Consider the following 110,842-nt stretch of genomic DNA (forward strand, 5'->3'; position numbering starts at 1 on the left):
GCGCAGCCGACACGCGCAGCCCGAACGCGCTGTCCGCCGCGTCGCCTGCCGCGGTGCTCGCGCAGCATCGGTCAGCCCGACCCCGGTACCCGTACACGCGCCCTTTGCTCTGCTTCAACCCACGCAACGGCGGACGTCCGATTATCGGACACTCGCTGTTGCGTGGAGTGAAGCAGAGCAAAGGCGGTGAACCAGGGATGGGCTATCGGCCGCGCGAGCGTCGGCGGACGCCGGAGGGCACGACGCCGGGCACGACGCCGAGCGGCCACGGTGCCGGGCGGACCCCCGACGTCAGCCGCGCAGGAAGCGCAGGGCGTTGGCGGACAGGAGCTTGTCGCGTTGGTCGTCGGTGAGGAAGTCGGCCGCGTGGACCACCGCGCCGGCCGGCCGTTCGCCCAGCGGGTACGGGTAGTCGCTGCCGACCAGCACCCGGTCCTCCCCCAGCGTGTCGACAAGCAGCCGCAGGGCGGGTGGCGCGAAGACCACCGAGTCGACGCTGAACCGGTCGAGGTAGCTGCTGGGCGGGCCGGCGGACGCCCCCCGGACCAGGTCGCCCCGGCGGTGCCAGGCGTTGTCGGCGCGGCCGAGCCAGAACGGGAAACTGCCGCCGCCGTGCGCGAAGCAGATCCGCAGCGTGTCGGGCACCCGGTCGAAGACCCCGCCGAGGATCATCGCCAACACCGACAGGTGTGTCTCGGCGGGCATCCCGGTGAGCCAGCGGGCCATCCAGCGGTCCAGACGCGGCCCGCCGGGCATGTCCCAGGGGTGGACGAAGACGGGTGCGCCCACCTCGGCGCAGTGCTGCAGGAAGGTGACCACGCCGGCGTCGTCCAGGTCCCGGTCGCCGACGTGGTTGCCGATCTCCACGCCCACGTGCCCGGCGGCGAGGCTGCGGTCCAGCTCGGCACAGGCGGCGTCCGGGTCCTGGAGCGGCACCTGACAGAACGGCACCAGTCGGTCACCTCCGGCCGCGGTGACCTCCAGGGTCAGGTCGTTGAAGATCCGGGCGACCTTCACCGCCTGGTCGGCCGGGCGGTCGTAGCTGAAGAAGACCGGGGTGGGCGAGACCACCTGCACGGCCACGCCGTCGGCGTCCATGTCGGCCAGTCGGCGCGACGCGTCCCAGCACTCGGCGCCGACCGGGCGGAACTCCGTCTCCCCCACCATGATCATGGCGGCGCGCTCGGAGTCGACCCGCAACCAGGGCCAGTCGGACCCGCCGCACGCCGCGCCGAGGTCCGGCCAACCCTTCGGTACGACGTGCGTGTGCACGTCGACCACGCCTGCGGGCATCAGCCCTTGCCCGGGTGCAGGGTGCCGCAGTTGGCGCAGGTGCGCGCCTGCTCGTCGGCGTAGAACGCCTGGAACACCGGGGGCAGATCGGCGGCGATGTCGCGGACCTGCAACTCGACCTCGTGCACCTTGCTGCCGCACTCCGGGCAGTACCACTGGAACGTCTCCAGCGTGCCCTCCTCGCGGACCCGCTCGACGACCATGCCGATCGAGCCGGCCTCCGGCCGCTGCGGCGAGTGCGGGGTGTTACGCGGCAGCATCCACATCTGACCCTCGCGCACGTGCACAGTACGCGGCCCCTCCGGGGTGACCAGGTTGATGTGCATGTTGCCCTTGACCTGGTAGAAGAACTCCTCGTACGGGTCCACGTGGAAGTCGGTGCGCTGGTTGGGCCCGCCCACCACCATCACGATGAAGTCGTCCCCGCCGGGGAACATCTCCTTGTTGCCCACCGGGGGCTTCAACAGGTGCTGGTTGTCGGCGATCCAGCCCGGAAAGCTGAACGGCTCGGCGATCTCACTCACGACTGACCTCCCGAGGGAAGAAGGGCCACGGCCTGGATTTCGATCAGCAGGTGCGGGTGCGGCAACTGGTGCACCGCCACCGTCGTACGGGTCGGTCCGGAGGCGTCGAAGAACTCGGCCCACACCTCGTTGTAACCACCGAAGTCGTTCATGTTGACCAGGTACGTCGTCACCTGGACCAGGTCGGTGAGGTCCGCGCCGACCGAACGCAGCAGGTCCCGCACGTTCTCGATGACGGCCCGCGTCTGCACCCGGACGTCGAGCTTCGTGGTGCCGAACCCGTCCACCTCGACGCCGGCGAACGTGTTGTCCGCGCGCCGCGACGACGTACCGGAGACGAAGACGAACCCACCGGCGACCTTGACGTGCGGAAAGGCCCCCCGCGGGACGGCCTTCCCGGCGACCACCCGGGCGGTCACGACGACGCCCGCAGCGAGGCCGTGCCGAGCTTCTCGACGACGGCACGGACGTGGGCGCCGGGGCGCAGCGGCACAGCGGCGGTGGCGGCGCCGGCCAGGAAGACCCAGCCGGACTCCAGCCGCACCCCGTGCCGGCCCGCCAGCCGGATGCCCTCGTCGAGCGCCCGCCGCGGATCACCGAGGATCGCCGCCGTCGAGCCGACCTGCGCCACCCGCCCGTCGACCTCCAGCAGCACACCCAGGTTGTCCAGCCCCGCCGGCACCGGCGACCACGGCCCGATCACGAAGGCGGCGGCCGAGGTGTTGTCAGCGATCACGTCCGGCAGCGAGAAACGGAAGTCCGCGTACCGGGAGTCGATCAACTCGATGGCCGGGGCGACAGCGCGGACCGCCGTGGCGAAGTCGCCGACCGGCTCGCCCGGCTCGGGCAGCCGGTCCAGCAGGAACGCCACCTCCGGCTCGACCCGGGGATGGATGTACGCGGCCGGGTCCACGGCACCGCCGTCGGGCACCCGCATCGCGTTGGTGAGCCGCCCCCAGATCACCTCGTCCACGCCGACCTGGGCCATCTTCGCCCTGCTGGTCAGCCCCATCTTCAACCCGACCAGCCGCTCACCGGCGTTCAGCCGGCGTTGCAGCAGCGCGGCCTGCACGGCGTACGCGGTGTCCACGTCGAGGCCGGTCTCGGCGGCGAGCTGCGGGATCGCTGTGGCGGTGTCGGCCGCCGCGCCCAGCTTGTCGGCGATCCCGACAATGTCTACGCCGATCATGAGTGCTGCTCCTTCTCTGCCAGGTCGAGTGCCACGTCCACGATCATGTCCTCCTGGCCGCCCACCATCCGGCGGCGGCCCAACTCGACCAGGATCGACCGGACGTCCACGCCGTACTTCGTGGAGGCCCGCTCGGCGTGCCGCAGGAAGCTGGAGTAGACCCCGGCGTACCCCAGGGACAGCGTCTCCCGGTCCACCTGGACCGGCCGGTCCTGGAGCGGGCGGACGATGTCGTCGGCGGCGTCCATCAGCGCGAACACGTCGCAGCCGTGCTTCCAGCCGTGCAGCTCGGCGACCGCGACGAAGACCTCCAGCGGGGCGTTTCCGGCGCCCGCGCCCATGCCCGCCAGGGAGGCGTCGACGCGGACGGTCCGGCCGTGCACCGCGTCGGGGCCGACCGGCGCGGACCCGGTGACCCGCCCGTGCTCGACGGCGAGCACGCTGTTGGCCACCCCGAGCGACAGGTTGTGGTGGGCGTGGATGCCGATCTGCGTCTCCGGGGCGAGGACCTGCCGGTACGCGTCGACCCGCTGCGCCACGTCGGACATCAGCAGCCGGCCGCCGGAGTCGGTGACGTAGACGCAGTGCGCCCCGTAAGACTCCATGAGCTTGGCCTGCCCGGCGAGCCCTGCCGCATCGTTCATGTGGGACATCATCAGGAATCCGGCCACGTCCATGCCGTTCTCCCGGGCCCAGGAGATGTGCTGGGCGGAGATGTCCGCCTCCGTGCAGTGGGTGGCGATCCGGACGCTGGTCACCCCGAGCGCCTTCGCGGCCTTCAGGTCGGCGATCGTGCCGATGCCCGGAAGCAGCAGGGTGGTCAGTTTCGCAGTGGTCAGCACCTCGGCAGCCGCCGAGATCCACTCGGCGTCGCTGGCGGCGCCGTGGCCGTAGTTGACGCTGGAGCCGGCGAGGCCGTCACCGTGCGCCACCTCGATGGCGGCCACCCCGGCGGCGTCCAACGCGGCGGCGATGGTGCGGACGTGGTCGACTGTGTACTGGTGGGCGATGGCGTGCATGCCGTCGCGCAGCGTCACGTCCTGGATGTACAGCTCGGTCATGGCGCGGCCACCTCCGAGGAACGCAGGGCGACCAGCCGTTCCGCGGTGCGCAGCGCGGCCGAGGTCATGATGTCCAGGTTGCCGGCGTACGCGGGCAGGTAGTGCCCGGCGCCGGAGACCTCCAGGAAGACCGACACCTGGAGGGCGGTGAGCCGCCGCCCGAGCGTCGGCAGGTACGCCTCGACCCGGTCGAACTGCACGTCCTGCTTGAGCCGGTAGCCGGGGACGTACTCCTGAACGGCCGCCACCATCTCGGCCACCGAGCCGGCGATGGCGTCGGTGTCGGCGTCGGCGTCCGGGCAGAGGCAGTAGACGGTGTCGCGCATCAGCAGCGGCGGGTCCGCCGGGTTCAGCACGATGATCGCCTTGCCCCGCTCGGCGCCGCCCACCACCTCGATGGCGCGGGCCGTGGTCTCGGTGAACTCGTCGATGTTGGCCCGGGTGCCCGGCCCGGCGGACTTCGACGCGATCGACGCGACGATCTCCCCGTACGCCACCGGGGTGACCCGGCGCACCGCGGCGACGATCGGCACTGTGGCCTGCCCGCCGCAGGTCACCATGTTGACGTTCGGCTCGTGCAGGTGCTCGTCCAGGTTGACCGGCGGCACCACGTACGGGCCGAGCGCGGCCGGGGTCAGGTCGACCACAGTGCGGCCGTGGGCGCGCAGCACCTCGTCGTGGCGTCGGTGCGCGCCGGCCGAGGTGGCGTCGAACACCAGCTCGACGTCGGCGAACTCGGGCAGCGCGACGAGCCCGTCCACGCCGTCGGCAGTGGTGGCGACACCGAGGCGGCGAGCGCGCGCCAAGCCGTCGGAGGCCGGGTCGATGCCGGCCATCGCCACCATGCGCAGGCTGTCGCTGAGCCGCAGCACCTTGATCATCAGGTCGGTGCCGATGTTTCCCGATCCCAGCACCGCCACACCGACGCTCATGCCGACACTCCGCTTCGCTCCGTGCCGCCCTGAGCGCCTACAACTCTGCGCCGATGATTCGCTCGCTGACGCTCGCTCACTGGTTGTCTCCCTTGGTGAAACTCGTGCGCACCGAGCCGAGCCCGGAGATCCGGGCCTCGTACGCGGCACCCGGGGTGACCGGCACCATCGGACCTAGCGCCCCGGAGAGCACCACGTCCCCGGCGCGCAGCGGGTCGCCGGCGCGGGCCAGGGTGCCGGCCAACCACTGCAGGGCGTGCAGCGGGTTGCCCAGGCAGGCGGCGCCCGCGCCCACCGAGACCGGCTCGCCGGCGTGCTCCAGCACCATTCCGCACAGTCGCAGGTCCACGTCGGCGAGCCGGCGCGGCGTGGTGCCGAGCACGAAGAGCCCGCTGGAGGCGTTGTCGGCGACGGTGTCCACGATGGAGATGTCCCAGCCGGCGATCCGGGAGTCGACGATCTCGATCGCCGGCAGCACGTGGTCGACAGCGCGGATCAGGTCGACGGTGGTGAGCTGCGGGTTCGGGAGATCCTTGTCGAGCACGAAGGCGATCTCCGCCTCCACGCGGGGCTGGAGCAGCCGGTCGATGGGCACCTCGACCCCGTCGCCGACCGCCATGGCGTCGGTCAGCATGCCGAAGTCCGGTTGGAACACCCCGAAGGTCTCCTGCACGGCCCGTGAGGTCAACCCGATCTTCGCGCCGACCCGGCGTTCGCCACGGCCCTGCCAGGCCCGCGCCTGGAGCTGCTGCACCCGGTACGCGGCCTCGACGTCGCCCTCCGGCAGCAGCCGGCCCCGGAGCGGCGCGCACGGCTTGCCGGTGCTGCGGGCGTCGGCCAACTCCCGGTTCGCGGCCTCGATGTCAGCTTCCATGCCCGCTCCCTCGCTTCGGCTCACGACAGGTCCACGCAGACGTTCGTGAGTTCGGAGTAGAAGTTCAGCGAGTGCACGCCGCCCTCGCGACCGATCCCGGACGCCTTCACCCCGCCGAACGGGGTACGCAGGTCACGCAGGAACCACGTGTTGACCCAGACGATGCCCGCGTCGAGCCGGGCGCCGGCCCGGTGCGCGACGCCCACGTCCCGGGTCCACACGGTCGCCGCCAGGCCGTACTCGGTGCCGTTGGCGAGGGCGTACGCCTCGTCCTCAGTGTCGAACGGCGCGACGTGCACCACCGGGCCGAAGATCTCCTCCCGGTTGGTGCGGGCGTCCGGGCCGAGCCCGGTGAGCACCGTCGGCTGCACGTAGGACCCGCCGTCGCGGGTGTCGCCGAAGGTGGGCGTGCCGCCACCGGTGAGCACCTCGGCGCCCTCGGAGCGGGCCAGCTCGTACGCGCCGAGCACCTTCCTGCGGTGTTGGTGGGAGATCAGCGGCATGGTGGCGGTGGCCTCGTCGGTCGGCCAGCCGTACGCCAGCTCGCCGGCCCGCTTCGCCAGCCGGGCGGTGAACTCCTCGAAGACCGGGCGCTGCACGTAGATGCGCTCGGTGCAGAGGCACACCTGCCCGCCGTTGGTGAAGCTGGACCGCACCGAGCCGGCCACCGCGGCGTCCAGGTCGGCGTCGGCGAAGACCAGGCCGGCGTTCTTGCCGCCGAGTTCGAAGCTCACCGCCTTCACCCCGTCGGCGGCGGCCCGCATGATCGCGCCGCCGGTGGCCGACTCACCGGTGAAGGTGATCGCGTCGACGCCCGGGTGGCGGGTGAGGAACTCCCCCGCCGAGTCCGGCCCGAAGCCGTGCACCAGGTTGAACACCCCAGCCGGTACGCCAGCGGCGGCCATCACCTCGGCGAGCACCGTCGCCGAGGCGGGAGTCTCCTCGCTGGGCTTGACCACGACGGCGTTGCCGCAGGCCAGCGCCGGGGCCACCTTCCAGGTGAGCAGCAGCAGCGGCAGGTTCCACGGCACGATGACCGCTACCACGCCGACCGGCTTGCGCAGCGCGTAGTTGAGTGCCCGGCCGCCGGTCGGGGTGACAGTCGTGAACGACTCGGTGGGGGCGGTCGCCACGATCTCCGCGAACGCCCGGAAGTTCGCCGCGCCGCGCGGAATGTCCAGGGTGCGGGCCTGGGCGATGGACTTGCCGGTGTCGGCGACCTCGGCGGTGACCAGGTCGTCGAAGCGGCGCTCCAACTCGTCGGCGACGCGGCGCAGCACCTCGGCGCGCTCGCGCTCCCCCATCCTGCCCCACGGCCCCCGCAGCGCCGCCCGGGCGGCGGCCACCGCGTCGTCCACAGTGGACTGCGACGCCTCGTCGACCTCGAAGACCTGCTCCCCGGTGACCGGGCTGGCCTTGGTGAACGTCGTCGCGCCGTCGACGAACTCGCCGGCGACGAAGTTGCGCAACCGCCGCGGGCCACTCGGCGCGTGGCCGGCCATCAGTCGCGGATCCCAGTTGCCGGTCATGCCCGCCTCCCTCGGCTCAGCGCCGCGCCGATCGCGCCGACCAGCAGCAGGGCGGCTCCGCCGACGACGGCCCCGAGCACCCGGTGCTGTCGGCGCACCCGGCGGCGCACCTCCGCGTACGGGGTGGTGGAGAACGACACCAGCTCGTACTGGGAAACGTACCGGCCGGGCAGGGCCCGTTCCAGTGCGTGCTCCACCCGCCGTCGCGTCTGGAAGACCGGGGAGGCGACCTTGTCCCGCATCTCCACGAAGTTGGTCAGCGCCATCGTCGCGATGGCCTCGACGTTCTCCTTTCGGCGCCGCTGGAACAGCGGCAGCGCCGCCAGCCAGTCGTCGGCGCACTCGTCCAGGCAGCGGTCCAACTCCACCACGTCCTCGAAGGCGCAGTTGGCGCCCTGGCCGTAGAACGGCACGATGGCGTGCGCCGCGTCGCCGAGCAGGCCGACGGTGCCGTAGACCTGCCACGGGGTGCAGCGCACAGTGCCGAGCACGCCCACCGGGTTGTGCTGGTAGTCGTCGACCAGGTTCGGGGCCAGCGGAACCACGTCCGGGTAGTGCTCGGTGAAGTGCCGTTCGATCTCCGCCGGGCTGGTCAGCGAGGCGAAGCTGCCGGCACCGTCGTTGGGCCAGAACAGCGTGCAGGTGAAGGAGCGGTCCGGGTTCGGCAGCGCGATCATCATCGAGGTGCCGCGCGGCCAGATGTGCAGCGCGTCCGGGTCCAGGGCGAAGTCCCCGCCCAGCGGCGGAATCGTCAGCTCCTTGTAGCCGTAGTCGAGGAAGTCCACGCTCTCGTCGAGCAGCCCGTACGCCAGCAGTTGCCCGCGCACAGCGGAGCCGGCGCCGTCGGCACCCAGCACGACCGACGCCTTCGCCGCGACGGTGCCCTGCGGGGTCTCGAAGCTCAGGGCGCCGTCGGTCGGGTCGAGCCCGACCAACCGGTGGTCGAAGACGACCCGCACCCCGGGCAGCGCGGCGGCCTCGTCCAGCAGGGCGTTGTTCAGCGCACCCCGGCTGATCGAGTTGATCGCCCGGTCGCCGGCCGCGCTGTACGACTGGAACTGCTGCTCGCCCTCGACCGGGTGGATCATCCGGCCGCGCATCGGCAGCGCGTCGGTCATCACCTGCTCGGCCAGCCCGATGCGGCGCAACGCGTCCAGGCCGCGCTCGGAGAGCGCCAGGTTGATCGAGCGACCGCGCTCGGCGGTGCCGGCACGCGGGTCCGAGCGGCGCTCGTAGAGCGCCACCGGGTAGCCACGCCGGGCCAGGAAGCAGGCCGCGAGACACCCGGCCAGCCCGGCCCCGATGATCGCGATCTCGTCCCGCCGCGCGGTCATGAGGTCGCCCCCACCGTGGCGGCGAGCGCGGCCGCGGCCCGCCAACAGTCGAGGTACGTGGAGTAGAGCGGCACCGGGGCGAACCGCACGACGTCGGGTTCGCGGGCGTCGGCGATCACCCCGTGTTCGTACCGTAGGCGTTTGGTCAGCTCGGCGGCGCTGCCGGAACCGATACGCACGGAGAGCTGGCAGCCCCGGCGGGCCGGGTCACGCGGGGTGACCACCCGCAGCGGCCGGCCGACGGTGACCTCGTCGAACAGCGACTCCAGCCAGCCGGTGAGGCGCTGGCTGCGCGCGCGCAGCGGGGTCATCCCCACCGCGTCGAACAGCTCCAGCGAGGTCCGCACCGGGCCCATCGCGAAGATCGGCGGGTTGGAGATCTGCCATGCCTCCACAGTGGCCGGTGGCCGGGACACCGGCGTCATCTCGAACCGGGTGGCCGCCGCTGTGCTCCACCACCCCTCGAACCGGGGCAGGTTCTCGTCGCCGAGGTGCCGCTCGTGCACGAAGACACCAGCCAGCGCGCCCGGGCCGGAGTTCAGGTACTTGTAGGAGCACCACGCGGCGAAGTCGACGTCCCAGTCGTGCAGGGCCAACGGCACGTTGCCGACCGCGTGGGCCAGGTCCCAACCGACCACAGCGCCGGCGGCCCGGCCGGCAGCAGTGATCGCCGGGATGTCCAGCAGCTCACCGGTGAGGTAGTTGACCCCGCCGAGCAGCAGCAGCGCCACCCGGTCGCCCTCGGCGGCCAGGTAGTCGGTCACGTCCTCGGTGCGCAGGGCGTCCTCACCCGGGCGCGGACGCAACCGGACCACCGTGTCGTCCGGGTCCAGGCCGTGGAACCGGGCCTGGCTGCGCACGGCGTAGCTGTCCGAGGGGAACGCGGCGTCCTCGATGACGATGCGGGTGCGCGCGCCGGCCGGGCGGTAGAAACTCACCATCAGCAGGTGCAGGTTGACGGTGAGCGAGTTCATCACCACGGCCTCCGCGGGCCGGGCGCCGACCAGTCGCGCGGCCGGCCCGGTCAACAACTCGTGGTACGGCAGCCAGGGGCGTTCCGCCTCCAGGTGCCCCTCCACGCCGAGCCGCCCCCACGCGTCCAGGTCGGCCAGGAGTTCGTCGCGGGTGGCCCGAGGTTGCAGGCCGAGCGAGTTGCCGGCCAGGTACGCCGACTCGGGGTGGTCGCCACCGTCGGCCGGCGGCACGTGGAACAGGTGCCGGTGGCCGGGGTCGGCCTCGTCGAGGCGGTGTGCTTCGGCCTCGCCTCCGGCGGGGCGGTGCGCTTCGTGTTCTGGGGTGTTCATGTCTCGCTCTCCGGTCACATCGCCGTGCGGGCCGACCACAACTCCGGGAAGACCACCCGGGCCATGCTGCGCTGCAGCCACGCCAGGCCGGCGGAGCCTCCGCTGCCGACCTTGGCGCCCATCGTCCGCTGCACCGCCTTGACGTGGTTCCAGCGCCAGTCGCCGAACTCCTCGGCGACAGCGCTCAGCGCCTCGCCGAGCAGCCGCAGGTGATTGTCCGGGCTGGCGTCGTCGTAGATCCGTACCCAGGCCGCCTCGACCGACGGGTGCGGGTCGTGCTCGACGGCCACGTCCCGGCCGAGCAGGTCGGCGGGGAGGTCGAAGCCGCGCCGGTCGAGCAGCGCGAGCACGTCGTCCCAGAGGCTCGGGGTGGCCAGCGCGGCGCTCAGCTCGGCGTGCACCTCGGCCTGCCGGCGGAACGGGCGGATCAGCGTCGGGTCGCGCAGCCCGAGCAGGAACTCCAACTGCCGGTACATCGCGGACTGGAAGCCGGAGGCCTCGCCGAGCAGATTGCGGAACCTGTTGAAGTCGGCCGGGCTCATCCAGCGCAGGCCCTGCCAGGCGGCGTTGAGCCCCTCCAGGTGCAGCTTGGCCCGGCCCAGCGGGGCCAGCGCCTCCCAGATCTGGTCGGCGCGGACCAGCCGCTGGGTCTCCCGCAACTCGTGGCAGGTCAGCCCGAAGTACAGCTCCATGATCTGGCTGACCATCAGGAAGGACATCTCGCCCGGGTCGCTGCTGAGCGGGTGCTGCATCCGGTGCAGGGCGCTGGCCTGCACGTACGCGTCGTACGGCACCATGTCCGCGAACTCCAGGGTCGGCTCGCCACCGGTGCGCTCCGCCTGCGCGACGCGCTGCCCGGGGGTCACCGGTTGCACCGTGGCACGGCGGTTCGGCGCCCGCCGCTCCGTCTGATCCACCATCTCGTCTCCCTCCCCCGGACTAGCCGACGTCATGATCTCGCGGTCGGATCGGCCTGCGGAATGCCGAATCAACGGCTCTCGCCGGCTTCTCCTGGCAAACCAAAGGCAACTAGGCGAAGTCGGTTCACGAAAGTAAGGTCTGAGCGTGGACGACATGGACTGGGCGCTGCTGCGCGAGCTGCAGGCCGACGCGCGGCTCTCCTTCAGCGAGTTGTCCCGGCGCGTGCACCTGTCGCCACCGTCCGTCGCGGAGCGGGTCCGCCGGCTGGAGGAGGCCGGGATCATCACCGGCTACCACGCCCACGTCGACCTGAGCCGCGCCGGCCGTACCGTGGTCGCGCTGATCCGGATGTCCTGCTACGGCGCGCGGTGCATCCTGCACGACCCGGCGGTGGCCGACTGGCCGGAGATCCTGGAGATCCACCGGATCACCGGGGACGCGTGCAGCGTGCTGAAGGTGGCGGCCGGGTCGATCGGCGCGTTCGAGGGCGTCATCGACCGTCTCGCCCCGTACGGCCAACCGTCGAGCACGATGGTCCTCTCCTCCCCCCTGAACTGGCACCCCGTCACCCCCCTCCCCACCACCGGGCCCGTCCCCCGCCCGCGCTGACCCGCCCACCCTCCGGGTTTGCTCCCGCGCCAGCGGGAAAGCAGCGCGTGCCCAGGGGAGGGTTCCGGCGGTCGTCGCCGGTTGGGGGGAAATCATGCAGGCAATCCGCACGATCAACCGCGCGCTCTCGTCCGCACTGACACTGGTGGGGCTGGTCGGGGCGTTCGTCCTGTTGTCGGTCGCGCCGGCGCGAGCCGGCGACAACGTCTTCGTCGAGGTGACACCGAACAGCGCCCAGGCCGGTAGCCGGGTCAACATCAAGGCGAGCTGCGACAACGACAACAACAACCGGCAGTCCAGCGTGCACTCCGACGCGTTCGGGCACGTGATGCTCAAACCGGACAAGGGTTTCCTGACCGGGCAGGTCACCATCGCGAGGGACAAGCCGGCCGGTGACTACCCGGTCGACCTGCGCTGCGAGAACGGCCAGACGTCGTCGACCACGTTGACAGTGCTGAACATGGCCTCACCCAGCAAGGGGCCGGCGACCGGCGGCGGTGGGATGGCCGGCGGCCGCGGCACCGGCTCGCTGCTGGTGCTCGGTGGCGTGGCCTTGGTGGCCACCGCGATCGTGCTCGGGATGACCGGCGGCCGACGTCGACGGGGAGCCGGCTCCTGAGCCGGATCACCCATGACCCGCAGATCCGCGCGTGCGCGGCCGGACCGCCGCGCCCGCCTTCGGGCCGGCCCGGCGCTGCGCGCGTCCGGCCGGCTGGTGGCCCGCGTCTCCGGGCGGCTGCGCCGGGTCGCCGGGCAGGCCGTGTCCGCCAGCGTCACGACCACCGATCCGGCCGCCGGCCCGCTGCCGCCGCGGCGTCCGGCCGGGCCGCCGTCGGCCCGACACCGCTTCGGTACGAGCCCCGGGTTGCCGGTGCTGGCCATCGCCGCGCTGATGGTGGTGATCGTGGCGATGCTCGGGGTCGAGCAGGTGACCGGGATGAGCCTGCTGCCGGACCGGCTCAGCGCCGGTTTGCGACCGCCGCCGAAGAAGTTCCCGGTGCTGCCGGCCAGCCGTCCGACCAGCCTCGCCATCGAGAAGATCGACGTGCGGGCGCCCGTACACGACGTGGGCATCGCCCCGGACGGCACTATCGCCGTGCCGGACGCGGCCCGCGCCCAGGAGGCCGGCTGGTACGACCAGGGGCCCACCCCGGGCCAGTACGGCCCAGCCGTGATCGTCGGGCACGTCGACACCACCAGCGGGCCGGCGGTCTTCCACAAACTCCGCGAGCTGCGCTCCGGTGACGAGATCGAAGTCACCCGCACCGACCAGCGCGTGGCGGTCTTCGAGGTCAACTCGGTGGAGAAATTCGACAAGGGCCGACTGCCGGTGGACGAGGTGTACGGCGACTTCAGCCGCCCGAGCCTGCGACTGATCACCTGCGGCGGTCAGTGGGTCGGCGGCGAGACCGGCTACGCGGACAACGTGGTGGTCTTCGCCTCGCTGGTCAAGGCGCGTTCAGGCGGCTGAGCAGCGTCGAGGTAATCGGCGAGCCGGGCGGCCCCGGTGAGCATGGCCCGGCCTCGCTCGCTGAGCCGTTGCCGCCACTGGCGCAGCGACGCGGCGAGCGGTTCGGCACCGCCGGCGTCGCGCACTCGACGCAGCACGCCGGCGATGTGGTCGAGCCGGTACCCGCCGCGGCGCAACAGGTGGGCGAGTTCGGCGTCCCGGACGTCGTCGGGACTGTAGAGCCGGTAGTGGGTCACCGGATCACGTACCGGCCGCAGCACACCAGCCCGCTCCCATTTGCGCAGCGTGGCCGGCTGGAGATCGAGCCGGTGGGCCAGCGCGCTGATCGGCACGGCCTTCTGGCTCCGCGGTTGCGGTCTCGTTCCGGTGAGCGTCGCCACCGCCGCCTCGACCGCGTCCAGGGTCTCCCGATCGCGCTGGAGCAGGGCATGGCAGTGGTCGATGGTGCGCAACGCCGCGTCGATCTCGCCACGGTTGACGGCGCGCATGATCTCGCCGCTGGCCGCATGGCCGTGGCCGGCGATCAAGGCGAGGTAGGCCGCCAACGCCTTGACGTGCAGCTCGGTGAAGCGACGGTAGCCGTTCGGGGTGCGCTGGGCCGGCGGCAGGACACCGTCTCGTTCGTAGTTGCGCACGGCCTGCGCGGAGAGGCCGTGGGCACGCGCGAGATCCACCGGTCGGCGTACCAGTGCTTTTGAAGGTTTTGTGGCTGTCACCGCGCTCCACCGCTCGTGAGTTTCAACCGCTGGTTCAACGATACGGTTCATGGAATGCCATCTTTTCTCGACCTGCTGGCGGTATCCCCGGACCTGCTCGCGCTGGGCGAGCCGACGCACGGTGAGTCCGCCTTCCTCCAGCTCCGCAACGAGGCCTTTTTGTCGCTGGCGGAGCACGGTTACCGCTCGATCGCCGTGGAGAGCGACCGGGCGGCCGGGCTGATCGCCGACGAGTTCGTCCAGGGCGTCGCCGCCGTGACGCTCGACCGGGCGCTCACCGAAGGTTTCAGCCACGGATTCGGAGCGGCCCCGGCGAACCGCGACCTCCTGCTGCGGATGCGGGAGCTGAACGCCGGACGGCCGGTCGCCGAGCGCCTGACGTTCCACGGCTTCGACGCTCCTGTGGAGCTGGAGGGCGCGCCGAGCCCGCGCCGGCTCCTCAATCAGGTCTGCCACTTCCTCGACCTGGACCGGTCTGGCGAGATCGACGACCTGATCGGGGACGACGCCCGGTGGAGCGACCCGGCCGCGATCTGGGAGCCCGGCCGATCGATCGGGCGCTCGACCGACGCCCAGCGACTGCGGGTGCTCGCCGACGACCTGTTGACCGAGTTGTACCTGCGGGCGCCGCGGAAGTCAGCGGGCTGGCAGGCGGCGTTCGTACACGCCACCGCCGCAGTCGCGCTGCTGCGTTACCACGCCGCGGCCGCCGCACCACTGGCCCAGGAGGAACGCTTCGCCCGCCTGGCCGGGGTACGGGACGCGTTGATGGCCGAGAACCTGCTCGCGATCCGATCGGCCGAGGCGCACCGCGGGCCCACGCTGGTCTTCGCGCACAACGCGCACCTCCAGCGCCACGAGAGCACGATGACGCTGGCCGACAGGCAGTTGTCATGGGCCGGCGCCGGCGCGATCATCGCGTCGTTGCTGGGCGACCGGTACGCGGTGATCGCCGGCAGCCTCGGCGCGAGCCCGGCGCTCGGCATCGGGCCGCCCGCCCCCGCCACCTACGAGGGCGGACTCCAGCAGGAGACCAGACTTCCCCGGTACCTGCCGACGTCTGAGGTCGGGGCGGCCGAGCAGCGGACGCACGACTACCGCTACTTCCCGCTCGACCGGGCCGCCATCGAACACGCCGACGTGCTCCTGCACGTCCCGACGGGTGTCGACGCGGCCGTGCTCGCCGATCGGGTCGTCGCACTGCCCGACGTCGAGCAGGTCGTGGCGAGTGAGGAGATCGGATCACCCGAGGCCGCGTGGGGTGATCGGTTCTTCTTCGTCGGCCCGGACCGCCGCCAGCCGTTCGCCACCATCGTCGAGCACGACGTGCCCGGCTTCGACGAGGCCGCACAGCTTGACCGCCCCGGCGTCTTCCGCCTCAACCTGGACCTGGGCCGGACCGAGTTCGAGCGGCTGTTCGGCTTTCCGCCCAAGGCGTTCGAGGAGCACCGGCACGAGTTCGACTTCGCCCGACTGGACACCCTCGCCCCGCACCCGGGCTACGCACAGTACGGCTTCGCCAGCATCGTCATGCCCGGCCCGCACCTGCTACCCGAGATCGACCGGCTCCTCGCGATCGCGTACCGCCGAGCTGTCGACCGCCACGAACGCGCAGCGCGCCGGACGAAAGGCCCGCAATCCGGAGCCTGACCACGCCCCGCGGAGTCAGGCGGCCGCCTCGGGCTCCCGCAGGTCCAGCCAGTCGGCCCAGCGGGGGTCGGGGGCGCGGTGGCCCAGCACCCGCCAGGCGGTGCCCTTCGGGGCGGCCGGCAACGCGTGTAACCGCCACCCCATCTCGGCCGGGGTCTTGTCGCCCTTGGTGTGGTTGCACCGGGCGCACGCGGCGACCACGTTCTCCCAGGCGTGCCGGCCACCCCGGCTGCGCGGGAAGACGTGGTCGATGGTCTCGGCCGGGCCCCGGCAGTAGGCGCAACGCCACCCGTCCCGGGCGAAGATCGCCCGTCGGGACAGCCCGACATGCGTTCGGTACGGCACCCGGACGAAGCGCGTCAACCGGACCACCGATGGCACCGGGAGCGCGTCCCGGGCGCTGTGCAGGATGCCGTCACCATCGGCGACGCAGACCGCCTTGGCGGAGAGGACGAGGATCGCGGCGCGACGCACCGACACGACACACAGCGGCTCGTAGGTGGCGTTGAGGACCAACGCGCCGGAGCCCACCGTGGGTCGTATGTCAGGCATCGCGCTCACCCTCCCGGTTCAGCGGCTGCTGGGGACCGCCGTCGACCGGGGCCGGGCACACCGGCCCACACGGTCGACGCCGGGCCGATCACCGACGTCCGTTGCGCCAATAGTCCCTGATCGGACCCCGGATTGCACGTACTAATCTCTCTTCTGGTAAGCGGATCACCCACGCCGGGCCAGGCACCTCGATCTACGACGCTTCGGTGCTCAGCCTCGACCGATCGGCCAGCAGGTCCAGCAGCCATCGGCTCCTATGGTCACGGGCATGATCGACAAGCTGTCCGCCTTCACCGTGCGTCACCGGCACGTCGTCCTGGCACTTGGGCTTCTCCTGGTCGGCGTGAACGCCGCAACCCCGGGGTCCGCGTCCATCGTGGGGCAGCGCCTGTTGATCCTCGTCTCCCTGGCGGCCCTGATCCTGGCGATCGTCATCATGGGGGTCCGTCCGGCCTACCTCGTGGTGCGGCCGCAGGTTCCGGCCTTCGCCACACCCGGGCCCGCCTGGACGGTGTTCTTCGCCCTGGGCTACCTCGGGCCCGCGTCCACACGTGTCGACGCACTGGCGCGCTCGGTCAGCGAGGGGACGCCGTCGACGTTCGACGTGGTCCTCGATGTTCTCTGGGTCGGCCTGACCGCGCTGGTGGTGGCGTGGGCGTGGCGGGGTCACGGGATACGGCTGCATCCGTCCGGGGTACGCCAGACCTGGCCGCTGGGCTCGCTCACCGTGCCGTGGGAGGCCCTGCTGGCCCCGCAGATCCCCCCGGCTGCCGATCGCCGTCAGTGGCTCCCGATGAGGATCACTGAACCCCGGCTGGTCCGGCGGCGCGGCATTCCGCGAAGTCGGGGGGCGTTGCGGACGGACATCGTCGACGCGGGATTCCTCGCCGCGGTGATCGGACACTACGTCGCGCACCCCGAACACCGGGCGGCGATCGGTAGTCAGGCCGAGTACGAACGGCTCCTCGCCGCGTTGCCCGGGAGAGGGTGAGCAACAACCGGCAGCGGCGTCCTGCACGCGCCGGTAGGTGACCCCGCCGGTGGGTCGGCGGTGGGCGCTCGGGCCCCTTGCGGTACGAAGACAGGGTGAGTGCCGCCAGCGTGACGCCCCTAGCCCTGTCCGACGCCGTCTCGGTGAGCTGCCAGGGCAGCACCTCCTGCGAGTGGATCTACCGGATCACCGAGTCGGCCTGGTTCGCCGAGGGAAGCTACTGGATCCTGCTCAAACCACTTCGGGTGCTGCTGATCCTGGCACTGGCGATGGTGGCCCGCTGGGCGCTGCACCGGACGATCAACCGGTTGGTTCGGACGACCACCGACGGTGCGGTGCCGACGATGCTGCGGCCGCTGCGCGAGCGGGTACCCACCGCCGCGGTCGACCCGGCCGAGTTCGTACCCGAGCGACGACGGCAGCGGGCCGAGGCGATCGGGTCGGTGCTGCGCAGCCTGACCACCGCCTTCGTCTTCGGCATCGCGCTGCTGATGATCCTGCGGGAGTTCAGCTTCGACCTGGCTCCGCTGCTGGCCAGCGCGGGGATCGCCGGCGTCGCGCTGGGCTTCGGTGCGCAGAGCCTGGTGAAGGACCTGATCGCCGGCCTCTTCATGCTGATCGAAGACCAGTACGGCGTGGGCGACAACGTCGACCTGGGTGAGGCGATGGGCGTGGTCGAGTCGGTCGGCCTGCGGGTCACCACAGTGCGCGACGGTCGCGGCGTGCTCTGGTACATCCGCAACGGCGAGATCATCCGGGTGGGCAACAAGAGCCAGGGTTGGGCCCTCGTGGTGGTGGACCTCCCGATCGGTTTCAACAGCACCGAGGAGGCGACGGCGGTGCTACGGACCGCGGCCGCCTCGGTCGCGATGGACCCGGAGTTGTCGCCGGAGATCGTGGAGGCGCCCGAGGTGCTGGGTGTCGAGCAGGTGACTGTGGACGGCGCGGTCATCCGCACCGTGGTGAAGACGACCGCCGACGGGCAGTTCGCTGTCGGCCGGGAACTGCGTCGACGTCTCGCCGAGGCGCTGGAGAATTCGGGGATCACCGCGCAGATCGCGGCCGCCCGCATCTATCCCGGTCTCTCGACCCGGCCGTTGCCCGACGGTGAGACTGGTCAGGGCGGCGCTACCTGAAACCGCCGACATTGTCCGGCAATTCGGGGGTCGCGAGCCGGCCGGCCCCTCGGGTATCGTCCGTTCGTTCAGTCGGGGAGGCGACGAACGACCCGTTCGACCTAGCTAGTTGTCAGACGATCGGGCAGAATCCGGAGCACGCGTTCCCACCAAAGCGTGATCACATCCTCGCTGATCCGTAGATCTGACGAGCGCTTCCGGCCGGGCTGCCACGAGCGGCCGAGCCGGGGCCGATGGAGGCGACGGTGCCTGACGAGCGACCTTCTGCGGAAGGGCCCGCCACATTCCGCGAAGTTTTCGCCCAGCACGAGTTCCGGGCCGTGTTCGTGGCTGGCACCCTCTCCTGGGTCGGCGACTACGTCGCGAAGGCCGCCGTCACCCTGCTCGTCTATCAGCAGACCCGGTCCGTCGCGCTCTCCGCGATCGCCTTCGCGGTCAGCTTCCTGCCCTGGCTGCTCGGCGGTCCCGTGCTCGCCGCACTCGCGGAGCGCTACCCGTACCGACGGGTGATGGTGGCGTGCGACCTCATCCGAATGGCGCTGATGCTGCTCATCGCTATTCCGAGCCTGCCGTACCAGGCGGTGCTGGTGCTCATCTTCGCCGCCACCCTGGCCAATCCGCCGAGCCAGGCGGCGAAGTCCGCGCTGATCCCGCAGCTGCTCACGGGGGACCGACTGGTGCTGGGGCTGTCGCTGAACAGCAGCGTCGGGCAGGCCGCCCAGGTCGTGGGGTACGTCTTCGGCGCCGGTGTCGCAGCGATCGACCCGGAGGCGGCGCTGCTGTTCAACGCGGCCACGTTCGGTCTCTCGGCGCTGTTGGTTCGGCTCGGGGTACGCAACCGCCCGGCGGTGATGAACCCGGCCCACCGCAGTCATCTGCTGCGGGAGACTCGCCAGGGGTTCGACATCGTGTTCCGCACGCCGGTGCTGCGGGCCATCGCGGTGCTGGTGTTCAGCGCGATGCTCTTCTCGATCGTTCCTGAGGGTCTGGCCGCGGCCTGGGCCAGCGAGGAGAGCCGCGGCGCGCTGAGTGCGGGCACGGCACAAGCAGCGATCATGGTGGCCAACCCGGTCGGCTTCATCCTCGGCGGGTTGCTGGTGAGTCGCCTGTTCGGGCCGGCTCGCCGGCTGAAGCTGATGCGGCCGCTCGCGGTGCTGGCCCCGCTGATGCTCGTACCGGTGCTACTCGACCCCCCGCCGCTGGTGGTCGCGCTGCTCGCCGCCCTCTGCGGTTTCGCGGTCGCCGGCATGATCCCGATGGCCAACGGGTTGTTCGTCCAGGCGCTGCCCAACGGGTTCCGGGCCCGCGCCTTCGGGGTGATGGCCACCGGCATACAGGTCATCCAGGGTCTCGCGGTGCTGGTCACCGGGATGCTCGCCGAACGGTTCCCCATTCCGGTCGTGGTCGGGGTGTGGAGCGCGGCCGGGGTGGTGCTGATGGCGGTGGCCGCCCTGCGCTGGCCGGACCAGCAGACGGTGGACGACGCGATCGCTGCCGCCTCGCTGGCCAACGCCGATCCGCCGCCCTCCGGGCCCGGCGACCCGGCCAGCGACGGCCCGGTGGGAGGCACGTCCGACCCTCATGCCGGGGACGGCCACCGCCGGCACGCGGTCACCTGACCGTCGAAGCGACGTCCGCCCGAGCGGGCCGGGTGACCGACATTCGGGGTTGTCGACAGGGCGTGATCCGACGCACGCCGTGCGGGTCGGGTCGGCACCGGGCGCACCTGGCAGGATGGAACTGTGAATTCCGCAGGTGAATCCGACCGTCCCGGGGCGTCGATGACCCTCTTCGAAGCGGTCGGCGGCGAACCCACCTTCCGCAAGCTGGTCGACGAGTTCTACGCCGGCGTCGCCACCGACCCCCTGCTCCGGCCCATGTACCCGGAGGAGGACCTGGGCCCGGCCGCGGACCGGATGACCCTGTTCCTGATGCAGTACTGGGGCGGACCGAACACGTACTCCGCCCAGCGCGGGCACCCGCGGCTGCGGATGCGCCACGCGCCGTTCCGGATCGGCGCGGCCGAACGGGACGCCTGGCTGCGGAACATGCGCCGCGCCGTGGACCGGCTCGACCTTGAGCCGGAGGTCGCCGGCACCCTCTGGGACTACCTGGAGCGGGCCGCGTACTTCATGGTCAACGTCGAGGAAGACCCGGCCAACGGCGGCTGACCCACAGGACCCGGAGCGGCGTCAGAGCAGCGCACCCTCATCGTGCAGCCAGTCCACGAAGCTGGTGGCGACCGCCGCGCCGCAGTCGAGCATCTCGACCAGGAGCGCGTCGTGGGTGCCGGCACCGAGTGGCACCTGGAGCTCGGCGTAGATCGGTAGCTGACCGCGCTCGGTCGGGTCACCGATGTACGCCTTGCAGAACCGGCGGGTGTGGTTCCACTCGTTGACCACCCGGTACGCCCGGTCGGCCCAGTCCGGCGGGACCGTGGCGTGCGGACGTGCCCGCATGACCAGGATCTCGTCCTCCGGCCCTTCGAGGGTGACCAGCACCGCGTGCCGCTCCCACATCGCCAGCAGGTTGCCGTCGCCGTCGGCCAGGTAACGGACGTCGAGCAGATCGAGCGCGTCACAGACCCGGCGCAGACTCACCGGCTCGACGGTGGCGGGCATCTCGGTCAGCACGGGCCGCTCGTTGGACGGGCAGTCGTCCCCCGGCTGGCGAGGGCTGGGCGGTCCGATCCGGACCGCGTTATCGACTGTGATCCCGCTTCGGGTTTCCGGATCGCCGCCGTCGGCGGGACCGGGGCGCCATGACCACCACGGCATCGCTCGCGCACCTCACTCCCCAGCGGATCCAGTCGCCTACGGTGCGTTGGATCCGAGGATGGACGGTACCCGGACAGCCGGGTTGAAGCATCCCCCCACCGACCGCCCCTGACCAGAAGAATGACCCGGGGTCATCCGTTCGGACGAGCGCTCAGCGGCGTCACGGCAAGATCCGTGGCCTTCTGCAACCAAGCCGCTCCATGCAGTCCCACCAGGCCGACCCAACGACCGGCCACCCGCACCTGAACGGCGTTTCCGCCCTCGTCATCCGCAGAGCCGTCGGAGGCGCCGAGGAAGCCCATCCGGACCACCCCCTGCACCAGCCGCTGCGACACCTCGACCGGCGCGGCCGGCGCCCCGTCCGGGGTGATCAGCACCGCCACGTGGTCGAGCAACGCGTCACGCAGGGCCCGCTGGCCCACGGCACGGCCGGCCACACCCTGCTCGCTCGCCGTCCGCAGGGTGCCCGCCGCCGCGTCCGCGATCCGTCGCAACTCGGCAACGGGCAGCGCCTCCACCTGGTGGCTCCGCGTCGGCGGCAGCGGCCAGCGCCACTGGGCGTCCCGGCGGGTCGGCAGGGTCGCACCGCCCCGCTCCAGCTCGGCGAGCAGCTCCCCGGCTGCCACGGTGACGTCCTCGGCGTCGCCGTCCGCCGGCCCACCGGCAACCGTGCGGACCACCAGGACCTGCCACGGCAGCCGGGCCCAGAGGGCGACCCGGCCCGGTGCGCCGGCCGGCCGCAGCCGGACCGGCGCGACCGGATCCAACCGGACCAGCCGGGCCAGGAAGGCGCCCGCGTCCGCCACACCGGCAATACCGTGGGTGGACGCCGCCACCCGGCCGGGCTCGGCGGTGCCCGGCCGGGTCACGCGGCACCGCCCTGCGGCGCGTACGTGAGCAGGAAGTCGCGTTCCTCGGTGGTGATCCGTCGGGGCACCTGGCGGGTCAGGTCGAACGGCACCAGCACCGAACGGGCACGGCTGGCCAGCACCTCGCCGTCGTACAGCTCGTAGGCGACGGTGAACCGGGAGGCCCGGATCTCCTCCACCCACAGCTCGATCCGCACCGTGGGTGCGGCCTCCGCGGTGGCCCGACCGAGCGCGTAGTCGACCGGGCGCAGGTAGTCGACCTCGTGCCGGCGGATCACCACGCCGTCGGCGAACGAGCCGACGCCCCAGGCCCGGCCGCCGGCGAACATCAACGCCACCCGCGCCTCCTCGTACAGGGTGAGGAAGCGCGAGTTGTTGACGTGGCCGTACGCGTCCAGGTCGGACCAGCGAAGGGTGCAGTGGTAGACGAAGCGGTCAGACACCTTCTCGGCCGGTCAGTCGCGGGTCAGCTTGCGGTAGGTCACCCGGTGCGGCCGGGCGGCCTCCGCGCCGAGGCGGTCGATCTTGTTCTTCTCGTACGCCTCGAAGTTGCCCTCGAACCAGAACCACCGGGACGGGTCCTGGTCGTCGCCCTCCCAGGCCAGGATGTGCGTGGCGACGCGGTCCAGGAACATCCGGTCGTGCGAGATGACCACGGCGCAGCCGGGGAACTCCAGCAGCGCGTTCTCCAGGCTGGACAGCGTCTCCACGTCCAGGTCGTTCGTCGGCTCGTCGAGCAGGATGACGTTGCCGCCGATCTTCAGGGTCAGCGCCAGGTTGAGCCGGTTGCGCTCACCGCCGGAGAGCACCTTCGTCGGCTTCTGCTGGTCCGGTCCCTTGAAGCCGAACGCGGCGATGTACGCCCGCGACGGCATCTCGACCTTGCCCACCATCAGGTAGTCCAGCCCGTCGGAGACGACCTCCCAGACGGTCTTGTCGCCGTTGAGGCCTTCGCGGTTCTGGTCGACGTACGACAGCGAGACGGTCGGGCCGACGCGGACCTGGCCGCCGGTCGGCTCTTCCAGCCCGACGATGGTCTTGAACAGGGTGGTCTTGCCGACGCCGTTGGGGCCGATGATGCCGACGATGCCGTTGCGCGGCAGCGAGAACGACAGGTTGTCGATCAGCAGCCGGTCGCCGAAGCCCTTGCTGAGGTCGACCGCCTCGATCACCGTGCTGCCCAGGCGCGGGCCCGGCGGGATCTGGATCTCCTCGAAGTCGAGCTTGCGGGTCTTCTCCGCCTCGTTGGCCATCTCGTCGTACCGGTCCAGGCGGGCCTTGGACTTGGTCTGGCGGGCCTTGGCGTTGGAGCGGACCCACTCCAGTTCCTCGGTGAGGCGCTTCTTCATCTTGGCGTCGCGGCGACCCTCGACGGCCAGGCGGGCGGCCTTCTTCTCCAGGTAGGTGGAGTAGTTGCCCTCGTAACCGATGGCCCGGCCGCGGTCCAGCTCCAGGATCCAGCCGGCCACGTTGTCGAGGAAGTACCGGTCGTGGGTGATCGCCATGACGGTGCCGGCGTACTTGGCGAGGTGCTGCTCCAGCCAGGAGACGCTCTCCGCGTCCAGGTGGTTGGTGGGCTCGTCGAGCAGCAGCAGGTCGGGCGCCTCCAGCAGCAGCTTGCAGAGCGCGACCCGGCGACGCTCACCACCGGAGAGCTGGGTCACGTCGGCGTCCGGCGGCGGGCAGCGCAGCGCGTCCATGGCCAGTTCGAGCTTGGAGTCGACGTCCCAGGCGTCGAGGTGGTCGAGCTCCTCCTGGAGCTTGCCCATCTCCTCCATCAGCTCGTCGGAGTAGTCGGTGGCCATCTGCTCGGCGATCTTGTTGAACCGCTCCAGCTTGGCCTTGGTCTCGGCGACCGCCTCCTCGACGTTGCCGAGCACGGTCTTGGCCTCGTTGAGCGGGGGCTCCTGGGCGAGCATGCCGACGGTGTAGCCGGGCATGAGTCGGGCCTCGCCGTTGCTCGGCTTGTCCAGCCCTGCCATGATCTTGAGGAGGCTGGACTTACCGGCGCCGTTCGGACCGAGCACACCGATCTTGGCTCCCGGCAGGAAGCTCAACGTGACGTTGTCGAGCACGACCTTGTCGCCGTGCGCCTTGCGCGCCTTTTCCAGGACGTAGATGTACTGGGCCACGGTGCGGGCTACCTCCGTCGGTTGCTGTCGCTGATCGGCGGCGCGGCGCGGGCTGCGAGGACCGCCCGCCGCCGCCGGCCGGGAGCCGGCCGCGCGCACGCCATCGTCAATCCTGACAGGTACGGCGCGCTTCGCCCACATCACCCCGCCCCAGGAGTACGCGGGCGAGCCTCCTTGCCGACCGTGGTATCACCCGCTAGCGTCCTTGGTATGACCAAGAAGATCGCCATCAGCGTGCCGGATGACGTGGCGGAGCGGCTGGCCGAGGAATCCAACGTCTCCGCCTTCATCACCGACTCCGTTCGTCAGCGAATGGCTGGCGAGCGCACGCGGCGGGCACTTCGACAGGTGGGCTTCCAGCTCACTGATGAAGGTCTCGCCGAGGCGGGCAGGCAACTCGACGAGGCACAGGCGAAGATCACTCCGGAACTGCGATCCAAGGCAGCTGCCCTGCTGGGCGCGGCGTCTCGCGGACGGATGACCATTCGTGACTGATGCCGGCCTCGTCCTCGACACGGGCTGCCTCCTCGCCTACTCGGAAGGCATGGAAGCGGTCGGGGAGCAGATAGCGAAAGTCGCGGACAAGGGGCAAGGCGTGATCGTCCCCGCGCTCTGCCTCGCAGCCGCGTACCGCCAGGTGACCAGCGACGGCTGGCCACTGCTCGACATCGTCGGCGACCTGGAGCAGGTCATGGTCACGCCCGTCGAGCACGACATGTGCGCCATTCTCGGCGGCTGGTCGCGAACCCTCGGCGGCATGGACCTGGCCCAGGCTGCGATGGAGGCGGCTCGGGCGATTACACCGATCATGACGGACCGGCGGGAGCTGCTCGGCGAGGTGCTGCCGAAGGAATGGCCGATCATCGACCTCTGACCCGCGGGCTGTCGACAAGATCACCTTTAGGATTCGGCTGGTCCGAGGCGGGTAGGAGACTCCGGCACGGGGCACAAGACGCCGCAGCTACGCTCAGTACGCTCATCGCGGTGGACCCGTCAGTACCCGGAGGTGGCCGATCGTGACCGTCCGTAGCTCCTTTGTCGTAGTGGCGAACCGTCTGCCGGTCGACGAGGTGAGCACACCCGAGGGCCGGCAGTGGCGACGCAGCCCTGGCGGGCTGGTCACCGCGCTGCATCCCGTACTCGCCGAACACAAGGGCACCTGGGTCGGCTGGGCCGGTGGCACCGGCGCGGCCCCCGAGCCGTTCGACCTGGAGGGGATCCGGCTGCACCCGGTCCCGCTCAGCGCCGAGGAGCTGGAGCGCTACTACGAGGGCCAGTCCAACGCGACGATCTGGCCGCTCTACCACGACGCGGTGGAGACGCCGGCCTACAAGCGCCGGTGGCGAGAGGCGTACCGCCTGGTCAACGCCCGGTTCGCGGAGGCCGCAGCCGACGTGGCGGCCGAGGGTGCGACGGTCTGGGTGCAGGACTACCAGCTTCAGTTGGTGCCGGCGATGCTCCGTGAGCTCCGCCCGGACCTGCGGATCGGGTTCTTCCTGCACATCCCGTTCCCGCCCATCGAGCTGTTCATGCAGATGCCGTTCCGCACCGAGATCCTGCGCGGTCTGCTCGGCGCCGACCTGGTCGGTTTCCAGCAGCGGCTGGCCGCGCAGAACTTCGTCCGGCTGGCCCGGCACCTGCTCGGGCTGCGCTACGAGGGGCAGATGATCCAGGTCGACGGTCGGCAGGTGAAGGCGGGCGCCTTCCCCATCTCGATCGACACCCAGGAGATGGAACGGATGGCCGCCGATCCGGCGATCCAGGCCCGGGCCAAGCAGATTCGCGCCGAGCTGGGCGACCCGAAGACGATAATCCTGGGCGTGGACCGGCTGGATTACACCAAGGGCATCGAGTTGCGGCTCAAGGCCTTCCGAGAGCTGCTGGCTGACGGAAAGTTGACAGTTCCCGACGCGGTCATGGTTCAGGTCGCCACGCCCAGCCGCGAGCGCGTGGAGCACTACCAGGCACTACGGGTGAAGGTGGAGCGCGAGGTCGGTCGGATCAACGGCGAGTTCGGCAGGGTCGGCGTGCCGGCGGTCCATTACCTCCATCAGTCGTACAGTCGCAGTGAGCTGGCGGCGATGTACGTTGCTGCCGACGTGATGATGGTGACCCCGCTGCGAGACGGAATGAACCTCGTGGCGAAGGAATACGTAGCATCACGTGCCGACCAGGGTGGCGCGCTCGTACTCAGTGAGTTCGCCGGTGCCGCCACCGAGCTTCGCCAGGCATTTTTGTGTAACCCGCACGACCCGGACGCGGTCAAGGACGCCCTCCTCCGGGCAGTGCACGTGGAGAAAACCGAGGCACGCCGCCGGATGCGGACAATGCAACGTCACCTGCGTACCCACGACGTGGGCCACTGGGCCAAGTCTTTCCTCTCGGAGCTCGGAGTTCCCGAGGCGGAGGCCGAGTGAACACGTCCGTCAACGATGGGGCGGCAACCGCCACCGGGGTCATGGACCCTGAGTTGCGTTCCGCCATCGGCCGAATCGCCCGGGTTCCCCAGCTCCTGGTCGCCTGCGACTACGACGGCACACTGGCGCCGATCGTGGAGGACCCGAGCACGGCCGTCCCGCTGCCCGAGTCGGTAGCCGCGGTCCGCGCGCTCGCCGCGCTGCCGCAGACCACAGTGGCGGTTGTCTCCGGTCGGGCGCTGCGCGACCTGGCCGCCCTCTCGCGGCTGCCCAGCGAGGTGCACCTCGTCGGCAGCCACGGCTCCGAATTCGACATCGGCTTCGTCGAGCGGCTCTCCCCCGAGCTGGTGGCAGTGCGCCAGCAGGTGCGCAACGCGCTGCGCGACATCGCCTCCGCGCACCCGGGCATCCGGCTGGAACGCAAGCCGGCCAGCGTCGCCGTGCACACCCGAGGGGTCGACCCGCAGGTCGCCGCTGCCGCCATCGAGGCGGTCCGCAACGGCCCGGCGACCTTCGACGGGGTCACTGTGACCCAGGGCAAGGAGGTCATCGAGCTCTCCGTCGTGGCCACCCACAAGGGCACCGCACTCGACCAGCTGCGGACCCAGCTCGCCTCCAGCGCTGTGCTGTTCATCGGCGACGACATCACCGACGAGAACGCGTTCGGCCACCTGCACGGTCCCGACCTCGGCATCAAGATCGGCCCGGGTGACACCAAGGCCGGCTACCGGGTCGCCGACCCGCTGGAGGCCGCCCGCGCGCTGGCGCTGCTGCTGGAGACCCGTCGACACTGGCTCTTCGGCGAGCGGGCGGTGCCGATCGAGCGGCACTCCATGCTGGCCAACGGTCGTACCGTCGCTCTGCTCACTCCCGAGGCCAAGGTGAGCTGGCTCTGCCACCCCAAGCCGGACTCGGCGGCGATCTTCGCCGACCTGGTGGGTGGCAGCCCGGCCGGTCACTTCAGCGTCGCCCCGGAACGCGGCGGCATCCCGCTGGGCCAGCGCTACCGCTCCGGCACGATGACAGTGGAGACCCGGTGGTCCGGGCTCACCGTCACCGACTGGCTGGACAAGCCGGCCCGCGAGACCACTCCTGACGACAGCCCGGCGGTCATCACCGGTGACTCGACACTGGTCCGGGTGCTGACCGGGGGTGGCAAGGCCAAGGTGGAGTTCGCGCCGCGGCCCGAGTTCGGTCAGGTCGCCGTGCAGTTGCAGCCGATCGGCGACGGCCTGCTGGTGCTCGGCTCCAACGAGCCGGTCGCGCTCTACGCCCCCGGTGTGGAGTGGGAGGTCGGCAACGACGGCGGCTACGAGACCGCCAAGGCGATCGTCGACCTCTCCGCCGCCGGTGGCCAGGTCGTGCTGGAGCTGCGCTTCGGCACCCACAGCCTGGAGCACCACCGGGTGCCGATCCACGAGCGGCAGGCCGCCGCCGAGCAGCCGTGGAAGGACTGGGTGGCCTCGCTGCGGCTGCCGTCCACGGCCCGTGACCTGGTCGCGCGCAGCGCCCTCACACTGCGGGGGCTCTGCCACGAGGCCACCGGCTCGATCCTGGCCGCGGCGACCACCTCGCTCCCCGAGGAGCTGGGCGGCGTCCGCAACTGGGACTACCGCTACTGCTGGCTTCGCGACGCCGCGCTGACCGCCCGCGCACTCGTCGACCTGGGCTCCGTCGAGGAGGCCGAGGCGCTGCTGCGCTGGGTGGACGGCTGCATCGAGCGCACCGGCGGGCACCCGGAGCGGCTGCACCCGCTCTACACGATCGACGGGTACGAGCTGGGCGCCGAGGCGGTCATCGACACGCTGCCCGGGTACGCCGGCTCCCGGCCGGTCCGGGTCGGCAACCTCGCCAACCACCAGTTGCAGCTGGACGTCTTCGGCCCGATCGCCGACCTGATCGCTGCCGTCGCCGACGCTCGCGGTTCGGTTCGCGACGACGAGTGGCGGGTCCTGGAGAACATGGTCGAGGCGGTCCGCCGCCGCTGGCACGAGCCCGACCACGGCATCTGGGAGGCCCGGCTGCCACCCCGGCACCATGTCTTCTCCAAGGTGATGTGCTGGATGACCGTCGACCGCGCGCTGCACGTGATGCGCGAGCACGGCGGCGAGGACCGGCCCGAGTGGAAGGACCTGCGCGACCGGATCGGCGCCAACGTGCTGGAGCACGGCTGGCACTCCGACGTCGAGGCGTACAGCGTCGCGTACGGGGACGAGGACATGGACGCCTCGTCGCTCTGGATCGGGCTCTCCGGCCTGCTCCCGGGTGACGACCCGCGCTTCCTGTCCACAGTCCTGCGGATCGAGGCGGACCTGCGCAGCGGCCCGGTCGTCTACCGCTACCACTGGGACGACGGCCTGCCCGGCCGCGAGGGCGGTTTCCACATCTGCACGGCGTGGCTGATCGAGGCGTACCTGCGCACCGGCCGCCGCACCGACGCCGAGGAACTGTTCGCGCAGATGGTGCTGACCGCCGGCCCGACCGGCCTGCTCCCCGAGCAGTACGACCCACTCGCCGAGCGCGGGCTGGGCAACCACCCGCAGGCGTACAGCCACCTCGGACTGATCCGCTGCGCCCTGCTGCTGGACAACATGCTCAAGCAGTAGTTCGACCGCACACACGACGACGGGGCCGGAGCGCATGCTCCGGCCCCGTCGGCTGTCCGGCCCGTCAGACTGTGGCCGCACCGACTCCGCCGGGTCAGTCTGTACGCCGCGGCCTGCGGTCGCCCGCGCGTCGGGCTTTTGCCGGGCTGATCCGCGCGGAGTGTTCGGGACAGTCCCGAACAGGCTGAACCCTTCACGGCGGAATTGCCATAGTGAACGATGGATGGGTATCAGCCACTCCGCCTCATCCGCTGCGGTAACCACCTTGAACAAATCGGGAGACGCTGTGCTAAAACGCAATGCCATACGGTTGGCCGCCGTTGCTGGAGCCGCCTTACTGGCCTTTGGAATTGCCCCGTACCAGGCTTCAGCTGACACCTCTGTCGACAAATCGGTTGCGGCGGCAGCAGTGCCTATCGTGCCAGTGGAATCCAACGTTGCGGAATCCTTTGGACCTCCCGGGCAAGATTCACTTTGCACTTATGCAGGCTTCGCCGCAGGCTGCTTCAGGCCATACGGCGATGTCTTTTATGTGCAGGACTCCCGAGCCAATCTGAGCAGCCCCTACCTGCACTGGCAGAACCAGCTTCGCGGCCCCAACGGATCCTGGACGCTCTACCGCGCCGGTAAGTGCTGGAACATGCTGGACGCCCCGAACTGGGGGGTCTGCAACAAGGATTTCTACGAGCACTCAACGGTGCGGTCGAATGGCGGCCAGGGAAGTCAGCTCAGATGGCGATTGTGCGCTCCCGCCCCGGCAGGTAGCGATAGTTGCTCCGCCTGGACGGGCTGGATCAACAACGACCAGTGACGGACCGCGCCGGGGATTGCGCTCCTATTGCCTAAAGCAGAGCCGGGGGTATCCCACATCGGCGCGTTTGGCAACACCCCTCCGCTAGCCTGCCACGCCCGTGGTGCCGGTGCCGGCACTACGGGCGTGGCGGCTGCCCCGGCCCGCATCGGGCTGGCCTGCTGGACAACATGCTCAAGCAGTAGTCGACAGCTCATGTGACGGGGCCGGAGCGCATGCTCTGGCCCCGTCAGTCACTGCGGGTACGGCAGGCTCGGTTGCCACCCGTGCAGGCGGGCGCCGAGGTCGGTGGGCACCGTCCAGTGCGCGTACGGCAGCACCGCGCTGCTGCCGGTATGGATCAGGCACAGTAGTGGGGCGTCGCCGGTGTGGTCGAGCGCGAGCTTCGGTTTACGGGCCGCGCCGACGCCGCCGAGGCCAAACAGGACAACCGGGTCCCGGACCGGAAGTCCTTGTGCCTGCCGGGCGTCACGCCAACCTCGGTACGCCGCGTCCAGCCGCCAGGGCGCGAGGTCGGCGAGACCGCGGTACAGGTTCGCCACCCAGGTCGGGGTGAGTTCGGCGTCGGAGAGCCGGTACGGCACCCCGGTCAGCAACGCGTCGAGCTCCGGATCCGTCTCCACGCCGGCGTCGGTCAGCGCCTCGGGCAACGCGCCACGGCGGACGGCCGCGACCGCGGGGGCGGCCTGCTCGACCCGATCGACCTGCCAGCGAAGCCCTGCCGGGGCATTCGCGTGTCGACGGTCCCACAGCCAGCGGGCGTTGTCCCAGCGATGGCGCTGGTTGGCCGGGATCAGCTCGTCGAGGCCGAGGACCAACTCCTCGCCCTCGACCCGCGCGGTGAGCCAGCGGCCCCGCAGGTGCGGCCGCTGCTCGCCGTAGCCGGCCAGTGCTACCACCGCGGACCGCAGGTAGGCACCGGTGTTCCCGCGCGGGAAGTGCCAGCACAACGCGGACCTGTCGATGGCGTCGAGGTCGGCGGCGGCGTCGTCCGACATCACGCCGATCCGGACCGGCGGCGATGCCGCGCTGGCCTGGCGATGGTCGAACTGTCGACGTTCCCGGCGCTGCCGTGTCTCGGCCCGCTCGACCGACGGGCTGACTGAGTACGCCGCCTTCTTCCCGGCCCACCGCAGCACCCCCGCAACGGTCGCCTGCGGGTCGCCGAAGAGCCGGAACGCCAGCAGCTCGTACTCGTCGGACCCGTCGTCCTCGGTCACCTGCAGCTCGTACACCAGGTCGCCGGGCGAGTCCAGGTCGTAGGCGGTGTGCGGGTCACGGCCGAACTCGTTGCCGACGAGCGAGTCGCCCGGCTGTTGGCGATGGCCACGGACCACAGTGACCAGGACGGCCCAGGAGCCGTCCACGTCCGTGCACCTCAGAGTCCGGACCGGAGCAGTGCGCCATCGCGAGGGTAGGTCCTCGAAGGTGGTGGTCAGGCCGGGGCTTTCGCACCGCAGCGCGACCGGTGTGAGCAGTTCGGTGCGCCACGTCTCGTGAGGATCCTTCACGGTGAGCATGAGCGACATTGTGTCGGCAGCCACCGACAACCGCCGCAGCTGGCAATCGTCGACGGTTTCCGTTACGCGCTAACGGAAACCGTCGCCGTGTTCGGTCGCCGGTCAGCCGTCGAGCGCGCCCACCACGTCGCCCACCACGACGACGGCGGGTGGCCGCAGGTCGGCGGCGAGCGTCTCGGCCGCGACCGCACCGAGGGTGGACCGCAGGACCCGCTGGGTGCCCGTGGTGGCTTCCTGGACGACGGCGGCCGGCGTCTGCGGCGACCGGCCGTGTGCGATCAGGGTGGCCGTGATGGCGGCGAGGTTCTTCAGCCCCATCAGGATCACCAGGGTGCCGTGCAGACCGGCGAGGGCGTCCCAGCGCACCAGCGAGGCCGGCGCGTCGGGTGCCAGGTGCCCGGAGACCACAGTGAACTCGTGCGCCACCCCCCGGTGGGTGACCGGAATACCGGCCGCGGCCGGCGCGGCGATGGAGCTGGTCACCCCGGGCACCACTGTCACCGGCACGCCCGCCGCCGCGCAGGCCAACAGCTCCTCGCCACCGCGCCCGAAGACGTACGGGTCACCGCCCTTGAGCCGCACCACGAAGGCTCCGGCCAGGGCCCTGTCGACCAGGATCTGGTTGATCTCCTCCTGCGCCCGGGACGGGCCGTAGGGGATCTTCGAGGCGTCCACCAGCTCGACGTCGGGGCGCAGCTCGTCCAGGAGCAGCCCGGGCACCAGCCGGTCGGCGACCACCACGTCGGCCTCGGTGAGCAGCCGCCAACCCTTCACGGTGATCAGCTCCGGGTCCCCCGGCCCCGCCCCGACCAGCGACACCCGCCCGGCCTGCTCTCCGCCGGTCGTCCCAGTGGAAGCGTCGGGCCGGCCAGCGGTCCCGTCCGGTGCCAGGCGCACGGCGAGCAGGTCGCGGATCGCGTCGCGGACTGTCATCGCCCGGCGGGGGTCGCCGCCGCCGAGCACCGCCACTGTGACCGGGCCGTGTCGGGTCACCGCCGGGGTCCAGGCGGTGGCGGCCGTCCGGTCGTCGGCCCGGACGCAGAAGATCCGCCGCTCGGCGGCGACGGCGCTCACCGAAGCCGCCGCGATCGGGTCGTCGACAGCGACCTGGACCAGCCAGGCGCCGTCCAGGTCCTCGGGTACGAACCGGCGCGACACCCAGTGCAGCCGACCCGCGTCGACCCGGGCACGCAGCGCCGGGGTCAGCTCCGGGGCCACCAGCAGGACGTCCGCACCGGCGTCCAGCAGCGCGGGTACCCGCCGGGTGGCGACCGCGCCGCCACCTACCACGACCACCCGCCGCCCGTGCAGCCGCAAACCCAGGGGGTACGGATTGGAGGTCACGCCGCACCACCGGGGCGGTCGGCTCGTTCGCTGCGCGGGCTCACTTCTCGGCCACCCCTGCGGAGTCGAAGGTGGCCACCTCGTGCAGCACCCGGACAGCGCCGGTGACCACTGGCAACGCCAGCAGCGCGCCGGTGCCCTCGCCGAGGCGCAGCCCCAGGTCGATCAGCGGGTCGAGGCCGAGGTGACGCAACGCGACAGTGGCACCGGGCTCGGCCGAGCGGTGACCGGCGACCATGGCGCAGACCGCGTCCGGGGCGAACGCGGCGGCGGCGAGCGCGGCCGAGACCGCGATCACGCCGTCCAGCAGCACCGGTGTGCGACGCGCTGCGGCCCCCAGGATCAGCCCGGCCAGGGCGGCGTGCTCCAGGCCACCGACGGCGGCCAACACGCCCAGTGGGTCGGCCGGGTCGAGGGTGTGCCGGGCCAGCGCGGCCCGCACCACCGCCACCTTGTGCGCGTACGTCGGGTCGTCGACCCCGGTGCCCCGACCTGTGGTGTCGAGCGGGTCGGCGCCGGTGAACGCGGCGATCAGCACGGCGGCCGGGGTGGTGTTGCCGATGCCCATGTCCCCGGTGAGCAGGATGCCGGCACCGGCGTCGATCAGCTCGTCGGCGATCCGGATGCCGGTCTGCACCGCCGCCAGCGCCTCGTCCCGGGTCAGCGCGGCGGTCACCGTGAGGTCGCGGGTGCCCCGGCGGACGGACGCGACAACCAGCCGAGGCGCGGCCGGGTCGAGCACGGCCGGGTCGAGCACTGCCGGTTCGGTGGGCAGCGGGGTGGCCACGCCGACGTCGACCACTGTGACCGAGGCGCCGGCCTGCCTGGCGAACGCGTTGACCACCGCTCCACCGGCCAGGAAATTGCCGATCATCTGCGCGGTGACCTCCTGCGGCCAGGGGCTCACCCGCTGGGCGTGCACCCCGTGGTCGCCGGCGAAGATCGCCACCGCGGCCGGCTCGGGCAGCGGTGGTGGGCAGGCTCCGGCCAGGCCGGCGAGGCGTACCGAAAGCTCCTCCAGCGCGCCCAGCGAGCCCGCCGGCTTGGTCAGCCGGCCGTGCAGTTCCCGGGCGGCTGCCATCGCCGCGTCGTCCGCCGGGCGGATCGCCGCGATCGTGGTCTCCAGCATCATGCCTCCATGGTCTCGCGCAGCACGTCGATGAACGCGTCGGTGGTGTTTCGGTCGCGTACGGCCACCCGCAGCCAGTCCGGGCCGAGGCCGGGGAACGTGTCGCCTCGGCGCACCGCCCAGCCGCGCTCTCGCAGGGCGGCCCGGATCGCTGTCGCACCCGGCAGGTGCAGCAGGACGAACGCGCTGGCGGGACGGCCGACGACGCGTACACCGGGCAGGTCGGTGAGGCGCGCGACCAGGTGGTCGCGGTCGGCGGCGAGGTCGGCGGCGATCGCGCGTTCGGCCTGGACCGCGACGGTGCTGGCGCAGGCCGACGCGGCCGCCAGCGCGGGCGTGGAGACGGCCCAGAGCGGTTGGACGGCGGCCAGTCGGGACAGCAGCTCCGCGGCGCCGAGCAGGTAGCCGATCCGCAGGCCGGCCAGGCCCCACGTCTTGGTGAGGCTACGCACCACGAGCAGCCCGGGCAGGTCGCGGCGTTCGGCCAGCGACTCCGGTTCGCCGGGGTGCCCGGGGGCGATTGTGGTGTCGGCGAACGCCTCGTCGACCACAAGTACCCGGCCGGGGCGGGCCAGCGCGGCCACCGCCTGGCCGGGGTGCAGCACCGAGGTCGGGTTCGTCGGGTTGCCGATCATCACGAGGTCGGCGTCGGCGGGCACCCGGGACGGGTCGAGCCGGAAGTCGTCGGCCGCGTCGAGCAGCACCCGCTCGACCGGGTGCCCGGCGGCCCGCAGCGCCGCCTCCGGCTCGGTGAACTGGGGGTGCACCACCACCGGCCGGCGAACGCCGCGCAGCGCCTGGGCGATCAGCACGAAGCCCTCGGCGGCGCCGGCGGTGAGCAGCACCTCGTTCGGATGACGGCGGTGGCGGGCGGCGACCGCCGCACGGGCCGGCGCCGGGTCCGGATAGCGGGCCAGATCGGTAAGGGTCGCGGCGATCGGGTCGGCCAGCCAGGCGGGCGGCCGCGCCCGACGGACATTGACGGCGAGGTCGATCAGCCCGGCTGTCGCCTCCGCGTCGCCGTGGTGGGCGAGGTCCGGCTCGATCCCGGCGGGCGGGGCGACAGTGCTCGGCTGATCGGACATGTCCGCGATCCTGCCGGGAAGGTGGCCGGCGGGACAGTCGATCTCGGCGTAAGCCACGTCACCACTCGCCGGTTTAAGAGTTCTTCTCATGTACGAATCGGAAATGTCATAACTTGACCTGGTGAGCAACCGACCCCTTGCTGCCGCTGGTCGACTCGTCCCTCTCCTCCGCGCCGGACTGATCGCCGGAATCGTGATCGCCGCCGCCGCCTACCCGCTGGTCGCCCTCACCGGGCTCGGCGCGAAGGCCACAGCGCACGCCGTGGACCAGAAGACCCGGGTGCTGAAGACCGCCCTGCCCGCCGAGACCTCGTACGTCTACGGCCCGGACGGCAAGACGGTGCTGACCATGTTCTACGAGGAGTACCGGCAGTACACCAAGCTGTCGGACATGTCGCCGAACATCCAGCAGGCGATCGTCGCCGCCGAGGATTCGCGCTTCTACCAGCACCACGGCGTCGACCCGAAGGGCGTGGCCCGGGCCTTCGTCTCCAACGCCCGCTCCGGCGGCTCCCAGGGCGCCTCGACGCTGACCATGCAGTACGTCCGGATGGCCCTGCGGGACAGCGCGACCACGCCCAAGGAGGTCCAGGAAGCCACCCAGCAGACCAGCCTGCGCAAGGTCAAGGAGATGCGGATGGCGCTGGACCTGGAGAAGGAGATCAGCAAGGAAGAGATCATGGAGCGTTACCTGAACTCGGCGTACTTCGGGCACCGGGCGTACGGCATCTACGCGGCCAGCGAGATCTTCTTCTCCAAGACCCCCAAGGACCTCACCCCGGTCGAGGCCGCCACCCTCGCCGGGCTGGTCAAGTCCCCGTCCGAGTACGACCCGGCCGACTCCGACCAGAAGGAGGCAACCGGGCGGCGCAACTACGTGCTGGACCGGATGAGCCAACTGGGGTACCTCTCCCCCGACTCGGCCACCGCCGCCAAGTCCGAGCCGATCCGGCTCAAGCTGACGACCCCGCCGCACGACTGCGCCGCCGTGGCGGAGAAGTACAACAGCTGGGGCTTCGCCTGCGACTACCTGAAGAACTGGTGGAGTGCGCAGCCCGCGTTCGGGGCGAACCGGCTGGAGCGGATGGACAACCTGCGCCGGGGCGGCTACCGGATCGTGCTCAGCCTCGACCCGAAGGTCCAGGAGGCGGCGGAGAAGAGCGTCGGCGCCAAGGACGCCACCGGCAGCCCGTTCGCCAACGGGATCGTGGTCTCCGAGCCGGGCACCGGGCGGGTGAAGGCGATGGCGGTGAACCGGACGTACTCGCTGGACCTGGCCGAGAACCCGCAGAGCTCCAACCCCGAGGCCGGGCCCAAGGTGAAGGCCAACTATCCGAACACTGTGGCACCGCTGCTCGGTGGCGGTGACCTGGCGGGCTACCAGGCCGGGTCGACGTTCAAGATGTTCCCGATGCTGGCCGCGCTGGACGCGGGGATGACCCTGTCCACCTCCTTCAACGCGCCCTACCGCTACCGGTCGGAGGTCTACGACGGGTGGGCGCCCTCCAACGCCAGCGGCGCGATGACCGGCCAGCAGACCATGTGGTCCGGCTTCGGTAAGTCGGTGAACACGTACTTCGTCTGGCTGGAGGAAAAGGTCGGCGCGGACCGGGCGGTCCGGCTGGCCGAGCAGCTCGGGCTGCGGTGGCGGACCGACGTCGACCGGGACCACGCGTCCCCGACCAAGGCGAAGCAGTGGGGCGCGTTCACCCTGGGCGTCTCCGACGCCACACCGCTGGAGATGGCGAACGCGTACGCCGCCGTCGCGGCCGACGGCCGCTACTGCGAGGCCATCCCCGTGCAGGCGATCATGAACCGGGACGGCACACCTGCCACGTACGCGACCCCGGGTGGCCTCCACCGGGAGGTGGCCAAGCCGCGCTGCCGGCAGGTGGTCAGCGCGGACGCCGCTCGGGCGGCCACCGACGCGGCGCGCTGCCCGACCGGAGACACCCCGGCGCGCGGCAGCTGCGGCGGCTGGTCCACCGCCGACAGCGTGCGGGGCACCGTCGGGCGGCCGGTGGCCGGCAAGACCGGTACGACAGACAGCACCCGGTCCGCCTGGTTCGTCGGCTACACCCCGGAGTTGGCCGCGGCGAGCTTCATCTCCGACCCGGACAATCCGTTCAACGCGGTCGGTGACGGGCAGTCCCAGATCCCGATCAAGGCGGTCTCGGAAACCCTGCGCGACGGCCTGAAAGGCACCCCGACCCGCCAGTTCACCCCACCGTCGGACGCCATCGTCGGCTGACGGTTGGTCGCAGGTCGGTGCGCGCGGCTCAGCGCAGGTCGGCGGCGACGAACGACCACAGCTCCAGATCCACCCGGCCGCCGCTGACGAACCCGGCGTTACGCAGCAGACCCTCGTAGCTGAACCCGGCCTTCTCCGCGACCCGGCGCGAGGCCAGGTTGCCGGGCGCCACCCGCAGCTCGACCCGTTGGAAGCCGTGCTCCAGGATCAGCGCGATGGCCACCGCGTCGACCGCCTCGGCGGCGAAGCCGAAGCCCCGCGCGTGCGACGCCATCGCGTAGGAGATCTCGGTGAGGCGGGCGCCCCAGTCGGTGCGCCGCGTCCACAGCGAGCCCACCACCTGGTCGTCCTCCCGCCGGAGCACCGCGTAGTGGTCACCCTCCCCGCTGTCGCGCCGCTGCCGGGCCAGATCGGTGCACCAGGCCAGCCCGTCGATCGGGCCGGAGTCGTCGGGCAGCGGCAGCCAACGCCGGGTCAGCTTGTCGGCGAAGATCTCCCCGGCCGCCGCCGCGTCGGCAGCCGTGAGCTGACGCACCTCGGTACGCGGGGTGGAGACGGTCAACGCCGGGAATCTGCGCACCGCCACCTGACCGATCACACCGACACCTCGCCCGACTGCGCGGGTACCACCTCGCTCGTCGGGTCGGCCGCCGCGGCGGCGACCAACCGGGCCGCCGTCGCCGGATGACTCGCCCAGTGCACTGTGAGCTGCGAGGCGTGCACGTTGCGCCAGACGAAGCCCTCCGGTGCGCCGCCGTCCCAGCTCCAGGCCGGGCGCTGACCAGCGCGGGGGGTGAGCACCGCACGGTGCGCCTTGTGCCCGACCAGCACCGTTCCGGTGGCGGCCACCACGCTGTCGGTCTGGGCGGTCGCCTCCCGGTAGCCGGCCACCACCCCGTCGCGGCTGACACCGACAGCGTCCAGGACACCGCACATCGGCAGCCCGTCCAACTCCCGGGCCAGCCAGAGCAGCCCGGCGCCCTCGGCGATCACCGGACGCCCGGTCCGCGCCAACTCGGCCACCGCGATGCAGAGCCGCCGGTTGGCCGACAACTGCTCGGCGTACGCCTCGGGCAGCGCGCCGCCGACGACCAGCGCGCGGGTGCCGACCGGCAGCGCCTCGTCGCGCAGCGGGTCGACGACGACGACCTCGGCGCCGGCGGCCCGGAGCAACTCGGTGGTCTCCGGGTGGCTGAAGCTGCCACCCGGCCCACCGGCCACCGCCACCAGTGGGCGGTTCGCCGGGGGTGTGAACGTGCCCAGGGCCTCCTCGGGAGACCAGGCCGGCGCCGGCAGCGGCGGGGCGGAGCGGGCCAGCCCGAGCAGCCGTTCCAGGTCGACAGTGGCGGCGACGGCCTCACCCAGGCGGCGGACCGCACGGACAGCGTCGGCCGAGTCGTCGACCACCGGCGCCACACCGTGCCGCCGCGACGGCAGCACCGCCGGCAGGTCCTGGCGACGCAGCGCGCCGTAGACCGGCACCCCCACGTCGTCCAACGCCTCGCGCAGCATCCCCTCGTGCCGCGACGACGCCACCCGGTTGAGGATCACCCCTCCGAGCCACAACTGCTCGTCGTACGAGCGGAAACCGTGCACCAGGGCCGCCACCGACTGACCCATCGCTGCCACGTCGACAACGAGCACCACAGGGCTGCGCAGGGCGGCGGCCGCAGCGGCAGTGGACTCCTGCTCGGGACGACCACCGACCGAGTCGTACAGCCCCATGCTGCCCTGCACCACGGCCAGCCCGGCACCGGCGGCACCGTGCGCCACCAGCGGGGCGATCCGGTCGAGGCCGACCAGTCGGGGGTCGATCACCCGGCCCGGCCGACCGGAGGCGAGGCCGAGGTACGCGGCGTCGACGTGGTCCGGCCCGAGCTTGAACCCGGCGACGTCGACCCTTCGCTCGGCCAGTGCGGCGAGCAGCCCGATCGCCAGCGCGTTCTTACCGTGCCCGGAGGACGGCGCGCTGAGCACCAGGCGCGGCACGACGGTCATCATCGACTCCTCGCGAGCGGCGGCGGGTTCGCGACGGGACGACCGAGGCCGATCCGTCGGCGTGACGATACCCGCCCGGCTGACGGCGCGAGCACCGCCAACCGGGGCAGCCGGTCCGCCCCTGGCAGGGCCCCCGGGCGTCGGTCCCGGCCCGGTCCGGCCCGGTCCAGGTCAGTGGCGCCGGTCATACGAGTAGCCTCGGTGCCGTGTACCGGTTCCTGCTGAGCCCACGCTGGCTGGGCGCTCTCGCGCTGACCCTGGTCGCGGCCGCCGTCATGGTGTTCCTCGGCAACTGGCAGCTGGACCGCTACCGGGGGCGCACCGAGGTCAACGAGCGGATCGACGCGGGCCTTCGGATGGCCCCCGTGCCGCTCGCCAACGCGCTGCGCGCTCCCACCGGCGGCGCGGGGACGGCCGGTCCGGCCCCCGCCGAGGACAAGGTCTGGACCCGCGTCACCGTCACCGGCCGGTACGACCCCACGAACACCGTGCTGGTCCGTGGCCGGACGGTGGACAGCCGGGTCGGTTTCGAGGTGCTCACCCCGCTGGTGCTCGCCGACGGCACGGCGCTGCTGGTGGACCGGGGCTGGATCCCGCCGGCACCCGGTGGGGCGACCGCCCAGCCGTCGGTGCCGGCCGCGCCGACCGCCGACGTGACTGTGGTCGGCCGGGTGCACGAGACCGAGAGCGGCGCCGGCGCTGTGGCCCGACGCGACGGGCTGCTGGAGATCCGGCGGATCGGTGTGCCGCGGCTGGCCGGCGAGCTTCCCTACCCGGTCTACGGTGCGTACCTGCTGCTCGACGAGCAGACCCCGGCGGCCGATCCGGTGTTCAAGGCGGTGCCGGTCGGGCACGCCAACAACTGGCAGAACTTCGGCTACGTCGTGCAGTGGTGGCTCTTCGCGGTGATGGCCATCTTCGGCTACGGCTGGGTGGCCCGTCGGGAGGCCCGCCGGGCCGCCGGCATCGGCAGCACCCCGGCTTCGCTGGACCGGGCCGCCGAGCCCACGCCGACCGCGTCCGCCTGACCTCGCCCCGTCAGCCGCTCACGCGGCCGGCGTGGATGGCGCGGACCGCGTCGATGGTGTCCGCCTCGGCGGCGGACTTGTCGTCGCGATAGCGCACCACCCGGGCGAACCGCAGCGCCATCCCACCGGGATAGCGCGAACTCGTCTGCACCCCGTCGAAGGCGATCTCCACCACCTGCTCGGGCCGGACCCGGACCACCCAGTCGCCGCGTTCCACGGCGAGGTCGAGGAACCGCTCGGTCTGCCACCGCAGCAGCTCGTCGGTGAGCCCCTTGAACGTCTTGCCGAGCATCACGAAGTCACCGGTGCGCGCGTCACGCGCACCCAGATGCAGGTTGGACAGCCAGCCCTTGCGTCGGCCGCTGCCCCACTCGACGGCGAGCACCACCAGGTCGAGGGTGTGCCGCGGTTTGACCTTGACCCAGGCGGCACCGCGCCGGCCGGCGTCGTAGGGGGCGTCCGGCGCCTTGACCACCACGCCCTCCTGCCCGGCGTCGAGCGCGGCGGTGAACGCGGCGGCGGCCTGCTCCGGGCCGTCGACCTCCATCCGGCCGACCAGCAGCGACGAATCCACCGAACCGGCGAGGGCGGCCCACCGCTCCCGGCCGGGGCTGTCGATCAGATCCTGGCCGTCGAGGTGCAGCAGGTCGAAGAAGTACGGGGTGAGCACCGTCGCGCCCGTGCTGGCGGCCGCCGCGAGCACCGCCGGGGCGACCGGTGTGCGCCCTGTGGTGCTGGGGGTGGTGCGTCGGGCCGCCCGGCTCGACGTCTGCTGGAACGGCAGGGGCCGGCCGGTCTCGTCCAGGCCGATCGCCTCGCCGTCGAGGACCAACTCCCGGCCCGGCAGGGCACGGACCGCGGCGACCACCTCGGGCACCCGGGTGGTGATCTCGTCGAGGCTGCGGGTGAACACGGCGATGTCGGTGCCGGAGCGGTGCACCTGGATGCGGATGCCGTCGAGCTTCACGTCGACCACCGCCGGCGTGCCGGTCGCGGCGAGCGCCTCGTCGACCGAGGGGGCGCTCTGTGCGAGCATCGGCGCCAGCGGGCGGCCGACCTGCAGACCGAAGCCGGCCAACCCGGCGGCCCCGCCGGCCAGCGCGGCCACCGCCACCGCCCGGAGATCACCGGCGAGCAGCAGCGCCCGGCGGACCGCCGCCACCGGCACCTCGGCGGCCCGGGCCACCGCGTCCGCGAGGAGCCCGGCCTGGGCGCCCTGTCGCAGCTCGCCACTGAACAGGCCGGTGAGCAGTCGCTGCTCGTCGGCCGTCGCCGCCGCGTAGAGGGCACCGAGCAGCGCCCGGCGCCGAGCCTGTGAGCCCGAGCCGTGCACCGCGGCGATCTGCGCGATGGCCGCGTCCACGGCGGCCACCGTCAACGTCGGCTCCGCGGCCGGTGGCGGCAGGTCACGCAGGCTCGCGTAGCCGACCCCGGTCTGCCGTTGGCGCAGCTCACCGGCGAGGTAGCCGGCGCCGGGCTCGACCTCGCCCGGGTCGAGCCGGCGCAGCGCGTCAGCGAGCAGCTCCACCTTGGCCCGTCGGCCGCTGGTGGCGCCGACTGCGGCGGAGGTGGCTGCCAGATCGAGGAACCGCACGCAGCTCATCCTGCCAGTCACCTCCGACACCGCCCGGGCATTGCCGTGCCCGGGCGGTGTCGGCAGGGTGCCGCCCACTCACGCGGACGACGGATCAGGGCCTACGCGGAGATGGGCTCCTCGATGCGCAACCCTCGGGCGCGGACCTCGCCGGCGACCCGAGAGAGCACCGAGTCGAGGGCGACCAGTGCGGCGGAGAGCTCACCGAGCTGTTCGTTGAGCGTGTCCTCGGACCACGCGGAGACATCGACATCTCCCAGCGCGCTGACAGCGGCCCCCAACCGGGCCATCACCTCGTTCGTACTCATGTACGAAAGGCTATAACAGCTGACCATCCGACACGCCGTAAACTCCCAGATCAGGCCCAAAGTTGCCGTTCTGACACCTAACTGCTCACCGCCGCCACGTTGCGCAGAAGCAGCGCCTCGGCGAGGCAGACCCGGGCGAACTCCCCCAGGTGCAGACTCTCGTTCGGGCCGTGCGCGCGGGCGTGCGGGTCCTCCACACCGGTCACCAGGATCGCCGCCTTCGGGAACATCTCCTGGAAGGTGGCGATGAACGGAATCGAGCCGCCGACGCCGATGTCCACCGGGTCGGTGCCGTCCCAGGCGGTCCGGAAGGCCGAACGCGCGGCGTCGAACATCGGCCCGGACGCGTCGATCACGCACGGGTCACCGTCGTGTTCGAAGGTGACAGTCACCTGCGCACCCCACGGCGCGTGCTGCTCCAGGTGCGCACGCACCGCCGCGTACGCCCGCTTGGGGTCGTCGCCCGGGGCAAGGCGGATGCTGAGCTTCGCCTTCGCGGAAGGAACCAGGGCGTTCGGCGCCTCGCCGGTGGACGGCGCGTCGACACCGAGAATGGCCAGCGCCGGCTTGGTCCAGAGTCGGTCGGTGATCCGGCCGGTGCCGATGAACTGCACGCCCTCGGCGAGCCCCGCCTCGGCCCGGACCCGGTCCTCCGGGTAGTCGACGACGGCGCCCTCCCGGCCGACCAGGCCGTCCACGGCCACGTCGCCGGCGTCGTCGTGCAGCGTCGCCAACAGCCGGACCAGCGCGGTGAGCGCGTCCGGCACGGCGCCGCCGAACATGCCGCTGTGCACCGCGTGGTCCAGCGTGCGCACCTCGACGAAGCAGTTGACGATGCCCCGCAGCGAGGTGGTCAACGCCGGTACGCCGATGTCCCAGTTGCCGGAATCGGCGATCACGATGACGTCCGAGGTGATCTCGTCGCGGTGCTCGGCCAGCAGTTGCTCCAGCGAGTCGGAGCCGTACTCCTCCTCGCCCTCGATGAAGAGGACCACGCCGACCGGCAGCGCGTCACCGTACGCGCGCAGCGCCGCGACGTGCGCCATGATGCCGGCCTTGTCGTCGGCCGCGCCCCGGGCGTAGAGCCGGCCGTCGCGTTCCACCGGCTCGAACGGGTCGGACTCCCACAGCGACCGGTCGCCGACCGGCTGGACGTCGTGGTGGGCGTAGAGCAGCACCGTGGGCGCGCCGGGCGGGGCGGCCCGACGGCCGATCACCGCCGGCTGACCGCCGGATCGCACGATGTCGACGTCCAGGCCACACCCGCGCAGCAGCTCGGCGACCGCCTCGGCGGAGCGTTCCACGTGCGAGTGGTCGAAGCCCTCGAAGGCGATGCCGGGGATGCGGACGAGGCGCTCCAGGTCGGCCCGGACGCCGGGCATCTCCCGCTCGACGGCGGCCCGCACCTCGGACTCGGACATGATCGGAGAGGTCATGACCGGCATCGTATGCCGGCCTTACCCAGGCGTGCCGGCGGAGCCCGTACCGTCACCGCTGTCCGCGGGGCCGGCGCCGGCCCGCGCGCCCGGGGCGGTCCGCCCGGCGCGGTGCGCGCGGCCCGCCGCCTCGGTGGCGGCGTCCACCCAGGAACGGGCCCGACCGGCGGTGCCGCCCACCCACTCGCCGACGTCGCTCGCGCCGTCGCCGAGGCGGCGCAGCAACCCGACCAGCGGGTCGGTGGACCGGCTGAACTCCTCCCGGTACGACTCGGCAGCCGCCTTGATCTCCTCCGAGACGCTTGTCGAGCTGTCGTCCTCGCGGCGCGGATAGTCCCCGGCCAGCACCCGCCCGTACGCCGCGGAGTCGATCCACTGGCGCAACTGCGCCGCCCGCGCCACCGGCACCGGATGGGTGCTCCACGCCGTCATCCGGATCTTGTGCAGGCTGTCGCGCAGGTCGCCGCCACCGGCGTACTCGGCGGCCTGCTCGAGGAAGGCGGTGGTGTCGACCTGGGACAGGTCACCGCCGCCGGCGAGCTTCATCAGCAGCCGCAGCGCGGCGGCCGGGTCCTGCCCGGCGAGCAGGCCGGCCCGGTCGGCGGAGAGCTCCGCCTTACGCCACCACTCCAGCATCGCCGCGATGATGGCGCGCAGCGCGATCGCGCCGACCGGCAACCAGCTCAGGTTGGCCGCCCACCGGGTGAGGATCATGAGCATGGTCTTGTAGACGGCATGCCCGCTGCCCACGTGCCCCAACTCGTGGCCGAGAAGGCAGCGCAGCTCGTCCTCGTCGAGTTGCTGCACGCACGCGGAGTTCAGCACGATGAACGGCCGCTCCAGCCCGACCGCCTCCGCGCCCAACCAGGGCGACTGGGTCACGTACAGCTCGGGCAGCTCGGCCACGTCCAGCGCCGCCGCGGCCTCGGTGTAGCGCTGCCACACCGCCGGGTACTGCCGGTGGTCGACCCTAATGCCGGAGGCCAGCACGGACAGCCGGAAACCCCGCTCGTTCCACATCCCGAAGAACGCCCGCACCACGTCGTCGAAACCGCGCAGCTCCCGCAACGCGACCAGGGCACCACGGTCGGCCGGATGCTCCCAGGCCCGTGAGCTGATGCCGGTGAGGGTGATTCGACGCCGCGCTGGCGCGTCCGCTGCCGTCATTGTGGCTCCCCGTTCGCCGTAGCTCTTCGCATCGTGCCGCAGTCGGTGGCCGACGTCCATGCCCCGCTCAGCGGAGCCGCACGTAGTACCGGTCCGCGTCGTGCGGCAGTGTCGGCGCGCCGTCCACCAACAGGTCGACGTGGGTCGCGGTCTCGTCGACGGCGAAGTGCGCCCGCTCCCCCTCGTGCCAGCGGCGCAGCTCGGGCAGGATCTCCGGCCCGTCCCGGGCGACCGCGCGGGCCAGCCGCAGCGACGCGGGCGCGGTGACGAACACGGCCAACGTCAACTCCGGCCGGACGACCGCCCGGGCCGCGCTGACCCCCTCGACCAACAGCACCGGAGCCACCGGAACCGGAACCGGCCGGGGCAGGAAGCACTGCCGCACCCAGCTGTACCGCCGGTAGCCGCCCGGCTCGCCATCGCGCAGCGGGGCGAGCACCCCCTCGTCGAGCCGCGGCCAGAAGGTGACCTGGTCGTCCCACCCGTCGAGCAGGTCGTCGGTGTGCACCACAGGCGGTCGGCCGCCGAGCGGCCCCGCCAGGGCATCCGCGAGCTGCGCGGCGAACCGGCTCTTACCCGCGCCGCTCGGCCCGTCGACAGCGACCAGCCGGGTCCGCCCCAACCGCGCCGGGCCCGCGAGCACCCGACGAGCCAATTCGGCGTACGCCTCGACAACCGCCACGGTCGGCCCGCCAGTTCCCGGCTTCAGCGCAGCCTCCCGTGGTGCATGACCGAAGTATGCCGCCACCGCTGCCGAAGGGGTGATCGACGCCGGTTCATCGACGTCGCGTTATCTACGGTGGCCCGTGTCGATCCTGCCGGTTGCGGGGCCGACGGGGGCCCCTGTGACACGTCCGGCTGACCGCCCCGGCCGGCCGCCGTCACGTCCGGGGGAATTGGGGCGGCGACGGGTGACGGGCGGCCCGTTCGCCGCCCGGGGTGCCACCGAATCGGCATGATCGGGTGGTGCTCCGAGACGTAATGAGCCCCGGTATAGACGCCCTACTCGAACAGGCCCGCGCTGGGCTGCACCGACTGACTCCGCAACAGACCGTCGAGGCGGTCCGCGGCGGTGCGTTGCTGGTCGACACCCGTACCGAACTTCAGCGCCGCGAACAGGGCGACCTGCCGGGCGCTGTCGTCATCGACCGGACCGTACTGGAGTGGCGCCTCGACCCGGCCAGCGCCTGGCGGATCCCCGAGGCCACCGGGTACGACCGGGAGATCGTCCTGGTGTGCCGGCAGGGCTACAGCTCCAGCCTGGCCGCCGCCAGCCTCCAGACGCTCGGGCTGCGCCGGGCCACCGACATGATCGGCGGCGTGGACGCGTGGCTCGCCGCCGGCCTGCCCACCACCGACCGCCCCGCCGACATCCGCCCCTGAATCCCAGCACCTCGCCCCCTCAAGCCCATCAGCCGGGCAGCGGGCAGCGGGCGGCGGGCAGCGGGCGGCGGGCAGCGGGCGGCGGGCAGCGGGCAGCGGGCAGCGGGCTCAAGATCACGCTCGATCCAGGAAACAGGCCCCTCCCCGCACCGACGAGGCCCCTACAACAACGATCGAGCACGATCATGCGGAGGCGACGACCCACGCCCACCACCGACACGACCACGCCGGGCACCACCGCGCACGTTCCCCCGAAACTGCTGCCTCGCGACCGGATGAGGCAGCAATTCCGGGGAAAGTGCGCGGATCATCGCCCCCTCTACACGGCCAGTCCGGGTGGACCCGGCGCGGTCGACACCCGCTGGACCGAGATCACGCTCGAACCAGGAAACAGGCCCCTCCCCGCACCGACGAGACCCCTACAACAACGATCGAGCACGATCATGCGGGAGTAGTGGGGTCCGCGAGAGGCGCCCGGCTCAGGATCACGCCTCGGCGCCCCGGGCACGGCCCCGCATCCACTTTCCGAATGGGACGGTGGAACGGCCAAGACGGCAAGCCGGCCAAGGGGTTCCCGGGGCCAAGGGGGTGGTCCCCGCCAAGACGGCTCGCCGGCCAAGACGGTGGTCGGCCAAGACGGTGGTCGGCCAAGACGGTGGTCGGATAAGACGGTGGTCGGATAAGACGGTGGTCGGATAAGACCGTTCGCCGGTCAGGAGGGTGGCGGACCGGGTGGGATGAACGGGAGACCCGCGGGTGGGCCGGCTTCGATGAGACGCCAGAGGGCATCGGTGTCCAGGTGTTCCTCGACCAGGTCGCCGAGCAGGTCGAGTGAGCGTTCCCGGGCGGCGGCGAAGCTGGTGGCCGGTGCGACCTGGAACCCGCCACGACCGGCCAGGCGAGCCGCCTCGGTGAGGAACCACCTGCGGAACTCGTCGGACTCGAACGCCCCGTGCCAGTGCGTGCCGTGCACCGCGCCGAGCACGGCACCCTCCCCGACACCGTCGTCGCCGGTCAGCAGCGGCGTCAGGCCGGGGTCGGCGTGTGACACGTACCCGTGGTGGATTTCGTAGCCCCGCACCGGAAGGCCACCGTGGCCGGTGCCCACCGACTGCCGGACGGTCTTGCGCGGATCGAAGGTGACGTCGATGGGCAGCAGACCGAGCCCCGGCACGCTGCCCTGCCGGCTCTCCACCGGGTCGTGGATGGCGCGGCCGAGCATCTGGAAGCCGCCGCAGAGGCCGAGCAGGGGCTTGCCGGCCGCCACATGGGTGGCCACCGCGTCGGCGAGACCGGTTTCGCGCAGCCACGCGAGATCGGCGACGGTGGACTTGGAGCCGGGCAGGACGACGAGGTCGGCGGCGGCCAGTTCGGCCGGTTCGATGGTGAGGCGCACCCGCACGCCCGGCTCGGTGGCGAGCGCCTCCACGTCGGTGGCGTTGCTGATCCGGGGTAGGCGGACGACCGCCACGTCCAGCCACTCGCTGCCGTGCGGGGCGGAGGGTCGGCCGAGCACCCGGCCGTAGGCGAGTGAGTCCTCCGCGTCGAGCCACAGGTCCAGTGCCCAGGGCACCACCCCGTACGTGGGGCGGCCGGTGACCTGACGCAGCATGCGTAGGCCCGGCTGGAGCAGCCCGAGGTCGCCCCGGAACTTGTTGATCACGAAGCCGGCGATCAGCGCCTGGTCGGCCGGGTCGAGCAGGGCCACTGTGCCGAACATCGAGGCGAAGACACCGCCCCGGTCGATGTCGCCGACGACGATGGTGGGCAGGTTGGCGTGCCGGGCCAGCCCCATGTTGACGTAGTCACCGGCCCGCAGGTTGATCTCCGCAGGGCTGCCGGCGCCCTCGCAGATCACCACGTCGTACGTCTCGCGCAGCTCAGCCAGTGCGGCGTACGCGGTCTCGGCGAGCCGGGGACGCAACTGCCGGAAGGTGCCCGCGGTGATCGTGTCGACCGCCTCGCCCAACAGCACCACCTGACTGGCCAGGTCGCTGCCCGGCTTCAGCAGCACCGGGTTGAACCGCAGGTCGGGTGCGAGCCCGCACGCCGCAGCCTGCATGGCCTGGGCGCGCCCGATCTCGCCGCCGCGCCCGTCCGGCCCGACGACCACCGCCGAGTTGTTCGACATGTTCTGCGCCTTGTACGGCGCCACCTTCACGCCCTGCCGGTGCAGCCAGCGGCAGATGCCGGCGGTGAGCACGCTCTTGCCGGCGTCGGACGTCGTGCCGGCCACCAGCAGCCCGCCGCTCACCGCCCACTCCCCCGCCGCAACCCGATGCCCCCGTTCAGCCCCGTAGCAGCCAGCCCTCGCCGACCCACGGCGCCGGCCAGTGCACGTCTGCTCACCGCGCCAACCAGCCGGCCGAGCGTAACCGGGTACGCGGCGGCAAGCCCGACGGCGGCCAGCCCCACCGCGCCGGAGATCCGGGCGGCCCGTTTCAGGTGCCGCGCCTCCGGGCGGGGGCCGTCGCCGAGGAAAGGCCGCACCTCGGAGCGCCCGAAGTAGATGTTGCGGCCACCGAGGCGAACCCCGAGCGCACCGGCCATCGCCGCCTCGCACTGACCGGCGTTCGGGCTCGGGTGGTCGTTGCGGTCCCGCCGCCACACCTGCCAGGCGCGCTGCCGGTCCCCGTGCGCGACCGGCGCGACGGCGATGGTGAGCAACCCGGTCAGCCGGGACGGCACGAGGTTGAGCGCGTCGTCCAAGCGAGCGGCCGGCGTGCCGAACCGCGCGTAGCGGGTCGACCGGTGCCCGACCATCGCATCGAGGGTGTTCGCCGCGCGGTAGCCCAGCAGCCCGGGCAGACCGGCGACCGCTCCCCAGAGCAGCGGAGCGACCACAGCGTCGGACGTGTTCTCCGCGACCGACTCGACGGTCGCACGGGCCAGCTCCGACTCGCCCAGCGTCGACGGGTCCCGCCCGCAGAGGTGCCCGAGGCGTCGCCGGGCGGCGGGCAGATCGCCGTCACGCAGCGTCCGACCCATCACTGTCGCCTCGCGCCGAAGCGTGCGGCCGCCCAGCACCGTCCACGTGCCGGCCGCCACCAGCACCGCCCGGGTCACCGGCCGGTGCCGGGTGGCCGCCGCGGCGACCGCCCCGAGCAACACCGGGCCGCCGACGGCCAGCGCGGTGAATGCCGTACCCGCCGTTCGGTCCGGGCGGTAGAGGCGGCTCTCCAGCGCGCCCGCGACCTGCCCGAAGCCCGCCACCGGGTGCCATCGGCGGGGGTCGCCGAGCATCCTGTCCAGCGCGTACCCGGCCAGCAGCCCCACCGCGTTCGCCATCGGCGCTGTCCGTCGCACCCGCACCACCTCCGGCCGGCCAGCCTAGACGAGCACCCCGTGAACCAGCCCAACCCACGGTCGGGCACCGGCAACGAGAACCCGTGGAGCGAACCAGCCGGCCGGCCGCCGACGCCCGTCACGCGGGGTGACGACGCAGGTCGCGCCGCCACCCCGCCCCCGTCGCGCCGCACCGCACCGTGCCGCACCGCGCCGTGCCCTGCCGCGTGGCAGCAGCACCCGCTACCGATGCGGAACCTCAGCCCAGCTCGACCGCCGCCCAACCCGCCACGGTCGACCCGTTCGGTCAGGCTGGCTGCGGGATCCGGCCCCGACCACGCCGCCCTCGGCCGGGCTGCGCCGGCTCCGGCTGCCCCTCGTCGGGCACCGGCCCCAACTCGATGTCCAGGTCACCGTCGGCGTTGTCGTCGTCCGCCTCGGGCGGAGGGGCCAACTCGTCGTCGAAGCCCGCCGGGACGTTGGTCTGCCCGACCTGCCCGCCGCTCGGGGAGCTGTCATCGTCCTGGGGGACGTTGCCGAACGGGCTGGTTCGCAGCTCGGCGTAGTCGGGCAGCTCGAAGTCGTCGTCCAGCGGACGGTCGTCGGGCAGCACGGGCGCCTGCCCGGCCGGCACCGGCTCGGTGGGCTCGCCGTGCACCCGGCTCTCGGCGTCCGCGTCCTCCGTGGTGCTGGTCGTCATGCTCGGCCGGTTGCGCAGGAACCGGGCCCGGCCCCGGGACAGGTCGTGGCCGACGGCGACCGCCTCCAGCTCGTAGAGCGTGCGGTGGTTGCCGGCGTCGTCGGTCCAGTCGCGGGTGTAGAGGCGCCCGCAGACCACCACCGGATCGCCGACCATGACGGAGGCCGCCACCCCCTCGGCGAGCTTGCGCCAACAGTTGACGCGGACGCGGAGCGAATTGCCGTCCACCCATCGGCCGCTGTCCCGGTCGAGTCGGCGGGCGGTGGAAGCGACCTTGAAGTTGGCCACCAGGGTGTTGCTCTGGGTCGTACGCCGCCACTCGGGCGTAGTCAGCACATTGCCGACGATTGTCACGTAAGTGTCGAACATCATCCCTCCAGGGGGATCGGGGCCTGCCAGCGCGAGTCGACTCGACACCGAGCATCGACACTGAGAGCACCCTGCGCGAGCGCCGATCCCCGACCTGTGGATGACGAACCCACCTGTGGACAACGCCCTGATCACGCCCGGATGTGGTACGCCCGACCCGCCCGACCCGCCGTCCACGGTTTCCCAGGCCGCCCGAACTGGGTAAGGACTTGATCAACGCACCACCGACAGCTCCACGTCGACGAGAGGTCAGCGCCATGACGATCACTACCATCGACTCCGCGAACGCTTCCGAGGCGCAGCGATGAGCGCCGTGGCGAACCCGGCCACAGTGGCTGAGTGCCTGCGGGTGGGCGCCGGGTTCTCCCAGGGCGACCGCAACTGGATCGCCGAGCAGTTCGCCACCCTCGACGCCCGGCTCGCCAGCTTCCACGCTGACGCCACCGAGCTGGAGGTGTCGGTGAAGGACCGGGAGGCGCGTGGCCAGAAGGTCACTCTGGAGTGCTGGATCGCCGGCCGGCAGAAGATCGTCACCACCTCCGCGGAGGAGGACCTGCACGCCGCCCTGAATGACGTCCGTGACGATCTGCGCCGCCGGCTCAACGACGCCAAGACCCGCCAGGAGCCCCGGCACAACAAGCACCTGCGCGACCTCCCGCAGCCGCAGACGGAGGCCGTCGAGTCCGACGACGCGGCCCCCCGCGCCGACGCGGAAACGGCCTGACCCACGCCGCACCCCCGCCCGCCCCACCGCCGCTCAGTCGATCATGGAGTCGTGGTGGTCGTTAGATCCGCGACCACCCCTTTTGCGAGGCACCACAACTCCATGATCGACGCGGCGAGCGGGGGTGGGCGGGCGCGGGCTACCGCTGGGTAGGTTGGCGGCGTAGCGTCGCGTTCGTGGAACCGGACGTGTTGGGGCCGCCGTACGAGCGGCAGACGATCGACCTGGGCACCGACGACGAAGGCCCCGTTGTCGCGACTCTGGTCCGGCGGCGGGCCGAGCGCCCCACCGGGCGGGCCGTGCTCTACGTACACGGCTTCGTCGACTACTTCTTCCAGACGCACCTGGCGGACTTCTTCGCCGAGCGGGGCTGGGATTTCTACGCGCTCGACCTGCGCAAATACGGTCGTAGTCTGCTCCCGGCCCAGACCCCGAACTTCTGTCGCGACATCAGCGACTACTTCCCGGAGCTGGACGCCGCCGCCGAGATCATCCGCAAGGACGACGGGCACGACACCCTGCTGGCGATGGGCCACTCCACCGGCGGCCTGATCATCTCGCTCTGGGCGGACGCCCGCCGTGACACCGGCACCATCGACGGCCTGGTGCTCAACAGCCCCTTCTTCGACCTGAACGCCCCCTGGGCGGTCCGTCGACCCCTCGCGGCCGCCGCGTCGCGGCTGGGCCGCAGGGCGCCGCACCGCATCCTGCCGTTCGGGCTCGGCACTGTGTACGGCGAGAGCATCCACTCCGACCACCGCGGCGAGTGGACCTATGACCTGGCGTGGAAGCCGCTGGCCGGGTTCCCGGTCCGGGCCGGCTGGTTGAATGCGATCCGCACCGGGCAACGCCGGCTCCGCGCCGGGCTGGACATCCAGGTGCCGGTGCTGCTGGCCTGCTCGACCCGGTCCTTCCGGGGCACCAAGTGGCACGAAAACGCGACACTGGCCGACGCCGTGCTGGACGTCGAGCACATGGTCCGCTACGCGCCCCGCCTCGGCCGCCACGTCACACTGGCCCGTTTCGACGGAGGGCTGCACGACCTCACGCTCTCCGGCCCCGTCGTACGGAAGAAGGTCTTCGACGAGGTGGGCCGCTGGGCCGAGGCGTTCCTCGCCGCCGGCCCCACCGCCCCGGCCGACGCAACGCCGGCCGACGCCGCACGGTCAGACGCGGACGCCGCGCCGACCGACGCGGCCCGAGCTGACGCGGCACCGGCCAACGCGCAGACGACCGACGGGGCGGGGGCGGCGACACTCGGCGGCTGACCAGGCCGAACGGAGCGCCGGTTCAGATGTCGCCGGGCGTCGCCGGGAGGACGGCACGGATCCGGTCGAAGGTCGCCACCGGGTGCGCTCCGACGCCGGGCAGGACCAGGCCCAGGCAGTACGGGGAGACCTCACCGGTGGGTTCGGCCTGAACGATGAAGACCGGCGCGCCGACGTACCCCGGCGGCAGCTCCGTGGTGATCAGCACGGCGTCCCCGTCGCGGACCACCCGCTCGATCGCGACCTCCAGGGGCCGCGACCCGTCCTCGCGTACCCCGTGGGCCAGCACGAAAGCGGAACTGGCGTCGGCGGCGAGGCGGGCGATGACCTCGGGCCCGGCGGCGATCCCCGCCGGCACCGGCTGGACGCGCCACCGCCAGCCGCCGTCGCCGGCATACCGGTGCAGGCCTGCGGTCGGCAACACCGCGACCCCGTCGCCGGCGAAGCGGGCCCAACCGGGCACGATCTCGGCCTCGGAAATGACGGCCGGGGCCACCCCCGCCGGCTCGGTGACGCTCGTCCGCAGGCCCAACTCACCACCCGAACCGCCCACCATGTCGGCCGCCGTCAGCAGCGACTCCCCCACCGGGTCGTGGCCGTCCTGGAAGAAGAACGCGGTACCGAAGTCGCCCGAGGACCGGTACGGCAGGATGGCGCGACCGACGACCTGGCACAGTTCGTAGGCGACGTCGCTCTCGGCGTCGGAATCCAGCAACACCAGCCAAAGGTACGGTCCACGGCCAGGCCGGTCCGCGGTAACCCGGATGCCCACTACGAGGCGGACGTGAGACTCTGCTCGGCAACGTGGACGCGGGCACCCTTTTCGCCGTCGGGCGGTGGGACGGCGGTACCCTCTGGGCGCGACATCCACGCCACAGGCGCCCGTAGCTCAGCGGATAGAGCAGGGGACTTCTAATCCCAAGGCCGCAGGTTCGAATCCTGCCGGGCGCACCTCCAACGCCGCAGTTCAACTGCCTTGTCGCTCCAGCGCTGGGCTGCGGTCTGTTACGCGTAGGCCCGCCGGGCCTATGCGTGCTCGCAATGGGGCAGCGCCACGCGCTGCCAGTCGCTTCCGGCTAGATCGACCGGGTAGCTGACCTCTCTGACGTGCTTGTCGGCAGTCTCAACCTCGAAGGTGAGGGGCAGCGGTTCTTCGAACCATCCGACCGAGCACTCGAAGGACAGCTCGACCATGAGCTGACCTGTGCCGCCAAGGGGTGACAGCCGAGGTTCTCCGGCGCTGCTTGATGACAGGCCCCCCTTCGCTGCCGCAACCCGGCGGACGGTGATCGGCGCGGGGCCAACGTTGATCAATATCAGATGCCCGGTCAGTTTGACTTTTGGAGCATCGCTGCCCGCGTCGATGGTGGATGCCTGAAAGGTCGGGCTTCCCAAGCTGGCCGTTCGCGGGAGGGCCACGAGTGCGACCACTCCGTTCCGCTCCCGCTGTTCGAGCGAGTCTCGCCGGTGGACAGCGAAGCCGCCGAGCCCAATGCCGACCGCGAAGACGGCGACGAGCCCCAGTGCGATCTTCTGTCTGGTCTTCAGGCGGTCATGGGCAGCGGCGCCCGACTGCGCCGGCTGGTGGTTGCCCTCGTCCAGGTCGATCACTGAATGCTCCGCGACACGGGCGTCAGCCTAGGGTCTCTCCGCACCAGCGCGCGTCGGCCAGCCGTACAGCCAAGCCCGCCCGCTGACCCAGGCGCGCCCTCCACATGACCGAGGCCTTCCTCAGACGACAGACGGCCCCTGCCCTGACGGGAGGGACCGTATGGCGCTCGGCTTCACCTTGCGGGCAGGCCCGCGCGGAGGCTGTGCTCAGCCCTGCTGGTGGCGCTCATTGCGCCGAAGGGCCTCTTCGAGTTGGTCCTCAAGAATGATGATCCGGCAGGCCGAGGCCATGTCGGTGCCCTGGTCGCACATCTCCCGAGCTCTCGCGGCGAGGCGCAGTTGGTAGCGGGAGTAGCGGCGGTGCCCTCCACTGGAGCGCTGCGGGTCGATCAGTTTCGCCTCGCCGAGCCGGCGTAGAAAGTCCTGCGAGCAGCCGAGGATTTCTGCGGCACGGCCCATCGTGTAGGCGGGGTAGTCCTCATCGTCGAGCATGTCGTCGGGTTGAGCCATGGAACCTCCATCACGAGGGCCCCGGTGCTCGGAAGCACCGGGGCCCAAGGGTTGTGGGTCAGGAACACCATCTACCGACAGAACGTCGGCTTGTCTTGTCCGCACCAGCCGTCAGGGACGGCTTCGGGTGCGAGGATCGCATAAGCGTGACCGGAGACCACCTCTCGTTAGAGGGAAACTGCGGTGTCCGCACCCAGCCCACGAACGCGACTGGCAGCGGGCGATCCAACGGTGTAAAGCCCTCCCTTGCCTCTGATTTCCTCTGCTGTACTCCGTGCTGTCCGTCGGTGTCCGAGCCCCACGCGACTTCCTGGCCCCAACACGTACGACGAACCCTCCTTACCTCGGGTGAAGCCCTGAACAAGCGTTGGCCTCACCCGCTGTCACGCGTACTACCTAGCTACGGCGAATGTCCGCCGCCGAGCTGAGCAGGGCTTGCAAGATCCCTGGCCCCACTCCTTCGCCCTCGTGCGGGGCGGAAACGTCAGCGTCTTTGTTGCTCTGTTCTCGACCACAGGAACGTTAGTCGGCGACGGCGCGAATGTCTAGCGCTTCGCACATAGATTTTCTCCGAGGACGGAGATAGCCCCGCCGGCGCAGCCATCCGTGCAGCCAAGACCCGCGTGGCGGGGTCCGCGCGGAGGGTGCCGCAACGGGGCTCCTACGTCAGCGACAGGTAGGCGCGTTACGAGGTCGATCTGGGCCGGCCGACAAGAAGTGCCCGGCAGGTGTCTACGGGTTGGCCGGCCTGCGGCGTTAATTAGGGCGTGACGTTCGAGGAGTACGCGTTCGCTCGCACTTCGGCGCTGGTGCGGCTCGCCCGGCTGCTGACCGGTGACGAGCACCGAGCCGAGGACCTGGTTCAGGAGGTCCTCGCCCGGGCGTACGCCCGGTGGGGGCGCATCTCGCGGACGGACCGGCCGGACGCCTACGTCCGGCGCATGCTCGTCAACACCCACAACTCGTGGTGGCGTCGGCGCAGCAGCCAGGAGATCTCCGTCGCCGCCGTGCTCGATCGGGCGGGCGAGGTGGACGAGGCCGCCGGGGTCGCCGAGCGCGACGCACTGTGGCGGTTGGTCTGTGATCTGCCGGCACGTCAGCGCACCGTGATCGTGCTGCGCTACTACGAGGATCTGGACGACACGTCGATCGCCGAGATCCTCGCGTGTTCGACCGGGACGGTACGCACACACGCGAAGCGCGCCCTGGCGGCACTGCGTCAACGACAGGTTGCGGCAACCCCCGCACGGGCAGGAGAGCTCTGATGTTCAGTGACCTCGATGAGCAGCTCGCCGCCACGCTCAAGCATCGGGCGGGCGGCGACGTCGACCCGACGCCGATCGTGGAGCAGGCCCGGCATCGGGGCCGGCGGTTGCGACTGCGGCGGCGGGGTCTGATCACCGGCGGCGTGGCAGCGGCGTGTGTCGCTCTCACCTCGGTGGCGCTGGCGATCCCGGGCGTTCGGAGCACCGAGGACCCGATCATGCCGGCCGCGGCGCTGATGCTGCCGGAGGCGCAGAGCGATGGGACCGTACGCCCCGAGGAGGTCGGTGCCGATCCCGCGACTGTGCACTTCTCGACGGACGCTCTGGTCAGCGGTGCCGACTTCGCGTCGTGGCGGACCGGGCGCGGCATCGAGAGCGTCGAGTTCCGGGGCCCGAGCGGTCAGGCCCGTTTCGTGTTGGCGCGCACCGAGGTGTTGCTGGATGGGCTCCAGCAGACGTTGTCCTCGCAGGGGCGACCGCAGGGACGGACCGAGGTGCGGGTCGGCGACCGCTCGGGGGTCGCCTGGTTCGATCCGTCCGGCGAACGGAAGCTGTGGTTCGTCCGCTGGCAACCCACCGACGGCATCTGGGCCCAGGTGGACATGTACGCGACCAGCCGCGACGAGGCGGCCGGCACGGCGAGCCGGGTCCGGTTCGACGGTGCCCACCGGTGCGCCGTGCCGTTCCGCCTGGAGTCGCTGCCGACAGGCGGACGCCTGCTGGAGTGCTCGGTCACGCTCGGCCGGTCGGGGCGGGACGCCTTCGTCGAGGGCGCCCTGGTGGTCGGAGACGCCTCCGGCCGTTGGTTGACTGTTCGGGCGCAACCCGCCCCGGCCGGCGACGACGCCCGGCCCGGAAATCTCGTCGCCGGCCCGTACCGGGCTCGCCGGCAAGGCAGCGACGTGCTGGAGATGACAGTCGAGCCGTGCGTCGTCGAGGCGTTCCGCAAGGGTTGGGGCAACGGCTACACCGAGGCGGAGGGCTTGGCGATCCTCGGCGGGTACCAGCCGGCCCGCGATCTCGACCGGCCGGACACCTGGTGACGCCACCCGCGCGGCGGAGGTGTGGGTCATGAGCTGCGGGTCAGCCGAGCTGCGCGGCTGGCCCGCTGCCTTGGTCGGGTCCGAGGAGCAGGTGCTCCACCCCGGTGATCCGCAGCACCCGTTGGGTGATTCCCTCGGCGCCTCGGATCGTGAAGCGGGAGCCGACCTGGTCCGCCCGGTCCCGCGCCAGCAGTAGTGCGCGCACGCCCGCGGCGCTGAAGAAGCCGACGCCGGTCAGGTCACAACAGACTTCGGGATGGCTGTCGATCGCGTTCATCAGGGCCGTGGCCAGGCGTGGGGCCGTGTCCATGTCGACGTACCCCACCGGGGCGACGACCATCCGGTCGGCCGAGATGGTCGCGGACAGGTTCGTGGGCTCGGTGTAGCGGGTCACCTGAAACGACGGACCGGAGGAGTCGAGGTCGAAACGGTTCCAACTGCTGCCGGGGAGCGCCGCTGACGTGACCTGACCGAGACTGACTGCCGTCGGGTAACTGCCGAAGTGGGTCTGGAAGAACCAGGAACGCTCAGTCATAGGAGCACACGCCTCCTGTTGAGTTCCGTAACAGGATTGGCGCATGGCTTGACCAACCTCGACGATAACCGCCTGGGCAGTCGGTCGCCACTCGGCGCGCTCGCTCCCGACCGGTCTCAGTCGACGCTGCGCTGGCGGGCCACCACCTTCCCAGGCCCAGCAGACAGTTGCCGAACGCCTACGTCAGGTTGCCTGACCCACCGCGATCACGCTTGGGACTCGGCGGTCGGGTGGTCCTTTCCACAAGGGCGGCCGCGACCTCCCGCAGTTTGCGGTTGGAGTCCTGGGAAACCTTCGCGAGGACGGCGAACGCCTCGTCGGGGGTGCAGCGGCGTTCGCCCATGATGATGCCCTTGGCCTGCTCGATGACGGCCCGGCTCTGCATGGCCAACTGCATCTGTGCGGCCATGGTGGCGGTGGTGTCGTAGAGGTGGGCGTTGGCGAGGGCGACAGCGGCGTACCCCGCGAACGTCTCCGCGAGGGCGACAGCGTCGTCGTCGAAGGCACCCGCTTCGACCCCGTAGATGTTCAGCGCACCGAGCACGGACTCCTGGATCGGGAACCCGATCGACAGTGAGCTGTGAGCTCCGCCCCGCACGGCTTCGGCCGCCCACTGCGGCCAGCGGGCCTCTTCGGACATGTCGGGGACGGACACGACGGCGGAGTCTCTGGCCGCCTCCAGACACGGACCCTGGCCATGCTCGTACTGCAGTTCGTCGAGTCGCAGCGCCATCTCACCGCTGAACGCGGCGGTGTGTGCGCCCTCCTGCTTCAACAACGTCACCGACACCTCCTCGGCACCGGGGACCGTTCGCCGTGCCAACTCGGAGACCTGGGTCAACACTCCAGACAGGTCGGTTTCGCCGAGCTTGATCTGGCCGAGTTCGGAGATCGCCGCATTGGGGTCAATGGGCTGCTGTGCCATGACTTCAAGGTCCTCGTGCCCGGGGCGCGTACCGGTTGCAGGAAGGCGACGGCAGCGCGCGTGGTGATGGCGCACCGCGAGCACGGGGCACCGCACGGACTCGCCAACCGAGCCCGGGCGCCCGCTGCTGGACGCTGACTGACCGACGCCCAGGCGTCGGCTGCGGCGACAACTATACGACGCCGAGGGGAACGCGCCCGAAGCAGCCGGATCGACTCGGCCGCACTCGTTTGGCCCCCCTGACGGCGGGGCATCGTGCTCAGACAGCGTGAACACCACGCCCCGGCTCGCAGTGTGCCGATGACAGCGCAGAAGCGCGAGCCGGGTCTCGACCGCACCCGACAGCGGAGGTGGGAGGCACCGATGCCAGCCGGATCGAGCCCGAAGAGAGAACGACAGTACGAGCACATCAAGGAGAGCGCGCAGCAGCGGGGCGCCTCCTCCGGCCGGGCGAAGGAGATCGCGGCCCGCACTGTCAACAAGGAGCGGGCCCGCTCGGGTGAGTCCCGAACGGCGAGCCGCTCCTCCCTGAACGACGTGTCGTCCGGACACCGTGGTGGTAAGCGCTCCCACAGCGGCGCCCAGGGTCGTACCAAGGAGCAGCTGTACAACGAGGCGAAGCAACGCGGCATCAAGGGCCGCTCGTCGATGTCGAAGAGCGAGCTGGAGCGGGCCCTGTCGAAGTAACTGACTGTGGTTCCCGGCCGGTCGTGGATCCGGCGAGCCGGCTCAGACGGGCCCCAGCAGGGCGACCAGCGCGTCGTCGCCCTGGCCGAGCTGCCCAACGCCCGTCGCCGGCGCGACCAGGAACCGCCGGCAGCCGTCCAGTTCCACATACCGGTCGGGGCCCGCTCCGTCGAGCGGGCGTAGCACAGCGAACCGGGTCGCCGGGGTGGCACAGTCGACCACTGCCCGGCGGTTGGACAGCGCCCGGAACAGGCCCGCCTGGCGCTCGGGTGGCAGCGGGCCGCCGTACACGAAGTCGCCCGCCGGTTTCTCGCCTTCCTGGAGTGACGCCGGCACCTCATAGACGCAGAGGCGCAGCGGCCCGGCGGCCGGCGATAGCCCAGGCCCGGCCGGCCCGGGTCCACCGTTGCGGGTCTCCACCCACAGCAGGTCCGTCCACTGCTGCGCGCATCCGGCGGCCTCGGCCGCCGCGGATTCGATCTGCCGGATGGTACGGGTGTCCACGGTGGTCCACTGTGGCCCGGCCGACGCGGCGATCACCTCGGCGCGAGGCTTGCCACAGGAGTCCGTCGGGATGTGCGGGCGCAGCCAGCGCCCCCGGTCGTCCACCAGCGCCATCCACGGCGGGACGACCATCTCGAGGGTGCAGGCGACCTCCCCTCCGGTCTGCTCGCTGGGTAGGCGCAGCGCGGTGAGCAGTGGCGCGATCTGCTCGGCGCGTCGCTCGGTGGCGACCTGCTCCTGGCCGCCGTTGGGGCCCGGCCGAATCTCACGCCCGCAGATCACGGCCGCGACCGGGGTGAACGCGGGGTCGATGCGACCGATCGTCGGCTCTTTCACCGCCGGCGGCGGCGTCTCCGTGGTCGGCACCGTGATCATCTCGCCGGCCCGGGGTGCCGCCTCGGCGCAGGAGGTCCACCCATCGACGATCTGGGCCGGACCGGGCTCGTCGGCCCCGCCCGGCCCGATGTCCGTGGCACCGCAGCCACCCAGCGCCATGCCGAGCAGTGCCACCGCCAGTACCGTCCGGGACGAGCGCATCCGGCTCACCACCCTTCCACCCGGGGATGAGACGGACGCCGAGCGCGCCCGGTTCCGCCCGGCCTGCGGCGTGACGAGGGTGACGGGCGGGGACGTCGCCGGCTGGGCCCGGGGTGCCCGCCGGGGAGAATGGCCGAATGGCACATCTGGGACTTGTCGCGCTGCTGGTCAGGGAGTACGACGAGGCGATCGACTTCTACGTCGGCGACCTCGGTTTCGAGCTGGTGGAGGACACCGCCCGACCGGACGGTTCACGCTGGGTGGTGGTCCGCCCGGCGGGGGCCCGAGAGACGGCGGTGCTGCTGGCCCGGCCGAGCAGCGCCGAGCAGCAGGCTCGGATCGGCGACCAGACCGGCGGTCGGGTCGGGCTGTTCCTCTACACGGAGGATTTCGCCCGGGACCATGCTCGGATGGTGGCGGCCGGGGTGCGTTTCCTGGAGGAACCGCGCCACGAGGCGTACGGTTCGGTAGCGGTGTTCGTCGATATCTACGGCAACCGCTGGGACCTGCTTCAGCCCCGCAGCACAGAGTGACACATTAGCGACACTCCGCTACAAAGGGTCAGCCCGTCACCGTCCGCCATGCTATTGTCCGATGTCGATCTACGCCCCGTGGACCCGGACCGGGTCGTTGTCGGAAGGACACTTCCCGATGCCGGCCGTTGCCACCCCAACCGTGCCGCCGCCCACGTTGGACAACCCGGCCGGCGGGGCCCTGGGCCTCATCTTCACCACGTTGCCGGCGCTGCTGCGGCTGAGCTGCGGGCTGTTCGGCGCGGCGGTGGCCGTGTCGGTGCAGACCCCGCCGGTGGAGCAGGCGGTGTTGCTGCCCGCGGTGGCCGTGCTGACCGGCTGGTCCCTCTGGTACGCGCACCGCGCGTTGCGCCACGGCATCGGCCCCGCCCTCGTCGCCGGTGACGTGGCGGTCACCGCGCTGGCCTGCCTCCTCATCCCGGTGCTGGTGGCGCCCGAGGTGCTGCCCGGCGAGGGCAGTTGGATCGCCGTGCTGGCCAGCACCACGGTGATCAACGCACAGGCCACCACCTCGGCACGCTGGTCGATCCCGGCCGGGCTGCTCGTGATAGCCACATACGTGACCGGAGCGCACGCCGCCGGCAACCCCACCGAGGCCAGGGCGCACGCGGCCACGCTGCTGGCGCAGACCCTCTGCACGGCGATGATGGCGGCGGTCATGCGCCGACGCATCGGCCGGGCGGACCGCGCCTTCGTCGAACACCAGCGGCTGACCCGGGAGGCGTTGGTAGCGCGTGCCGCCCGCGAGGCCGAACGCCAACAGAATCGCGACCTGCACGACACAGTGCTCGGGACGCTGACCATGGTGGGGCTGGGCGCGGTGGCCGGACCCTCGACCGTCTTCCGGGGCCGGTGCGCGACCGACCTGCGTACCCTCGTCTCGCTCACCGACGTCGGCCCGGTGGCCGGCGACGGCCCGGTGCCGCTCGACGGGCGGTTGCGGTTGGTGGTCGGCCGGCTGCCCGAGCTTGCGGTACGACTGGACCTGGCGTCCTGCACCGTCCCCGTCGGGGTGGCCGACGCGATCAGCGAGAGCGCCTACGCGGCACTGTCCAACGTGGTCCGCCACGCACCGGGCGCCGGGGCCACGCTGCGGCTGAGCCGCGACGCGATCGGCGTCGTGGTCGAGGTCGCCGACGACGGCCCCGGTTTCGACCTGGCCACCGTCGCACCGCACCGGTACGGACTGCGCGAGTCGATCCGCGGCCGGATGGCGACGGTCGGTGGGCGGGCCGTCGTGGACTCGGCCGTCGGCGCGGGCACCCGGATTCGACTGGAGTGGCCCGGTGTCGGCTGACCTGAACGCCCCCGCGCACCCCACCGACGCGCCGGAGGCACCGAACCGCACCAGCGTTCCGAACCCCCGCGAGCCGGACTCCCCCGCGGCGCTCGCCGCGCCGGCCGCCGTGGCGCACGCGTCCGACCGGGGCGCCCGGATCGCCGCCGTCGCCATCGCGTTGGCCTGGCACGTCGCGATCGCGCTGCCGGCGGTGCTGTCCGCCCGCGCGGAGTTCGCCGCGCCGGCTGTGGTGCTCGGCGCCTGGATCCTGGTCGCCGTGACCGGCGCGGTGGCCGGGGTACGACTGCTGCAAGGTTCGCCGCTGCCGCCGTGGCCGCTGGCCGGGCTGCTGCTGGTCGTCGACGCGGCCGTCTTCGCCGCGGCCGGTGAGCGGCAGTTGTTCACCGCCGCCAACTGGGTGTGGGGCACGCTCGGCTGGTTCTTCGTGCTGGCGGTGTGGGGTCGGCGCGTCGTGGGGCTGATCGCGCTTCTCGGCACGCACGCGTTGATCGCCCTGGTCGCCGTGCTCGGGCACGGCCCCGACCCGGCCGACGTGGCCCGCTACGTGATGTACGTCTACGGCACGTTCTCGCTGCCGGTGGCGGTCTTCGTGGGCAGCACTGTCATCGTCGGCCTGGCCCGGGAACGGGCCGGCGTCTCGGCCGCTGGCCACGCGATGGCCGCCGAGCGGGATGCCGCCGAGCGGGGCCTTCGGGAACGCCGGGACCGCCTCGCTCTGGTCAGCTCGGCGGCCGGTCGGGTCCTCGGGGACCTGGCCGCCGGCCAGGCCGATCCGGACGACCCGGAGGTGCAGCGTCGGTGCATGTTGGCCGCCGCCCGGCTGCGCCGGCTGATCGCCGAGTCCGACGATGTGCCCGACCCGCTGTTGCACGAGTTGCGAGCCGCAGCCGACCTGGCGGAACGCAACGGCCTACCGATCGACCTGGTCACCATCGGCACCCCGCCGCCGCTGCCGGTGGAGGTCCGCCGCCGACTGGCCGACCCGCTCACCGGCACCCTCGCCGACGCCCGGGGATGGGCGCGTCTGACAGTGGTCTCCGGAGCGGACGAGGTGGTGGTCAGCCTGGTCACGCCGGACCGGGAGGGGCCGGAGTCGACCGGCCCACCCCCCGGGGAGCACGACGACGGGCTGGTGCAGTACCTCTACGAACGGGACGGGAACATCAGATGGGCGCAGACCCGGTGGCGGCGGTGACCGGCGACCGGCCGGTCGGGGTGGCGATCGTCGACGACCACCCGGTGGTGGTCGAGGGGGTCCGCGCCTGGCTCGCCACCGAGCCGCGTCTCACTGTGCTCGCCACCGGCGACGACCCGGACGCGGTGCTGCGGGCGGCACCGGACGCCGACGTCGTCCTGCTCGACCTGCGCCTGCACGGGCGGATGGCGTTGGACAAGCTGGCCGAGCTGAGCGCCGCCGGCCGGCGGGTGGTGGTCTATTCGGAGCACACCGACCCGCAGACGATGCTCGCCGCGTTGGACGCCGGGGCGGTCGCGTTCCTGGCCAAACACGAGGGCCGGGAACACTGCGTGGAGACGGTGCTGGCCGCCGCGAGCGACCGCCCGTACGTGCCGCCGGCGCTGGCCGGTGCCATGGTCGGCGACCCCCGGCCGGACCGGCCGATGCTGTCCGACAAGGAGCGTGAGGCGCTGCTGCTCTGGTTCCAGTCGATGTCCAAGGCGTCGGTGGCCCGGCGGATGCAGATCAGCGAGCACACAGTGAAGCAGTACGTCGACCGGGCACGGATCAAGTACACCCGGGCGGGGCGACCAGCTGCCACAAAGGCGGCACTACTCGCCCGTGCGATCGAGGACGGTCTCGTCCGCCCGGAGGAGATCGGCATCTACCGGTCACAGGCGACGCACGACCGGCCGACCCCCTAACAGGCGTCATGACAGGAGCCCTCTGGTCCGCCAGGCTTCAGTACACAGCCAGCTGACCGGAAGGTCGTGACGATGCACTCCGACGCGTCCCCCTTCTTCATCGGTCCCCACCGGTTCGATGCCCCCGACGACGACGTGGGCCCGACCCTGGACCGCCGCTACAACCTGCGACCGAGGCCCGGTGAGCGGGTGCTCGGGCGATACCCGCTGGTGGTCGCGGGCTACCTGCTCGGGCCGAGCGAGGTGCGACGCCGTTGGCAGTTGCCCGAGCCGGTCGCGGTGACCGTCACCGACCAACGGATCTGCTGGGTGGGCAGTGGCTCGCAGCTGTCGCTGGTCGCCGACGGGACGCACCGGGCCCGACCACCCGCTCGACTGAACGGCCTGATGAGCGGTCAGATCCGCTGGCAGTGGCCGTCGCGGTTGGAGCTGCCGGCGACCGAGCCGGGCACCCCGGCGCAGCTGCTGATCGTCTGCGACGCGCTGCGCACCATTCAGCAGCCGGCGTTGGCCCTCAGCGGAGCGGCCGCCGAGGTCGTGGCGCTGGCCCGGCAGGTCCGCAGGGCCGTGGCCATGTTCCGGCTCAACCGTCCGCAACTGGTCGACCTCTCGGCCCAGGAGCGCGACGTGCTGCTGCTGCGGGCCGGCCCCGCCCTACTCGCCGGCGACACCCGGATCACGCTGCCCGGCTCGTTGCCTGTGGAGTTCCACTCTCGGGACGACTACTACCGCTCAAGACCCGATCCGAGCTCGTGGGGCGGGCTCGCAGGCGGCGCAGCATCCGGGCATCGGTGAAGCCGACCGCCCGCGCGGCGGCTTCCACTGTGGTGCCGTGCCCGATCAGATGCTCGGCCCGTTCCACCCGGAGCAGCTGCTGGTAGCCGAGCGGGGTGAGGCCGGTGCTCGCCCGGAACAGCCGGGTCAGGGTTCGTTCGGCCACTCCGCCGGCGGCGGCCAGCTCGGCCAGGGGCAAGGGCTCGGCGTACCGGCTGTCGATCAGATCCTGCACCCGGTGCACCGAGTCGGACAGGTGTGAGCGGTGCCGCATCAGCGCGCTGGCCTGCGGCTCGTGCCCGTTACGGCGGGCGTAGACGACCAGCGTGCGGGCGATCTTCGCGGCGGTCGCCGGGCCGTGTCGGGTCGCCACCAGGTGCAGCGCCACGTCGATGCCACTGGCGATGCCCGCCGAGGTGACCACCCGGTCGTCCACCACGTACAGCACGTCGCGGACGACCTGGGCCGCCGGGTGCCGGCGGGCCAGGTCGTCCTGCACCTCGTGGTGGGTGGTGCAGCGCCGGCCGTCGAGCAGCCCGGCCCGCCCGAGCGCGTACGCCCCGGCGCACACGCTGGCCACCGTGCCGCCGGCCGCGTGGTGCTCGGCGAGCCGCAGCAGGTCGGCGGGCGACACCGGCCCTTGCGGCCCGTGCGCCGCCGGCCGCCAACCGGGCACGATCACCAGGTCGTCCGGGGCCAGTTCGGGCCACCGGGTGTCGGCGACCAGCGGTACGCCCTGCACGGTCGGCACCTGCTCGCGCTCGGCGACGTAGTGCAGCTGATAGTCGTACCCGAGGTCGGCGGCGCTGGAGAAGACCTGGGCCGGCCCGGCGAGGTCCAGCAGGTGCAGCTGTGGGACCAGCAGGAAGACGACCCGGGTCACGACGTCAGCCCCGGCTGCCGGCGAGGGTCGCGCCGGTGACCTCGTCCACGGTGCGGATGGTCGCGAAGCGGCCCGCCAGCGCGTACTCGGTGCGGGTCACGATCTCCTCGTTCGTCAGGGTGCGCGGGTCGGCGAGGATCTCCGCGACAGTGGCGGTCTCCGGCAGGTCCCGGTGTGGGATGGGGAAGGTCAGCGTGGCGTCGGTGACGAAGGTCATCCGGTAGCCGAGGTCCGCGCCGACCCGGGTGGTGGTCTCCACGCACTGCTCGGTGCGGATGCCGCAGGCGGTGATGTCGGTGATGCCCGCCTGGGTGAGCAGTTGCTGGAGGTTCGTGGTGGTGAACGCGTTGTGCGCGGTCTTGACCAGCGTCGGCTCACCCTCGGCGGGGACCAGCCCGTCGATCAGCCGGACGTAGCCGAGGGCGGGGTCGAACAACCCGCCAGTGCCGGGCTCCGAGTGCAGGACCCAGACCACCAGGTCGCCGCGCTGCCGGGCGGCAGCCACCAGCCGGTCAACCTGGCGGATCATGTCGGGGTTGGAGCCGTACGCCCAGATCGGGCGCTGACGGAAGGACTCTTGCACGTCGATCACGACGAGTGCTGCTCTGCTCATGACGTCGATCCTGGTTGGACGCCGTTCGCGCCGGCAGACACCATTCTGCCCGGGTGCGGAACGATCCGGCCAATCAGGCGTCAGGCCACCTCGCGTCAGGCGCTGGGGGCGCGCTGCTCGGCGGCGGCGTCCAGAGCGGCGGCCTCCTCCGGTGAGGGCGCGCTGCCGCCCAGGTGCGCGGGCTGCCACCAGGTGTCGTCCGGGCCGGCCGGGGTGTCCGGATAGTCCCGCTGCGCGCGGTCGACGAGGGCGCTGAGCCGGGTGGTCAGCTCGGCGGCCAGCACGTTCGGGTCCGGGAAGTCCGCCGGGTTGATGGGCTCGCCGATCAGGATGGTGATCGGCGTGTGCCGGCGGGTCAGGGTGCGCGGGCGGCCCTTGGTCCAGAGGCGCTGGGTGCCCCACAACGCGACGGGCAGCACCGGCACCTTCGCCGAGCGGGCCATCCGGACCGTGCCGCTCTTGAGCTCCTTGACCGTGAACGACCGGCTGATCGTCGCCTCGGGGAAGACGCCGACGACCTCGCCCTGCTTGAGCGCGCCCACCGCAGCGCGGAACGAGGCCGCGCCGGCCTGCCGGTCCACCGGAATGTGCCGCATCCCACGCATCAGCGGGCCGGAGATCTTGTGGGTGAAGACCGAATCCTTTGCCATGAAGCGGACCAGCCGGCCCGACGCGTTCGCGCCCAGACCGGCGAAGATGAAGTCGAGGTAGCTGACGTGGTTGCTGGCCAGCACCGCCCCGCCCGTTCGGGGTACGTGGTGGGCGCCCTCGATGGTGATCTTCAGGTCGAGGACCCGGAACAGCGTCTTGGCGGCGGCGATAACGGGCGGGTACACGAGCTCCGGCATTCGCAGAATCTACCCTGACCGGCTGGGGATCGGCTGGGTGGAGAACCGGCGGCGACGCAGGTGGCGCGGCACCGCCGGTTCGGCGGTCCAGTCGGTCAGTCGCCGAGGTTGTTCAGGTCCAGTCGACCTCTGGCGAACGCGTCCACCCGGCCCCAACGACCGGGGATGTCCAGCACCTCGATGCGACCCATCCCCACCGGCAGCCGTGGCTCGACCGCCAGGTGCCCCTCGTGCGGCTCCAGACCGAGCATGGTGCGCAGCAGCAACAGCGGCGTACCTGTCGACCAGGCCTGCGGGCTGCACGCCGTCGGGTACTCCACCGGGAACTTGGTCAGCTCCCGCGGGTAGCCGCCGAACGCCTCCGGCAACCGGCCGTCGAAGTACGTGGCCGCGTCCAGGATGCCGTTGGCGATGGTCGCGGCCTCCTCGGCGAAGCCGTAGCGGCGCAGACCCCAGGCGATGAACGAGTTGTCGAACGGCCAGATCGTGCCGTTGTGGTAGCCGATGGGGTTGTAGCGGGCCTCCCCCTCGGCGAGGGTGCGCACCCCCCAGCCGGAGAAGAGCCGCGGCCCGACCAGGTGCGCGGCGAGCTTCTCCGCCCGCTCGGGTTCGACGATCCCGCTCCACAGCAGGTGGCCGATGTTGGAGCTGAGGATGTCGCACTGCCGGCCGTCCGGGTCCAGGGCCAGGGCGAAATACTCGCCGTCGTCCACCCACCAGTCCCGGTTGAACCGCTCCTTCAGCTCTGCCGCCTCCCGCTCCAACTGGTCGGCGAACCCCGGATCATCCCAGAACTCGCGCGCCAACCGGGCCGCGCGCACCTTCGCGTCGTACGCGTACCCCTGCACCTCGCAGGTGGCCCGTGGGAACGGCGGGAGCGTGCCGTCCGAGTAGGAGATCGAGTCCCAGGAGTCCTTCCAGCACTGGTTCTCCAGGCCGGTGTCGGTGTTGCGTCGCTCGTACCAGATGTAGCCGGTGCCGACCAGGTCGGCGTAGTTGTCGATCCACCTCAGGGCCGCCCGGGACTCCTGCTCCAACTCCTTGACCAGCGCCACGTCCCCGCTCCACCGCTCGTACTCGTCGAGCAGCACGATGAACAGCGGCGTCGCGTCGACCGAGCCGTAGTACGGCGAGTGTGGCTGTTCCTCGAAGGCCGCGGTTTCGCCGTAGCGCATCTCGTGCAGGATGCGCCCCGGATCCTCGTCCCGAAAGTCGTCGAACCGGCTGCCCTGCAGGGACGCCAGGATGCGCAGCGTCGTCTTCGACAGCTGCGGGGTGAACGGCAGCGTCTGCAGGCAGGTGAGGATGCTGTCCCGGCCGAACATGGTCATGAACCAGGGCAGACCGGCGGCGGGCAGTGTGGCGCCGCCCAGCGACAGCGGCGAGAAGCGCAGCGCCGCCAGGTCGATCAGACTGCGCCGGTACGTGCTGGCCACCCGGCCGTGCTCACTGTTGACCTTCGGCGCGTCGGCGATCCACTTCTCCAGGTCGTGCTGGAGAGCGAGCCGCTCGGTGCCGTGTTTGCGAAGCCCGAACCGCAGATCCCGGCCGCCGGGCCCGACCGCGTGGGTCTGGACGTCGATCGAGGCATCCCACTGCTCGTTGGGCTCCAGGTGGACCGTGTACGCGAAGCCCCTGCTGTCGTAGCGGGCCGACATCGACGACGAGATGACAGTCTCCCGGCGGAAGTTCCCCCGCCGGTACCCCAGCCGCAGCCGGTCCGACTCCACCTCGGTGTAGATCTCGCCCTTCTTGTTCAGGATCTCGTCCTTGACCTGGAACAGGTCGGCGAAATCCGACGCCGCGTCCATCCGGACTTCCAGGTCGACCGGCTTCTCGTCGTGGTTGAGGATGGTCAACTGCTCACAGAAGCTGCCGCCGACGGTGCGCTCCCGGATGATCGACAGCTTCGCGTCCACGTAGTGCGTGGCCACCCCCGGGACCAGGAAGAATCGCGACTCGAAGTACTGGAGGTCGTCGTAGGAGAGCGAGTTGAGTCGCTCACCGTTGACGGTCAGCACCCAGGTCGACAGGAACCGGGTGTCGATGGAGAAGAGCCCGGTGGGCTCGCTCGGCGTCGCCTCGATGTCACCGGTGTCCTCGCAGACGACGAACGTGTTGCCGTCCAGGATCCGGACCGTGTTGCTCTGCCCCATCAGTGCACCTCCCCGGCGAATCGCCGACGTGGCCCACGGGCGTCCGGGGAACCCGGGAAGATCCGCTCCACCTGTACGACGAGACGAGCGTCGCCCGACACCGTCATGTCCCCCCGCAACAGCGCGGCCAGGCCGTGCTCGCGCCCAGAGGCGATGTCGTCGAAGAGGACCGGGCTGGCGCCGATCACCGTGTCGGCCTCCTGGTCCTCCTGACTGACGTTCAGCCGGCCGTGGTCGATCCTCAGCAGCCAGTGCCGGGTCTGCGCCCCCTCGTGCAGGTCGATCCGCAGCGTCCCGGAGGTCTTGGCCAGCAGGGGTTCGTACCCCCGCCGGTCCAGGTCCTCGAAGAACCTCGTGGTCGCGTCCACCATCGGGTCCACTCCTCCCAGTTGCCGGGCCGGGGATCCCACCCACCGCGCTCGCGTCGCACGGACGGCCGGCGTTGCACGTCCCCGCACGGGTCCCCCCCGCTCCCCCGATCAACCTCGCCCCATTCGGGTGAGCCCTCGCCCCGTTCCGGTGGGACGCCACAGCGCCGGCCCTCCCGGAAAGGGAGAGCCGGCGCGCGCCGCGGCGGACGGGTCAGTTGTTCGGGTCGTCGGCGCTGATGTCGGCCAGGACCGACTGCGGTTCGCGCTCGACCGCGAGGTCACCCATCGACACCAGGCCGATCAGGCGCCCGTCGTCGATCACCGGAAGTCGGCGTACGGCGTACGTCCGCATCAGGTCCGCGGCGGCCACGGCATCGTCGTACTGACTCACCGTGATCACGTCGCGAGTGGTGATCTGGCTCAACCGGGTCGAGCCCGGGTCCATGTTCTCCGCGACACCTCGGACCGTGATGTCCCGGTCCGTGACGATGCCCACCACACTGTCACCGTCGGTCACCACCACATCGCCAATCGCACTGTCACGCATCTCCTGCGCGGCGGCGATGAGTGTGTCGTTGCCGTCCATCGTCACCAACCGGGTCGTCATGAACTCTCCGACCGTTGTCATGGTGCTCCCCTCTCGGTGTCGGCACGGCCGTCTACCCGCCGCGCGGGAGGGGGTAACGCCGACGGCCCCGGCCTATCGACGCGGGTGCCGCAGGCGTCGAAGTTCGTAGAGGCCGCTGCTGGTCAGGCTGTAGAACGCCGGCAACAGCAGGAAGATCACCAGCGCGATCAGCGGGCTGGTGAGGAATCCGACCAGGATCGCCAGCGCGTACCCCAGGAGGCCGACCGCGGCCCGGGCCCGTTCGACCGGAAAGAACCGACGCGGCACCGTCTGGTCCAGCAGGTCGTGATGCCGGGCGAGGTAGTGGTACAGCCCCAGCCAGCTCACCGAGACCAGCACGCCGACCAGGCCGTAGACGACCACGCCGGTCCGCTGGTCCGCCTGGTCGCCGTCCCGCATGGCCTGCGAGACGACCGAGGTGGCGAACGGCAACAGCGCGGTGCTGAACAGCACCCCGAGGTTGTACCACTGGAGGGCCTTTCCACTGTTCACCACACGATTGAAGGCTGCTCGGTGGTTCAGCCAGTTCACTGCCACGTAGACATACGACGTGACATAGGCGAGGTACGCGGGCCACTGCTCGACCAGCGCGTGCAACATCTGACCGCGGCCGACCCGAGGCGGCTGAAGGTCGAGCACCAGCAGCGTGATGATGATGGCGAAGACCCCGTCGCTGAACGACAACAGCCGGGAGGTTTCCCGCCGCAGCGGCGGGCCACCGGGAAGGGTCCTGTCGCTGCTCGTGCCGGCGCCCATCGCCCACCCCCTCCCCGACGTCCCGCAACGACGAATCGGCGCGGTATACCCGTCGAAGGGCGGCGCATCCCCGCGCTTGGGCTCCGCTGCCTACGGTGGGCGGATGATGACGGGCGAGGAGCAACTGCGGGACCTGGTCGCCGGCAGCGATTGGCTGACCCGGGCGCTGACAGTGGTGCGTGACTCCGGGCTGCCGGACGCCTGGATCGGCGCGGGCGCCCTGCGTGACCTGGTCTGGGGCGAGCGGCACGGCGACGGGTTCGACCCGGCGCGGGTCCGCGACGTGGACGTGGTCTTCTTCGACCCGACGAGGCTGACCCGCGCCGACGACGACCGGGCCACCGCCCGGCTGGCGGGGATGTGGCCGCAGCCGCCGTGGCAGGCGCGCAACCAGGCGGCGGTGCACACCTGGTACGCGGCCACGTTCGGCGGCGACCCGATCGCGCCGTACCACAGCGTGGCCGAGGCGGTCGCCACCTGGCCGGAGTACGCGACAGCGGTGGCCGTCCGCCTGGATCCTGCCGGGCGGTTGAAGGTGTGCGCCCCGTACGGCCTGGCGGACCTGCTGGGCGGGGTGTGGCGGCACAACCCGGCCCGGGTGGACGTGGCGCGGTCCCGGCAGCGGTTGGCCCGGCACCGGCCGGCGCAGCGCTGGCCCGGCGTGACAGTGATCGAGCCGGGATGAGCGACCAGCTTCGGTGGGTCAGCCTCGGGGCGGCATGCCGTAGAGCCGCTCGACGTGCAGGCGCAGCACGATCCGTCCCTCGTCGACCATGGCCTGGCGGTACTCGTCCCAGTCGGGGTGTTCGCCGCTCAACGCCCGGTAGAGCGCCACCAGCTCCTCGACCGTGTCGTCGCCGAGCTCGGTGGCCGGCGGGGTCAGTTCGGCGCGACCCTCGACCACCGCGTACGCCCAGCCGTCGTCGCTGCTGACGTGGAAGCTGGCACGCGGGTCGCGGCGCAGGTTGGCGGTCTTGGCGCGGCCGTCGGTGACCGAGACCCGGATCAGGCCCGCATCCCGGTCGAAGGAGTAGAGCACCGTGGACAGCTGCGGACGTCCGTCCCGCTTGATGGTGGCGAGCACGCCCATCGAGCGGCCGGCCACCAGATCGGTCAACGCCTGCTGGGTGCTGTCATCCGGCATGGTGTCCTCCAGGTTGGACGATCGTCTCCGACCCATCCAAGCACGACCGGCCGGCCGTCGCGGGCGACCACCCTGGATCGGCAGGGCGACCACCCGGAACGGCACCGAGCCCTCGCCGACGGTCGGCGAGGGCTCGGTGTTTCGGCGATCGTGCCGGTCAGCGGCGCTCGGCGGCGACCAGCTCGGCGAGTTGCACAGCGTTCAGCGCGGCGCCCTTGCGCAGGTTGTCGTTGGAGCAGAACAGGGCCAGCCCGTACTCGACGGTCTCGTCGGCGCGGATCCGGCCCACGTAGGTCGGGTCCTGGCCGGCGGCCTGCAACGGCGTCGGAACATCGGTCAGTGCCACCCCGGGCGCGTCGGCCAGCAGTTCGTGGGCGCGCTGCGGGGTGAGCGGCCGGGCGAACCGGGCGTTGATCTGGAGCGAGTGCCCGGTGAACACCGGCACCCGGACGCAGGTGCCGGAGACCAACAGGTCGGGGATCTCCAGGATCTTGCGGCTCTCGTTGCGGAGCTTCTGCTCCTCGTCGGTCTCGAACGAGCCGTCGTCGACGATCGAACCGGCCAGCGGGAGGACGTTGAAGGCGATCGGCTGGGCGAACGAGCGCGGCGCGGGGAACTCCACGGCCGACCCGTCGAAGGCCAGCCCGGCTGCGTGCTCGGCCACCTTGCGGACCTGCTCGTCCAACTCGGCGACGCCGGCCAACCCGGCGCCGGAGACCGCCTGGTAGGTGGAGACGACCAGGCCGACAAGGCCAGCCTCGGCGTGCAGCGGACGCAGCACCGGCATCGCGGCCATCGTGGTGCAGTTCGGGTTGGCGATGATGCCCTTGGGCCGGTCCAGGGCGGCGTGCGGGTTGACCTCGGCGACCACCAGCGGCACCTGCGGGTCCATCCGGAACGCCGACGAGTTGTCGATCACCACGGCGCCGGCCTCGGCGACGCGGGGAGCCAGCTCGCGAGCGGTGCCCTTACCAGCCGAGAAGAGCACGATGTCCAGCTCGGAATAGTCAGCGGTCGCGGCGTCCTCGACGATCACCTCGCCGTCGCGCCATTGCAGTGCCCGCCCGGCGGACCGCGCCGAGGCGAACAACCGCACCTGCTCCGCTGGGAACTCCCGCTCCGCCAGCACCTGCCGCATCACGCCACCGACCTGGCCGGTGGCCCCCACAATGCCGATCCTCATGTCCGCGAGGCTACCGACCCCACCCCCGAAACCGGGACCCCTTTCCCACCCCCCGGGTCCCACCTCACACCCCACCCCACGACTGTCGATCAAGAGTTTTGCGTCAGAAACCGTCCTTTGGATGACGCAAACCTCTTGATCAACGGCGTTTGTCCGGCATTCAGGGGAGGAGGGTTCCCAGGGCGGTGGCCTCCAGGTCGGCGCGGATCACCGCGGCATCGCCCTCGATGACCAGGGTGAGGGCTTCCGGGTGCAGGTGGGTGGCTGCCGCCGCGGAGACCTGGTCCACGTCGGCGGAGAGCAGCGACTCACGCAGCCGCGCGTGGTAGTCGTCCGGAAGGTCGTGCACCACCAGGGTGGTCAGCGCGGAGGCGATCGCCCGAGGGCTCTGCAACTCGACCGAGAGCTGCCCGGCACGCCAGGAGCGGGCCACCTCCAGCTCGTCCTCGGTCACCCCGGTGGCCTGGGTACGGGTGATCTCGCCCACCGCCTCGACCAGGGCCAGCGCGGTGACCGCCGTCTGCACGCCGGAGCTGACCGCGAACCGACCGAACCGCCGCGACGCGGCGAAGTCGCCCCGGATGCCGTAGGTGTAGCCGTGCACCTCGCGCAGCAGGTGGTTGAGTCGCGAGGTGAACGCCCCGCCGAGCACAGTGCCGGCGAGTGTCATCGCCACGTGGTCGGGGTGCGCCCGGTGTGGTGACGGGTGGCCCAGCCGCAGCGTGGACTGCACCGAGCCGGGCCGGTCCACCAGGATGATCCGCCGTTCGCTGTGCAGCGGCACCTCGATGGGGCCGCCCCGCACGGCGGGGCCACCACCGGTGCCGGCGAACGCCGCCGCGGCCAGCGCGTCCAGGTCGATCCGGTCCAGGTCACCGGCGACGATCAGGGTGCCGGGGCGCAGGAACCACTCGGAGTGGAAGACCGTGACGTCCTCCACGTCCAACCCGGCGACCGACTCCGGGTCGCCGTGCATCGGCCGTCCCCAGCGGTTCTGCGCGCCGAACAGGTCGGCGCGCAGCGCGGCGTCGGCGCGCGGGCCGGGGTTGGCCCAGTCCATCCGGAGCGCGGTGGCCTCGTCGTCGCGGACCCGGCGCACGTCGGCGGGGTCGAGTTTGGGTGTCCGGACCGCCTCGGCGAGCAGTTCCACTGCCGCGCTCAGCCGGTCCACCGGGATCACCACGCTGGCCTGGAACGAGTCCCAGTCCAGACCGGTCGACAACGCGGTGCCGAGCCCTTCGACGGCGAGAGCGTACGCGGCGGCGTCCCGCTGCGCGGTCCCCTCCTCCAACGCCTTGGCCAGCACACCGGACAGGCCCTCCTTGCCGACCGGCTCCTGGCCCGCGCCCACGTCGAGCAGCAGCAGGGCCACGGCGAGGTTCTGCCCCGGCAGGTGCGCGGCGACGACCTGACCACCGGCCGCGGTGCGGCGAACCACCGGCGGGAACCGGTACGGGCGGGCGGCGCCCGGGCCGGGACGGTCGGCGATCAGCGTCATGAGGTCTCCTCGGGCAGGTAGGTCAGGGTCACCCGGTCGGTGGCGAGCACGTCGGCGGCGGCCTCGGCGATCTGCTCGGCGGTGACACCGAGCAGGGCCGGCAACTGCTCGGCGATGCGGGCCGGATCACCGAACTGCGTGGTGTACCGGCCGAGCAGGTCAGCGCGGCCGTCGACGGTGGACAACTGACGCCACCACCCGGTGCTGAGCAACGCCTTCGCCCGATCCAGCTCGGCGGCGGTGACCGGCACTGTGGCCAGCTCGTCGACGACGTCGGCCAGCCCTTCGGCCAGCCGCTCGCCGCTCACTCCGGGGCGGGCGGTGGCGGTGGCGATCAGCGGTGCCGGTGCGTGTGCGAGGTCCACCCCGTACGCCCCGACCAGATCCGGTTGCGCGATCCGCTCGCCGTCGGCGAGGCGCTGGTAGAGCCGGCTGCCCCGGCCGCTGCCCAGGATGGTGGCGAGCACGGTGATCACGTTGTATCCCGGGCTGCCGAACGGGTAGCTGCGGTGGGCGATGTAGACCCGCGGCGCCGGCACGTCGGCGCTCACCGATTCGACGGCCGTCTGGCCGGTCGCGGGGACGTTGCGGCCGTCCGGTGCCGGCGGGATGTCGTCGCGGGCGGGCAGCGCGCCGAAGTACTTGTCGGCGAGCGCGAACACGTCGGAGGCGGTGGCGTCGCCGACCACTGTGAGCACCGCGTTGTTCGGCGCGTAGTAGGTCCGGTGGAACGCCTGGAAGGTGGCCAGGTCGGCGGCGTTCAGGTCGGCCATCGAGCCGATCGTCGCGTGGTGGTAGGGGTGCCCCGGCGGGTAGAGCAGCGGCAGTAACCGCAGCCAGGCGTCGCCGTACGGCACGTTCTCGTACCGCTGCCGGCGCTCGTTCTTGACCACGTCCCGCTGGTTGTCCAGCGTCTCCTGGGTGAGGGCGGGAACCAGGCCGCCCATCCGGTCGGCCTCCAACCAGAGCGCCAACTCCAGGTGCTCGGCCGGGACCGTCTCGAAATAGTTGGTCCGGTCCGGGTTCGTGGTGGCGTTGAGCGAGCCGCCGGAGCCCTGGATCAGCTTCATGTGCTCGGTCTTTGCCACGTTCACCGAGCCCTCGAACATCAGGTGCTCGAAGAGGTGGGCGAAGCCGGTCTGCCCGGCCGGCTCGTGCCGGGAGCCGACGTCGTACCAGAGGTTGACGGCCACGGCAGGCGCGGTGCGATCCTCACTCACCACCACGCGCAGGCCGTTGTCCAGTCGGGACGTCTGAATGGGCCAGGGGTAACCGCTGTCGGGCATGCCCCCGACGCTATCCGATCTCGGGGGCGGAAAGGTGACGTGCTGTCGGTCGGCGAGCCGACCCGGGCGGCATCGGAGCCGCCGCGCGGGGTACCGGAGAGCAATGACCGCCACCCCGCCTCCGTCCCGGGCCGCAGGCCGGGCCGCCACCGCCGTCGAACGCGCCAGCACCGCACTCGGCCGGCTGCGCCGCGGCCGGTTGCTGCATCCGGCCGGTCGCTCGTTCGTGGGCGAGACGGTGATCTGGGGTACGCCCGGACCGCCCACCGGGGTCGCGCTGCTGGACCACCCCGGCCGGTACCGGACCACCGTCCGGCTCTCGAAGGGAACGCCCACGCCCGGCAGTTGGCCCGACGTGCTGGGCCTCGCGCTGCGCCTGCACGGCGACGGTGGCCGGCCGTTCGACCTGTTGGTCAGCTCCAGCGGCGCGGCCCCGGTGCTGCGGAACCTGCCGCTGCCCCGACGCCGCTTCACCGGCACCTACAGCACGATCACGTGTTACCGCGCTGGTCGACGCCGCCTCTGGCTGGCCGCGCTGGCCGACCCCGACTCGGCCGACCTCGGTCGCAGCCTGGCCACGGCGGTCGCCGCGACCCGGACGGACACCCCGCGCCTGGTGCTCGCTGTCGCGTCGGCGGTGGGGCCCTGGCGGCTGGTCGGGCAGGTCAGTCTCGGTGCCCAGCTCAGCGCCGAGGAGGACGCGGCGCTCGCGTTCGATCCGGTGCGCAACCTGCCACCCGAACTGCGGGTGGCAGGTCCGCTGGCCTGGCTGCGCGACCAGACCTACCGGGGGTCGCGGCGGGCCCGTGGGGCGACCGCTCAGTCCGGCGGTTCGACAGCCACCACTGTCTGATCCGAGGTACGACGTTCCAGCACCGTGTCCGGGGCTGCGTTCTGGTCCGCCGCGCGGAGGTCAGAGTCGGCGAGGATGGCCTCCGCCTGCGCCTCCGGGTCGTCGCTGCCCACCGCCTTCTCCTCGGGCAGGAGGTGGTGCGCCCGGGACTCCACCCGGTCCTGATCGCTCTGCTCGTGTGTCATGGCACCCCTGTTACCCCGACCTCTCCCCCGGCACGCGATCTTCGCCCCGCATCTTGGGACGACAGGACGGGCGGCCGCCTCCGGTCGGGTACGCTGGCCCGGTGACGCGTTCCTATCGATGGTTTAGGCAGCCGGCTCGCACGCCGGTGACTTCACCATGAACTGACGTCACCACGGACCGAGCCGGCTGGGCAGGAGCTGTCGTTCCTGCCCTTTTGCGTACGAGCAGCCGGCTCGTCCCGGGCACCGGCCCCGGGCACTGTCGGCGGAAGGATGCCCACCGTGACGACCCCGGAGACCGATCGGGTCAGCGATCAGCGGATCGACCGTGTCGTGCCGCTGACCACGCCCGCCCTCCTGCACCACGAGTTGCCCCTCGACGCCCCACTCGCGTCGGCCGTGTTGACCGGCCGCCGCGCGGTCGGTCGCGTGCTGGACCGCGAGGACGACCGCCTGCTGGTGGTGGTCGGCCCCTGCTCGGTGCATGACCCGGCCGCCGCCCTCGACTACGCGCAGCGTCTGCGGACGGCAGCCGACCGGCTCGCCGACGACCTGCTGATCGTCATGCGGGTCTACTTCGAGAAGCCGCGCTCCACAGTCGGTTGGAAGGGCCTGATCAACGACCCCGGCCTGGACGGCAGCGGGGACGTCAACACCGGTCTGCGGCTGGCTCGGGCGCTGCTGCTCGACGTGCTCCGCCTCGGCCTGCCGGTGGGTTGCGAGTTCCTCGACCCGATCACCCCGCAGTACATCGCGGACACTGTGGCCTGGGGCGCGATCGGCGCCCGCACCGTGGAGAGCCAGGTACACCGCCAGCTCGCCTCCGGCCTGTCCATGCCGATCGGCATGAAGAACCGCCCGGACGGCAGCATCGGCACGGCAGTGGACGCGATCCGCGCCGCCGGGGTGCCGCACGTCTTCCCCGGCATCGACTTCTCCGGCACCCCGGCGATCATGCACACCCGGGGCAACACCGACGGGCACCTGGTGCTGCGCGGCGGGGGTGGCCGACCCAACTACGACGCCGAGTCGGTCGCCGGGGCGCTCGACCTGCTCCGCGCCGCCGACCTGCCGGAGCGGTTGGTGATCGACGCCAGTCACGCCAACAGCGGCAAGGACCACCGCAACCAGCCGCTGGTCGCCGCGGACGTGGCGGCCCAGCTGGCCGCCGGCCAGCGGGGGATCACCGGCGTGATGCTGGAGTCGTTCCTGCTGCCCGGCCGGCAGGAGCTCGACCCGACCCGGGAGCTGGAGTACGGCCGGTCGGTCACCGACGCCTGCCTGGGCTGGGACGACACCGCCGAGGTGCTCGACCACCTCGCCTCCGCGGTGCGGGCCCGTCGGGCCACACTGCCGACGACCGTGTGACCGCCGACACCACGGCGCACGGAACACGAGCGGGGGTCGGCTCGTTGACAGGGATGTCGGTGTGTCCAGTGTCCCCGGGCCTCACCTAAATAGCCTTCGCGGAATACCGTCCGGCTGGAGCCGCGTAGTGCCACTCGCCGAGAGGCGACCTGCACACCGACACCAGCGCCGCCCCCGGCCCACAAGGCCGGGGGCGGCGCTGTCTGTATTCGGCGAACAGCAGCGGACCGGCCCGGCCGAGTGGGCCGAGCAACATCACTTCCGCCCCTCTTCGCCCCCGCCACCTCTTCGCCTTCCTTTGCTCTGCACCCGTCCGCGCACCACCCACCCAGCGTGACTGTCGCCTGGGCGGGTGCAGAGCAAAGGAGGGTTCGCCGGGCCATCGGCCGAGAGCGCAAGCCGCCACCGAGGGTGACGTTTGACCGATTCGGCCCCGGGTAGCTGATCGACGTGACCGACGACGCATCAGTGGCCGGCGAGCCGGGCACCCAGACCCTCGACGACCTGCTCGACGACATCTTCCGGGCGCAGGAGCGGGTCACCCAGGCGGAGATCTATCGCCGGGCGGTGGCCGCCGAGCTTCCGCCGGACCTGCTCGCCCGCATCGACGCGCTTCCCGAGGGCGAGTACGCGGTGGACGAGGCCAGCGACCTGCTGGGCGGCAGCATCGCGTGAATGACAGCAGGAGGGACACCGACATGACGCACCACGAGGACCACGACGAGAAGGTGCCGGCGCTGGGTCAGCCCCCGAAGGGCAGGGACACCACGCCCGAGCCGGACTTCGCCAACGAGCACGACCGCACGGCTGTGGATCGGGACATCATCACCGGGGCGGACGAGGACGAGCGGGAGCCGGAGTCGCCGCACGGTTGGTCCGGCATGCAACGTTGAGGCGTACGAGAAAAGGGGGGCCGGCGTCTGCCGGCCCCCCTTTTCGTGTCCTGCTCGTCAGTCGTCGTCGTGGTGTGCACCCTCGGCGGCCTGCTGCGCCGTCGCGTACGCCATCTGGAGGAAGTCGGAGGCGGCGACCGCCGTCAGCGCCGTGGCCACCAGGCGGGTGAGCCGGGGCGCGAGCACCAGGCCACCGGTCAGCCCGGTGGCCACCCAGACCGCCAGGCAGAACGGGCAGCTCAGCAGCTCGCCGATGGCGTGCCGGGTCGGGCTGCCGGAATCGCGGACCTGCTCCATCACCTCGCCGCTGCCGATCGGTCGGTCGTAGCGGGTGAACGGCGCCCGCAGCGGGCTGGTCACCGCGTCCTTGGACAGCAGCCGGCTCAGCTTGTGCGTGGCGATGGAGAGAAGCACGACGTCGGACGGCGCGGGACGTTCCGGCACCGGCCGGCCGGTTGCCTTGACCAGGCCGGCGAGAGCCCCGGTCACCCCGGCGTAGGCGCCCATCGCCACCAGGTAGCCGCCGAGCGGCCGGTGCTCGTGCGGCGCGTACGCCCGGCGCAGCCGGGCCGCCTTCTGTCGCAGGCCAGTGTCGCTCACCCGATCTCCTCACATGTCGTGGTGGTGTGGGAACGGCGTCTCCCGCGCGGCCGGCTCAGCCGGCCTGGAGGTTGTCGGCGACCTCGCGTGCCAGGTTGGTCAGCGCCTCGTCGGCCAGCTGATCCGGACCGGGCCCCCCGGACCCGTCGGCCAGGTCGAGCTGGATCCGGGCGCCGCCGGAATCCGCCGGCTCCACCCGGATCTCGGCCGACCAGTCGTCGGCGTCGCCGTCGCCCCAGCGGGCGCGCAGCTCCTCGCCGCTGATCTCCGCGGCGGGGCTGCCGTCGCCGCGCAGCGGCTCCGGCAGCCAGGCCGAGGCCCGGTCGGGGTCGGTGGCGGTGCTGAAGACCACCTCGGGTGGCGCGGACATGCCGCGCACGGCACGCGCCGGCATCACGCGTCCCGCAGGCGGCTGGGATCGACCTCGCGGCCCGGGTGCCGGGCCAGGTACTCGGTCTCCAGCTCCGCCGTGCGCCGCAGGTGGTTCGCGAGTGCGGAGTCCGCCGCGTGCCGCAGGGTGTCCAGGCGGGTGCGGTGCAGGCTGTGCATCTCGCGGATCAGGTCCTCGTCGGTCAACTCCGTCGGGTCGATGCCGAGCAGGTCGCCGTCGAGGCCGGGAGCGCCGGCCGGGTCGGCGAGCTGGTCGCCGCCCCACTCGGGCACCCGCTGCTCCGGGCTCATCTCCGCACTGCCGCTGGACGCAAAGCCGTCCTCACGTACCGATCCGGTCATGATCGCCCCCCTTGATCTCGTTTGGGCTGGCGTCTAGACGATTGCCCAGGCGTGGTGATGCCAAACCATGCCGGCGAGGCGACGACTACGACACGGTGTCGGAGACCGGTGGTGCCCCCGGTACCCTCAATGTCATGAGGCGGCTCTGGACCCCGGCGTGGATCGCGCGCCACGTGGCCATGGTCGTGCTGGTCGTGAGCTTCCTCGGGCTGGGCTGGTGGCAGATCAGCCGGGCCACCGCCGGCAACAGCCTGAGCTGGGGGTACGCGGTCGAGTGGCCGATCTTCGCCGGCTTCGTGGTCTACGTCTGGTGGCGTGAGGTGAAGCTGGCCCGCCGCAGGACGGCGGAGGCCGACGCGCCGCCCGAGGATCCGGCCGTCGAGCCGGCGCCGGTGGTCACCGACGGGGCCCGACCGGCGGTACGCCGACCGGTGCGGGTGTCCCGGGTGCCGGCCACCGGCGACGTCGTCGAGGACACCGACCTGGCCGCCTACAACCACTACCTGTCATGGTTGAACGCCAATCCGGGCGCCCGGCCCGGTGACTATCCCGGCTGAGCCGGGCTCGGAAGGACGGACGAAGGTGGGCGCTGCCCTTACCCGGTACCGCGTGATCGCCTGGATCGTGGGCGTGGTGCTGATCCTGCTGGTCGTGATCGGCATGCCACTGAAGTACGCGTTCGACAACCCGGTCGTCGTGGAGACGATCGGGCCGGCGCACGGCTTCCTCTACATGATCTACCTGGTGGCCGCGTTCGACCTGAGCCGCCGAGCCGACTGGCCGCTGAAGCGGATGCTGCTGGTGATGCTGGCCGGCACTGTGCCGTTCGTCTCGTTCTACGCCGAGCGCCGGGTCAGCGCCTGGGTGGCTGCGCCGCAGCCGGAACGGGCTCCGGAGCCGGTCTCCCGCTGAGCTTGCCCAACGGCCGGTGGGCCGGCCCGCATCCGGCCCGCCGCCGCCGGTCAACGGTCAGCGGTTGGGCCGCCACGGGTCCGCCGAGGCGAGCGGGTCGACCCAACTGCCGTAGCGGTTGACCTCCCGGGCCCGCAGCAGCGACCGGGTGACCTGGCCGAACTGCCGCTCGTCGTCGGCGCTGAACAGCAGCACCTCCGATCCCTGGTACCACCCCCAGAGTTCGTGCGGCGGTGGGCGCCAGCGATCGCCGACCAGGGCGAGGGCGGCCGGGAGCAGGAACACCGCGCCAAGGATCAGGTACGCCTCGGCGGTGAGGCGTTGCAGACCGCCGGTGAAGCCGAGGAGCACCCCCACGCCGCCGAGCATGCTGGCGGTGATGACGACGGCCCGGACGGCGATCCGGTCGTGCGGACCCCGGGTGGTACGCAGATGGGTCAGGTCGGCGACCCGGTAACTGTTCCGACCCACGGTGAACCGGTCGACGGTCACGATGATGCCGGGCCGCGCGTACAGCAGGGTCGACCGAGCGCCCGGCACCGTTCGCGGCGGTCGCGTCTTTGCGCCTTCACGATTCACGGTTCCTCCCGAAAGGGGACGGTTGGCCGAGGGGGCCCGACGGCGATTCATCGCTGCCTGTCGACGGGATTCCCGGCTCCGGACTTCATTGTGTTGCGGCACCGCCAGTCGACCTGGGCATTTACCGGGTCTCGACAGCTCGCCACGAGCGGGTGACATCGCCGAGAAACAGCATCCATTTCAGCTTTTATCGGTTATCGCGGCCAGGAATCCGACGGCATAAGCCCGGAACGACGAAAGTCGTATATCCGTCAGCAGGTCGCGAAAAGGGCGATGTTGCCTCGCGCCCAGGTGTCATCAGCCACGATGGCGCCACCCAGCCCAGGGGTCCGACCCGCAACTCTCCCAACTTTGACCCCTGCTTCAACTGCGAGCGACATCCGTCCCGGGTTAGGTTGGGCGAGCCGGTCCGGCCCAGTGCCGTCCGCCCGGATGGCCCCGGCCGGTGTCGTCGAGGGCGTCAGCAGCCCCGGCGGCCGTGGGAGAGGGGCCTTCCGCTCTTGTCATCCCTGAGAAATCTGCTGCGCACCGTGGCGCTGGTCGGCATGTCGGCCGCGCTGATCGCCCCGACGGCGGTGGCCCAGGCCGAGCCGTCCCCCGCCGACCTGACCCGCCGGATCGAGACGTCCTCGGCCGAGTTGGAGCGGGTCGTCGAGTCATACAACAAGCTGCGTGAGGAGATCAAGGCGAACGAGGCCGCCGTGGCCCGATTACAGACCCGCATCGGCCCGCTCGAACAGCAGGTCGAGCAGAGTCGAGCCGACGTGGCGGAGCTTGCCTCCACCGCGTACAAGAGTGGCGGCCTGCGCACCGCGGACGCCCTGCTGCGTCCCGGCGGCTCGGCCGCGCTCCTGGACCGACTCGGCGCCATCGAGCAGTTGACCCGCCAGCGGCAGGAGCGCATCTCCGGCTTCACGGCCGACCAGCAGCGGCTGCTCGACGAGAAGGCCCGCCTGGGCGCGACATTGACCCGGCAGGCCGCACAGGCTCGCCAGCTCGCCACCGGTAAGAAGCAGATCGAGCAGGATCTGGCCAAGCTCTACGAGCTGCGCCGGCAGGCATACGGGGCCGCCACCGAGCGACCCGAGCCCAAGGCGGCGACGACCGAGGCCAAGAACGTGCCCGCCGTGTCCGGTGCTGCCGGCACAGCGGTGCGTTACGCGTTCGGCGCGATCGGCAAGCCGTACGTCTGGGCAGCCGACGGACCGAACGGCTACGACTGTTCCGGTCTGACCTCGGCGGCCTGGCGGGCGGCCGGGAAGTCCCTACCGCACAACACCAGGATGCAGTGGAGCGCTGTCGCCCACATCGGGCGGGGCGAGCTACGCCCCGGCGACCTGGTCTTCTACAGCGGGCTCGGGCACGTCGCCCTCTACGTCGGCGACGGTCAGGTGATCGACGCGCCCAGCGCCGGTCGCAACGTGCTCAAGCGTGGCATGAACATGATGTCCATCCAGGGTTACGGCCGCGTCCGCTAACCACGATCGATAACGGCGAACGGCCGGCGTCCCCCTATCGGACGCCGGCCGTTCGCCGTTATTACTACCAGCTCAGGCTGCTTGCAGCCCCTCCGCCCGGGCCAGCTCACGGAGCCGGCCGAGGGCCTGGATCTCCAGCTGCCGGATCCGCTCGCGGGACAGCGAGAACCGGGATGCGACCTCGGTGAGCGAGTGCTCCCGGCCGTCCTCCAGCCCGTAACGGGCCCGCATGATGCCGGCGGACCGGTCGTCGAGGTGGTTGAGCAGCCCCTCGATGCGCTGCCGCTCCAGGCCGCTGAGGACGATGTCCTCCGGCGACGGCGCGTCACTGTCGGCGACCAGGTCACCGAGGTTCGTGTCGCCGTCGTCGCCCACCGGGGTGTCCAGCGAAACGGTGTCCTGCGACCAGCGGCGCAGCTCGTTCACCCGCTCGACGGTGACGCCGAGGGCGTTGGCGATCTGCTCCGGCTCCGGGTCGCTGCCCAACTCACGGGTCAGCTGCCGGGCCACGTTGCGCATCCGGTTGACGTCCTCCACCAGGTGCACCGGCAGACGGACGGTGCGCTCCTGCTGGGCGATCGCCCGGCTGATCGCCTGCCTGATCCACCAGGTGGCGTAGGTGGAGAACTTGTAGCCGCGCTCGTAGTCGAACTTCTCGACCGCCCGGACGAGGCCGGTGTTGCCCTCCTGGATCAGGTCCAGCATGGGCATCCCCGAGCGCACGTAGCGCCGAGCGATCGACACGACCAGTCGGAGGTTGGCGCGGATGAAGAGGTCCTTCGCCCGCTCCCCCTCGACGACCAGCCACTCCAGGTCGGCCCGGTCGACACCGGCGGGAACGGCTTCCTCACCGAGCAGGTGCTCGGCGTAGAGGCCGGCCTCGATCGCCTTGGAGAGATCGACCTCCTTGGCGGCGTCCAGCAGTGGCGTCCGGGAGATCTCGTGCAGGTAGACGCCGACCAGGTCGCGCTCCTCGGCAACCTCGTCGGTTCGCATGCCGATGTTCTTGTCCACGTTGCCCACGGTCCCCTCGCTCGCGCCGGTTGCCCGGTTCCTTGCCATTCCCCACACCTGTCAGCCCCTGGTAACTTCTGCTGTGCCCATCGGTGCTGACACCTACACAACAGATGAGACGTGTCGGGGATTCCTCGTCGTGAGTCGAAAGTGTCACGAATGCCTGAGTAGTAGCTGAGAGCACGGTCCATGTTTGCTGTCAGCACCCCATCGGGTGGCTCGCCACTGGGCACCACGTACGGGTTACGCACCATGGCAACACCGCCCGCCGTGGGGGCACAGCGACCCGGGTCACCACCGTGATGCGATCCTGGTCACTGCCAGATACGCAGCGGTGAGCCGCTCGGTTCATTCACGGGGGTGTTATTACCCCCCGGCCAGATGAACAATCCGAGGCCCCATTCGCTTCCCGGGGCCGGGTGGCGCTAGGAGGCGAGCAGGGCGAGGGCGCCGCGCACCTGATCGGCCGAGCGGGCCAGCGCGGCCCGGGCAGCATCGATCTCAGCGCCCGAGACGAGGGCGACGAGCGCCGTCTTCAGGTCCCCGTCAGCCTCGGTGAGGGCCTGCCGGGAGAGCTCCTCCGAGCAACCGGTGGCCTCGACCAGAATCGAGATCATTCGCCCGCGGAGTTTCGCGTTGGTGGCCACCATATCGATCATGAGGTTCGAGTAGACCCGACCCAGGCGCACCATGACGGCGGTCGAGAACGTGTTGAGCACCAACTTCTGCGCTGTGCCCGCCTTCATCCGGGTCGACCCGGTGACCACCTCGGGTCCGGTGTCCACCCCGATGAACACGTCGACCGACCGGGCGGCCTCCGCCTCCGGATTGGCGCAGAGCAGCACCGTCGAGGCGCCCTTGGCGCGGGCCGAGGCAAGCGCCCCGAGGACGTACGGGGTGCGGCCGCTGGCCGCCAGACCAACCACCAGGTCCCCGGCCCGTACACAACTGGCCGCTTCGACCGCGCCGCCCCGATCGTCGTCCTCGGCATCCTCGACGGCCCGCCACATGGCGTCCGGGCCGCCTGCGAGGTGCGCGCAGAACCAGTGTCGGGGCGAGTTGAAGGTGGGGGCCAGTTCGGCCGCGTCGAGCACGCCCAGCCGGCCGGAGGTGCCGGCCCCGAAGTAGTGCACCCGGTGACCCCCGCGAAGCGCCGCGACCGCCAGGTCGACGGTGGTGGCGATCTCGTCGAGCACCGCGGCGACCGCCGCGGGCACCCGCCGGTCCGCCTCGTTGATCACGGTGAGCACGTCCCGGGTCGACATCAGGTCGAGGTCGACGCTGAGCGGGTTACGCCGTTCGGTGGGGGCGCCCACCCGGACCGTGGGGCGAGCGGGCCGTGCGGGCATCTCCGCACCGGCCGTCATGCCCGCCTCCGGTTGGCACCCACCCGGTGCGACTGGACCGCCTCGGCGGTCGCCTCCAGGGCCTTGCGGGCCCGGGCCCGGTTGCGGGCGGCCACCCCGACGAAGAGGCAGTCGACAACTGTGAGCTGGGCCAGCCGGCTGGCCGTCGCGCCGGAGCGGTAGGTGGTCTCCCGTGCCGCCGTGGTCAACACGAAGTCCGCCACGTCGGTGATCGGCGAGCGCGGGAAGTTGGTCAGCGCCACTGTCGCGGCACCGCGGGTACGGGCCTGCTCCAGCACCTCGATCACGTCGGAGGTGGTGCCGGTGTGCGAGATGCCGATCGCCACGTCTCCCCGGCCCAGAAGGGCGGCCGAGGTCAGCGCGGTGTGCACGTCCGGGAAGTAGAAGGCGATCCGGCCGATGCGGTGCAGCTTCTGCTGGAAGTCCGAGGCGACGAACCCGCTGGCGCCGGCGCCGTAGATGTCGATCCGACCGGCACCGCTGATCGCCTCGACCACCTGCTCGCAGACGGCGGGGTCGAGTTGCTCGGCGGTCTCCTCGACGGCGCGGGCGTCGTTGAACGCGATGGTGGCGATGATCTGCGCGAGATCGGCGCCGGGTGGGATGTCACCGCCGACCACTCGGGCGTCCGGCGGCTCGATCCGGCGGGCGGCCTCGGCGGCGAGGCGGATGCGCAGCTGGGGGTAACCGTCCATGCCCACCGAACGGCAGAACCGGATGACTGTCGCCTCGGATGTCTCGGCTGCGGTGGCGAGGTCGGTGATTGTCCGCCGGGCGGCGGCCGCCGGGTCGGAGACGACCAGCCGGGCGACCCGCTGCTCGGCGGGCGACAGCGATGGCAACAGCCCGCTGATGTGGACGATCAGCCCACCGGGCTCGTGACTCGCAGAAATCTTCGGACTCTTCGCCACGGATGAAACTTACTTTCAGCAGGCGTGAGCGTCAACTATGACTGTCCGAGGTGGGGGAAACTTTGATCGCCGGGATCACCGGTTCCGCACAGCCTGCCACTTCCCCAGGATCGCCGCCTCATCCGCCGGGTCCAGTCCACCATGCCGGACGGCTGCCGGGTGTGCGGCCATCCAGGACGCGGTCGCCCGAACGGTGTCGGCCAGCGGCCGGACCGTCAGACCGGCGTCCAGGGCCGCTCGGACGTCCCGGTCCATCAGGCCAGCGGTCTCCGGCAGTCGCACCCAGAGCGGCAGCGCCCGCTCCCCCGACCACTCGCGTACGTCGTGGGACAGCAGGAACTCCTGATCGACCCAGGTGAGGGCCGGATCGGCGACACCCAGCCCGGCGGCCACACCGGCCAACAGGTCGGCCCGGGACATCGCCGGACCAGTGCCGTCGTACGTGCCGACGAGGCGGGTGCCGGCGGCGTGCAGCAACCAACGGGCCAGATCGGCGACGTCCACGAACTGCACCCGATCCGCCGGGTGCCCGGGGGCCAGCACCTCGCCACCGGCCGACAGCCGCCGCACCCAGTACGGGAAACGGTCGCTCGGATCCTCCGCGCCGACGATCAGGCCCGCCCGGCAGATGAACGAACGGTCCACGCCCACCCGCTCCCGGACCAGCTCCTCGATGCTCACCTTGCACTCGCCGTACCAGCGGTGATCCGGGCCGATCGGACCGTCCACATCCGGCGGGGCCGGAGCCAGGATCGGCGCGTCCGCAACGGTCTGGCCCGGGGTGGTGTCGTCCGCGTACACCGAGATCGTCGACACGAACGACCAGTGGCCGACGTGGTCGGCGAGCGCGGCCAGTGCGTGCCGGGCGTGGCTGATCTGGCGGGTCACGTCGACCACGGCGTCGAAGCCCGCGTCGGCGAGCGGGACGAGCGAGTCGGGATCATCGCGGTCGGCCAGCACGAAGCGCACCCCGTCCGGCACGGCGCCGGACACACCCCGGGCCGCGCAGGTCACCTCGTGACCCTGCTCAAGGGCGAGCCGGGCCGTCGCCCGGCCGAGGAACTGGGTGCCACCGAGAATGAGGATCCGCATCCGCCGATCCTGCGCCCTCAAGGCTCGAACGACCCCACCAATCTGCCCACGGCAGACCGCGATCATGAAGTTGTCGCCACTCCGATCGGCGTGTCACGGCAACGACTTCATGATCGACGCAGGAGAGCGGGGGCACTAGCGTGGGCTCATGGGAGAGCGCAGCGTTTTGGTTACCGGGGGTTCCGGTGGGCTTGGCGGGGCTGTCGTCACCGCGTTCGTCGAGGCGGGCTGGCGGGTGGTCGTACCGGAGCGGAAAGCCCGGCCCGGGTCGGAGCCGGCGGCGGACGGACTGGTCCGGGTGGTCGCGGACCTGGGCGAGCCGGCGGGCGCGGCGCAGGCGGTCGAGGCCGCGGCCGGCGAACCGGCGGCGCCGCTGCGCGCGGTGGTCAACCTCGTCGGGGGGTACGCCAGCGGCGGGTTGGTGCACGAGACCCCGGTCGAGGAGTTCGAGCGGATGCTCACCGTCAACCTGCGGCCGACCTACCTGGTCACCCAGGCCGCGCTCCCGCACCTGGTGGCGTCCGGCGGCGGCGCGGTGGTCTGCGTCTCGGCCCGCGCTGCGGTCGCCCCGTTCCGTGGCGCGGCCGGCTACTCGACGGCCAAGGCGGCGGTACTGGCCTTTGCCAACGCTGTCGCTGTGGAGTACCGGTCGCAGAACGTGCGCTGCAACACGGTGCTGCCCAGCGTCATCGACACCCCGGCGAACCGGGCGGCCCAGCCGGACGCCGACCATTCCCGCTGGGTGACCCCGGGCGAGATCGCGCCGGTGATCCGGTTCCTGGCGTCGGCTGAGTCCGCCCCGACCAGTGGTGCCACAGTGCCGGTCTACGGTCGGGCCTGAGCCACCACCGGGCCGATGTCCTCTCCGCCCGACGCGGACGCCGGCAGCCAGGTCTCCAGGTGCGCCTGAATCTGCTCGGTCACCTCCTCGGCCGTGCGGCCCGCGTCCACCAGCACGAAGCTGGGGTACTCGGGCAGTGCCCGGTAGGCGGTGTCGGCGGCGGTCAGCCACCCCATCGTCTCGTGGTCGGTGCCGCGTTCCTCGATGCGCCGGTACGCCTCCGCCGGGTCGACGGCGAGCAGGAAGGTGACCTGCGGCGTCGGGAACAGCCGGTAGCCGGCCCGGGCGAGCCGCTCCCAGCGCTGCCCGCCGTGCGCCCGGATGCTCGCGTACTGGCAGGCGGAGTAGCGGTCCATCACCGCCGTCCGGCCGGTGAGCAGACAGCTGAGCAGGGCGATGGCGATGGCGAGCCAGCGCAGCACCGACTCCACCGCCAGCACGCCGTCGCGACCGACGAGCCGTTGCGCGTCCGGTCGGCCGAGGCGGTGGGCGAGCCGGCCGAGCCAGCGGCGACCACTGGCGTTGCGGCGGTAGGTGGCGGGGCGTCCGGCGGCGGTCAGCGCGTCGGCCAACCGGTGTGCCTGCGTGGTCTTGCCCGAACCGTCGATCCCGATCAGGGCGACGGTGCGCAATCGGGCCTTGCGTCGTCGCATCCCCGATGATCTGGCCACTCTCCACAGGTTATCCGACCCACGCACCTGCTCCGCGAGGTTTGTGGTGCTTCATCCCTGTTGACGCCCGACCGCGACACCAGCAGGTGTGGACGACCGGAATGCCGGGTACCGGAGTTTGAAATCCAACCGCCGGTCCACCAACACGACGACGGAGGAACCAGATGGCTGAGCGCGGGGACGAGAGTCTTGTGCACACCCTCAAGAAGGTCGCCGCCGTGCTCAAGCAGTCCGAGATTCCGTTCGCCCTGGGCGGCAGCTTCGCGGTCTACGCCCACGGGGGCCACTCCAGCGACCACGACGTCGACTTCCTGATCCGGGAGGCCGACGTGGAGGACGCACTGGAGGCCCTGGTGGCCGCCGGCTTCATCGCCGAGCGCCCGCCGGAGGACTGGCTGGTCAAGGTCTTCGACGACGGCCGGATGGTGGACCTGATCCACCGGCCGATCGAGACTCCGGTGACCGAGGAGACGTTCGCCGACACTGTCATCCGGCCGGTGGACGCGATTCACATGCCGGTGCTGTCCGCGACCCAGCTGATGGTGCACAAGCTGCTCAGCTTCTCCCAGCACTACTGCGACTTCGCCCGCGGTCTGCCGCTGGCCCGCTCGCTGCGGGAGCAGATCGACTGGGAACGGGTACGCAAGGAGACGCAGCACTCGCCGTACGCCGAGGCGTTCCTGGTGCTGCTGGACCGGCTGGAGGTGGTGCCGGCCGCCGGCACCCAGCCAGGAGAGGGGACATCGTGACCCACCATCGCGACATCGGCGCCGGGCCACCGGACGAGTACGTCGAGGCGGAGATCCAACGGTTGCTCGTCGAGGACCCCGCCGTCGCCGAACAGGGGATCACAGTGGTTCGACGGGAACGCGCCCTCGTGCTCTACGGAGAGGTGGAGAGTCCGCACCGGCGGGAGGAGATCCTGCGTCTGGTGTCGGAGCGCTTCCCGGACGTGCCGGTCACCAGCGACATCGGGGTGATCCGCGCCCAGGCGCCCACGGAGATCGAGCAACTGCCCTGAGGGAGGTTCCATGGTGATCCGGATTGCCGCTGTGGGCGACGTGCATCTGGACGAGGACGTGGTAGGCCGGTTCCGACCGGCGTTGGAGGAGCTGCCGGAGTGCGCCGATGTGCTGCTGCTGGCCGGGGACCTGACCCGGCACGGCACCGAGGCCGAGGCGCGCTGCGTGGCAGAGGAGTTCGGTGGGTTGGCCGTACCGGTGGTGACAGTGCTGGGCAACCACGACCACCAGTGTGACCAGGTGCCACAGGTGGTCAAGGTGCTGGAGGACGCGGGCATCACAGTGCTGGAGGGCAACGGCGTCGTGCTGGACTGCGCGGGTGGCCGGCTCGGCATCGCCGGCGTCAAGGGCTTCGGCGGCGGGTTCGCCGGGCGGTGCGCCAGTGACTTCGGCGAGCCGGAGATGAAGGCCTTCGTGCGAACCACCACCGACAGCGCGGACCGTCTCGGCGCGGCGCTGCGCTCGCTGGACTGCGACATGCTGGTCGCGCTCACCCACTACTCGCCGGTGCCGGACACACTGGCCGGCGAGCCGTTGGAGATCTACCCGTTCCTGGGGTCGTACCAGTTGGGGCAGGCGATCGACTCGGCGCCCACGGCGCTGGCCGTGCACGGTCACGCGCACGCCGGCACCGAGCGCGGCACGACCCCCGGTGGGGTACGTGTCCGCAACGTCGCGCACCCGGTGATCAAGCAGGCGTACAGCGTCTTTCACGTTGGCGATCAACTCGACACCGACCAGGTTTCCCCGATCGGCCAGTCGGGTAGTCAGAGGTCATGGAGCTGATTCTCTGGATTCTCGCAGTCGTACTCGTGGTCGCCGGCATCCTCGCGCTGTTCCGCCGGCAGATCCTGTGGGGCATCGTCCTCATCGTCGTCGGGCTGTTGGTCGGCCCGGGTGGTGTCAGCATCTTCAATTAGCGCTCGTACTCCTTAACACCGGGACCCGCCGGGGTCGCCGCGACCGGAGCTTCGTCCTCCCGACAGAAGCACCGGCCGTGGCGATCCCGGCGCTTTTTCGTGGGTGCCCGGCCCATGGACCGCCCTCCCGCTGGGCGGTTTGAGCCGACTCCCAGAGGAAATATCTCGACCATGGAGATATCTCAGGACGCGCCGGCGACCTCCGGGCGGCGGGTGTGGTGGGGCCTCGCTGGCTTCGCGGCGGCGGTCTTCGTGGCCGCCGCGATCGGCGGGCTGGGCGTGCAGGGCACCACCGAGGAGTACGCGAGCCTGCGGCAGCCCGGCTGGGCCCCGCCCTCGTGGCTCTTCGGCCCGGTCTGGTCGCTGCTCTACGCGCTGATCGCGGTGGCCGGTTGGCTGGTGTGGCGCCGGGTCGGCTTCTCCCCCGCCCTCTGGGCGTGGACCGCCCAGCTCGTGCTCAACGCGATCTGGACCCCGCTGTTCTTCGGCGCGGGGCAGTACGGGCTGGCGTTCGCCGAGATCGTGCTGATGTGGCTGGCCATCGGCCTGACAGTGGTGCTGTTCGCCCGGGTGTCCCGGGTGGCGGCGGCCCTGCTGCTGCCGTACTGGGCCTGGGTCACCTTCGCCGCGGCGCTGAACCTGTCGATCTGGCAGCTGAACAACTGACCGAGCGGTCCCCGGCGGCGGTGGCCGCCGGGGACCGTGGTCCGGTCAGCAGCGGGGCACGCCGGGGATGTAGCCGTCGGAGCCGGTGTACACGTACGCGTCGGCGATGTAGCGGCCGGAGCCGATCCGGTCCCAGATCGAGCTGGTGCCGTACGTGCCGGTGACAGTGGTGCCGCTGGTCTGGCAGGCGATGGTCACCCGGGTGCCGTCGGCGACGGTGCCCACCGAGGCGTAACCGGTGCCGGGGCCGGAGCGGACGGTCAGTGGCGTGCCGCTGGTGTCGACAGTGCCGTTGCCGCTGCCCGAGGAGCATCCGTTGTCACTGGCGTAGCTCCTGGTGCCCCAGTACAGCCCCAGGGTGCCGTTGAAGCGGACCTGGATGTCGGCGCCGTTGAGGCGCTGCTCGTAGTGCAGGTGGGGCCCGGTCGAGCCTCCGGTGCTGCCGACCCAGCCGAGCACCTTGCCGTATCCGACCGTCTGCCCGACCGAGACGTTGAAGCCGTTGAGGTGCGCGTAGTAGGTGCTGTAACCGCCGCCGTGGTTGATCCGGACGTACTTGCCGTAGCTGGTGCCACCGAGGTCGGTCACCCGGTCGACGGTGCCGGGGGCGCTGGCGACCACCGGGTCGCCGTTGTCGTCGGTGCGGTTGAAGTCGACGGCGTACGCCGGGCTGTGGTCCGACCGGGTCTGCCCGGACCAGGACTGGCCGCACGGGAACGGCACCTTGAAGGTCGGCGCGGCCAGGGCCGGAGTCGCTGGCACCAGCGCTCCCCCGACGAAGAGACCCGTCACCAGCAGGCTGATCCACCGCTTTCGCATACAGCTCCTCCTATGTCGAAAACCTTCGATCCGGTGTGCTCAGCCTGACAGATATCGTCAATCTTCGAAAGAGTCCCCAGCTTGTCCCGGGAGCGCGCCCACCAGGCAGCCCGCAGGTTTCCGGATTGTTACTCGCTCGTGTCTGACAGGGGGTGGACCGGGCCGGATGCAAGCGCTTACATGTGTGCACGCCCAATCGGACCGGCGACAGGTCACCAGCACGACCGCGCCGGCTAGGAAGGAGGACGGCATGGCGGTCTTTACCAGACCACGCCAGGCCTTCGTGATCGCCGGTGTACTCGGGCTGGCGCTCAGCGCCACCGCCTGCGGTACCGGCGACGACAAGAAGAGCAGCAATGCGGGCTCCGCGGAGTGCGCCGCATACGACAAGTACGAGGGCCACGACGGCAAGAAGGTCTCCATCTACGCGTCCATCCGTGACGCCGAGGCCGACCTGCTCGAGCGGTCCTGGTCGCAGTTCACCGAGTGCACCGGCATCGAGATCGACTACGAGGGCAGCGGCGAGTTCGAGGCGCAGCTCCCCGTCCGGGTCGACGGTGGCAACGCCCCCGACATCGCCTTCGTGCCGCAGCCGGGCCTGGTGAAGCGTTTCGCGGACGCCGGCAAGCTGAAGTCCCTCGGTGCCGACACCAAGGCCCTGGCCGAGCAGAACATGCCGGCCGACTGGCTGAAGTACGGCACCGTGAACGGGACGCTCTACGGCGTGCCGCTCGGCGCCAACGTGAAGTCCTTCGTCTGGTACTCGCCGAAGACGTTCAAGGAGAAGGGCTGGGAGGTTCCGACCACCTGGGACCAGCTCATCGCCCTGAGCGACAAGATCGCCGCCAGCGGCACCAAGCCGTGGTGCGCGGGCGTCGAGTCCGGTGACGCCACCGGCTGGCCGGCCACCGACTGGATCGAGGACGTGGTCCTGCGTACGCAGGGTCCCGAGGTCTACGACCAGTGGACCACCCACGCCATCCCGTTCAACGACCCGAAGATCGTCGACGCGGTCGACCGCGCCGGCAGCATCCTCAAGAACGACAAGTACGTCAACGGCGGCTTCGGCGGCGTCAAGAGCATCACCACCACCGCCTTCCAGGAGGCGGGCCTGCCGGTGACCACCGGCAAGTGCGCGATGCACCGACAGGCGTCGTTCTACGCCAACCAGTTCCCCGAGGGCACCAAGGTGGCCGAGGACGGCGACGCGTTCGCCTTCTACTTCCCGGCCATCGACCCGGCCAAGGGCAAGCCGGTGCTGGGCGCTGGCGAGTTCGTCGTCGGCTACGCCGACCGTCCCGAGGTCCAGGCCGTGCAGACCTACCTCGTCTCGGCTGAGTACGTGAACAGCCGCGCGAAGCTCGGCAACTGGGTCACGGCGAACAACAAGCTGGACATCGCCAACGTCGCCAGCCCGATCGACAAGCTCTCCGTCCAGATCCTCCAGGACAAGACGGGCACCTTCCGCTTCGACGGATCCGACCTGATGCCGGCTGCCGTCGGCGCGGGAACGTTCTGGAAGGGCATGGTCGAGTGGCTGAACGGCAAGGCGACCGCCCCGGTGCTCCAGGGCATCGAGAGCAGCTGGCCTAAGTGATCCCGGCGGTGGCCCGGTCCGCGTTCGCGGGCCGGGCCACCGGCCGAGGTGGACCCGGAAGGGAGGGTTGATGAAGTTCGACTTCGCCGATCAGCAGCCGAAGTTCCTCATGCTGATGTACGGGCTGGTCGCCTTCGTGGTGGTGGTGGGCGGTCTGCTGCTGCTGCTCGACGTGGTGCCGGCCTGGTTCGCCCGTCGGCGGGAGGCGCAGCTCGTCGCCGCCTCGGTGAGCGGGGCGCCACTGCCCCGCCGACCCAAGCAGCGGGAGGGAATCTTCGCGATCTTCTTCCTGCTGCCGACGCTGCTGCTGCTCACCATCGGACTGGTAGTGCCGGCCATCCGCACCGTGCTGCTCTCCCTGATGAACAGGGACAGCAGCGAGTGGGTGGGGTTGGACAACTTCGGCTGGATGTTCTCCGACGACGCGATCGTCCGGGTCCTGATCAACACCCTGATCTGGGTGCTCCTGGTCCCGTTGGTGGCGACCGGGTTCGGCCTGATCTACGCCGTACTGGTGGACAAGGCCCGGTTGGAGGCCGTGGCCAAATCACTGATCTTCCTGCCGATGGCCATCTCCTTCGTCGGCGCCAGCATCATCTGGAAGTTCGTCTACGCCTACCGAGGTGAGGGCGACCAGATCGGTCTGCTCAACCAGATCGTGGTCAGCCTGGGCGGTGAGCCCAAGCAGTGGCTGCTCGAATCGCCACTGAACACGCTGCTGCTCATCGTCATCATGATCTGGATCCAGGCCGGTTTCGCCATGGTGGTGCTCTCCGCCGCGATCAAGGCGATTCCCGGCGACATCGTCGAAGCCGCCCGGCTCGACGGGGTCAGCCCGTGGCAGATGTTCTGGCAGATCACCATGCCGAGCATCCGACCGGCGCTGATCGTCGTGATGGTGACCCTCACCATCGCCACGCTCAAGGTCTTCGACATCGTCCGGACCTCGACGAACGGCAACTACGACACCAGCGTGATCGCCAACGAGATGTACAACCAGGCGTTCCGGTACAGCGAGAACGGGCGGGGTTCCGCGCTCGCGGTCTTCCTCTTCATCCTGGTCATCCCGGTCGTGATCTACCAGATCCGTAACCTCCGTCAACAGCGGGAGGGCTGAGATGACCACCGCAACGCCCACCGTCGCCGCCGGCACCCAGAAGACCGACGGCACCCCGACCACCAAGGCCGGCCGGGTCCGCAAGCGGTTGAACAGCCGCACCGCGACGCTCGTCTCGATCGTCATCGCGGTGGTCTGGACCATCCCGACCTTCGGCCTGCTCGTCTCCTCCCTCCGCCCGGAGGACGAGATCAAGACCACCGGCTGGTGGACCTCGTTCACCAACCCGCAGTTCACCTTCGAGAACTACGAGCAGGTCCTGTTCGGGCGGTCGGCGTCCTCCGGGCAGCTCGCCGGCTCCTTCATCAACTCGCTGGCGATCACCATCCCGTCGGTGCTCTTCCCGCTCGCCTTCGCGTCCCTCGCCGCGTACGCGCTCGCGTGGATCAAGTTCCGTGGCCGGGACTGGCTCTACATCGCGATCTTCGCGTTGCAGATCGTGCCGCTGCAGATGGCCCTGGTGCCGCTGCTGAGGTTCTTCTCCACCGGGGTCAGCCTCGGCGGCGTCACACTGATGCCGGCCTGGGACCTGGTCGACGAGCAGAAGTTCGCCCAGGTGTGGTTCGCGCACACCTGCTTCGCGCTTCCGTTCGCCGTCTTCCTGCTGCACAACTTCATCTCGCAACTGCCGGGCGACCTGATGGAGGCGGCCCGGGTCGACGGGGCAACCCACCCGAAGATCTTCCGCACCATCGTGTTGCCGCTCATCACCCCGGCGCTGGCGGCGTTCGGCATCTTCCAGTTCCTCTGGGTCTGGAACGACCTGCTGGTGGCGCTGATCTTCGCGGGCGGCGGCGACGAGACGGCTCCGCTCACCGTCCGGCTCGCCGAGATGGCCGGCACCCGGGGCAACGAGTGGCAGCGCCTGACCGCCGGCGCGTTCGTCAGCATCGTCATACCGCTCATCGTGTTCCTGTCCCTGCAGCGCTTCTTCGTGCGAGGTCTACTCGCCGGCAGCGTCAAGGGCTGACCAGCGCGTCCGCCGCCGCCCGGCCCCTCGGGCGGCGGCGGACGCTCCGGGCACCGAGCGGGGGAAACCGTGACGAGGATCGATGATGTGGCCCGGCTGGCCGGAGTGTCCACGGCCACCGTCTCGCGGGCGCTACGCGGACTACCGACGGTCTCGGCCGCCACCCGACGCCGGGTTCTCGCCGCCGCCGAGCAACTCGACTACGAAGTCTCACCGAGCGCGTCCCGGCTCGCCGGCGGTCGAACCGGCACGGTAGCGGTGGTCGTCCCCCGGATCACCCGCTGGTTCTTCAGCACCGTCGTCGAGGCGGTCGAGGAGTACCTCCACCAGTCCGGCTACGACCTGCTGCTCTACAACCTGGGCGGCCGGGAACAGGTCCGCCAGCGGGTCCTGCGTACGGCGAACCTGCACAAGCGGGTGGACGCCATGATGCTGGTCGCCACGCCCCTGCGTCCGGCCGACCTGACCGCGCTGGCCACGCTGGAACTGCCCGGCGTCACCATCAGCTCGGGCAGCAGAGTGCCCAACTGGCCGTGCGTACGGATCGACGACGTGGCGGCCGCGCGGGTAGCGACCAAGCATCTGATCGACCTCGGCCATCACCGGATCGCCCACATCTCCGGCGACCCGGACGACGAGTTGGCCTTCACCACCCACCTCGACCGACGCCGGGGTTACCAGGCGGCGCTGCGCTCCGCCGGCCTACGACCCGACCCCACCCTGGACATCGAGTCCACCTTCACCATCGACGGCGGCAACCGGGCCACCGCCGAGCTGCTGGCCCGCGGCGAACCGCCGACCGCGATCGTCGCCGCCTGCGACGAGATGGCGATGGGCGCGATGACCGCCCTGCGCGACGTCGGACTGCGGGTGCCGCAGGACGTCAGCGTGGTCGGCATCGACGACCACGACCTGGCCGGTGTGCTCGGGCTCAGCACCGTCGCCCAGCCCGCCGCCGAGCAGGGCCGGCTGGCCGCCCAGATGCTGCTCGACCCGCTCGGGGCCCGGCCGCCGAGCCCCATCGTCAGTCAACGGGGCGCCGGTTGCGACACTCCGGTGGTCCTGCCCACTCGGTTGGTGGTCCGGGACTCGACCGCACCGCCCCGGGCACACTGAAATCCACACACCGCAACACGGGAGACGACCCTGAACACCGACCCGACGCAGCAGACCCCCTCCGGTCACCCGGCCACCGGCTGGTGGACCGAGGCCTCCATCTACCAGATCTACCCCCGCTCGTTCGCCGACTCGGACGGGGACGGCATCGGTGACCTGCCCGGCATCACCGCCCGCCTCGACCACCTGGTCGAGCTGGGCGTGGACGCGGTGTGGCTGTCCCCCTTCTATCCCTCGCCGCAGGCCGACGCCGGCTACGACGTGGCCGACTACCGTGACATCGACCCGCTGTTCGGCACCCTCGCCGACGCGGACAAGCTGATCGCCGAGGCCCGGTCCCGCAACCTGCGGGTGATCGTCGACCTGGTCCCGAACCACACGTCCTCGGCGCACCGCTGGTTCCAGGCCGCGCTGCCGGCCGCGCCCGGCAGCCCGGAACGGTCGCGGTACATCTTCCGCGACGGCCGCGGCCCCGGCGGCGACCAGCCGCCGAACGACTGGCAGAGCGTCTTCGGTGGCCCGGCCTGGACCCGGACGGTCGACGCGGACGGTCAGCCCGGCCAGTGGTACCTGCACCTGTTCGACACCGGGCAGCCCGACCTCAACTGGGACAACCCGGAGGTGCACGCGGAGTTCCTGGACGTGCTGCGCTTCTGGTTGGACCGCGGCGTGGACGGCTTCCGGGTCGACGTGGCGCACGGCCTCATCAAGCAGGCCGACCTGGCCGACTGGCAGGAGCCGCAGGAGATCCTCTCCGGCAACGAGATCGACAAGCCCCGCCCGCCGATGTGGGACCAGGAGGGCGTACACGAGATCTACCGGCAGTGGCGGCAGGTGTTGGACAGCTACCCCGGTGAGCGGGTGCTGGTCGCCGAGGCCTGGGTGGAGCCGGCCGAGCGGCTGGCCCGCTACGTCCGCCCGGACGAGATGCACCAGGCGTTCAACTTCGAGTACCTCCTCGCCGCGTGGACCGCACCGGCCCAGTACGCGGTGATCACCCGCTCGTTGGAGGCGACCGACTCGGTCGGCGCGCCGACCACCTGGGTGCTGTCCAACCACGACGTGGTGCGGCACGCCTCCCGGCTCGGCCTGCCGATCGGCACCGTACGCCCCAACGGCATCGGCATCGGCGACCCGCAGCCGGACGCCGCACTCGGTCTGCGCCGGGCCCGGGCGGCCACCCTGCTGATGCTGGCCCTGCCCGGCTCGGCGTACCTCTACCAGGGCGAGGAGCTGGGGCTGCCCGAGCACACCACCCTGCCCGACGAGGCCCGGCAGGACCCGACCTGGGCGCGCAGCGGGCACACCCAGCGCGGCCGGGACGGCTGCCGGGTGCCGATCCCGTGGGAGGCCGACGCCCCGTCGTACGGCTTCGGGCCGACCGACGCGAGCTGGCTGCCGCAGCCCGCGCTCTGGGCGGAGTACGCGCTGGACCGCCAACGCGACGTGCCCGGTTCGACGTACGAGCTGTACCGCGCGGCGCTGCGGTTGCGCCGTGCCCACGGGCTGGGTCGCGGCACCCTGGAGTGGTTGTCCTCCGGCGACGAGGTGCTGAGCTTCCGCAACGGTGAGCTGACTGTGCTGACCAACTTCGGTGCCGCCCCGGTGCCGGTGCCGGCCGGCGCCGAGGTGCTCGCCGCCAGCGCTCCCCTGGACGACGACGGCACGGTCCCGGCCGACGTGACCGTCTGGCTGCACGGCTGACCCAGCGCCGACCGGCCCGTTCGGCGGTACTCGCGGGCGGGCCGGTCGGTGTGGGCCGGCTCGCTATGGAGCTGATGCCGTAAACGATTCACGCCCGCCCGCCGCCCGCCCGCCGCCCGCCCGCCGCGCCCCGCGCCCCGCGCCCCGCGCCCTCAAGATCGCACTACTTCCAGGATGCAGTGGCCTCGGCCCGCCGGAAGGCAACTAGAACCAGGAAGTAGCGCGATCTTGAGTGGCGCCGACCGTGCGGGGACGCCCAGGTCCTCGGTACCGCACCCCGAATGTGTCCCCCGACGCCGCACCGCGCCGATCTTGCAGTTTCGGTCGTCGGTATGGGTTCAATGCCCGCCTTTGTCAAGTCAGTAAGCGCAAGATCGCGGGACGGGGGGCGGTCCGGCCCGTCGATCATGGAGTTATGGTGCCCGGCTTGGTGCCTTACGGGTTAATTGTCACCCACCACAACTCCATGATCGACGGGGTGGGGCGGGGTGGGGTGGGACGGGGCGGGGTGGGGTCAGAGGTGCTCGGCTCGGGTGTGTAGCAGGTCGTGGACGTTGTCGATGTCCGCCGGCGAGGTTCGCGAGGCGAGCCAGTACATGACACCGGTCGGGATGAAGAAGAGCTGGAACGCGGCCAGCCCGACGGCGAAGTTCAGCGGTGGCGGGAATGCCGCTCGCAGTGCCTGGAAGGCCACCCCGACCAGACCGTTGCCGGCCGCACGACCGACCCCGTTGACCAGGTTGCCCAGGCTGTAGACGGTGCCCCGGTGCTCCGGCGGGTTCACGTCGGCGATCAACGCGAACCAGTTCGGCGAGTTGGCCGAGGTCAACGCGAGCGCAACGATGGCGGTGAGCAGGCTCAGCCCGACGGACGGCTCGGTGAACACACTGGCCAGTACCGCACCGACCACCGCGCCGCCACTCGCGCCGTCCGGCACGTCGATGGTCACCGGCACGAAGAACAACACCAGGTAGAACGGCAGCGCGGCGAGGATGCCGATCGAGGCGACGAGTGCCCGCCCTCGCGGCGTACGCCGTTGCACGGCGTCGCCGATCAGCCCGCCCACGATGGACAGCACCCCACCGAGCTGGAACAGGGTGGCGAAGACGCTGCCCACCACCACAGCTGTCGACGTGGAGTAACCCTGGGCCTCGGCCCGTTCGGCGAACAGCACCGGCAGCCAGACCAGCGAACCGAACGCGGCCTGCGCGGTAAGACCCTGCAGGATCAGCCACCGGTTGGTCCGCCGAGCCAGGATGCGCGGCAGGTCGGCGCGGCTGATCCGGTAGTCGTACTCGGCGCCGACGTCCAACCTGCCGGCCAGTTCCGGCTCGCTCTGGCCACGCCGGACGTCGTACGTGAACAGGTATGCCACTGTGGCGACCAGGCCGACGCCGGTCAACAGCAGGAACGGCCGCCGCCAGTCGGCAGCCCCGAGCAGCCCGCCGACGAGGGTGCCCGCGAGGGTACCGACCCCCTGGGAGAGCCCCCAGAAGCTCATCACCAGTCCGCGCCGGGTCGGTGAGATCAGGTCGGTGACCACGGAGAAGCCCACCGAGCCGACCGCGCCGAGGCCGACCGCAGCGACCAGCTGCGCGGCCAGGAACGTCAGGTAGCCGCCGGCGAGCGCGCTACCGCCGGTGCCGGCCGCCCAGAGCAGTGTGCCCACCATGAGCAGTGGTTTGCGGTTGGTGCGGTCCCCGACGTACGCCCAGCCGACCGCCGCGACCGCGCTGACCAGGAAGCTGACCGCGGTGACCACGCCGAGCAGCCGCCCGGACACGTCGAACGCGTCGGAGATCGGGCCGTACAGCGGGGGGACCAGCCCGATCGCCACGTTGTCCAGGGAGGCGAGCAGCACGAACACCACGACGCTGTACAACCGGTGCGCCGACCCACCGCCCCGACCGTGCGGGCGTAGGCCGGGCCCGCCACTGGTCACCGTCATGACCGGCAGCCAACCAGACTGCGTGGAGGCGGTCGTCACGCGGGTGGGTGCCGGTCACCATCGACCGGCACCCACCCGCGTCGAGCCCGACGCTCAGCGCCGGTCGAGCACCAACCCGCGAGCCGCGGCGTACTGGTCGCGGACGGCGGGAACGGCAGCCGCCGCGTACTCCTCGGTGCCCTCGACAGTCCAGACCGGCGCCGCGGCACCACCCAGGGCGACCCAGGCGGCCTGCCGGGCGGCGCCGTCGGCGACGTACTCCCCGGCCGGCGGGACGACGACCGGGCAGCCGAAGACCTGCGGGGCGATCTGACGCACCGCGGCCGACCTGGCCCCGCCGCCGACCAGGATGACCCGGCGGGCGGTGGCACCCTGCGCGGTCAACGCGTCCAGCCCGTCGGCGAGCGCGCAGAGCATGCCCTCCACGGCGGCCCGCGCCAGGTGCGCGGGAGTCGACGTACGCAGTGTCAGGCCGTGCACCGCGCCGGTGGCGAGCGGCCGGTTCGGCGTCCGCTCACCCTCCAGGTAGGGCACCATGACCAGCCCGTCCGCCCCGGCAGGCGCGGAGAGGGCCAGCTCGGCCAGCTCGTCCAGGTTGACGCCGAGCATCGCGGCGGCGGCGTCCAGCGCCCGGGCCGCGTTGAGCGTGCAGACCAGGGGCAGGAAACGGCCGGACGCGTCGGCGAAGCCCGCCACGGCACCGCTCTCGTCGGCGGCCGGCACGTCGGCGACGCTGAACACGGTGCCGGAGGTGCCGATCGAGACGACCACGTCACCCGGGCCGGCGCCGACACCCAGCGCGGCGGCGGCGTTGTCCCCGGTGCCCGCGCCGAGCAGCGCACTGCCCGGCCCGCCCAGCTCGTCGGCGAGCTTCCCCGCCGACTCGGCCGGGCCGAGCACCTCGGGCACCACCAACCGTCGACCGAAGCCCCGCTCCAGCAGGTCCAGTCGGTAGTCGCCGGTCGCCGGCGACCAGTAACCAGTACCGCTGGCGTCACCCCGGTCGGTACGCAGCGCGCCCAACCCCGGTGCGCCGGCCAACCGCCAGGTCAGCCAGTCGTGGGGCAGGCAGACGGCGGCCACCCGGGCGGCCAGCTCCGGTTCGTGCCTGGCCAGCCACCGCAGCTTCGTGATGGTGAAGCTGGCCACCGGAACGCTGCCGGTGGCCTCGGCCCAGAACCGGCTCCCGGCCGAGCCGCCGCCGGCCTCCTCGACGAGGTCGGCGGCGGCGTCGGCGGACCGGGTGTCGTTCCACAACAGTGCCGGGCGGACCACCCGGCCGTCCTCGTCGAGACACACCATGCCGTGCTGCTGGCCGGCGACGGAGATCGCCGCCACGTCGGCCAACCCGCCGGCCTGGTCGGCGGCGCTGCGTAGCGCCTGCCACCAGGCTTCCGGGTCGACCTCCGTGCCGTCCGGGTGCGGTGCCCGGCCCTGCCGGAGCAGGGCGCCGGTCTCCGCGTCCCGGATCACCACCTTGCAGGACTGGGTGGACGAGTCAACGCCTGCGACCAACGGCATGGCGGGGCCTCAGCGGGCGCCGAGCAGGTGCTCGACGGCGAGCTGGTTCAGCCGGACGAAGGCGAAGCCGCGGGCGGCCACAGCATCGACGTCGACATCCTCGAACGCGGACCGGTCGGCCAGGAACTCCTCGTAGCCCTCGCCGTCGCCGAGCGTCGGCGTGCTCAGCTCGCCGACCTTGCTGGTGGCGAGCGCCTCGATCACCTCGGGGTCGGCGCGGAACGCGGCAGCGCGCTCCTTGAGCAGCAGGTAGGTGCTCATGTTGGCCGCCGCAGAGGCCCACACCCCGTCCATGTCCTCGGTGCGGGAGGGCTTGTAGTCGAAGTGCCGCGGCCCGTCGTAGGCCGGCCCGCCGTTGGGGCCGCCGTTCTCCAGGAGGTCCACCAGGGCGAACGCGTTCATCAGGTCACCGTGACCGAAGACCAGGTCCTGGTCGTACTTGATGCCGCGCTGGCCGTTGAGGTCCAGGTGGAACAGCTTGCCCTGCCAGAGCGCCTGGGCGATGCCGTGGGCGTAGTTGAGCCCGGCCATCTGCTCGTGGCCGACCTCCGGGTTGAGGCCGACAAGCTCCGGGTGGGCCAGCTGGGAGATGAAGCCGAGCGCGTGCCCGATGGTCGGCAGCAGGATGTCGCCGCGCGGCTCGTTGGGCTTGGGCTCCAGGGCGAACCGCAGGTTGTAGCCCTTGTCGATGGAGTACTGGGTGAGCAGGTCCACCGCCTCGCGGTAGCGGTCCAGGGCGGCTTGGACGTCCTTGGCGAGGTCGTACTCGGAGCCCTCGCGGCCACCCCACATGACGAAGGTGCTGGCGCCCAGCTCGGCGGCGAGGTCGACCTGGCGCAGCACCTTGCGCAGCGCGAAGCGACGGACGTCGCGGTCGTTGCTGGTGAAGCCGCCGTCCTTGAAGATCGGGTGGGTGAAGAGGTTGGTGGTGACCATGGGCACCACGAGGCCGGTCTCGTCGAGGGCCTTGCGGAACCGGGCGATGTGCTGGTCACGGGTGGCCGCGTCGACGCCGAACGGGATCAGGTCGTCGTCGTGGAAGGTGATGCCGTACGCGCCCAGCTCGGCGAGCCGGTGCACCGCCTCGACAGCGTCGAGCTCGGGACGGGTGGCGTCACCGAACGGGTCACGGGCCTGCCAGCCCACGGTCCAGAGCCCGAAGGAGAACTTGTCGGCGGGGGTGGGACGGGGTGCCATGAGCGACCTCCGGGGTGGTGTTGTCCGCTATTTGTTCAGCGATTGAATTATTTGCCCACCCTATGGCACTGTCAAGGGGTGAGCCTCACCCACGCCCCGGCCGGCGCAGTCCGTCAGGGCAGCCTGCGCGAGCTCAACCTCGCCCTGGTCCTCGGCCGGATCGCCACGGCCGACCGACCTCCCTCCCGGGCCGACCTCGCGACCGCTACCGGCCTGACCAGAGCCACGGTGTCAGCGGTGGTCGAGGACCTGCTCGCCGGCCGGCTGGTCAGTGAGTCCGACCCCGCGCCCCGCTCGGGCGCCGGCCGCCCGGCACGCGGACTGGTCCTGGCCGATCAGGGGCCGGCCGGGCTCGGCCTGGAGGTCAACGTGGACTACCTGGCGGTCTGCGTGGTGGACCTCGCCGGCCAGGTCCGGCATCGCACTGTGCACCGGGCCGACCTGCGTCCGGTGCCCCCCGCCGATGCCCTGGCGCTCCTGGTCGAGATGGCCGGGGCAGCCCGTGAGGACGCTGCGGGGCACGGCCTCACCCTGGTCGGGGCCGCGCTCGCGGTGCCCGGCCTGGTGGACGACGCCGGGCTGGTCCGGCTCGCGCCGAACCTCGGCTGGCGGGACGTGCCGGTGCCCGCGCTGCTCGCCGCGCACCCTCCGCTGATCGAGCAGGTGCCCGGCGTCCCCGCACTGGTGGTGGACAACGAGGCCAACCTCGCCGCGCTCGGCGAACTGCACTCCCAGCCACCCGGCCCGTCCAGCTTCCTGCACATCTCCGGAGAGGTGGGCATCGGCGCCGGCATCGTGCTGGACGGCGCGCTGTTTCGCGGCGTACGCGGGTGGAGCGGCGAGATCGGGCACCTTCCGGTGCACCCCGAGGGCCGTCCGTGCCGCTGCGGTGGGCAGGGTTGCCTGGAGCAGTACGCCGGCCAGGAGGCGATAGTGGCCGCCGCCGGGCTGGCCCGGGCGGAGCTTCCCGCGGACACCGCGACGGCCCGGTTGGCCGAGCTGGCCGAGGCCGGCGACGCCGACGCGCTGCGGGCGCTGCACGACGCCGGAACGGCGCTCGGTGTCGCGGTGGCCAGCGTCGTCAACCTGCTCGACCTGGACACCGTGGTGCTCGGTGGCGGTTACGCGGCGCTCGCACCCTGGCTGTGCCCCCCGGTCCTCGCCGAGATCGACGCCCGGGTGCTCACCGCTGCCTGGTCGCCGGTCACGGTCCGCCCGTCGACGCTCGGCGCGGAGGCCGCCGCGGTAGGCGCCGCCGGCTCGGTGGCCCGTCGGATCGTCGCTCAGCCCGCCGGCTGGTTGGCCCGCTCCGGCTGATCGCCACCCCGCACCGTGCGCCGCTGTCGGGGAGAATCGGTACCCTTGCTCCCAGGCAACGATCCCCGGTGAGGAGTCGAGAAGCAGCATGCGCACACGTCGTCAGACGCGCGCCGGCGTCCGGCGGTGACCACGACGCAGCAACCCGGCGGCACCCCGTTGCCGGCCGACGAACGGTTGGCCCGCGAGCTGCTCGACGGGCTCGCCGAGGCCGTGCTGACAACTGACGGGACCGGTCGGGTCACACTGGTCAACGCCATGGCGGCCGAGCTGATCCCGGAGATCGACGCCGGCACCGAGCTGGCCGGCTGCTCGGTGGCAGCCCTGGCCCGGGCTGTCGCCAGCGGCGCTGACCGCTTCGACGCCGACCACCACGGCCGGCGACTGCGCGGCATCCGGCGGCAACTCGCCGGCTCCCGATGGGCGTGGTATGTCCGCGACACAACCGAGGAGCACGCCCGCGCCGACGCCCTGCTCGCCGAACGCTCCCGCACCGCGTTCCTCGCCCAGGCCGGCAGTCGGCTGGCGCTGGCTCTGCACCGCGACCAGGTCCTCCTGGCCACCACCACGCTCGCCGTCCCCTACCTGGCCGACGTCGCCGTGGCACTGCCCCGACCGTCCGCGCCGGTCGAGCCGCAACCCCGCTGGATCCGGTACGCCGACGGCGAACCCGCCCCGGTCACCGGGCTGGCCAGTCCCGCGCTGACCAACTCCGTGCCCGGGCTGGCCGAGGCGCTGGCCGGCGACCGGGCCGAGCCGGGCCCCTGGCCGGACGCCTCGCTCACCGACCTGGCCGACCTGCTGCCGCCCAAGTTCGGCCCGCCGGGCATGGTGCTGGTCAGCCCGCTGCTCAGCGCCAGCGGGTCGGCCGGTGTGCTGCTGCTCATCCGTCGGCCCGGGCGGGCCGGCTTCGACAGGCGCGACGTGGAGCTGGCCCGGGAGTTCGCCGCCCGCGCGGGTGCCGCGCTGGCCACCGCCGACCTGCACGGTGAGCAGGCCCACCTGGCCCGGGTGCTGCAAACCAGTCTGCTCCCGCCCGAGCTGCCCGTCGTGCCCGGCGTGACCCTTGCCGGCGGCTACCGGGCAGCGGGCGACACCCTGCGCATCGGTGGCGACTTCTACGAGGTGTTTCCGCACCCGCGCGGTGCCCTGTTCGCGCTCGGCGACGTGTGCGGCAAGGGCGTTGGCGCGGCCGTGCTGACCGGCCGGGTCCGCCAGTCGTTGCAGACGCTGCGGCTCGTCGAGCAACGCCCACTGGAGCTGATCCACCTGCTCAACCAGGCGCTGTTCGACGCGCCGGACGCGGCACGGCGCAACCAGTTCACCACCCTGTTGCTCGGTTCGCTGAATCGGGGGCCAGCCGGGCTGGACGTCCGGATCGCCGGCGGGGGGCACCCGGCGCCACTGCTGGTCACCGCCGACGGCGCTGTCACCCCGGTCCCGGTCGGTGGCATGCCGGTGGGGGCGCTGACGACCGCACGGTTCGCCGAGACCCGGGTGCACCTCGATCCGGGCGATCTGCTGCTCGCGTACACCGATGGGGTGACCGAGGCGCGCGGTCCGCGCGAGGCGGCGATGTTCGGCGAGGCCCGGCTGCGGGCCGTGCTCGCGTCGGCGGCCGGGCAACCGCCGGCGGTGTTGATCGACCGGGTGCTCCGCGCGGTCGACGACTGGCTGGGCGGGCAGGCCCACGACGACATCGCGATGCTGGCCGTGAGCGCCTCGGCATGACCGACGGGCGCTCACCCGGCCGGCTCGATCAGGCGGTACGCGCCACCGGCGGCCCGCCGGCCGGCCAGTCCCTGGTGGTGCCGACCGAGCGTTCCGTACCGCCCGACGAACCCGCCCACCCCGTCCGGGACTGCCGACCCGAATCGCCCGACCAGTCCTCCGACCGTCCACCGGGCCGGTCCGGGTCGTCCGGCCAGTCTCCCTGGCCCGTCGACTCGTCCGAAGCCGGAGCGTTCTGCGCCTGCTGGCGGCGGGCCGTCTCGTCGAACTCCCGCATCCCCTGCAGCAGCGCGTCGCGGCCCTCCCGGCTCATCCCGGCCAGCACCACGGCGAGTTGGCCCTGGCGGTCGGCCCGCAGCTCGGCGACGAGCCGGCGGGCCTCCGGGGTGAGGTGCAGCGAGATCTCCCGCCGGTCGAAGCGGCCCGGCTCGCGCTCCAGCATGCCGGCGGCGACCAGCCGGTCGCAGAGACGGCTGGCGGAGCTGAGCAGCATGTCGAGTCGGGTGGCGAGCCGACGCAGGTTGATCCCGTCGTACTGCTCCACCACCATCACCGCCCGCAACTGGGCACCGGACACGCGGTTGGAGGTCCCCTCCCGGGCAGACTCCCAGATACCCAGCAGGGCAGCGGCCGCCGCATCCAGCGCGGCGGCCATACTCGTCTCAGGGTCCGTCGGACGGTTCAGTTCGGCCATGGTGGCCCGAGAGTACTCCGAACCTCCTGGTAGTCGAGCTTTCAGCGAAGGACTGACGATGAGCGAACCGGTCAATCGGGCACGACGTGCCCTGAACGAGACACCAGCTGACCGGCTCGTCGGTGGTATCGGTGACGTGCTCGCCCAGTCGTACGGGATCACCGACGTCGAGCTCTATCAGGTCGACTACCGGATCGCGGAGCTGCTGCCACTCGGCGACGACGACTCGATCACCAGCCCCGGGCACCCGGCCTGGCGCGCCTTCGACCACCAGTCGCCGATACTGGCCGACGGCACCGCCTGGTTCCCCGTCACCATGCGTGGCGAGCGTCGAGGGGTGCTGCGCCTGTCACCCGTTCCGGACGACCAGGACGTCGTCGCCGCGCTGGCCGAGATCGCCACCGCGCTCGCCCACGAGGTGGCGGCGGTCTCCGCCGGCACCGACGTCTATCTGGCGGCCCGGCGCACCCAACGCCTCACCCTGGCCGCCGAGATGCAGTGGGACCTGCTCCCCGGCCGCAGCCGGATCCGTCCCTCGTTCAGCCTGGCCGGGCAGTTGGAGCCGGCGTACGCGGTGCGCGGTGACAGCTTCGACTGGTCCGACGACGGGGAACGGGTCTGGTTGTCCACAATCAACGGCACCGGTGAGGGGGTGGCCGCCTCCCTGCTCACCTCCCTGGCCACCCACGCGCTGCGCAACGCGCGTCGGGCCGGGCTGGGCCTGGCCGACCAGGCCGCCCTCGCCGATCAGGCCATCTACGACCTGTACCGGGGCGAGCAGCACCTCTCCGCGTTGCTGATGGAGTTGGATCTGCGCTCCGGGATGATGACAGTCGTGGACGCCGGGTCGCCCCGGCTGGTCCTGCTCCGCGACGGGGACGTCACCGAGCAGCCCCTGGAGGCGCAGTTCCCGCTGGGCATGTTCGAGGCGACCGACTACCACGAGCAGAAGGTCCCGCTGCAACGCGGCGACCGGGTCTTCGTGGTCAGCGACGGGGTGGTGGAGGCCACCGGTCAGCACGTGCGCTACGGCGAGACGGCACTGGACCGGTTCCTGCGGCGGACCGGGCCGATGGCACCCCTGGACGCCGTCCGGTCGCTGATCGGTGACCTGCGCGCTTTCGTGGCCGGTGACCTGGTCGACGACGCGGTGGTCGTCTGCCTGGACTGGACCGGCCCGCAGGCGTGAGCGTCGGTCAGTACGCGCCGCGGCCGTTCAGCACCGCGCCGAAGGTCTTCCAGAGAATGGTGAGGTCGGCGGCGAGGGACCAGTTCTCCACGTAGTAGAGGTCGAGCCGGATGCCGTCCTCCCAGCTCAGGTCGGAGCGGCCACTGACCTGCCACAGGCCGGTCATGCCGGGCTTGACGAGCAGCCGTCGGGCAACGTCGCCGTCGTAGCGGGCCACCTCCGAGGGCAGCGGCGGGCGGGGCCCGACCAGGCTCATCTGGCCCAGCAGCACGTTGACCAGCTGCGGCAACTCGTCCAGTGACCATTTGCGCAGCAGCCGGCCGACGCGGGTCACCCGGGGGTCGTGGCGCATCTTGAACATGAGGCCGTCGGTCTCGTTGCGGGCGGTCAGTTCGGCGAGCAACGCGTCCGCGTTCACCACCATGGTGCGGAACTTGAACACCCCGAACTCCTGCCCGCCCCGGCCGACCCGGACCTGCCGGAACAGCACCGGGCCCCGGCTGTCCAGTTTGATGGCCAGCGCGATGAACGCGATCAGCGGCAGCAGCACCGCCAGCGCCAGCGACGAGACGGACCTGTCGACGAGACCCTTCACCAGCTTGCGGACCCCGCGGAACTCGGGCGCCTCGACGTGGATCAGCGGCAGGCCGGCGACCGGGCGGGTGTGGATGCGCGGGCCGGCGACGTCGGTCAGCGCGGGTGCCACGACCAGGTCGATGCCGGTCCCCTCCAACTGCCAGCCGAGGCGGCGCAGCCGGGTCGCGGTCAGCTCACCGGAGGCGGTCACCGCGACCGTGTCGGCACCGATCGCGGTGGCGGCCTCCGGGATGCCCCGGAACGACCCCACCACCGGCACGTCACCCAGCCGCTGCGCCACCGGCGCGAGCAGCGCGTCCGGGATGCAGGCACCCACCACCTGGTAGCCGGCGTACGGCTCGCGGCGCAGCGTGTGGACCAACTCCAACACGTGGGCGGTGTCGCCGACCACCAGCACCTTGCGGGACCAGCCGGCGCCCAGCGAGCGGGCCCGGTGCAGCCGCTTGCGGGCGGCGAACCGCGCCACCTCCAGCCCGACGGTGCCGACCGCGAAGGAGATTCCCAGGAAGCCCCGGGAGACGCCGACGTCGGCGATGTAGCCGATGATCGCGATCGCGCCGGCCAGGCGCAGGCTGGCGGAGCTGACCCGCCGGTACTCGTCCGCCCCGTAGCCGATCACCCGGTCGTCGTAGCAGCCGAGCGCCTTGAGCGAGATCAGCCAGGCCAGCACCAACCCGGGGGCGACCAGCACGTACGGGATCTCCGAGCCGCTCGGCTCGTCGTCACCGAAACGGGCGACGTACCCGATCAACAGCGCGATGATGAGGATGGTGGTGTCCAGCACCACCAAGACCCGGACGTAGGACCGTTCGTCGGCGCGCGCCACCAACCCGGCGCGTCGACCATCCGGCTCCGCCGACGTGGCGGGGGTCAACAGTGTCGCCACGCTCACCGGCCCTCCCACTCTGTACAGGATGGCCCCGGCCGACGGGTCGGACCGGAGGCGGACCGACTATGCCGGAACAGTCGACATCCTGCCTTGACAACTATGACTGCCGATTGCTTCCGACGTATTGCCGTCACTTTTCTTCAACAACCTGGTGGCCGAAAAGGGGCCCGCCACACCGAATCGACGGTACGGCAGGCCCCTGGACGTCTGAGCGTCGGATCAGCGCGGTGCTGGCGGGCGCCGCGCGATGGCGCTGAGGAAGATGCTGCCGATCTCGCTCGGGTCCTTGGTGACGAAGACGTCGCCACCTGTCACCTTGGTGATCGACTCCAGCTCTGCCTTGCTGACGCCCTCGCCGATACCGATCATGATGACCTGGACCGGCCGCTCCGGGTCGGCGACCTGCTTGAGCTTGGCGAGCAGCTGCTGCTGGTTGAGGCCGTTGTCGTCCTCGTTCTTGCCGTCGGTGAACAGCACGATCGAATTGACCCGGCCGGGCTGCCAGTTCTCCTGCACGGCCTGGTACGCGGCCAGCATGGTGTCGTAGAGGCCGGTGTCACCGCTGGAAGGCTTG

At 71.5% G+C, this 110,842-nt stretch carries 112 protein-coding genes, 1 tRNA gene and 1 pseudogene (1 of these 114 cut by a window edge); 49 read left to right on the top strand and 65 right to left on the bottom strand.

From position 1 onward, the window contains the following. Positions 1 to 291 precede the first annotated feature (291 nt). The 11 genes from NIE79_RS09015 to NIE79_RS09065 form a co-directional block, all read right to left on the bottom strand. Positions 292 to 1,293, bottom strand: coding sequence for an amidohydrolase family protein (locus NIE79_RS09015; protein WP_238678113.1), 1,002 nt, complete (start codon positions 1,291 to 1,293; stop codon positions 292 to 294). Continuing rightward, positions 1,293 to 1,817: a 3-hydroxyanthranilate 3,4-dioxygenase gene (locus NIE79_RS09020; protein WP_210795456.1), complete on the bottom strand. Its 525-nt coding sequence runs from the start codon at positions 1,815 to 1,817 to the stop codon at positions 1,293 to 1,295. Before NIE79_RS09020 ends, NIE79_RS09015 begins: the two co-directional genes overlap by 1 nt. After that, the gene (locus NIE79_RS09025; RefSeq protein WP_238678114.1) at positions 1,814 to 2,236 is read right to left on the bottom strand and encodes a RidA family protein; all 423 of its coding nucleotides are present in this window, start codon (positions 2,234 to 2,236) and stop codon (positions 1,814 to 1,816) included. Before NIE79_RS09025 ends, NIE79_RS09020 begins: the two co-directional genes overlap by 4 nt. Then, a complete protein-coding gene (locus NIE79_RS09030; RefSeq protein ID WP_124822653.1) occupies positions 2,233 to 3,006 on the bottom strand; it encodes a 2-keto-4-pentenoate hydratase in 774 nt (257 codons plus the stop codon). Before NIE79_RS09030 ends, NIE79_RS09025 begins: the two co-directional genes overlap by 4 nt. Beyond that, positions 3,003 to 4,067, bottom strand: coding sequence for a 4-hydroxy-2-oxovalerate aldolase (gene dmpG, locus NIE79_RS09035; protein ID WP_238678115.1), 1,065 nt, complete (start codon positions 4,065 to 4,067; stop codon positions 3,003 to 3,005). Before dmpG ends, NIE79_RS09030 begins: the two co-directional genes overlap by 4 nt. Continuing rightward, complete coding sequence (locus NIE79_RS09040; protein WP_238678116.1) at positions 4,064 to 4,999, bottom strand: acetaldehyde dehydrogenase (acetylating); 936 nt, start codon at positions 4,997 to 4,999, stop codon at positions 4,064 to 4,066. Before NIE79_RS09040 ends, dmpG begins: the two co-directional genes overlap by 4 nt. 76 nt (positions 5,000 to 5,075) lie before the next feature. Continuing rightward, positions 5,076 to 5,873: a 2-keto-4-pentenoate hydratase gene (locus NIE79_RS09045; protein WP_238678117.1), complete on the bottom strand. Its 798-nt coding sequence runs from the start codon at positions 5,871 to 5,873 to the stop codon at positions 5,076 to 5,078. Positions 5,874 to 5,893: 20 nt separating this feature from the next. After that, complete coding sequence (locus NIE79_RS09050) at positions 5,894 to 7,375, bottom strand: 2-hydroxymuconic semialdehyde dehydrogenase (protein WP_238678200.1); 1,482 nt, start codon at positions 7,373 to 7,375, stop codon at positions 5,894 to 5,896. A 23-nt stretch (positions 7,376 to 7,398) separates the two neighbouring features. Beyond that, complete coding sequence (locus NIE79_RS09055; RefSeq protein ID WP_238678118.1) at positions 7,399 to 8,736, bottom strand: FAD-dependent oxidoreductase; 1,338 nt, start codon at positions 8,734 to 8,736, stop codon at positions 7,399 to 7,401. Further along, positions 8,733 to 10,040: a kynureninase gene (kynU, locus tag NIE79_RS09060; protein ID WP_238678119.1), complete on the bottom strand. Its 1,308-nt coding sequence runs from the start codon at positions 10,038 to 10,040 to the stop codon at positions 8,733 to 8,735. Before kynU ends, NIE79_RS09055 begins: the two co-directional genes overlap by 4 nt. A 14-nt stretch (positions 10,041 to 10,054) precedes the next feature. Continuing rightward, positions 10,055 to 10,957 carry a tryptophan 2,3-dioxygenase gene (locus tag NIE79_RS09065; protein ID WP_238678201.1) on the bottom strand — a complete coding sequence of 301 codons (903 nt, stop codon included), beginning with the start codon at positions 10,955 to 10,957 and terminating at the stop codon, positions 10,055 to 10,057. A 148-nt stretch (positions 10,958 to 11,105) separates the two neighbouring features. Here NIE79_RS09065 and NIE79_RS09070 point away from each other — a divergent pair, with 148 nt between their 5' ends. The 3 genes from NIE79_RS09070 to NIE79_RS09080 all read left to right on the top strand — a co-directional run bounded on the left by NIE79_RS09070 (position 11,106) and on the right by NIE79_RS09080 (position 13,041). Next, complete coding sequence (locus NIE79_RS09070) at positions 11,106 to 11,570, top strand: Lrp/AsnC family transcriptional regulator (protein ID WP_238678120.1); 465 nt, start codon at positions 11,106 to 11,108, stop codon at positions 11,568 to 11,570. A gap of 94 nt (positions 11,571 to 11,664) precedes the next feature. After that, complete coding sequence (locus NIE79_RS09075) at positions 11,665 to 12,189, top strand: hypothetical protein (protein ID WP_238678121.1); 525 nt, start codon at positions 11,665 to 11,667, stop codon at positions 12,187 to 12,189. Between the two features lie 12 nt (positions 12,190 to 12,201). Further along, positions 12,202 to 13,041: a class F sortase gene (locus NIE79_RS09080; RefSeq protein ID WP_504893423.1), complete on the top strand. Its 840-nt coding sequence runs from the start codon at positions 12,202 to 12,204 to the stop codon at positions 13,039 to 13,041. Here the strand turns inward: NIE79_RS09080 and NIE79_RS09085 are convergent. Continuing rightward, entirely contained in the window at positions 12,984 to 13,715 is a 732-nt protein-coding gene (locus NIE79_RS09085; RefSeq protein ID WP_308193159.1) for a TioE family transcriptional regulator, read from the bottom strand. The two genes, NIE79_RS09080 and NIE79_RS09085, sit on opposite strands and share 58 nt — an antisense overlap. Before the next feature lie 96 nt (positions 13,716 to 13,811). Here NIE79_RS09085 and NIE79_RS09095 point away from each other — a divergent pair, with 96 nt between their 5' ends. Then, positions 13,812 to 15,407, top strand: a complete 1,596-nt coding sequence (locus NIE79_RS09095) for a DUF6194 family protein (protein WP_238678122.1) — start codon at positions 13,812 to 13,814, stop codon at positions 15,405 to 15,407. A gap of 15 nt (positions 15,408 to 15,422) precedes the next feature. Here NIE79_RS09095 and NIE79_RS09100 read toward each other — a convergent pair whose 3' ends face one another. Further along, positions 15,423 to 15,959 carry an HNH endonuclease gene (locus NIE79_RS09100; RefSeq protein WP_030333470.1) on the bottom strand — a complete coding sequence of 179 codons (537 nt, stop codon included), beginning with the start codon at positions 15,957 to 15,959 and terminating at the stop codon, positions 15,423 to 15,425. A 268-nt stretch (positions 15,960 to 16,227) separates the two neighbouring features. On the opposite strand from NIE79_RS09100, the gene NIE79_RS09105 reads away from it, so the two are divergent. From NIE79_RS09105 to NIE79_RS09120, 4 genes are all read left to right on the top strand, one after another. Continuing rightward, positions 16,228 to 16,950: a hypothetical protein gene (locus NIE79_RS09105; protein WP_238678123.1), complete on the top strand. Its 723-nt coding sequence runs from the start codon at positions 16,228 to 16,230 to the stop codon at positions 16,948 to 16,950. 77 nt (positions 16,951 to 17,027) lie between these two features. Further along, a complete protein-coding gene (locus tag NIE79_RS09110; RefSeq protein WP_372471431.1) occupies positions 17,028 to 18,086 on the top strand; it encodes a mechanosensitive ion channel family protein in 1,059 nt (352 codons plus the stop codon). A gap of 233 nt (positions 18,087 to 18,319) precedes the next feature. Further along, positions 18,320 to 19,705, top strand: a complete 1,386-nt coding sequence (locus NIE79_RS09115; RefSeq protein WP_238678124.1) for an MFS transporter — start codon at positions 18,320 to 18,322, stop codon at positions 19,703 to 19,705. Between the two features lie 123 nt (positions 19,706 to 19,828). Continuing rightward, entirely contained in the window at positions 19,829 to 20,257 is a 429-nt protein-coding gene (locus NIE79_RS09120; protein ID WP_308193160.1) for a globin, read from the top strand. 21 nt (positions 20,258 to 20,278) lie between these two features. Here NIE79_RS09120 and NIE79_RS09125 read toward each other — a convergent pair whose 3' ends face one another. From NIE79_RS09125 to ettA, 4 genes are all read right to left on the bottom strand, one after another. Continuing rightward, positions 20,279 to 20,863: a type III secretion system chaperone family protein gene (locus NIE79_RS09125; RefSeq protein ID WP_112676053.1), complete on the bottom strand. Its 585-nt coding sequence runs from the start codon at positions 20,861 to 20,863 to the stop codon at positions 20,279 to 20,281. A 131-nt stretch (positions 20,864 to 20,994) separates the two neighbouring features. Next, positions 20,995 to 21,732 (bottom strand): DUF8185 domain-containing protein, encoded by a 738-nt coding sequence (locus NIE79_RS09130; RefSeq protein WP_238678126.1) that lies wholly within the window; start codon positions 21,730 to 21,732, stop codon positions 20,995 to 20,997. Continuing rightward, on the bottom strand, positions 21,729 to 22,175 hold the full coding sequence (locus NIE79_RS09135; RefSeq protein ID WP_091405490.1) for an acyl-CoA thioesterase: 447 nt from the start codon (positions 22,173 to 22,175) through the stop codon (positions 21,729 to 21,731). The genes NIE79_RS09130 and NIE79_RS09135 overlap by 4 nt, the downstream gene beginning before the upstream one ends. 12 nt (positions 22,176 to 22,187) lie before the next feature. Then, the gene (gene ettA / locus NIE79_RS09140) at positions 22,188 to 23,864 is read right to left on the bottom strand and encodes an energy-dependent translational throttle protein EttA (protein ID WP_210786151.1); all 1,677 of its coding nucleotides are present in this window, start codon (positions 23,862 to 23,864) and stop codon (positions 22,188 to 22,190) included. 210 nt (positions 23,865 to 24,074) lie between these two features. On the opposite strand from ettA, the gene NIE79_RS09145 reads away from it, so the two are divergent. The 5 genes from NIE79_RS09145 (at position 24,075) to NIE79_RS09165 (ending at position 29,698) form a co-directional block, all read left to right on the top strand. Next, the gene (locus NIE79_RS09145) at positions 24,075 to 24,359 is read left to right on the top strand and encodes a hypothetical protein (RefSeq protein WP_238678127.1); all 285 of its coding nucleotides are present in this window, start codon (positions 24,075 to 24,077) and stop codon (positions 24,357 to 24,359) included. Next, on the top strand, positions 24,352 to 24,738 hold the full coding sequence (locus NIE79_RS09150; RefSeq protein WP_210786149.1) for a PIN domain-containing protein: 387 nt from the start codon (positions 24,352 to 24,354) through the stop codon (positions 24,736 to 24,738). Before NIE79_RS09145 ends, NIE79_RS09150 begins: the two co-directional genes overlap by 8 nt. A 142-nt stretch (positions 24,739 to 24,880) precedes the next feature. Continuing rightward, complete coding sequence (locus tag NIE79_RS09155; protein WP_030333449.1) at positions 24,881 to 26,281, top strand: alpha,alpha-trehalose-phosphate synthase (UDP-forming); 1,401 nt, start codon at positions 24,881 to 24,883, stop codon at positions 26,279 to 26,281. 41 nt (positions 26,282 to 26,322) lie between these two features. Then, a complete protein-coding gene (gene otsB / locus NIE79_RS09160) occupies positions 26,323 to 28,887 on the top strand; it encodes a trehalose-phosphatase (RefSeq protein ID WP_238678205.1) in 2,565 nt (854 codons plus the stop codon). Between the two features lie 532 nt (positions 28,888 to 29,419). Next, a complete protein-coding gene (locus NIE79_RS09165) occupies positions 29,420 to 29,698 on the top strand; it encodes a hypothetical protein (RefSeq protein WP_238678128.1) in 279 nt (92 codons plus the stop codon). A gap of 233 nt (positions 29,699 to 29,931) precedes the next feature. Here NIE79_RS09165 and NIE79_RS09170 read toward each other — a convergent pair whose 3' ends face one another. From NIE79_RS09170 to cobC, 4 genes are all read right to left on the bottom strand, one after another. Then, the gene (locus NIE79_RS09170; RefSeq protein ID WP_238678129.1) at positions 29,932 to 31,218 is read right to left on the bottom strand and encodes a cupin domain-containing protein; all 1,287 of its coding nucleotides are present in this window, start codon (positions 31,216 to 31,218) and stop codon (positions 29,932 to 29,934) included. Between the two features lie 102 nt (positions 31,219 to 31,320). Further along, a complete protein-coding gene (gene cobA, locus NIE79_RS09175; RefSeq protein ID WP_238678130.1) occupies positions 31,321 to 32,562 on the bottom strand; it encodes a uroporphyrinogen-III C-methyltransferase in 1,242 nt (413 codons plus the stop codon). A 40-nt stretch (positions 32,563 to 32,602) separates the two neighbouring features. Further along, entirely contained in the window at positions 32,603 to 33,691 is a 1,089-nt protein-coding gene (cobT, locus tag NIE79_RS09180) for a nicotinate-nucleotide--dimethylbenzimidazole phosphoribosyltransferase (RefSeq protein WP_238678206.1), read from the bottom strand. Then, positions 33,691 to 34,776 carry an Rv2231c family histidinol phosphate aminotransferase CobC gene (cobC, locus tag NIE79_RS09185; RefSeq protein WP_238678131.1) on the bottom strand — a complete coding sequence of 362 codons (1,086 nt, stop codon included), beginning with the start codon at positions 34,774 to 34,776 and terminating at the stop codon, positions 33,691 to 33,693. Before cobC ends, cobT begins: the two co-directional genes overlap by 1 nt. Before the next feature lie 121 nt (positions 34,777 to 34,897). Here cobC and NIE79_RS09190 point away from each other — a divergent pair, with 121 nt between their 5' ends. Continuing rightward, a complete protein-coding gene (locus tag NIE79_RS09190) occupies positions 34,898 to 37,027 on the top strand; it encodes a transglycosylase domain-containing protein (protein ID WP_238678132.1) in 2,130 nt (709 codons plus the stop codon). Positions 37,028 to 37,055: 28 nt separating this feature from the next. Here the strand turns inward: NIE79_RS09190 and NIE79_RS09195 are convergent, their stop codons facing one another. Continuing rightward, complete coding sequence (locus tag NIE79_RS09195) at positions 37,056 to 37,625, bottom strand: GNAT family N-acetyltransferase (RefSeq protein WP_238678133.1); 570 nt, start codon at positions 37,623 to 37,625, stop codon at positions 37,056 to 37,058. Then, complete coding sequence (locus tag NIE79_RS09200; protein WP_238678134.1) at positions 37,622 to 39,025, bottom strand: cobyrinic acid a,c-diamide synthase CobB; 1,404 nt, start codon at positions 39,023 to 39,025, stop codon at positions 37,622 to 37,624. The genes NIE79_RS09195 and NIE79_RS09200 overlap by 4 nt, the downstream gene beginning before the upstream one ends. A gap of 206 nt (positions 39,026 to 39,231) precedes the next feature. On the opposite strand from NIE79_RS09200, the gene NIE79_RS09205 reads away from it, so the two are divergent. Continuing rightward, on the top strand, positions 39,232 to 40,053 hold the full coding sequence (locus tag NIE79_RS09205; protein WP_238678135.1) for an SURF1 family cytochrome oxidase biogenesis protein: 822 nt from the start codon (positions 39,232 to 39,234) through the stop codon (positions 40,051 to 40,053). A 10-nt stretch (positions 40,054 to 40,063) separates the two neighbouring features. Here the strand turns inward: NIE79_RS09205 and NIE79_RS09210 are convergent, their stop codons facing one another. The 5 genes from NIE79_RS09210 to NIE79_RS09230 form a co-directional block, all read right to left on the bottom strand. Continuing rightward, positions 40,064 to 41,656: an ATP-dependent DNA ligase gene (locus tag NIE79_RS09210; protein WP_238678136.1), complete on the bottom strand. Its 1,593-nt coding sequence runs from the start codon at positions 41,654 to 41,656 to the stop codon at positions 40,064 to 40,066. Positions 41,657 to 41,748: 92 nt separating this feature from the next. Further along, positions 41,749 to 41,955 carry a hypothetical protein gene (locus NIE79_RS09215; protein WP_030488220.1) on the bottom strand — a complete coding sequence of 69 codons (207 nt, stop codon included), beginning with the start codon at positions 41,953 to 41,955 and terminating at the stop codon, positions 41,749 to 41,751. Positions 41,956 to 42,032: 77 nt separating this feature from the next. Beyond that, positions 42,033 to 43,376, bottom strand: a complete 1,344-nt coding sequence (locus tag NIE79_RS09220; RefSeq protein WP_238678207.1) for a dipeptidase — start codon at positions 43,374 to 43,376, stop codon at positions 42,033 to 42,035. 36 nt (positions 43,377 to 43,412) lie between these two features. After that, a complete protein-coding gene (locus NIE79_RS09225) occupies positions 43,413 to 44,558 on the bottom strand; it encodes a M48 family metallopeptidase (protein WP_238678137.1) in 1,146 nt (381 codons plus the stop codon). Between the two features lie 67 nt (positions 44,559 to 44,625). Continuing rightward, positions 44,626 to 45,267: a uridine kinase family protein gene (locus tag NIE79_RS09230; protein ID WP_372471435.1), complete on the bottom strand. Its 642-nt coding sequence runs from the start codon at positions 45,265 to 45,267 to the stop codon at positions 44,626 to 44,628. Between the two features lie 272 nt (positions 45,268 to 45,539). On the opposite strand from NIE79_RS09230, the gene NIE79_RS09235 reads away from it, so the two are divergent. Beyond that, positions 45,540 to 45,941, top strand: coding sequence for a rhodanese-like domain-containing protein (locus NIE79_RS09235; protein WP_145785474.1), 402 nt, complete (start codon positions 45,540 to 45,542; stop codon positions 45,939 to 45,941). A gap of 712 nt (positions 45,942 to 46,653) precedes the next feature. Here NIE79_RS09235 and NIE79_RS09240 read toward each other — a convergent pair. The 3 genes from NIE79_RS09240 to ssb form a co-directional block, all read right to left on the bottom strand. Next, positions 46,654 to 48,195: a cobyric acid synthase gene (locus NIE79_RS09240; protein ID WP_238678139.1), complete on the bottom strand. Its 1,542-nt coding sequence runs from the start codon at positions 48,193 to 48,195 to the stop codon at positions 46,654 to 46,656. Further along, positions 48,192 to 49,229 (bottom strand): cobalamin biosynthesis protein, encoded by a 1,038-nt coding sequence (locus NIE79_RS09245; protein WP_238678208.1) that lies wholly within the window; start codon positions 49,227 to 49,229, stop codon positions 48,192 to 48,194. The genes NIE79_RS09240 and NIE79_RS09245 overlap by 4 nt, the downstream gene beginning before the upstream one ends. A gap of 304 nt (positions 49,230 to 49,533) precedes the next feature. Then, positions 49,534 to 50,298, bottom strand: a complete 765-nt coding sequence (ssb, locus tag NIE79_RS09250; protein WP_372471432.1) for a single-stranded DNA-binding protein — start codon at positions 50,296 to 50,298, stop codon at positions 49,534 to 49,536. Between the two features lie 301 nt (positions 50,299 to 50,599). On the opposite strand from ssb, the gene NIE79_RS09255 reads away from it, so the two are divergent. Both NIE79_RS09255 and NIE79_RS09260 read left to right on the top strand, forming a co-directional pair. Beyond that, a complete protein-coding gene (locus NIE79_RS09255; protein ID WP_238678140.1) occupies positions 50,600 to 51,019 on the top strand; it encodes an HPF/RaiA family ribosome-associated protein in 420 nt (139 codons plus the stop codon). 176 nt (positions 51,020 to 51,195) lie between these two features. Further along, the gene (locus tag NIE79_RS09260) at positions 51,196 to 52,287 is read left to right on the top strand and encodes an alpha/beta hydrolase (protein ID WP_238678141.1); all 1,092 of its coding nucleotides are present in this window, start codon (positions 51,196 to 51,198) and stop codon (positions 52,285 to 52,287) included. Positions 52,288 to 52,309: 22 nt separating this feature from the next. Here the strand turns inward: NIE79_RS09260 and NIE79_RS09265 are convergent, their stop codons facing one another. Next, a complete protein-coding gene (locus NIE79_RS09265; protein WP_238678142.1) occupies positions 52,310 to 53,005 on the bottom strand; it encodes a hypothetical protein in 696 nt (231 codons plus the stop codon). A 160-nt stretch (positions 53,006 to 53,165) separates the two neighbouring features. On the opposite strand from NIE79_RS09265, the gene NIE79_RS09270 reads away from it, so the two are divergent. After that, positions 53,166 to 53,238: transfer RNA gene (locus NIE79_RS09270), tRNA-Arg, on the top strand. Between the two features lie 75 nt (positions 53,239 to 53,313). On the opposite strand, the gene NIE79_RS09275 is transcribed toward NIE79_RS09270, so the two are convergent. Both NIE79_RS09275 and NIE79_RS09280 read right to left on the bottom strand, forming a co-directional pair. Then, on the bottom strand, positions 53,314 to 53,898 hold the full coding sequence (locus NIE79_RS09275; RefSeq protein WP_238678143.1) for a hypothetical protein: 585 nt from the start codon (positions 53,896 to 53,898) through the stop codon (positions 53,314 to 53,316). 207 nt (positions 53,899 to 54,105) lie between these two features. Then, positions 54,106 to 54,408 (bottom strand): MerR family transcriptional regulator, encoded by a 303-nt coding sequence (locus NIE79_RS09280; RefSeq protein WP_238678144.1) that lies wholly within the window; start codon positions 54,406 to 54,408, stop codon positions 54,106 to 54,108. A gap of 767 nt (positions 54,409 to 55,175) precedes the next feature. Here NIE79_RS09280 and NIE79_RS09285 point away from each other — a divergent pair. Further along, positions 55,176 to 55,673, top strand: coding sequence for a SigE family RNA polymerase sigma factor (locus tag NIE79_RS09285; protein WP_238678145.1), 498 nt, complete (start codon positions 55,176 to 55,178; stop codon positions 55,671 to 55,673). Then, positions 55,673 to 56,716 carry a hypothetical protein gene (locus tag NIE79_RS09290; protein WP_238678146.1) on the top strand — a complete coding sequence of 348 codons (1,044 nt, stop codon included), beginning with the start codon at positions 55,673 to 55,675 and terminating at the stop codon, positions 56,714 to 56,716. Before NIE79_RS09285 ends, NIE79_RS09290 begins: the two co-directional genes overlap by 1 nt. Before the next feature lie 40 nt (positions 56,717 to 56,756). Here the strand turns inward: NIE79_RS09290 and NIE79_RS09295 are convergent, their stop codons facing one another. Together NIE79_RS09295 and NIE79_RS09300 are read right to left on the bottom strand one after the other, a co-directional pair. Next, the gene (locus NIE79_RS09295; protein WP_238678147.1) at positions 56,757 to 57,251 is read right to left on the bottom strand and encodes an STAS domain-containing protein; all 495 of its coding nucleotides are present in this window, start codon (positions 57,249 to 57,251) and stop codon (positions 56,757 to 56,759) included. 178 nt (positions 57,252 to 57,429) lie between these two features. Beyond that, positions 57,430 to 58,176, bottom strand: a complete 747-nt coding sequence (locus tag NIE79_RS09300) for a GAF and ANTAR domain-containing protein (RefSeq protein WP_238678148.1) — start codon at positions 58,174 to 58,176, stop codon at positions 57,430 to 57,432. Between the two features lie 363 nt (positions 58,177 to 58,539). Between NIE79_RS09300 and NIE79_RS09305 the strand changes: the two genes are divergently transcribed. Continuing rightward, a complete protein-coding gene (locus NIE79_RS09305; RefSeq protein ID WP_238678149.1) occupies positions 58,540 to 58,863 on the top strand; it encodes a plasmid stabilization protein in 324 nt (107 codons plus the stop codon). A gap of 42 nt (positions 58,864 to 58,905) precedes the next feature. Here NIE79_RS09305 and NIE79_RS09310 read toward each other — a convergent pair whose 3' ends face one another. Continuing rightward, positions 58,906 to 59,904, bottom strand: coding sequence for a hypothetical protein (locus NIE79_RS09310; RefSeq protein WP_238678150.1), 999 nt, complete (start codon positions 59,902 to 59,904; stop codon positions 58,906 to 58,908). Positions 59,905 to 60,041: 137 nt separating this feature from the next. Here NIE79_RS09310 and NIE79_RS09315 point away from each other — a divergent pair, with 137 nt between their 5' ends. The 5 genes from NIE79_RS09315 (at position 60,042) to NIE79_RS09335 (ending at position 64,413) form a co-directional block, all read left to right on the top strand. Continuing rightward, on the top strand, positions 60,042 to 60,437 hold the full coding sequence (locus tag NIE79_RS09315; RefSeq protein WP_112601437.1) for a VOC family protein: 396 nt from the start codon (positions 60,042 to 60,044) through the stop codon (positions 60,435 to 60,437). A gap of 118 nt (positions 60,438 to 60,555) precedes the next feature. Beyond that, complete coding sequence (locus tag NIE79_RS09320) at positions 60,556 to 61,734, top strand: sensor histidine kinase (protein WP_308193162.1); 1,179 nt, start codon at positions 60,556 to 60,558, stop codon at positions 61,732 to 61,734. Beyond that, complete coding sequence (locus NIE79_RS09325) at positions 61,724 to 62,932, top strand: hypothetical protein (RefSeq protein WP_238678152.1); 1,209 nt, start codon at positions 61,724 to 61,726, stop codon at positions 62,930 to 62,932. Before NIE79_RS09320 ends, NIE79_RS09325 begins: the two co-directional genes overlap by 11 nt. Beyond that, positions 62,905 to 63,618 (top strand): response regulator transcription factor, encoded by a 714-nt coding sequence (locus tag NIE79_RS09330; RefSeq protein WP_238678153.1) that lies wholly within the window; start codon positions 62,905 to 62,907, stop codon positions 63,616 to 63,618. The genes NIE79_RS09325 and NIE79_RS09330 overlap by 28 nt, the downstream gene beginning before the upstream one ends. A gap of 72 nt (positions 63,619 to 63,690) precedes the next feature. Beyond that, positions 63,691 to 64,413, top strand: a complete 723-nt coding sequence (locus NIE79_RS09335; RefSeq protein ID WP_238678154.1) for a hypothetical protein — start codon at positions 63,691 to 63,693, stop codon at positions 64,411 to 64,413. On the opposite strand, the gene NIE79_RS09340 is transcribed toward NIE79_RS09335, so the two are convergent. The 7 genes from NIE79_RS09340 to NIE79_RS09370 form a co-directional block, all read right to left on the bottom strand. Next, a complete protein-coding gene (locus tag NIE79_RS09340; RefSeq protein ID WP_238678155.1) occupies positions 64,295 to 65,275 on the bottom strand; it encodes a GlxA family transcriptional regulator in 981 nt (326 codons plus the stop codon). The genes NIE79_RS09335 and NIE79_RS09340 overlap by 119 nt on opposite strands. A 4-nt stretch (positions 65,276 to 65,279) precedes the next feature. Further along, a complete protein-coding gene (locus NIE79_RS09345; protein ID WP_238678156.1) occupies positions 65,280 to 65,888 on the bottom strand; it encodes an isochorismatase family protein in 609 nt (202 codons plus the stop codon). Between the two features lie 95 nt (positions 65,889 to 65,983). After that, entirely contained in the window at positions 65,984 to 66,736 is a 753-nt protein-coding gene (locus NIE79_RS09350; protein WP_196919406.1) for a lysophospholipid acyltransferase family protein, read from the bottom strand. 95 nt (positions 66,737 to 66,831) lie between these two features. Then, on the bottom strand, positions 66,832 to 68,892 hold the full coding sequence (locus NIE79_RS09355; RefSeq protein ID WP_238678157.1) for an amylo-alpha-1,6-glucosidase: 2,061 nt from the start codon (positions 68,890 to 68,892) through the stop codon (positions 66,832 to 66,834). Then, positions 68,892 to 69,263, bottom strand: coding sequence for an SCP2 sterol-binding domain-containing protein (locus NIE79_RS09360; protein WP_091405597.1), 372 nt, complete (start codon positions 69,261 to 69,263; stop codon positions 68,892 to 68,894). The genes NIE79_RS09355 and NIE79_RS09360 overlap by 1 nt, the downstream gene beginning before the upstream one ends. A 211-nt stretch (positions 69,264 to 69,474) precedes the next feature. Next, positions 69,475 to 69,891 carry a CBS domain-containing protein gene (locus tag NIE79_RS09365; protein ID WP_091405600.1) on the bottom strand — a complete coding sequence of 139 codons (417 nt, stop codon included), beginning with the start codon at positions 69,889 to 69,891 and terminating at the stop codon, positions 69,475 to 69,477. A 72-nt stretch (positions 69,892 to 69,963) separates the two neighbouring features. Then, positions 69,964 to 70,647 carry a TMEM175 family protein gene (locus NIE79_RS09370; protein ID WP_238678158.1) on the bottom strand — a complete coding sequence of 228 codons (684 nt, stop codon included), beginning with the start codon at positions 70,645 to 70,647 and terminating at the stop codon, positions 69,964 to 69,966. A 103-nt stretch (positions 70,648 to 70,750) separates the two neighbouring features. Here NIE79_RS09370 and NIE79_RS09375 point away from each other — a divergent pair, with 103 nt between their 5' ends. After that, a complete protein-coding gene (locus tag NIE79_RS09375) occupies positions 70,751 to 71,332 on the top strand; it encodes a nucleotidyltransferase family protein (protein WP_238678159.1) in 582 nt (193 codons plus the stop codon). Between the two features lie 18 nt (positions 71,333 to 71,350). Here NIE79_RS09375 and NIE79_RS09380 read toward each other — a convergent pair whose 3' ends face one another. The 4 genes from NIE79_RS09380 to NIE79_RS09395 form a co-directional block, all read right to left on the bottom strand. Next, positions 71,351 to 71,791 carry a PPOX class F420-dependent oxidoreductase gene (locus NIE79_RS09380; protein ID WP_238678160.1) on the bottom strand — a complete coding sequence of 147 codons (441 nt, stop codon included), beginning with the start codon at positions 71,789 to 71,791 and terminating at the stop codon, positions 71,351 to 71,353. A 157-nt stretch (positions 71,792 to 71,948) separates the two neighbouring features. Next, positions 71,949 to 72,974, bottom strand: a complete 1,026-nt coding sequence (locus NIE79_RS09385) for an aspartate-semialdehyde dehydrogenase (RefSeq protein ID WP_238678161.1) — start codon at positions 72,972 to 72,974, stop codon at positions 71,949 to 71,951. Between the two features lie 160 nt (positions 72,975 to 73,134). Continuing rightward, complete coding sequence (locus NIE79_RS09390) at positions 73,135 to 74,472, bottom strand: M16 family metallopeptidase (protein ID WP_238678162.1); 1,338 nt, start codon at positions 74,470 to 74,472, stop codon at positions 73,135 to 73,137. Further along, positions 74,469 to 75,758 carry a M16 family metallopeptidase gene (locus NIE79_RS09395; RefSeq protein WP_238678163.1) on the bottom strand — a complete coding sequence of 430 codons (1,290 nt, stop codon included), beginning with the start codon at positions 75,756 to 75,758 and terminating at the stop codon, positions 74,469 to 74,471. Before NIE79_RS09395 ends, NIE79_RS09390 begins: the two co-directional genes overlap by 4 nt. 103 nt (positions 75,759 to 75,861) lie before the next feature. Here NIE79_RS09395 and NIE79_RS09400 point away from each other — a divergent pair, with 103 nt between their 5' ends. Beyond that, complete coding sequence (locus NIE79_RS09400; RefSeq protein WP_238678164.1) at positions 75,862 to 76,611, top strand: phosphodiesterase; 750 nt, start codon at positions 75,862 to 75,864, stop codon at positions 76,609 to 76,611. On the opposite strand, the gene NIE79_RS09405 is transcribed toward NIE79_RS09400, so the two are convergent. Beyond that, positions 76,578 to 76,796 (bottom strand): hypothetical protein, encoded by a 219-nt coding sequence (locus NIE79_RS09405; protein ID WP_238678165.1) that lies wholly within the window; start codon positions 76,794 to 76,796, stop codon positions 76,578 to 76,580. The genes NIE79_RS09400 and NIE79_RS09405 overlap by 34 nt on opposite strands. Before the next feature lie 273 nt (positions 76,797 to 77,069). Between NIE79_RS09405 and NIE79_RS09410 the strand changes: the two genes are divergently transcribed. From NIE79_RS09410 to NIE79_RS09420, 3 genes are all read left to right on the top strand, one after another. Further along, on the top strand, positions 77,070 to 78,164 hold the full coding sequence (locus NIE79_RS09410; RefSeq protein ID WP_091405633.1) for a 3-deoxy-7-phosphoheptulonate synthase: 1,095 nt from the start codon (positions 77,070 to 77,072) through the stop codon (positions 78,162 to 78,164). Positions 78,165 to 78,605: 441 nt separating this feature from the next. Beyond that, positions 78,606 to 78,839 carry a hypothetical protein gene (locus tag NIE79_RS09415; protein WP_274523866.1) on the top strand — a complete coding sequence of 78 codons (234 nt, stop codon included), beginning with the start codon at positions 78,606 to 78,608 and terminating at the stop codon, positions 78,837 to 78,839. 23 nt (positions 78,840 to 78,862) lie between these two features. Then, positions 78,863 to 79,057, top strand: a complete 195-nt coding sequence (locus NIE79_RS09420) for a hypothetical protein (protein WP_091405645.1) — start codon at positions 78,863 to 78,865, stop codon at positions 79,055 to 79,057. A 57-nt stretch (positions 79,058 to 79,114) separates the two neighbouring features. Here the strand turns inward: NIE79_RS09420 and NIE79_RS09425 are convergent, their stop codons facing one another. From NIE79_RS09425 to NIE79_RS09435, 3 genes are read right to left on the bottom strand one after another with little or no spacing between them, the layout of a single operon-like run. Further along, entirely contained in the window at positions 79,115 to 79,657 is a 543-nt protein-coding gene (locus NIE79_RS09425) for a DUF1360 domain-containing protein (protein ID WP_238678167.1), read from the bottom strand. A 55-nt stretch (positions 79,658 to 79,712) separates the two neighbouring features. After that, positions 79,713 to 80,051, bottom strand: a complete 339-nt coding sequence (locus NIE79_RS09430) for an SRPBCC family protein (protein ID WP_238678168.1) — start codon at positions 80,049 to 80,051, stop codon at positions 79,713 to 79,715. Further along, positions 80,051 to 80,392, bottom strand: coding sequence for a DUF6158 family protein (locus NIE79_RS09435; protein ID WP_372471436.1), 342 nt, complete (start codon positions 80,390 to 80,392; stop codon positions 80,051 to 80,053). The genes NIE79_RS09430 and NIE79_RS09435 overlap by 1 nt, the downstream gene beginning before the upstream one ends. Before the next feature lie 131 nt (positions 80,393 to 80,523). Between NIE79_RS09435 and NIE79_RS09440 the strand changes: the two genes are divergently transcribed. Beyond that, positions 80,524 to 80,946 carry a hypothetical protein gene (locus NIE79_RS09440; RefSeq protein WP_238678170.1) on the top strand — a complete coding sequence of 141 codons (423 nt, stop codon included), beginning with the start codon at positions 80,524 to 80,526 and terminating at the stop codon, positions 80,944 to 80,946. Between the two features lie 25 nt (positions 80,947 to 80,971). After that, positions 80,972 to 81,301: a DUF3817 domain-containing protein gene (locus tag NIE79_RS09445; protein WP_238678171.1), complete on the top strand. Its 330-nt coding sequence runs from the start codon at positions 80,972 to 80,974 to the stop codon at positions 81,299 to 81,301. Between the two features lie 57 nt (positions 81,302 to 81,358). On the opposite strand, the gene NIE79_RS09450 is transcribed toward NIE79_RS09445, so the two are convergent. Beyond that, complete coding sequence (locus NIE79_RS09450) at positions 81,359 to 81,880, bottom strand: DUF6232 family protein (RefSeq protein WP_238678172.1); 522 nt, start codon at positions 81,878 to 81,880, stop codon at positions 81,359 to 81,361. Positions 81,881 to 82,380: 500 nt separating this feature from the next. Between NIE79_RS09450 and NIE79_RS09455 the strand changes: the two genes are divergently transcribed. Further along, on the top strand, positions 82,381 to 83,358 hold the full coding sequence (locus tag NIE79_RS09455; protein ID WP_238678173.1) for a C40 family peptidase: 978 nt from the start codon (positions 82,381 to 82,383) through the stop codon (positions 83,356 to 83,358). A 72-nt stretch (positions 83,359 to 83,430) separates the two neighbouring features. Here the strand turns inward: NIE79_RS09455 and NIE79_RS09460 are convergent, their stop codons facing one another. The 4 genes from NIE79_RS09460 to NIE79_RS09475 form a co-directional block, all read right to left on the bottom strand. Next, entirely contained in the window at positions 83,431 to 84,420 is a 990-nt protein-coding gene (locus NIE79_RS09460) for a sigma-70 family RNA polymerase sigma factor (protein WP_091405669.1), read from the bottom strand. Between the two features lie 377 nt (positions 84,421 to 84,797). Next, entirely contained in the window at positions 84,798 to 85,739 is a 942-nt protein-coding gene (murQ, locus tag NIE79_RS09465; RefSeq protein WP_145789528.1) for an N-acetylmuramic acid 6-phosphate etherase, read from the bottom strand. After that, positions 85,736 to 86,650 carry a MurR/RpiR family transcriptional regulator gene (locus NIE79_RS09470; protein ID WP_030488123.1) on the bottom strand — a complete coding sequence of 305 codons (915 nt, stop codon included), beginning with the start codon at positions 86,648 to 86,650 and terminating at the stop codon, positions 85,736 to 85,738. The genes murQ and NIE79_RS09470 overlap by 4 nt, the downstream gene beginning before the upstream one ends. Positions 86,651 to 86,725: 75 nt before the next feature. Further along, a complete protein-coding gene (locus tag NIE79_RS09475) occupies positions 86,726 to 87,742 on the bottom strand; it encodes an NAD-dependent epimerase/dehydratase family protein (protein WP_238678174.1) in 1,017 nt (338 codons plus the stop codon). 148 nt (positions 87,743 to 87,890) lie between these two features. Between NIE79_RS09475 and NIE79_RS09480 the strand changes: the two genes are divergently transcribed. Further along, positions 87,891 to 88,583 (top strand): SDR family NAD(P)-dependent oxidoreductase, encoded by a 693-nt coding sequence (locus NIE79_RS09480; protein ID WP_238678175.1) that lies wholly within the window; start codon positions 87,891 to 87,893, stop codon positions 88,581 to 88,583. Here NIE79_RS09480 and NIE79_RS09485 read toward each other — a convergent pair. Further along, positions 88,568 to 89,236 (bottom strand): nucleoside/nucleotide kinase family protein, encoded by a 669-nt coding sequence (locus tag NIE79_RS09485; protein WP_238678210.1) that lies wholly within the window; start codon positions 89,234 to 89,236, stop codon positions 88,568 to 88,570. The two genes, NIE79_RS09480 and NIE79_RS09485, sit on opposite strands and share 16 nt — an antisense overlap. A 179-nt stretch (positions 89,237 to 89,415) precedes the next feature. On the opposite strand from NIE79_RS09485, the pseudogene NIE79_RS09490 reads away from it, so the two are divergent. The 5 genes and pseudogenes from NIE79_RS09490 to NIE79_RS09510 all read left to right on the top strand — a co-directional run. Further along, positions 89,416 to 90,003, top strand: a pseudogene (locus NIE79_RS09490) (nucleotidyltransferase family protein); the annotation flags it as partial. Beyond that, entirely contained in the window at positions 90,000 to 90,275 is a 276-nt protein-coding gene (locus NIE79_RS09495; RefSeq protein WP_238678177.1) for a BON domain-containing protein, read from the top strand. The pseudogene NIE79_RS09490 and the gene NIE79_RS09495, both read left to right, overlap by 4 nt. Positions 90,276 to 90,285: 10 nt before the next feature. Further along, complete coding sequence (locus NIE79_RS09500) at positions 90,286 to 91,062, top strand: metallophosphoesterase family protein (RefSeq protein ID WP_091405690.1); 777 nt, start codon at positions 90,286 to 90,288, stop codon at positions 91,060 to 91,062. Further along, positions 91,053 to 91,196, top strand: a complete 144-nt coding sequence (locus NIE79_RS09505; RefSeq protein ID WP_007464364.1) for a GPGG-motif small membrane protein — start codon at positions 91,053 to 91,055, stop codon at positions 91,194 to 91,196. The genes NIE79_RS09500 and NIE79_RS09505 overlap by 10 nt, the downstream gene beginning before the upstream one ends. Before the next feature lie 171 nt (positions 91,197 to 91,367). Continuing rightward, positions 91,368 to 91,862, top strand: coding sequence for a TspO/MBR family protein (locus NIE79_RS09510; protein ID WP_238678178.1), 495 nt, complete (start codon positions 91,368 to 91,370; stop codon positions 91,860 to 91,862). 45 nt (positions 91,863 to 91,907) lie between these two features. Here NIE79_RS09510 and NIE79_RS09515 read toward each other — a convergent pair whose 3' ends face one another. Further along, a complete protein-coding gene (locus NIE79_RS09515) occupies positions 91,908 to 92,681 on the bottom strand; it encodes a M23 family metallopeptidase (RefSeq protein WP_238678179.1) in 774 nt (257 codons plus the stop codon). Positions 92,682 to 92,931: 250 nt separating this feature from the next. Between NIE79_RS09515 and NIE79_RS09520 the strand changes: the two genes are divergently transcribed. The 5 genes from NIE79_RS09520 to NIE79_RS09540 all read left to right on the top strand — a co-directional run bounded on the left by NIE79_RS09520 (position 92,932) and on the right by NIE79_RS09540 (position 99,185). Further along, a complete protein-coding gene (locus tag NIE79_RS09520) occupies positions 92,932 to 94,278 on the top strand; it encodes an ABC transporter substrate-binding protein (protein WP_238678180.1) in 1,347 nt (448 codons plus the stop codon). A 70-nt stretch (positions 94,279 to 94,348) separates the two neighbouring features. Beyond that, a complete protein-coding gene (locus NIE79_RS09525) occupies positions 94,349 to 95,395 on the top strand; it encodes a carbohydrate ABC transporter permease (protein ID WP_238678181.1) in 1,047 nt (348 codons plus the stop codon). A 1-nt stretch (position 95,396) separates the two neighbouring features. Then, positions 95,397 to 96,365, top strand: a complete 969-nt coding sequence (locus NIE79_RS09530; RefSeq protein WP_238678182.1) for a carbohydrate ABC transporter permease — start codon at positions 95,397 to 95,399, stop codon at positions 96,363 to 96,365. 69 nt (positions 96,366 to 96,434) lie between these two features. Then, positions 96,435 to 97,481 (top strand): LacI family DNA-binding transcriptional regulator, encoded by a 1,047-nt coding sequence (locus tag NIE79_RS09535; protein ID WP_238678183.1) that lies wholly within the window; start codon positions 96,435 to 96,437, stop codon positions 97,479 to 97,481. 30 nt (positions 97,482 to 97,511) lie between these two features. Continuing rightward, positions 97,512 to 99,185: a glycoside hydrolase family 13 protein gene (locus NIE79_RS09540; RefSeq protein ID WP_238678211.1), complete on the top strand. Its 1,674-nt coding sequence runs from the start codon at positions 97,512 to 97,514 to the stop codon at positions 99,183 to 99,185. Between the two features lie 514 nt (positions 99,186 to 99,699). Here NIE79_RS09540 and NIE79_RS09545 read toward each other — a convergent pair. The 3 genes from NIE79_RS09545 to xylA form a co-directional block, all read right to left on the bottom strand. Then, complete coding sequence (locus NIE79_RS09545; protein WP_238678184.1) at positions 99,700 to 101,133, bottom strand: MFS transporter; 1,434 nt, start codon at positions 101,131 to 101,133, stop codon at positions 99,700 to 99,702. Between the two features lie 93 nt (positions 101,134 to 101,226). Continuing rightward, positions 101,227 to 102,654, bottom strand: coding sequence for a xylulokinase (gene xylB, locus NIE79_RS09550; protein WP_238678185.1), 1,428 nt, complete (start codon positions 102,652 to 102,654; stop codon positions 101,227 to 101,229). Positions 102,655 to 102,663: 9 nt separating this feature from the next. Further along, positions 102,664 to 103,851: a xylose isomerase gene (gene xylA / locus NIE79_RS09555; RefSeq protein ID WP_238678186.1), complete on the bottom strand. Its 1,188-nt coding sequence runs from the start codon at positions 103,849 to 103,851 to the stop codon at positions 102,664 to 102,666. Between the two features lie 78 nt (positions 103,852 to 103,929). On the opposite strand from xylA, the gene NIE79_RS09560 reads away from it, so the two are divergent. Both NIE79_RS09560 and NIE79_RS09565 read left to right on the top strand, forming a co-directional pair. Continuing rightward, on the top strand, positions 103,930 to 105,168 hold the full coding sequence (locus NIE79_RS09560; RefSeq protein WP_238678187.1) for an ROK family transcriptional regulator: 1,239 nt from the start codon (positions 103,930 to 103,932) through the stop codon (positions 105,166 to 105,168). A gap of 126 nt (positions 105,169 to 105,294) precedes the next feature. Continuing rightward, positions 105,295 to 106,899, top strand: a complete 1,605-nt coding sequence (locus tag NIE79_RS09565) for a PP2C family protein-serine/threonine phosphatase (protein WP_238678188.1) — start codon at positions 105,295 to 105,297, stop codon at positions 106,897 to 106,899. Between the two features lie 28 nt (positions 106,900 to 106,927). Here NIE79_RS09565 and NIE79_RS09570 read toward each other — a convergent pair whose 3' ends face one another. Next, on the bottom strand, positions 106,928 to 107,554 hold the full coding sequence (locus NIE79_RS09570; RefSeq protein WP_238678189.1) for a MarR family winged helix-turn-helix transcriptional regulator: 627 nt from the start codon (positions 107,552 to 107,554) through the stop codon (positions 106,928 to 106,930). Positions 107,555 to 107,651: 97 nt separating this feature from the next. Between NIE79_RS09570 and NIE79_RS09575 the strand changes: the two genes are divergently transcribed. Further along, positions 107,652 to 108,782: a PP2C family protein-serine/threonine phosphatase gene (locus tag NIE79_RS09575; protein WP_238678190.1), complete on the top strand. Its 1,131-nt coding sequence runs from the start codon at positions 107,652 to 107,654 to the stop codon at positions 108,780 to 108,782. A gap of 7 nt (positions 108,783 to 108,789) precedes the next feature. Here the strand turns inward: NIE79_RS09575 and NIE79_RS09580 are convergent, their stop codons facing one another. Beyond that, positions 108,790 to 110,271 (bottom strand): sugar transferase, encoded by a 1,482-nt coding sequence (locus tag NIE79_RS09580; protein WP_372471434.1) that lies wholly within the window; start codon positions 110,269 to 110,271, stop codon positions 108,790 to 108,792. 216 nt (positions 110,272 to 110,487) lie between these two features. Then, a protein-coding gene (locus NIE79_RS09585) for a substrate-binding domain-containing protein (protein ID WP_238678191.1) crosses the window boundary here: on the bottom strand, positions 110,488 to 110,842 show its 3' portion. The gene runs 1,403 nt beyond the window's last position; only the last 355 of its 1,758 coding nucleotides appear in the window; the start codon falls outside the window, past its right edge; its stop codon occupies positions 110,488 to 110,490.

The sequence above is a fragment of the Micromonospora trifolii genome (genome assembly GCF_022229005.1).
GTDB lineage: Bacteria > Actinomycetota > Actinomycetes > Mycobacteriales > Micromonosporaceae > Micromonospora > Micromonospora trifolii.

What these genes read in the sequence shown, in the direction of transcription:
- NIE79_RS09015 (WP_238678113.1), bottom strand. Translation starts at nt 1,293, where the DNA reads ATGCCCGCAGGCGTGGTCGACGTGCACACGCACGTCGTACCGAAGGGT.
- NIE79_RS09030 (WP_124822653.1), bottom strand. Translation starts at nt 3,006, where the DNA reads ATGATCGGCGTAGACATTGTCGGGATCGCCGACAAGCTGGGCGCGGCG.
- dmpG (WP_238678115.1), bottom strand. Translation starts at nt 4,067, where the DNA reads ATGACCGAGCTGTACATCCAGGACGTGACGCTGCGCGACGGCATGCAC.
- NIE79_RS09040 (WP_238678116.1), bottom strand. Translation starts at nt 4,999, where the DNA reads ATGAGCGTCGGTGTGGCGGTGCTGGGATCGGGAAACATCGGCACCGAC.
- NIE79_RS09045 (WP_238678117.1), bottom strand. Translation starts at nt 5,873, where the DNA reads ATGGAAGCTGACATCGAGGCCGCGAACCGGGAGTTGGCCGACGCCCGC.
- NIE79_RS09050 (WP_238678200.1), bottom strand. Translation starts at nt 7,375, where the DNA reads ATGGCCGGCCACGCGCCGAGTGGCCCGCGGCGGTTGCGCAACTTCGTC.
- NIE79_RS09055 (WP_238678118.1), bottom strand. Translation starts at nt 8,736, where the DNA reads ATGACCGCGCGGCGGGACGAGATCGCGATCATCGGGGCCGGGCTGGCC.
- kynU (WP_238678119.1), bottom strand. Translation starts at nt 10,040, where the DNA reads ATGAACACCCCAGAACACGAAGCGCACCGCCCCGCCGGAGGCGAGGCC.
- NIE79_RS09075 (WP_238678121.1), top strand. Translation starts at nt 11,665, where the DNA reads ATGCAGGCAATCCGCACGATCAACCGCGCGCTCTCGTCCGCACTGACA.
- NIE79_RS09080 (WP_504893423.1), top strand. Translation starts at nt 12,202, where the DNA reads ATGACCCGCAGATCCGCGCGTGCGCGGCCGGACCGCCGCGCCCGCCTT.
- NIE79_RS09095 (WP_238678122.1), top strand. Translation starts at nt 13,812, where the DNA reads ATGCCATCTTTTCTCGACCTGCTGGCGGTATCCCCGGACCTGCTCGCG.
- NIE79_RS09100 (WP_030333470.1), bottom strand. Translation starts at nt 15,959, where the DNA reads ATGCCTGACATACGACCCACGGTGGGCTCCGGCGCGTTGGTCCTCAAC.
- NIE79_RS09105 (WP_238678123.1), top strand. Translation starts at nt 16,228, where the DNA reads ATGATCGACAAGCTGTCCGCCTTCACCGTGCGTCACCGGCACGTCGTC.
- NIE79_RS09115 (WP_238678124.1), top strand. Translation starts at nt 18,320, where the DNA reads ATGGAGGCGACGGTGCCTGACGAGCGACCTTCTGCGGAAGGGCCCGCC.
- NIE79_RS09125 (WP_112676053.1), bottom strand. Translation starts at nt 20,863, where the DNA reads ATGCCGTGGTGGTCATGGCGCCCCGGTCCCGCCGACGGCGGCGATCCG.
- NIE79_RS09145 (WP_238678127.1), top strand. Translation starts at nt 24,075, where the DNA reads ATGACCAAGAAGATCGCCATCAGCGTGCCGGATGACGTGGCGGAGCGG.
- otsB (WP_238678205.1), top strand. Translation starts at nt 26,323, where the DNA reads ATGGACCCTGAGTTGCGTTCCGCCATCGGCCGAATCGCCCGGGTTCCC.
- NIE79_RS09170 (WP_238678129.1), bottom strand. Translation starts at nt 31,218, where the DNA reads ATGCTCACCGTGAAGGATCCTCACGAGACGTGGCGCACCGAACTGCTC.
- cobT (WP_238678206.1), bottom strand. Translation starts at nt 33,691, where the DNA reads ATGCTGGAGACCACGATCGCGGCGATCCGCCCGGCGGACGACGCGGCG.
- cobC (WP_238678131.1), bottom strand. Translation starts at nt 34,776, where the DNA reads ATGTCCGATCAGCCGAGCACTGTCGCCCCGCCCGCCGGGATCGAGCCG.
- NIE79_RS09200 (WP_238678134.1), bottom strand. Translation starts at nt 39,025, where the DNA reads ATGACCGTCGTGCCGCGCCTGGTGCTCAGCGCGCCGTCCTCCGGGCAC.
- NIE79_RS09210 (WP_238678136.1), bottom strand. Translation starts at nt 41,656, where the DNA reads ATGAGCTGCGTGCGGTTCCTCGATCTGGCAGCCACCTCCGCCGCAGTC.
- NIE79_RS09215 (WP_030488220.1), bottom strand. Translation starts at nt 41,955, where the DNA reads ATGAGTACGAACGAGGTGATGGCCCGGTTGGGGGCCGCTGTCAGCGCG.
- NIE79_RS09220 (WP_238678207.1), bottom strand. Translation starts at nt 43,376, where the DNA reads ATGTCCGAGTCCGAGGTGCGGGCCGCCGTCGAGCGGGAGATGCCCGGC.
- NIE79_RS09225 (WP_238678137.1), bottom strand. Translation starts at nt 44,558, where the DNA reads ATGACGGCAGCGGACGCGCCAGCGCGGCGTCGAATCACCCTCACCGGC.
- NIE79_RS09235 (WP_145785474.1), top strand. Translation starts at nt 45,540, where the DNA reads ATGAGCCCCGGTATAGACGCCCTACTCGAACAGGCCCGCGCTGGGCTG.
- NIE79_RS09245 (WP_238678208.1), bottom strand. Translation starts at nt 49,229, where the DNA reads ATGGCGAACGCGGTGGGGCTGCTGGCCGGGTACGCGCTGGACAGGATG.
- ssb (WP_372471432.1), bottom strand. Translation starts at nt 50,298, where the DNA reads ATGATGTTCGACACTTACGTGACAATCGTCGGCAATGTGCTGACTACG.
- NIE79_RS09255 (WP_238678140.1), top strand. Translation starts at nt 50,600, where the DNA reads ATGAGCGCCGTGGCGAACCCGGCCACAGTGGCTGAGTGCCTGCGGGTG.
- NIE79_RS09280 (WP_238678144.1), bottom strand. Translation starts at nt 54,408, where the DNA reads ATGGCTCAACCCGACGACATGCTCGACGATGAGGACTACCCCGCCTAC.
- NIE79_RS09290 (WP_238678146.1), top strand. Translation starts at nt 55,673, where the DNA reads ATGTTCAGTGACCTCGATGAGCAGCTCGCCGCCACGCTCAAGCATCGG.
- NIE79_RS09295 (WP_238678147.1), bottom strand. Translation starts at nt 57,251, where the DNA reads ATGACTGAGCGTTCCTGGTTCTTCCAGACCCACTTCGGCAGTTACCCG.
- NIE79_RS09300 (WP_238678148.1), bottom strand. Translation starts at nt 58,176, where the DNA reads ATGGCACAGCAGCCCATTGACCCCAATGCGGCGATCTCCGAACTCGGC.
- NIE79_RS09305 (WP_238678149.1), top strand. Translation starts at nt 58,540, where the DNA reads ATGCCAGCCGGATCGAGCCCGAAGAGAGAACGACAGTACGAGCACATC.
- NIE79_RS09310 (WP_238678150.1), bottom strand. Translation starts at nt 59,904, where the DNA reads ATGCGCTCGTCCCGGACGGTACTGGCGGTGGCACTGCTCGGCATGGCG.
- NIE79_RS09315 (WP_112601437.1), top strand. Translation starts at nt 60,042, where the DNA reads ATGGCACATCTGGGACTTGTCGCGCTGCTGGTCAGGGAGTACGACGAG.
- NIE79_RS09320 (WP_308193162.1), top strand. Translation starts at nt 60,556, where the DNA reads ATGCCGGCCGTTGCCACCCCAACCGTGCCGCCGCCCACGTTGGACAAC.
- NIE79_RS09330 (WP_238678153.1), top strand. Translation starts at nt 62,905, where the DNA reads ATGGGCGCAGACCCGGTGGCGGCGGTGACCGGCGACCGGCCGGTCGGG.
- NIE79_RS09335 (WP_238678154.1), top strand. Translation starts at nt 63,691, where the DNA reads ATGCACTCCGACGCGTCCCCCTTCTTCATCGGTCCCCACCGGTTCGAT.
- NIE79_RS09345 (WP_238678156.1), bottom strand. Translation starts at nt 65,888, where the DNA reads ATGAGCAGAGCAGCACTCGTCGTGATCGACGTGCAAGAGTCCTTCCGT.
- NIE79_RS09350 (WP_196919406.1), bottom strand. Translation starts at nt 66,736, where the DNA reads ATGCCGGAGCTCGTGTACCCGCCCGTTATCGCCGCCGCCAAGACGCTG.
- NIE79_RS09355 (WP_238678157.1), bottom strand. Translation starts at nt 68,892, where the DNA reads ATGGGGCAGAGCAACACGGTCCGGATCCTGGACGGCAACACGTTCGTC.
- NIE79_RS09360 (WP_091405597.1), bottom strand. Translation starts at nt 69,263, where the DNA reads ATGGTGGACGCGACCACGAGGTTCTTCGAGGACCTGGACCGGCGGGGG.
- NIE79_RS09365 (WP_091405600.1), bottom strand. Translation starts at nt 69,891, where the DNA reads ATGACAACGGTCGGAGAGTTCATGACGACCCGGTTGGTGACGATGGAC.
- NIE79_RS09370 (WP_238678158.1), bottom strand. Translation starts at nt 70,647, where the DNA reads ATGGGCGCCGGCACGAGCAGCGACAGGACCCTTCCCGGTGGCCCGCCG.
- NIE79_RS09375 (WP_238678159.1), top strand. Translation starts at nt 70,751, where the DNA reads ATGATGACGGGCGAGGAGCAACTGCGGGACCTGGTCGCCGGCAGCGAT.
- NIE79_RS09380 (WP_238678160.1), bottom strand. Translation starts at nt 71,791, where the DNA reads ATGCCGGATGACAGCACCCAGCAGGCGTTGACCGATCTGGTGGCCGGC.
- NIE79_RS09385 (WP_238678161.1), bottom strand. Translation starts at nt 72,974, where the DNA reads ATGAGGATCGGCATTGTGGGGGCCACCGGCCAGGTCGGTGGCGTGATG.
- NIE79_RS09390 (WP_238678162.1), bottom strand. Translation starts at nt 74,472, where the DNA reads ATGACGCTGATCGCCGACCGTCCCGGCCCGGGCGCCGCCCGCCCGTAC.
- NIE79_RS09395 (WP_238678163.1), bottom strand. Translation starts at nt 75,758, where the DNA reads ATGCCCGACAGCGGTTACCCCTGGCCCATTCAGACGTCCCGACTGGAC.
- NIE79_RS09400 (WP_238678164.1), top strand. Translation starts at nt 75,862, where the DNA reads ATGACCGCCACCCCGCCTCCGTCCCGGGCCGCAGGCCGGGCCGCCACC.
- NIE79_RS09405 (WP_238678165.1), bottom strand. Translation starts at nt 76,796, where the DNA reads ATGACACACGAGCAGAGCGATCAGGACCGGGTGGAGTCCCGGGCGCAC.
- NIE79_RS09410 (WP_091405633.1), top strand. Translation starts at nt 77,070, where the DNA reads ATGCCCACCGTGACGACCCCGGAGACCGATCGGGTCAGCGATCAGCGG.
- NIE79_RS09420 (WP_091405645.1), top strand. Translation starts at nt 78,863, where the DNA reads ATGACGCACCACGAGGACCACGACGAGAAGGTGCCGGCGCTGGGTCAG.
- NIE79_RS09430 (WP_238678168.1), bottom strand. Translation starts at nt 80,051, where the DNA reads ATGCCGGCGCGTGCCGTGCGCGGCATGTCCGCGCCACCCGAGGTGGTC.
- NIE79_RS09440 (WP_238678170.1), top strand. Translation starts at nt 80,524, where the DNA reads ATGAGGCGGCTCTGGACCCCGGCGTGGATCGCGCGCCACGTGGCCATG.
- NIE79_RS09460 (WP_091405669.1), bottom strand. Translation starts at nt 84,420, where the DNA reads ATGGCAAGGAACCGGGCAACCGGCGCGAGCGAGGGGACCGTGGGCAAC.
- murQ (WP_145789528.1), bottom strand. Translation starts at nt 85,739, where the DNA reads ATGACGGCCGGTGCGGAGATGCCCGCACGGCCCGCTCGCCCCACGGTC.
- NIE79_RS09475 (WP_238678174.1), bottom strand. Translation starts at nt 87,742, where the DNA reads ATGCGGATCCTCATTCTCGGTGGCACCCAGTTCCTCGGCCGGGCGACG.
- NIE79_RS09480 (WP_238678175.1), top strand. Translation starts at nt 87,891, where the DNA reads ATGGGAGAGCGCAGCGTTTTGGTTACCGGGGGTTCCGGTGGGCTTGGC.
- NIE79_RS09485 (WP_238678210.1), bottom strand. Translation starts at nt 89,236, where the DNA reads ATGCGACGACGCAAGGCCCGATTGCGCACCGTCGCCCTGATCGGGATC.
- NIE79_RS09500 (WP_091405690.1), top strand. Translation starts at nt 90,286, where the DNA reads ATGGTGATCCGGATTGCCGCTGTGGGCGACGTGCATCTGGACGAGGAC.
- NIE79_RS09505 (WP_007464364.1), top strand. Translation starts at nt 91,053, where the DNA reads ATGGAGCTGATTCTCTGGATTCTCGCAGTCGTACTCGTGGTCGCCGGC.
- NIE79_RS09510 (WP_238678178.1), top strand. Translation starts at nt 91,368, where the DNA reads ATGGAGATATCTCAGGACGCGCCGGCGACCTCCGGGCGGCGGGTGTGG.
- NIE79_RS09515 (WP_238678179.1), bottom strand. Translation starts at nt 92,681, where the DNA reads ATGCGAAAGCGGTGGATCAGCCTGCTGGTGACGGGTCTCTTCGTCGGG.
- NIE79_RS09520 (WP_238678180.1), top strand. Translation starts at nt 92,932, where the DNA reads ATGGCGGTCTTTACCAGACCACGCCAGGCCTTCGTGATCGCCGGTGTA.
- NIE79_RS09525 (WP_238678181.1), top strand. Translation starts at nt 94,349, where the DNA reads ATGAAGTTCGACTTCGCCGATCAGCAGCCGAAGTTCCTCATGCTGATG.
- NIE79_RS09530 (WP_238678182.1), top strand. Translation starts at nt 95,397, where the DNA reads ATGACCACCGCAACGCCCACCGTCGCCGCCGGCACCCAGAAGACCGAC.
- NIE79_RS09545 (WP_238678184.1), bottom strand. Translation starts at nt 101,133, where the DNA reads ATGACGGTGACCAGTGGCGGGCCCGGCCTACGCCCGCACGGTCGGGGC.
- xylB (WP_238678185.1), bottom strand. Translation starts at nt 102,654, where the DNA reads ATGCCGTTGGTCGCAGGCGTTGACTCGTCCACCCAGTCCTGCAAGGTG.
- xylA (WP_238678186.1), bottom strand. Translation starts at nt 103,851, where the DNA reads ATGGCACCCCGTCCCACCCCCGCCGACAAGTTCTCCTTCGGGCTCTGG.
- NIE79_RS09570 (WP_238678189.1), bottom strand. Translation starts at nt 107,554, where the DNA reads ATGGCCGCCGCGCTGGATGCGGCGGCCGCTGCCCTGCTGGGTATCTGG.
- NIE79_RS09575 (WP_238678190.1), top strand. Translation starts at nt 107,652, where the DNA reads ATGAGCGAACCGGTCAATCGGGCACGACGTGCCCTGAACGAGACACCA.